Annotated in this window: 110 protein-coding genes and 2 tRNA genes (2 of these 112 only partly in view); 50 read left to right on the forward strand and 62 right to left on the reverse strand. The window is 44.0% G+C overall.

Translation table 11 applies throughout. The features are described 5' to 3' along the window. Nucleotides 1-510 carry the 5' portion of an OmpA family protein gene (locus AC59JT_RS15310; RefSeq protein ID WP_497400464.1) on the reverse strand. Its footprint begins 27 nt before the window's first position, so 510 of the gene's 537 nt are visible here — the first part of the coding sequence; the start codon lies at nucleotides 508-510; the stop codon falls past the left edge of the window. 211 nt (nucleotides 511-721) lie between these two features. Here AC59JT_RS15310 and AC59JT_RS15315 point away from each other — a divergent pair, with 211 nt between their 5' ends. Both AC59JT_RS15315 and AC59JT_RS15320 read left to right on the forward strand, forming a co-directional pair. Further along, nucleotides 722-2,350 carry a tetratricopeptide repeat protein gene (locus AC59JT_RS15315; protein WP_497400466.1) on the forward strand — a complete coding sequence of 543 codons (1,629 nt, stop codon included), beginning with the start codon at nucleotides 722-724 and terminating at the stop codon, nucleotides 2,348-2,350. A 201-nt stretch (nucleotides 2,351-2,551) separates the two neighbouring features. Beyond that, nucleotides 2,552-2,920: a response regulator gene (locus AC59JT_RS15320; RefSeq protein ID WP_497400468.1), complete on the forward strand. Its 369-nt coding sequence runs from the start codon at nucleotides 2,552-2,554 to the stop codon at nucleotides 2,918-2,920. Between the two features lie 246 nt (nucleotides 2,921-3,166). On the opposite strand, the gene AC59JT_RS15325 is transcribed toward AC59JT_RS15320, so the two are convergent. From AC59JT_RS15325 to AC59JT_RS15335, 3 genes are all read right to left on the reverse strand, one after another. Continuing rightward, nucleotides 3,167-3,874: a 3-keto-disaccharide hydrolase gene (locus AC59JT_RS15325; protein WP_497400470.1), complete on the reverse strand. Its 708-nt coding sequence runs from the start codon at nucleotides 3,872-3,874 to the stop codon at nucleotides 3,167-3,169. A 12-nt stretch (nucleotides 3,875-3,886) separates the two neighbouring features. Beyond that, nucleotides 3,887-5,200 carry a GntP family permease gene (locus tag AC59JT_RS15330; RefSeq protein ID WP_497400472.1) on the reverse strand — a complete coding sequence of 438 codons (1,314 nt, stop codon included), beginning with the start codon at nucleotides 5,198-5,200 and terminating at the stop codon, nucleotides 3,887-3,889. A gap of 115 nt (nucleotides 5,201-5,315) precedes the next feature. Continuing rightward, on the reverse strand, nucleotides 5,316-7,031 hold the full coding sequence (locus tag AC59JT_RS15335) for an IlvD/Edd family dehydratase (protein WP_497400474.1): 1,716 nt from the start codon (nucleotides 7,029-7,031) through the stop codon (nucleotides 5,316-5,318). 220 nt (nucleotides 7,032-7,251) lie between these two features. On the opposite strand from AC59JT_RS15335, the gene AC59JT_RS15340 reads away from it, so the two are divergent. The 9 genes from AC59JT_RS15340 to AC59JT_RS15380 all read left to right on the forward strand — a co-directional run bounded on the left by AC59JT_RS15340 (nucleotide 7,252) and on the right by AC59JT_RS15380 (nucleotide 14,824). Then, nucleotides 7,252-7,866, forward strand: coding sequence for a hypothetical protein (locus tag AC59JT_RS15340; RefSeq protein ID WP_497400475.1), 615 nt, complete (start codon nucleotides 7,252-7,254; stop codon nucleotides 7,864-7,866). Further along, the gene (locus tag AC59JT_RS15345; RefSeq protein ID WP_497400477.1) at nucleotides 7,863-8,171 is read left to right on the forward strand and encodes a winged helix-turn-helix domain-containing protein; all 309 of its coding nucleotides are present in this window, start codon (nucleotides 7,863-7,865) and stop codon (nucleotides 8,169-8,171) included. Before AC59JT_RS15340 ends, AC59JT_RS15345 begins: the two co-directional genes overlap by 4 nt. 505 nt (nucleotides 8,172-8,676) lie before the next feature. Then, a complete protein-coding gene (locus AC59JT_RS15350; RefSeq protein ID WP_497400479.1) occupies nucleotides 8,677-9,123 on the forward strand; it encodes a hypothetical protein in 447 nt (148 codons plus the stop codon). 37 nt (nucleotides 9,124-9,160) lie between these two features. Beyond that, entirely contained in the window at nucleotides 9,161-9,892 is a 732-nt protein-coding gene (locus AC59JT_RS15355) for a ferritin-like domain-containing protein (protein ID WP_497400481.1), read from the forward strand. A gap of 62 nt (nucleotides 9,893-9,954) precedes the next feature. Next, nucleotides 9,955-10,479, forward strand: a complete 525-nt coding sequence (locus AC59JT_RS15360; protein ID WP_497400483.1) for a hypothetical protein — start codon at nucleotides 9,955-9,957, stop codon at nucleotides 10,477-10,479. Continuing rightward, a complete protein-coding gene (locus tag AC59JT_RS15365) occupies nucleotides 10,479-10,994 on the forward strand; it encodes a hypothetical protein (RefSeq protein WP_497400485.1) in 516 nt (171 codons plus the stop codon). The genes AC59JT_RS15360 and AC59JT_RS15365 overlap by 1 nt, the downstream gene beginning before the upstream one ends. Further along, on the forward strand, nucleotides 10,972-11,676 hold the full coding sequence (locus AC59JT_RS15370) for a metallophosphoesterase (protein ID WP_497400487.1): 705 nt from the start codon (nucleotides 10,972-10,974) through the stop codon (nucleotides 11,674-11,676). Before AC59JT_RS15365 ends, AC59JT_RS15370 begins: the two co-directional genes overlap by 23 nt. Before the next feature lie 128 nt (nucleotides 11,677-11,804). Beyond that, the gene (locus AC59JT_RS15375; protein WP_497400489.1) at nucleotides 11,805-14,543 is read left to right on the forward strand and encodes a PQQ-dependent sugar dehydrogenase; all 2,739 of its coding nucleotides are present in this window, start codon (nucleotides 11,805-11,807) and stop codon (nucleotides 14,541-14,543) included. A gap of 8 nt (nucleotides 14,544-14,551) precedes the next feature. Then, the gene (locus tag AC59JT_RS15380) at nucleotides 14,552-14,824 is read left to right on the forward strand and encodes a hypothetical protein (RefSeq protein ID WP_497400491.1); all 273 of its coding nucleotides are present in this window, start codon (nucleotides 14,552-14,554) and stop codon (nucleotides 14,822-14,824) included. Nucleotides 14,825-14,882: 58 nt separating this feature from the next. On the opposite strand, the gene AC59JT_RS15385 is transcribed toward AC59JT_RS15380, so the two are convergent. After that, nucleotides 14,883-15,236 (reverse strand): DUF2147 domain-containing protein, encoded by a 354-nt coding sequence (locus AC59JT_RS15385; protein WP_497400493.1) that lies wholly within the window; start codon nucleotides 15,234-15,236, stop codon nucleotides 14,883-14,885. Nucleotides 15,237-15,348: 112 nt separating this feature from the next. On the opposite strand from AC59JT_RS15385, the gene AC59JT_RS15390 reads away from it, so the two are divergent. Beyond that, nucleotides 15,349-16,242, forward strand: coding sequence for a hydroxypyruvate isomerase family protein (locus tag AC59JT_RS15390; RefSeq protein ID WP_497400495.1), 894 nt, complete (start codon nucleotides 15,349-15,351; stop codon nucleotides 16,240-16,242). A gap of 63 nt (nucleotides 16,243-16,305) precedes the next feature. Here AC59JT_RS15390 and AC59JT_RS15395 read toward each other — a convergent pair whose 3' ends face one another. From AC59JT_RS15395 to AC59JT_RS15405, 3 genes are all read right to left on the reverse strand, one after another. Further along, nucleotides 16,306-16,719, reverse strand: a complete 414-nt coding sequence (locus tag AC59JT_RS15395; protein ID WP_497400497.1) for a hypothetical protein — start codon at nucleotides 16,717-16,719, stop codon at nucleotides 16,306-16,308. Between the two features lie 91 nt (nucleotides 16,720-16,810). Further along, nucleotides 16,811-19,348, reverse strand: a complete 2,538-nt coding sequence (locus AC59JT_RS15400; RefSeq protein WP_497400499.1) for a beta-galactosidase — start codon at nucleotides 19,346-19,348, stop codon at nucleotides 16,811-16,813. 247 nt (nucleotides 19,349-19,595) lie between these two features. Then, nucleotides 19,596-21,086, reverse strand: coding sequence for a Gfo/Idh/MocA family protein (locus AC59JT_RS15405; protein ID WP_497400501.1), 1,491 nt, complete (start codon nucleotides 21,084-21,086; stop codon nucleotides 19,596-19,598). A 519-nt stretch (nucleotides 21,087-21,605) separates the two neighbouring features. Between AC59JT_RS15405 and AC59JT_RS15410 the strand changes: the two genes are divergently transcribed. From AC59JT_RS15410 to pgl, 8 genes are all read left to right on the forward strand, one after another. Next, on the forward strand, nucleotides 21,606-22,367 hold the full coding sequence (locus AC59JT_RS15410) for an ROK family protein (RefSeq protein WP_497400504.1): 762 nt from the start codon (nucleotides 21,606-21,608) through the stop codon (nucleotides 22,365-22,367). 26 nt (nucleotides 22,368-22,393) lie between these two features. Beyond that, nucleotides 22,394-24,403 (forward strand): transketolase, encoded by a 2,010-nt coding sequence (gene tkt, locus AC59JT_RS15415; RefSeq protein WP_497400506.1) that lies wholly within the window; start codon nucleotides 22,394-22,396, stop codon nucleotides 24,401-24,403. A 10-nt stretch (nucleotides 24,404-24,413) separates the two neighbouring features. Beyond that, entirely contained in the window at nucleotides 24,414-24,977 is a 564-nt protein-coding gene (locus tag AC59JT_RS15420) for a YqhG/Tai3 family protein (protein WP_497400508.1), read from the forward strand. Between the two features lie 46 nt (nucleotides 24,978-25,023). Continuing rightward, the gene (gene tal / locus AC59JT_RS15425) at nucleotides 25,024-26,112 is read left to right on the forward strand and encodes a transaldolase (protein WP_497400510.1); all 1,089 of its coding nucleotides are present in this window, start codon (nucleotides 25,024-25,026) and stop codon (nucleotides 26,110-26,112) included. A gap of 12 nt (nucleotides 26,113-26,124) precedes the next feature. Continuing rightward, nucleotides 26,125-26,748, forward strand: coding sequence for an HAD family hydrolase (locus tag AC59JT_RS15430; protein ID WP_497400512.1), 624 nt, complete (start codon nucleotides 26,125-26,127; stop codon nucleotides 26,746-26,748). A 1-nt stretch (nucleotide 26,749) separates the two neighbouring features. After that, nucleotides 26,750-28,171 (forward strand): NADP-dependent phosphogluconate dehydrogenase, encoded by a 1,422-nt coding sequence (gene gnd / locus AC59JT_RS15435; protein WP_497400514.1) that lies wholly within the window; start codon nucleotides 26,750-26,752, stop codon nucleotides 28,169-28,171. A gap of 23 nt (nucleotides 28,172-28,194) precedes the next feature. Further along, entirely contained in the window at nucleotides 28,195-29,718 is a 1,524-nt protein-coding gene (gene zwf, locus AC59JT_RS15440; protein WP_497400516.1) for a glucose-6-phosphate dehydrogenase, read from the forward strand. Between the two features lie 122 nt (nucleotides 29,719-29,840). Continuing rightward, entirely contained in the window at nucleotides 29,841-30,572 is a 732-nt protein-coding gene (gene pgl / locus AC59JT_RS15445; protein ID WP_497400518.1) for a 6-phosphogluconolactonase, read from the forward strand. 368 nt (nucleotides 30,573-30,940) lie between these two features. Here the strand turns inward: pgl and AC59JT_RS15450 are convergent, their stop codons facing one another. The 7 genes from AC59JT_RS15450 to AC59JT_RS15480 form a co-directional block, all read right to left on the reverse strand. Then, entirely contained in the window at nucleotides 30,941-31,384 is a 444-nt protein-coding gene (locus AC59JT_RS15450; RefSeq protein WP_497400520.1) for a DoxX family protein, read from the reverse strand. A gap of 119 nt (nucleotides 31,385-31,503) precedes the next feature. After that, entirely contained in the window at nucleotides 31,504-34,443 is a 2,940-nt protein-coding gene (gene infB / locus AC59JT_RS15455) for a translation initiation factor IF-2 (RefSeq protein WP_497400522.1), read from the reverse strand. A gap of 62 nt (nucleotides 34,444-34,505) precedes the next feature. After that, the gene (gene nusA / locus AC59JT_RS15460; RefSeq protein WP_497400524.1) at nucleotides 34,506-35,741 is read right to left on the reverse strand and encodes a transcription termination factor NusA; all 1,236 of its coding nucleotides are present in this window, start codon (nucleotides 35,739-35,741) and stop codon (nucleotides 34,506-34,508) included. Nucleotides 35,742-35,745: 4 nt separating this feature from the next. Continuing rightward, nucleotides 35,746-36,216, reverse strand: a complete 471-nt coding sequence (gene rimP, locus AC59JT_RS15465; RefSeq protein WP_497400526.1) for a ribosome assembly cofactor RimP — start codon at nucleotides 36,214-36,216, stop codon at nucleotides 35,746-35,748. A gap of 121 nt (nucleotides 36,217-36,337) precedes the next feature. Continuing rightward, nucleotides 36,338-36,811, reverse strand: a complete 474-nt coding sequence (locus tag AC59JT_RS15470) for a hypothetical protein (protein ID WP_497400528.1) — start codon at nucleotides 36,809-36,811, stop codon at nucleotides 36,338-36,340. A gap of 30 nt (nucleotides 36,812-36,841) precedes the next feature. After that, a complete protein-coding gene (gene hpt, locus AC59JT_RS15475; protein ID WP_497400530.1) occupies nucleotides 36,842-37,381 on the reverse strand; it encodes a hypoxanthine phosphoribosyltransferase in 540 nt (179 codons plus the stop codon). 78 nt (nucleotides 37,382-37,459) lie between these two features. Then, nucleotides 37,460-37,678 carry a hypothetical protein gene (locus AC59JT_RS15480; RefSeq protein ID WP_497400532.1) on the reverse strand — a complete coding sequence of 73 codons (219 nt, stop codon included), beginning with the start codon at nucleotides 37,676-37,678 and terminating at the stop codon, nucleotides 37,460-37,462. Between the two features lie 68 nt (nucleotides 37,679-37,746). On the opposite strand from AC59JT_RS15480, the gene AC59JT_RS15485 reads away from it, so the two are divergent. The 3 genes from AC59JT_RS15485 (at nucleotide 37,747) to def (ending at nucleotide 40,374) form a co-directional block, all read left to right on the forward strand. Continuing rightward, on the forward strand, nucleotides 37,747-38,208 hold the full coding sequence (locus AC59JT_RS15485) for a hypothetical protein (protein ID WP_497400534.1): 462 nt from the start codon (nucleotides 37,747-37,749) through the stop codon (nucleotides 38,206-38,208). Nucleotides 38,209-38,287: 79 nt separating this feature from the next. Next, nucleotides 38,288-39,526 carry a M16 family metallopeptidase gene (locus AC59JT_RS15490; protein ID WP_497400536.1) on the forward strand — a complete coding sequence of 413 codons (1,239 nt, stop codon included), beginning with the start codon at nucleotides 38,288-38,290 and terminating at the stop codon, nucleotides 39,524-39,526. A 272-nt stretch (nucleotides 39,527-39,798) separates the two neighbouring features. Further along, complete coding sequence (def, locus tag AC59JT_RS15495) at nucleotides 39,799-40,374, forward strand: peptide deformylase (RefSeq protein ID WP_497400539.1); 576 nt, start codon at nucleotides 39,799-39,801, stop codon at nucleotides 40,372-40,374. Here the strand turns inward: def and AC59JT_RS15500 are convergent. From AC59JT_RS15500 to AC59JT_RS15535, 8 genes are all read right to left on the reverse strand, one after another. Next, nucleotides 40,371-41,003 carry a hypothetical protein gene (locus AC59JT_RS15500; protein ID WP_497400541.1) on the reverse strand — a complete coding sequence of 211 codons (633 nt, stop codon included), beginning with the start codon at nucleotides 41,001-41,003 and terminating at the stop codon, nucleotides 40,371-40,373. The genes def and AC59JT_RS15500 overlap by 4 nt on opposite strands. Before the next feature lie 112 nt (nucleotides 41,004-41,115). Further along, the gene (locus AC59JT_RS15505; RefSeq protein ID WP_497400543.1) at nucleotides 41,116-41,394 is read right to left on the reverse strand and encodes a NifU family protein; all 279 of its coding nucleotides are present in this window, start codon (nucleotides 41,392-41,394) and stop codon (nucleotides 41,116-41,118) included. Nucleotides 41,395-41,423: 29 nt separating this feature from the next. After that, nucleotides 41,424-42,515 (reverse strand): Mrp/NBP35 family ATP-binding protein, encoded by a 1,092-nt coding sequence (locus AC59JT_RS15510; protein WP_497400546.1) that lies wholly within the window; start codon nucleotides 42,513-42,515, stop codon nucleotides 41,424-41,426. 356 nt (nucleotides 42,516-42,871) lie between these two features. Further along, nucleotides 42,872-43,954 carry an HpaII family restriction endonuclease gene (locus AC59JT_RS15515; RefSeq protein WP_497400548.1) on the reverse strand — a complete coding sequence of 361 codons (1,083 nt, stop codon included), beginning with the start codon at nucleotides 43,952-43,954 and terminating at the stop codon, nucleotides 42,872-42,874. A gap of 3 nt (nucleotides 43,955-43,957) precedes the next feature. Next, complete coding sequence (locus AC59JT_RS15520; protein ID WP_497400550.1) at nucleotides 43,958-45,166, reverse strand: DNA cytosine methyltransferase; 1,209 nt, start codon at nucleotides 45,164-45,166, stop codon at nucleotides 43,958-43,960. After that, entirely contained in the window at nucleotides 45,163-45,393 is a 231-nt protein-coding gene (locus AC59JT_RS15525; RefSeq protein WP_497400552.1) for a helix-turn-helix domain-containing protein, read from the reverse strand. The genes AC59JT_RS15520 and AC59JT_RS15525 overlap by 4 nt, the downstream gene beginning before the upstream one ends. A gap of 30 nt (nucleotides 45,394-45,423) precedes the next feature. Then, nucleotides 45,424-45,861 carry a very short patch repair endonuclease gene (locus AC59JT_RS15530; RefSeq protein WP_497400553.1) on the reverse strand — a complete coding sequence of 146 codons (438 nt, stop codon included), beginning with the start codon at nucleotides 45,859-45,861 and terminating at the stop codon, nucleotides 45,424-45,426. 42 nt (nucleotides 45,862-45,903) lie between these two features. Continuing rightward, nucleotides 45,904-46,755 (reverse strand): HNH endonuclease, encoded by an 852-nt coding sequence (locus AC59JT_RS15535; protein ID WP_497400555.1) that lies wholly within the window; start codon nucleotides 46,753-46,755, stop codon nucleotides 45,904-45,906. 251 nt (nucleotides 46,756-47,006) lie between these two features. Between AC59JT_RS15535 and AC59JT_RS15540 the strand changes: the two genes are divergently transcribed. From AC59JT_RS15540 to AC59JT_RS15550, 3 genes are all read left to right on the forward strand, one after another. Next, nucleotides 47,007-49,226 (forward strand): biosynthetic peptidoglycan transglycosylase, encoded by a 2,220-nt coding sequence (locus AC59JT_RS15540; RefSeq protein WP_497401668.1) that lies wholly within the window; start codon nucleotides 47,007-47,009, stop codon nucleotides 49,224-49,226. Between the two features lie 69 nt (nucleotides 49,227-49,295). Next, entirely contained in the window at nucleotides 49,296-49,925 is a 630-nt protein-coding gene (locus AC59JT_RS15545) for an NAD(P)H-dependent oxidoreductase (protein ID WP_497400557.1), read from the forward strand. A gap of 118 nt (nucleotides 49,926-50,043) precedes the next feature. Then, nucleotides 50,044-50,409 carry a response regulator gene (locus AC59JT_RS15550; RefSeq protein WP_497400559.1) on the forward strand — a complete coding sequence of 122 codons (366 nt, stop codon included), beginning with the start codon at nucleotides 50,044-50,046 and terminating at the stop codon, nucleotides 50,407-50,409. On the opposite strand, the gene AC59JT_RS15555 is transcribed toward AC59JT_RS15550, so the two are convergent. The 6 genes from AC59JT_RS15555 to AC59JT_RS15580 all read right to left on the reverse strand — a co-directional run bounded on the left by AC59JT_RS15555 (nucleotide 50,406) and on the right by AC59JT_RS15580 (nucleotide 55,547). Next, on the reverse strand, nucleotides 50,406-51,065 hold the full coding sequence (locus AC59JT_RS15555) for a YceH family protein (protein ID WP_497400561.1): 660 nt from the start codon (nucleotides 51,063-51,065) through the stop codon (nucleotides 50,406-50,408). The two genes, AC59JT_RS15550 and AC59JT_RS15555, sit on opposite strands and share 4 nt — an antisense overlap. A 254-nt stretch (nucleotides 51,066-51,319) precedes the next feature. Continuing rightward, nucleotides 51,320-52,084, reverse strand: coding sequence for an SDR family NAD(P)-dependent oxidoreductase (locus tag AC59JT_RS15560; protein WP_497400563.1), 765 nt, complete (start codon nucleotides 52,082-52,084; stop codon nucleotides 51,320-51,322). A 109-nt stretch (nucleotides 52,085-52,193) separates the two neighbouring features. After that, nucleotides 52,194-53,096, reverse strand: a complete 903-nt coding sequence (locus AC59JT_RS15565) for a helix-turn-helix domain-containing protein (RefSeq protein WP_497400565.1) — start codon at nucleotides 53,094-53,096, stop codon at nucleotides 52,194-52,196. Nucleotides 53,097-53,138: 42 nt separating this feature from the next. Next, on the reverse strand, nucleotides 53,139-53,561 hold the full coding sequence (locus AC59JT_RS15570) for a hypothetical protein (protein WP_497400567.1): 423 nt from the start codon (nucleotides 53,559-53,561) through the stop codon (nucleotides 53,139-53,141). A 68-nt stretch (nucleotides 53,562-53,629) separates the two neighbouring features. Beyond that, nucleotides 53,630-53,914 carry a hypothetical protein gene (locus tag AC59JT_RS15575; RefSeq protein WP_497400569.1) on the reverse strand — a complete coding sequence of 95 codons (285 nt, stop codon included), beginning with the start codon at nucleotides 53,912-53,914 and terminating at the stop codon, nucleotides 53,630-53,632. A gap of 73 nt (nucleotides 53,915-53,987) precedes the next feature. Continuing rightward, nucleotides 53,988-55,547: a TlpA family protein disulfide reductase gene (locus AC59JT_RS15580; RefSeq protein ID WP_497400571.1), complete on the reverse strand. Its 1,560-nt coding sequence runs from the start codon at nucleotides 55,545-55,547 to the stop codon at nucleotides 53,988-53,990. 141 nt (nucleotides 55,548-55,688) lie between these two features. Here AC59JT_RS15580 and AC59JT_RS15585 point away from each other — a divergent pair, with 141 nt between their 5' ends. Both AC59JT_RS15585 and AC59JT_RS15590 read left to right on the forward strand, forming a co-directional pair. Continuing rightward, complete coding sequence (locus AC59JT_RS15585; RefSeq protein WP_497400573.1) at nucleotides 55,689-56,510, forward strand: MBL fold metallo-hydrolase; 822 nt, start codon at nucleotides 55,689-55,691, stop codon at nucleotides 56,508-56,510. 109 nt (nucleotides 56,511-56,619) lie between these two features. After that, nucleotides 56,620-58,827: a tetratricopeptide repeat-containing hybrid sensor histidine kinase/response regulator gene (locus AC59JT_RS15590; RefSeq protein ID WP_497400575.1), complete on the forward strand. Its 2,208-nt coding sequence runs from the start codon at nucleotides 56,620-56,622 to the stop codon at nucleotides 58,825-58,827. Between the two features lie 334 nt (nucleotides 58,828-59,161). On the opposite strand, the gene AC59JT_RS15595 is transcribed toward AC59JT_RS15590, so the two are convergent. From AC59JT_RS15595 to AC59JT_RS15640, 10 genes are all read right to left on the reverse strand, one after another. Next, nucleotides 59,162-59,740, reverse strand: a complete 579-nt coding sequence (locus AC59JT_RS15595) for a DUF4142 domain-containing protein (RefSeq protein WP_497400577.1) — start codon at nucleotides 59,738-59,740, stop codon at nucleotides 59,162-59,164. A 131-nt stretch (nucleotides 59,741-59,871) separates the two neighbouring features. After that, entirely contained in the window at nucleotides 59,872-60,051 is a 180-nt protein-coding gene (locus AC59JT_RS15600; RefSeq protein WP_497400579.1) for a hypothetical protein, read from the reverse strand. 220 nt (nucleotides 60,052-60,271) lie between these two features. Beyond that, nucleotides 60,272-62,611: a DUF7133 domain-containing protein gene (locus tag AC59JT_RS15605; RefSeq protein WP_497400581.1), complete on the reverse strand. Its 2,340-nt coding sequence runs from the start codon at nucleotides 62,609-62,611 to the stop codon at nucleotides 60,272-60,274. A gap of 167 nt (nucleotides 62,612-62,778) precedes the next feature. Next, the gene (locus tag AC59JT_RS15610) at nucleotides 62,779-63,909 is read right to left on the reverse strand and encodes a glycerate kinase (protein ID WP_497400583.1); all 1,131 of its coding nucleotides are present in this window, start codon (nucleotides 63,907-63,909) and stop codon (nucleotides 62,779-62,781) included. Nucleotides 63,910-63,912: 3 nt separating this feature from the next. After that, nucleotides 63,913-64,872, reverse strand: coding sequence for a D-2-hydroxyacid dehydrogenase (locus tag AC59JT_RS15615; protein WP_497400585.1), 960 nt, complete (start codon nucleotides 64,870-64,872; stop codon nucleotides 63,913-63,915). A gap of 6 nt (nucleotides 64,873-64,878) precedes the next feature. After that, nucleotides 64,879-66,621, reverse strand: coding sequence for an L-lactate permease (locus AC59JT_RS15620; RefSeq protein WP_497400587.1), 1,743 nt, complete (start codon nucleotides 66,619-66,621; stop codon nucleotides 64,879-64,881). Nucleotides 66,622-66,676: 55 nt separating this feature from the next. Continuing rightward, the gene (locus AC59JT_RS15625; protein ID WP_497400589.1) at nucleotides 66,677-69,340 is read right to left on the reverse strand and encodes a CHAT domain-containing protein; all 2,664 of its coding nucleotides are present in this window, start codon (nucleotides 69,338-69,340) and stop codon (nucleotides 66,677-66,679) included. Nucleotides 69,341-69,758: 418 nt separating this feature from the next. Beyond that, nucleotides 69,759-71,744, reverse strand: a complete 1,986-nt coding sequence (locus tag AC59JT_RS15630) for a PKD domain-containing protein (RefSeq protein WP_497400591.1) — start codon at nucleotides 71,742-71,744, stop codon at nucleotides 69,759-69,761. Nucleotides 71,745-71,842: 98 nt separating this feature from the next. Beyond that, entirely contained in the window at nucleotides 71,843-72,841 is a 999-nt protein-coding gene (locus tag AC59JT_RS15635) for a hypothetical protein (protein WP_497400593.1), read from the reverse strand. Nucleotides 72,842-72,897: 56 nt separating this feature from the next. Further along, the gene (locus AC59JT_RS15640; protein WP_497400595.1) at nucleotides 72,898-73,908 is read right to left on the reverse strand and encodes a hypothetical protein; all 1,011 of its coding nucleotides are present in this window, start codon (nucleotides 73,906-73,908) and stop codon (nucleotides 72,898-72,900) included. 178 nt (nucleotides 73,909-74,086) lie between these two features. Here AC59JT_RS15640 and AC59JT_RS15645 point away from each other — a divergent pair, with 178 nt between their 5' ends. The 3 genes from AC59JT_RS15645 to AC59JT_RS15655 are packed head-to-tail and all read left to right on the forward strand — an operon-like array spanning nucleotide 74,087 to nucleotide 75,725. Continuing rightward, nucleotides 74,087-74,641, forward strand: coding sequence for an RNA polymerase sigma factor (locus tag AC59JT_RS15645; protein ID WP_497400597.1), 555 nt, complete (start codon nucleotides 74,087-74,089; stop codon nucleotides 74,639-74,641). Nucleotides 74,642-74,646: 5 nt separating this feature from the next. Continuing rightward, nucleotides 74,647-75,381: a hypothetical protein gene (locus AC59JT_RS15650; protein WP_497400599.1), complete on the forward strand. Its 735-nt coding sequence runs from the start codon at nucleotides 74,647-74,649 to the stop codon at nucleotides 75,379-75,381. 44 nt (nucleotides 75,382-75,425) lie between these two features. After that, nucleotides 75,426-75,725 carry a hypothetical protein gene (locus AC59JT_RS15655; RefSeq protein WP_497400601.1) on the forward strand — a complete coding sequence of 100 codons (300 nt, stop codon included), beginning with the start codon at nucleotides 75,426-75,428 and terminating at the stop codon, nucleotides 75,723-75,725. Between the two features lie 72 nt (nucleotides 75,726-75,797). On the opposite strand, the gene AC59JT_RS15660 is transcribed toward AC59JT_RS15655, so the two are convergent. The 5 genes from AC59JT_RS15660 to AC59JT_RS15680 form a co-directional block, all read right to left on the reverse strand. Continuing rightward, nucleotides 75,798-76,274, reverse strand: a complete 477-nt coding sequence (locus AC59JT_RS15660; RefSeq protein ID WP_497400603.1) for a hypothetical protein — start codon at nucleotides 76,272-76,274, stop codon at nucleotides 75,798-75,800. A gap of 91 nt (nucleotides 76,275-76,365) precedes the next feature. Further along, nucleotides 76,366-77,898 (reverse strand): COG3014 family protein, encoded by a 1,533-nt coding sequence (locus tag AC59JT_RS15665; RefSeq protein ID WP_497400605.1) that lies wholly within the window; start codon nucleotides 77,896-77,898, stop codon nucleotides 76,366-76,368. Nucleotides 77,899-77,903: 5 nt separating this feature from the next. Further along, on the reverse strand, nucleotides 77,904-78,515 hold the full coding sequence (locus AC59JT_RS15670) for a penicillin-binding protein activator LpoB (protein WP_497400607.1): 612 nt from the start codon (nucleotides 78,513-78,515) through the stop codon (nucleotides 77,904-77,906). A gap of 125 nt (nucleotides 78,516-78,640) precedes the next feature. Then, entirely contained in the window at nucleotides 78,641-79,327 is a 687-nt protein-coding gene (locus AC59JT_RS15675) for a response regulator transcription factor (protein WP_497400609.1), read from the reverse strand. A gap of 116 nt (nucleotides 79,328-79,443) precedes the next feature. Beyond that, nucleotides 79,444-79,920, reverse strand: coding sequence for a hypothetical protein (locus tag AC59JT_RS15680; RefSeq protein WP_497400611.1), 477 nt, complete (start codon nucleotides 79,918-79,920; stop codon nucleotides 79,444-79,446). Between the two features lie 96 nt (nucleotides 79,921-80,016). Here AC59JT_RS15680 and AC59JT_RS15685 point away from each other — a divergent pair, with 96 nt between their 5' ends. Beyond that, a complete protein-coding gene (locus AC59JT_RS15685; protein ID WP_497400613.1) occupies nucleotides 80,017-80,490 on the forward strand; it encodes a DUF1905 domain-containing protein in 474 nt (157 codons plus the stop codon). Here the strand turns inward: AC59JT_RS15685 and AC59JT_RS15690 are convergent. Next, complete coding sequence (locus AC59JT_RS15690; protein ID WP_497400615.1) at nucleotides 80,487-82,445, reverse strand: ATP-binding protein; 1,959 nt, start codon at nucleotides 82,443-82,445, stop codon at nucleotides 80,487-80,489. The genes AC59JT_RS15685 and AC59JT_RS15690 overlap by 4 nt on opposite strands. A 120-nt stretch (nucleotides 82,446-82,565) precedes the next feature. Continuing rightward, nucleotides 82,566-82,639 (reverse strand) — tRNA-Pro (locus tag AC59JT_RS15695). Between the two features lie 106 nt (nucleotides 82,640-82,745). Here AC59JT_RS15695 and AC59JT_RS15700 point away from each other — a divergent pair. Then, complete coding sequence (locus AC59JT_RS15700; protein ID WP_497400617.1) at nucleotides 82,746-83,111, forward strand: hypothetical protein; 366 nt, start codon at nucleotides 82,746-82,748, stop codon at nucleotides 83,109-83,111. Between the two features lie 64 nt (nucleotides 83,112-83,175). Here the strand turns inward: AC59JT_RS15700 and AC59JT_RS15705 are convergent, their stop codons facing one another. Beyond that, complete coding sequence (locus tag AC59JT_RS15705) at nucleotides 83,176-84,216, reverse strand: family 43 glycosylhydrolase (RefSeq protein ID WP_497400619.1); 1,041 nt, start codon at nucleotides 84,214-84,216, stop codon at nucleotides 83,176-83,178. Between the two features lie 116 nt (nucleotides 84,217-84,332). Between AC59JT_RS15705 and AC59JT_RS15710 the strand changes: the two genes are divergently transcribed. Then, the gene (locus AC59JT_RS15710) at nucleotides 84,333-84,680 is read left to right on the forward strand and encodes a bleomycin resistance protein (RefSeq protein ID WP_497400621.1); all 348 of its coding nucleotides are present in this window, start codon (nucleotides 84,333-84,335) and stop codon (nucleotides 84,678-84,680) included. A 38-nt stretch (nucleotides 84,681-84,718) separates the two neighbouring features. Here AC59JT_RS15710 and AC59JT_RS15715 read toward each other — a convergent pair whose 3' ends face one another. Beyond that, a complete protein-coding gene (locus AC59JT_RS15715) occupies nucleotides 84,719-85,165 on the reverse strand; it encodes an SRPBCC domain-containing protein (protein ID WP_497400624.1) in 447 nt (148 codons plus the stop codon). Next, the gene (locus AC59JT_RS15720; RefSeq protein WP_497400626.1) at nucleotides 85,119-85,490 is read right to left on the reverse strand and encodes an ArsR/SmtB family transcription factor; all 372 of its coding nucleotides are present in this window, start codon (nucleotides 85,488-85,490) and stop codon (nucleotides 85,119-85,121) included. The genes AC59JT_RS15715 and AC59JT_RS15720 overlap by 47 nt, the downstream gene beginning before the upstream one ends. 157 nt (nucleotides 85,491-85,647) lie before the next feature. Between AC59JT_RS15720 and AC59JT_RS15725 the strand changes: the two genes are divergently transcribed. Next, complete coding sequence (locus tag AC59JT_RS15725; protein WP_497400628.1) at nucleotides 85,648-86,460, forward strand: 3-keto-disaccharide hydrolase; 813 nt, start codon at nucleotides 85,648-85,650, stop codon at nucleotides 86,458-86,460. A 21-nt stretch (nucleotides 86,461-86,481) separates the two neighbouring features. After that, nucleotides 86,482-87,576 (forward strand): alpha/beta hydrolase, encoded by a 1,095-nt coding sequence (locus AC59JT_RS15730; RefSeq protein WP_497400630.1) that lies wholly within the window; start codon nucleotides 86,482-86,484, stop codon nucleotides 87,574-87,576. A 74-nt stretch (nucleotides 87,577-87,650) separates the two neighbouring features. Here the strand turns inward: AC59JT_RS15730 and AC59JT_RS15735 are convergent, their stop codons facing one another. Next, complete coding sequence (locus tag AC59JT_RS15735) at nucleotides 87,651-89,075, reverse strand: sulfatase (protein WP_497400632.1); 1,425 nt, start codon at nucleotides 89,073-89,075, stop codon at nucleotides 87,651-87,653. A gap of 194 nt (nucleotides 89,076-89,269) precedes the next feature. Next, the gene (locus AC59JT_RS15740) at nucleotides 89,270-90,562 is read right to left on the reverse strand and encodes a hypothetical protein (RefSeq protein ID WP_497400635.1); all 1,293 of its coding nucleotides are present in this window, start codon (nucleotides 90,560-90,562) and stop codon (nucleotides 89,270-89,272) included. A 514-nt stretch (nucleotides 90,563-91,076) separates the two neighbouring features. Here AC59JT_RS15740 and AC59JT_RS15745 point away from each other — a divergent pair. From AC59JT_RS15745 to AC59JT_RS15770, 6 genes are all read left to right on the forward strand, one after another. Next, entirely contained in the window at nucleotides 91,077-93,380 is a 2,304-nt protein-coding gene (locus AC59JT_RS15745; RefSeq protein ID WP_497400637.1) for a DGQHR domain-containing protein, read from the forward strand. Between the two features lie 72 nt (nucleotides 93,381-93,452). Further along, nucleotides 93,453-94,694, forward strand: coding sequence for a DNA adenine methylase (locus tag AC59JT_RS15750; protein ID WP_497400639.1), 1,242 nt, complete (start codon nucleotides 93,453-93,455; stop codon nucleotides 94,692-94,694). Further along, nucleotides 94,687-96,912, forward strand: a complete 2,226-nt coding sequence (locus tag AC59JT_RS15755; RefSeq protein ID WP_497400641.1) for a DGQHR domain-containing protein — start codon at nucleotides 94,687-94,689, stop codon at nucleotides 96,910-96,912. The genes AC59JT_RS15750 and AC59JT_RS15755 overlap by 8 nt, the downstream gene beginning before the upstream one ends. A 2-nt stretch (nucleotides 96,913-96,914) precedes the next feature. Then, nucleotides 96,915-98,270, forward strand: a complete 1,356-nt coding sequence (locus tag AC59JT_RS15760; RefSeq protein ID WP_497400643.1) for a hypothetical protein — start codon at nucleotides 96,915-96,917, stop codon at nucleotides 98,268-98,270. Between the two features lie 10 nt (nucleotides 98,271-98,280). Next, a complete protein-coding gene (locus tag AC59JT_RS15765) occupies nucleotides 98,281-99,576 on the forward strand; it encodes a DUF6602 domain-containing protein (protein WP_497400645.1) in 1,296 nt (431 codons plus the stop codon). A gap of 42 nt (nucleotides 99,577-99,618) precedes the next feature. Further along, nucleotides 99,619-100,293 (forward strand): hypothetical protein, encoded by a 675-nt coding sequence (locus AC59JT_RS15770; protein WP_497400647.1) that lies wholly within the window; start codon nucleotides 99,619-99,621, stop codon nucleotides 100,291-100,293. A gap of 574 nt (nucleotides 100,294-100,867) precedes the next feature. Here AC59JT_RS15770 and AC59JT_RS15775 read toward each other — a convergent pair. The 7 genes from AC59JT_RS15775 to AC59JT_RS15805 form a co-directional block, all read right to left on the reverse strand. Next, the gene (locus AC59JT_RS15775; protein WP_497400649.1) at nucleotides 100,868-101,320 is read right to left on the reverse strand and encodes a helix-turn-helix domain-containing protein; all 453 of its coding nucleotides are present in this window, start codon (nucleotides 101,318-101,320) and stop codon (nucleotides 100,868-100,870) included. A 2-nt stretch (nucleotides 101,321-101,322) separates the two neighbouring features. After that, complete coding sequence (locus AC59JT_RS15780) at nucleotides 101,323-101,655, reverse strand: type II toxin-antitoxin system HigB family toxin (RefSeq protein WP_497400651.1); 333 nt, start codon at nucleotides 101,653-101,655, stop codon at nucleotides 101,323-101,325. 79 nt (nucleotides 101,656-101,734) lie between these two features. Then, nucleotides 101,735-102,244 carry a hypothetical protein gene (locus tag AC59JT_RS15785; protein WP_497400653.1) on the reverse strand — a complete coding sequence of 170 codons (510 nt, stop codon included), beginning with the start codon at nucleotides 102,242-102,244 and terminating at the stop codon, nucleotides 101,735-101,737. Beyond that, nucleotides 102,241-103,155, reverse strand: a complete 915-nt coding sequence (locus AC59JT_RS15790) for a relaxase/mobilization nuclease domain-containing protein (RefSeq protein ID WP_497400655.1) — start codon at nucleotides 103,153-103,155, stop codon at nucleotides 102,241-102,243. Before AC59JT_RS15790 ends, AC59JT_RS15785 begins: the two co-directional genes overlap by 4 nt. Beyond that, nucleotides 103,130-103,522, reverse strand: coding sequence for a MobC family plasmid mobilization relaxosome protein (locus AC59JT_RS15795; RefSeq protein WP_497400656.1), 393 nt, complete (start codon nucleotides 103,520-103,522; stop codon nucleotides 103,130-103,132). Before AC59JT_RS15795 ends, AC59JT_RS15790 begins: the two co-directional genes overlap by 26 nt. A 133-nt stretch (nucleotides 103,523-103,655) precedes the next feature. Further along, nucleotides 103,656-104,897, reverse strand: a complete 1,242-nt coding sequence (locus AC59JT_RS15800) for a site-specific integrase (RefSeq protein WP_497400658.1) — start codon at nucleotides 104,895-104,897, stop codon at nucleotides 103,656-103,658. Between the two features lie 271 nt (nucleotides 104,898-105,168). Continuing rightward, a tRNA-Pro gene (locus AC59JT_RS15805) sits at nucleotides 105,169-105,242 on the reverse strand. A 239-nt stretch (nucleotides 105,243-105,481) separates the two neighbouring features. Between AC59JT_RS15805 and AC59JT_RS15810 the strand changes: the two genes are divergently transcribed. The 6 genes from AC59JT_RS15810 (at nucleotide 105,482) to AC59JT_RS15835 (ending at nucleotide 111,253) form a co-directional block, all read left to right on the forward strand. Next, nucleotides 105,482-109,063: a hypothetical protein gene (locus AC59JT_RS15810; protein ID WP_497400659.1), complete on the forward strand. Its 3,582-nt coding sequence runs from the start codon at nucleotides 105,482-105,484 to the stop codon at nucleotides 109,061-109,063. Further along, entirely contained in the window at nucleotides 109,053-109,490 is a 438-nt protein-coding gene (locus AC59JT_RS15815) for an ATP-binding protein (protein ID WP_497400661.1), read from the forward strand. The genes AC59JT_RS15810 and AC59JT_RS15815 overlap by 11 nt, the downstream gene beginning before the upstream one ends. After that, entirely contained in the window at nucleotides 109,491-109,922 is a 432-nt protein-coding gene (gene ybeY / locus AC59JT_RS15820; RefSeq protein ID WP_497400663.1) for an rRNA maturation RNase YbeY, read from the forward strand. 47 nt (nucleotides 109,923-109,969) lie between these two features. Continuing rightward, nucleotides 109,970-110,485, forward strand: coding sequence for a glutathione peroxidase (locus AC59JT_RS15825; protein WP_497400667.1), 516 nt, complete (start codon nucleotides 109,970-109,972; stop codon nucleotides 110,483-110,485). A 140-nt stretch (nucleotides 110,486-110,625) separates the two neighbouring features. After that, nucleotides 110,626-111,105, forward strand: coding sequence for a DUF4385 domain-containing protein (locus AC59JT_RS15830; RefSeq protein ID WP_497400669.1), 480 nt, complete (start codon nucleotides 110,626-110,628; stop codon nucleotides 111,103-111,105). Then, nucleotides 111,092-111,253, forward strand: coding sequence for a DUF2256 domain-containing protein (locus tag AC59JT_RS15835; RefSeq protein ID WP_497400671.1), 162 nt, complete (start codon nucleotides 111,092-111,094; stop codon nucleotides 111,251-111,253). Before AC59JT_RS15830 ends, AC59JT_RS15835 begins: the two co-directional genes overlap by 14 nt. A gap of 53 nt (nucleotides 111,254-111,306) precedes the next feature. Here AC59JT_RS15835 and AC59JT_RS15840 read toward each other — a convergent pair whose 3' ends face one another. The 4 genes from AC59JT_RS15840 to AC59JT_RS15855 all read right to left on the reverse strand — a co-directional run bounded on the left by AC59JT_RS15840 (nucleotide 111,307) and on the right by AC59JT_RS15855 (nucleotide 114,454). Continuing rightward, nucleotides 111,307-112,077, reverse strand: coding sequence for an MlaD family protein (locus tag AC59JT_RS15840; RefSeq protein WP_497400673.1), 771 nt, complete (start codon nucleotides 112,075-112,077; stop codon nucleotides 111,307-111,309). Nucleotides 112,078-112,079: 2 nt separating this feature from the next. Continuing rightward, entirely contained in the window at nucleotides 112,080-112,871 is a 792-nt protein-coding gene (locus AC59JT_RS15845; RefSeq protein ID WP_497400675.1) for an ABC transporter ATP-binding protein, read from the reverse strand. Between the two features lie 5 nt (nucleotides 112,872-112,876). Then, on the reverse strand, nucleotides 112,877-113,656 hold the full coding sequence (locus tag AC59JT_RS15850) for an MlaE family ABC transporter permease (protein WP_497400677.1): 780 nt from the start codon (nucleotides 113,654-113,656) through the stop codon (nucleotides 112,877-112,879). 87 nt (nucleotides 113,657-113,743) lie between these two features. Continuing rightward, nucleotides 113,744-114,454: a pirin family protein gene (locus AC59JT_RS15855; RefSeq protein WP_497400679.1), complete on the reverse strand. Its 711-nt coding sequence runs from the start codon at nucleotides 114,452-114,454 to the stop codon at nucleotides 113,744-113,746. A gap of 88 nt (nucleotides 114,455-114,542) precedes the next feature. Between AC59JT_RS15855 and AC59JT_RS15860 the strand changes: the two genes are divergently transcribed. Both AC59JT_RS15860 and AC59JT_RS15865 read left to right on the forward strand, forming a co-directional pair. Then, entirely contained in the window at nucleotides 114,543-115,199 is a 657-nt protein-coding gene (locus tag AC59JT_RS15860; protein ID WP_497400681.1) for an NAD(P)H-binding protein, read from the forward strand. After that, nucleotides 115,196-115,343, forward strand: partial view of an ABC-F family ATP-binding cassette domain-containing protein gene (locus AC59JT_RS15865; protein WP_497400684.1) — the 5' end (the start) only. 1,712 nt of this gene lie beyond the right edge of the window; 148 of the gene's 1,860 nt are visible here — the first part of the coding sequence; its start codon is at nucleotides 115,196-115,198; the stop codon falls past the right edge of the window. Before AC59JT_RS15860 ends, AC59JT_RS15865 begins: the two co-directional genes overlap by 4 nt.

Below are 115,343 nucleotides of genomic sequence, written 5' to 3' on the forward strand. Positions count from 1 at the left end.
GCGGTTAAGTATGCGGCCCGCTTCGGTTGTATTGTCAGCAATAGGTTTGCTTTCGCCCCAGCCTTTGGCATCTAACCTGCTTGCATCGATACCTGAGTTTACCAGGTATGCTTTAACAGCCGTAGCACGCTCAACAGATAATGATTGATTATGCGCGGCAGTACCTTCGGCTGATGAATTTCCGTTCAGAACAAATCTTACCGATTGATCTTTCTTCATTTCGGCAACAGCTTTGTCCATAATAGGGTATGATGCTGTTTTTAATATGCCCGAGTTAAACTCAAATTGTATGTTGCTGAAGTTGTAATCCGGTTTCTCAACAACAGGCTGCGGGGCCGGTGTTGGCGCAGGTGTAGGCTCCGGTTTCGGTTCCTCTTTTGCTGGCGGAGGTGTTGGCGGTGTTTCCTGTACAGGGGTTTGCTGTACAACTTTTTTTGCCTTACAGGCTTGCATGGTAATTGTCGCTGCTATAAACAGCACGGGTAGATAGATTGCTTTTGATAGTTTCATAAATAAAAATTAACGGTTTGTGGTACATATTTAACGGCCATGCCTAAGCTATTATTGCCATTATTATATCCGGCGCTGAAAGTAGCCCATTTTTTTTGAACTGAAAAAAAGAGGATTTTAACTTTCTTTTTAAAACATACTATTTTTATTAAATGAATATATAATTAACCATTACTATATTTGATGATCGCTAAATCAATTCCCTGTGTTGATGTTTGCTATCGCTAATAACCCTTGTAAACAATTGCTCACCGGCCTGGCCCTATTGGGCCTGATGGCTTGTAATAACAGTAGCAAGAGCAGCGAAGACGGTGCCCAGGCAAACCCCGACAGCAGCGAGATAACCAAACAAATTACCCTAGGCAAAAAGCTTACTACCAGCAACCAGGACTCGCTTAAAACTGTCATCCAAAAGCTTTACGGTCTGCATCAAAAAACAGGGGATAAAAAAGCGTTTGTATACGCGCAAAAGTTTGAAGCCCATTATTACTGGAATGCCGCTGATCATAAAAAAGCTACACAATTTGCTATGAAAAGCCTGGCTGCAGCACAGCAATATAACATCAGCAACGCTATACCCGATATTTATTATACCATAGCCAACCTTAACAAAGAAACCACAAACTACAATATGGCCTTTGAGGCCGCCGATAGTGGTTTAAATGCGGCTAAAAAAAACAAGGATACTACCGAGATTATATCAGGACTGGGGCTTAAAGCCATGTTTACCCGCGGGGTGGCCTTACGAGCCCGCAAACCAAAATCAGACACCACGAGTATTGTATTAAACCTGGCCGCGTTAAAAATAGCCGAGTCAAACCCCAGGTATGAGCGCTTACGTATTCGCTTTTATAATAATATTGGCCAGTACTACAAAGATGTCCGCAAGTTAGACAGTGCCCTGTTTTACGTTAACAAGGCCATCGCGTTAGCCAATAAATATAACCAAACCCGCTCATTAACCTACTCGTACGCCTGGCTTGGGCAAGCTACTTATTACATGGGGCAGCATGAACAGGGCATTGCGTATTTAAATAAGGCTTTGCAAATAGCCCGCGATTTGGATCAGCCTTTTAGGGTGATGGAGATAAACGAGCATATGTATGATTGCTACATATCCAGCGGCAATTATAAAGAGGCGCTACATTATTTTGACCGGGGTAAAACCATGCGCGATTCGCTTAAAGTGCTTGATAATGTAAAGCAAATAGGCGAGCTGCAGGTGAAGTACGAATCGGCAAAGAAGGACAAAGAAATAAGCGCGTTGAACGCCAAAGCCAAAATAGAAGCCTGGCAACGAAATACTTCTGTTGTGGTTTTGATATTGATATGCGTTATTGGCGTACTTATTTATATCAAAGAAAAGAAAAATAAGAGGTTGCTTTTGGCAGATAAGCAGCTGGTTGACGAAGAGTTACGCAACGCTACCCTGGAGCTAAATCACTTTACCGAGAGCCTTCGCCATAAAAACGAGCTGATTGAAGAATTTAAAGCACAAATAGAGCAGTTGCACCTGCAGCACGTAAACAAAGCGGATATTGATAGTCTTGAAGCTTTAATGAAGGCCCATATTATGACCGATGAAAACTGGGACAGTTTCAGAAAGCTTTTTATTAAAGTGCATGGGAACTTTTTTGAAACGGTTAAAAAGCGTTATCCAAGCCTTACCACAAATGACAATCGCATGCTATCGCTTATAAAAATGCAATTGGGTAATAACGAAATGGCTAACATGTTAGGGGTTACGATTGAAGGCGTTAAAAAATCAAAACAGCGTTTACGCAAAAAAATGAACCTGAGCATAGAAGAAAACCTGAACGAGATCATCACTGCGCTTTAAGTTCATGTCTCTTTAATCGTGCGTAAAAACTTTACGATTGTCCACCCATTATTAGAATCCGTAATTAAATCAACTAATTTCTACGCCGGTTTTTGTCCATCATTTGTCCACACCCGGGCAATATTAAAACATGTAGTTTTACTAATAGTTAATCAACGCGCCCCCGCAATCATCTACCACATATAAATTAAGGTGCCCGAAATGAACATTTTTATTGTTGAAGATTCGCCGTTACTGGCGGCCGCGCTTAAGCAACTTGTTTTAAAGTTAGGCCATAGTATAGCCGGTATGGCATCATCCTATGACGATGCTGTAAATAAAATCGACACCAACGTTGATATGGTTATAAGCGACATTATGTTGATGGGGCAAAAAAACGGTATTGAGTTGGGCGCCTATATTAAAAGCCGTTTCAATATCCCGATAATCTACCAATCGTCAATTACGGATAGCGAAACAGTTTATAATGCCATGCTTAATTGCCCCCTGGCTTACCTGGTAAAGCCGGTTGACCAAACCCAATTGTTCAACGCGCTGGAAGATGCAGAGCACGCCTTAAACAGACAATAGCATACCCCTACTTTAAAATAATCCGTGGAAAAACAAAACGAACGACGACAATGCCCTAAATGTAAACGAGGGCAATTAAGCACCCGTGTTAAACGCTCAGCATTGGTTAGGGCGTTGCTATTTTGGTTACCTATTAAGCGCTACATGTGCGGCAATTGCGGCAGCAAGGTGTATATTTTTAATTAAAACTGATGTATTGTGTGTAAAAGGCGCTAATGTTTATTAGCGCCTTTATTTAATGTTCATTTACAAAGCACGTATCTTTAGGTTTTTGTAGGCTACCGGGCCATGATGATCCTGTAATTGAATGCGGCCTTTGGCTACCGTACCGAACATCGGCTCCACTTTGCTGAATTTACTATCAGCTACGCCTGCAGCATAAGCAGCGCTGCCCCGCTCGTACTCCAGCACTTTAACGCCATTTACAAAATGTTGTACGTTTTTGCCTTTGGCTATCACTTTTATGGTGTTCCATTGGCCGGGTGGGTTTACTTTCTTTTTTGACTCAACAGGTGGCAGCACATCATATAACGAACCCAGCAGGTGATCGGCCAGTTTGTTGTCTTCGCCCAGCACATCGTCAATTATCTGGAATTCGCAACCCAGGTTTCCACCTTTATCATACTTCGTAAAAAAGTATTTAATGCCCGTATTAGTGCCCGGTTCAATGTTGAAATCGGCAGTGAATTCAAAATCGCCAAACTCTTCGGCAGTAAAAATATCGCCGCCTTTGGCATCCTTTTTTAGCGTTAAAGCTCCGTTAACAACTTCCCACGCTCCAGGTGCCGCGGCTATGGCTTTCCCATCGCCGGCTACCCAACCAGTGGCAGTGGTGCCGTCAAACAGTAGTTTCCAATTGTCTTTTTTTTCTTTGGCTGATAGGGTATTATCCTTTTGCGCAAAAGCCGGCATTATACAGACAGCAGCCAGTAAGGTAAAAAGTATCTTTCTCATATATATAATTTATTAAATAAACATATTAACTATTAACACACCAAAAAGCCCGAAAACCGACACCAGCGTTTCCATTAAGGACCATGACATAAAGGTTTGTTTCATGGTTAGGCCAAAATACTCTTTAGTAACCCAAAACGCGGTATCATTAACATGCGAGCAAAACAAACTACCCGCGCCTATGGATAGCACCATCAGGTTGGGGTCAACCGGTATTTGTTGCATCAGGGGGAAAATAATACCTGCCGCGGTTAAACCGGCCGCGGTTGCCGACCCTATGGCCAGCCGGATGATAGCCGCAATTAACCAGCCCAGTACCAACGGCGGCATATGCAGGCTTTGCAGGCTTCCGGCAATTACGGCACTGGCACCGCTATCTATAAATATTTGCTTTAATATGCCGGCGCTGCCGATGATGAGCAAAATGCCGGCAATTTCTTTAATGGCATCTGCATAGCCATTCATTACCTCGCTAATCTTCATGCCCTTGCCTACGCCAAGTGTATAGGTTGCAATGAGTATGGTAAGCAGCATGGCTATGTTAGGATCGGCTATAAATGCGGCCCAGTCTGCCATTTGAACATTATCTCCCGCCAGGCTTTTTATCAATGTGCTTACGCCGATAATAATAACAGGCAACAGCGACGACAGGATACTATTAGCCAGTCCGGGCAGTTTATCGTCGGGCATTTCCTGTACTGAAGTAGCAAACGGCGAGATGGTTTTGATATTCTTCAAAAAACGCGAAAACAGTGGCCCGGCAATGGCGCAGGTCGGCACCGCCACAATAAAGCCGTACATAAACACCTTGGTTACATCGGCATGAAACTGTTTGGTAAGCGCAATGGGCGATGGATGCGGCGGTAAAAAACCATGCATTACCGATAGTGATGCCAGCATAGGTATACCCACATACACATAAGGCAATTTATATCGGCTTGCTGCCGCGAAAATAATAGGCACCAGTAAAAAGAAGCCCACATTATAAAACAGCGGTATGCCTACAATAAACCCGGTTGTACACATGGCCCAGGCCAGGTACTTTTCGCCAAATATGGCCCGCATAGAATTAGCTATTTTTTGCGCCGCGCCACTTGCACCCACCAGTTTACCCAACATAGCACCAAGCACAATGGTGATCACGATGGATCCCAGCATATCACCAAGGCCCTTGTTAATCGTGCTATTGATCTTGGCCACCGGCATACCCAGCAGCAATGCCGCCATTACCGATACGATAAGGAAGCTTAAAAACACATTGAACTTTCCCCAGGTAACTAAAAGTACCAGGGTTATTAAGCAGATGATGAGAATTGTGATTACCATAGTATGATACCCCCTCTAAATCTCCCCCGAGGGGGAGACTTTTGATTTTGTATTTCTTTATTAACTTTATTTATATTTTTTCAAAGCCCTTTCCCTCGGGGAGGGTTGGGAGGGGTCAATGCGAATCCCTCAAAACTTCCGACCCTGAACCGCCTACTAAAAAATCCAGATCGGCACCTTTATCAGCCTGTAAAACATGGTTAACGTACAGGTGTACATAACCCCGGTTTGACGCTGGCGGCGGTGCTGCCCAATTTTTTCTGCGGGTGTCCAGTTCTTCGTCAGATACCTCCAGGTGTATGCGGCGGGCCTCAACATCAAGGGTTATCATATCGCCGTTTTGTACAAGCCCAAGGTTGCCTCCGATAGCCGACTCCGGCGATACATGTAGTATCACCGTACCAAAGGCTGTTCCGCTCATGCGGCCGTCAGATATTCGAACCATATCTGTTATGCCTTTGGCCAGTATCTTTTTAGGTAAGGTCATATTACCCACTTCGGGCATACCGGGATAACCTACGGGGCCTACACATTTTAGCACCATTACGCAGGTTTCGTCAATATCCAGATTTGGGTCGTCAACGCGGGCATGATAATCTTCTATATTTTCAAACACTACCGCCCTGCCGGTATGCTGCATCAGCGCGGGCGTAGCTGCCGATGGTTTGATAACCGCGCCGTTTAATGCCAGGTTACCTTTTACTACCACGATACCTGCTTCATTTATCAAAGGTTGTTGGTATGGGTGGATAACGTCGCTGTTATAAATAGTGCCGGTATCCTGTATATTTTCGCGGTGCGATCTGCCGCTTACGGTGATGGTATCCATATCCAGCACATCTGCCATTTGCCTGATGATGGCCGGTAGTCCGCCAGCATAGTAAAAATCCTCCATCAGGAATTTACCCGAAGGCATCAGGTTTAATAATAGTGGCATTTTGCTGCCTATGCTGTCAAAATCTTGCAGGTTAAGCTCAACGCCTATGCGGCCTGCAATGGCGGTTAAATGTATCACGAAATTTGATGAACCACCTATAGCCGCGTTAACTTTTATCGCGTTTTCAAAAGCCGCGCGGGTAAGCACTTTGCTCATACGCAGATCCTCCTTCACCATCTCCACAATACGCCTGCCTGATAGTTGTGCTATGCGTTTACGTCTTGAATCAACCGCCGGGATAGCGGCTCCGCCGGATAAAGACATACCCAACGATTCAACCATACACGCCATGGTGGAGGCGGTCCCCATCGTCATACAATGCCCCGGACTGCGGGACATGCAGCTTTCAGCTTCCTGGAACTCGGCATAGCTCATTTTACCCGTTTTCAGGTCGTCGGTAAACGTCCATACGTTGGTACCGGAGCCAATATCATGACCCTTGTATTTACCATTCAACATCGGGCCGCCTTGTACCACAATGGTGGGCAGATCAACACTGGCCGCGCCCATCAGCGTTGCGGGCGTAGTTTTATCGCAGCCGGTTAACAGCACAACGCCGTCCATGGGGTTGCCACGGATCGATTCCTCGGTATCCATACTACCCAGGTTTCTAAACAACATAGCAGTTGGCTTCAACAGTGTTTCGCCTAAGGACATGATTGGGAACTCCACCGGGAATCCTCCGGCCTCTAACACGCCGCGTTTCACGCTTTCGGCAATATCACGCAAGTGAGCGTTACAAGGCGTAAGCTCAGACCATGTGTTGCATATACCTATCACCGGCCGGCCGTCAAACATATCCTCGGGCATGCCTTGGTTTTTCATCCAGCTGCGGTATATAAAACCCATCTTATCTCTTTTGCCAAACCAGTCGGCGCTGCGAAATGCGGTCATACGGTATAAATAAAGCACGTGTTGCCCATTGGCGTAACAGCGCAGCTTGAATGTTTTTTAGAAAATGGTTTATTAATCGGTGTTAATGTAATGCAAAGTAATAAATTCTTTGTTAATGTGTTAGGCCAGGGCCATTGTATTAAAAAAATCACCTATCGGCATAAATAAAATTTGCATAATCCACTTTTAATCCATTACTTTGAAACACAAAGTGCTTTAAATGAAAGAAAAAGACATACAGGATGACCTGGCCTCCATCCGCAGTTTGATGGAGCGTTCATCAAAGTTTATCTCGCTAAGTGGCCTTTCTGGCGTGCTGGCCGGTGTTTACGCGTTGATAGGCGCAGTGGCTGCCTATTTTGTGATGGACAGATCCATAAATTTTGACGGCCTTAATCTTTTACCTTCGCTTAATGCATTGCCGCAACTGGCGGGCATTGCTATAGCAGTATTAGTGTTTTCTGTTATTACAGCCACCGTGCTGTCACGCCGCAAGGCTAAACGCAAAGCACAACAATTCTGGAGCAAGACAAGTCGCGAATTACTTTTTCATATGATAGTGCCTTTATTAAGTGGCGGGGCGCTGATATTTATATTGCTTTACCGTGGGCATTTTGGTTTAATTGCACCTTCAATGCTCATATTTTATGGCCTGGCTTTAATTGCAGCAAGTAATTTTACGTTTACCGATGTTAAATATTTAGGTTTGTGCCAAATTGCATTAGGTTTGTTAGCTGCCGCTATACCGGGTTATGGGCTTATATTCTGGGCATTGGGCTTCGGCGTTTTGCATGTTATTTACGGTAGTGTGATGTATTTAAAATACGATAGGTGAAAATACCCTTTGATAAATTAGACAAAGCTTTTGAGAACCGTGTGCGGTTGCAGATTATGAGCGTACTGGTGGCCAACCAGCGGTACGATTTTAATTCGCTGAAGGAACTGTTGGAAATAACCGACGGTAACCTGGCATCGCACCTTAAAGCTTTGGAGAAAGAAGAATACATACTGGTTAATAAATCATTCCTGGGCCGTAAACCCAACACCAATTACGAGGCGACTGATAAAGGCAAAAAAGCTTTTAAAGCTCACCTTGACGCATTGGAACAATTGATATTTTTTCAGCAAAAACTAAAATAGATCTATTTTTTTATTCACTTACTTTGAAAAACAAAGTTCTTTTATGGGCGCAAAAAACGCATTTCGAGTTGTTACTTACACCACTAAAGTTTGGTTGACATCTGTATTCGTGGCCCCCTTCATTTGCCTTACCTTGATGAATTTGGCATCCTCGGGTCGGTTTAATTGGGAGTTTGTAAAACACATTAGCGAGCTATACCAGTTTGTGGTATTAGCTGAGTTTGTCTTTTCAATCTTTACCTGGTTATTATTCACTTGCGTTGCGGGCTATTTCGCGCAGCACGTTTCAGACCCTGTTAAGCGCAGGGTATCCCTTGTACTATCCGGACTCATTGCCACTCTTTTAACATTTGTAATAGTTTGCTGCTTCTTTTTCGGCGCCGATAAGGGAATATTATTATTTGGCGCAGTAAATTGCTTATGTATTGCCACAGGGTGCTGGTTTTACAAACTTGATCTTAAATACTATTAACTATCTCATAAAGACTCTTTAAAATTTTCCATCATGACAACATCAATCAACCCCGCATTACTTTACACCGTAAAACTCTTGTTTAAAAGCCTTGCTGTATCCGCAATAATAGCCGCTATTGGATTGCGGGTTTTTATTTCGCCAACGGATAACGATCTTCCGTTTGCCTTGCTCTGCATATTGCTGTTTGGTATACAGCTAATAGGCTCCATCATTCCGGGCTTACTGCTTAGCTTTATTATTCAAAAAACATCTGTGGGGGTGCAGAAATGGGCAATATGGCTGGGGGCCATCTTGTTGATCGCCGTCCTGTGCATTACCTATACTTTATTTGCCGGCGAGCCCCGCGGCGCGGCGGCGACTGTAATACACGGCGTGGATGACCTGGTAACGCTTTGCTTTGTGGGTAATTTGATAGGCTTGTCGTTTTTTATCTGGCAGCAGGATCTTCCGTCTCTTTCTTCGCAGTTAAACGCCTGATACAACAAAAAATCATCCACCATAAAAACAACACATTATGTACACCAGCAAACATTGGATCAACCATTTTAAAGCTAATGCTTTAGAGAAACGCGTGAATTGGGAGCAAAGCCCCGCAATTACACCAACCGAAACTGCAACCATCTTAAAATCATTACAAGCCTGGCAACTGGGCGAAACTTCGGAAGGTTTGCACCTTATCGCAGCAGCAACAAAATACGCCAACAAAATAGGCGACCAGCATTATGTAGATGCCGTTAAGCTGTTCATCAAAGAAGAACAAAAACATGGCAATAACCTGGGCATGTACCTGGATAATATCGGTCAGTCACGTATTAAAAAAGACTGGGGCGATAGCCTGTTTAGAAAAGTGCGCTACTACAATACCAGTATGGAGATTTGGACACTGGCGGTTATTGTTGTTGAAAGCACCGCGCAAATCTTCTATCAGTCATTAAAAGATGCGACCAAGTGCAAGTTGCTGCAGGAAATATGTACCGATATTTTAATAGACGAAGCCTATCACATCACTTTTCAGAATGAACGCCTGGCCATAATTTTTGAGAGCAAAAGTGAGTTTTCAAAAGCCTGGCGAAAGGTAGCCTACAAATATTTCTTCTACGCTACTTCGTTATTGGTATGGTTAGCGCATAAAAAGTTGTTCAAAGCCGGTGGTAACACCTTTGCTTGGTACAGCAAAAAAATGGAACACAAGTATTTAAAAACGCTGAAACGTATTACAGATACTGAAGTTGCACTGTGGGTTTAGCGGTATTAGTAAGTACTGATATATTTTTTAGCCATTAACTTTGAAAATAAAAGTTCTTTCGAATGAAAAACACGTCCGTCAATAACAAAAAACAATCGGGTTTCAGGCAATATCTCTCGCTTATTTTATTGTTTGTGCCACCTGTGCTTTTTATAGGGTTACTTGCCGTATTTCCGGTGGCAGGCAAGCTCCCAATATCTACATTCCCTTACCTGCCATGGCAATTTTTCATTGTTGGCGTAGCCGGAATTATAGCCACAGCAGGCGGTGTTCTTGATTGGAAATACCATCGCGACCCGCTGAATCTAAAACTCCCCAAAAAAGAACGCGACGCTGAGGCTGCAGCACTTGGTTTAGGTGGCGTGCCCATGTTCTTTTTAATGTGGTTTGCCATGCATAGCGCAAAGCCTACCTGGTATCTCATCCCTATTGTGATAGTACTTATATACACCGTAGTGGCTATCAGTTATGACGAGTTTGTTTTCCATATAAAGCGCTGCACCAAAATTGAGAATATATATCATCGCATGCTGGTATTTGGTAATGGCGTTGCCTGGTTGGCCTGGTTCCATTTTATTTACTGCTGATGTTTTACATACAGCTAATAAACCGGAGCATTGTGCAGCGGGGCGCCCGTCCGCCGGAGGCCGGGGTGGCGCCGTCGTTTCAGGTATTTGATGACGGAGCGCGGTGGATGAGTCAGATATTGCGTATAGCCGACGGGGCAACAAGCGCTACTAACTACACGTTTTACGGCCTGCTAAAGTATGGCGTTTGCATTGGGTTAATGACATTATCGGCTTGGGGGTTTGCTGCTGTGCATATGGCTTTGACTCCTCTAGCTGTATTAATATTTTATTGGGCCGAAGTTCATTTCCTGTTTTTGTTTCCTTTATTAATTGATGGCGTGCGTAATCCTTTAAAAACAAGCATACGGGCAACTTATCGGGTTGGTTTATGGCGGGCGATAATGAATGTGATGCCAATAGGTGTTTACATGGTATCGGGCCTGTTTAACTTTAAAGACCCGTTTAAACGCTGGCATATTGGCTGTATGTGTATTGTAATTTGGTATTGTGATGAAGTTAGAGATAGGCTATAAAAACAGCTTCGACATACGCCACGAAACCATACAAGGTGGCATAGCCGGCGATATCCGGGTGATGCATATAACCGACCTGCATTTAACGGGCCGCTCCGGTTTTATCGTGACCGAATTGATCAAAACCGTACAAAAGCTCGATCCGCATGTAATACTGCTGGGTGGAGATTATGTTGATACACTGGGCGGCCTCAAACAACTATCAGCTTTGCTAAAACACATCACAGCCGGCAAGCGGGTATTTGCCATACCCGGCAATCATGATCAGTTTTTGTGGGCGAAGAAAATTAAAAACACCATTTTGGCCGAAGAGGTGTGCTGGTTGGATAATAGCGCCACCAAATTCATCATTAACAAAACCACTATACACATCGACGGAGGAAAGCCATCAGTCAATAACATTGATGCAGCTATAGCTATTCTGCTTTTACATCAGCCAATAACCATTACCGCTTATCAAAACAAATACAACCTGGCACTGGCCGGGCATCTGCATGGCTGCCAGTTTGTATTTTGGGAAACCGAAAAGGGCCTTTATCCCGGCAGGCTATTTTACCAATGGAACATCCTAAAAAAGCAAACAGGGCGCTGCCTGTACCTGGTAAGCAAAGGCGTGGGCGACACGCTGCCTGTGAGGTATAATTGCAGGAAAGATATTATACTCATTACTATCACACAATAACCCCATCGCGCATAGCAACATAACATTTTACTTACAATAACAGCATTTGATGATTGAAGGCGTTTAGGGCTTTAGGTGTTAATATCCATTTACTATATTTACGCCCCGTAATAACCCAATTTATCATTATGTTACATAAAAAAACAATGTATAAAATATCGGCAGCGGCTTTAGTGGCGGCAGCAGGTGTTTTATTTTCATTTATTGGCGATAACCCGGCAAAGCCCGACGAAAGCCGCTTTACCCCGGTTACCCTAACCGCCCCCGGCGACCTGGACGAACCGAATACTTTTGAGGTGCTAAAAGACGGTCGCGTTTTTATCAGCGAGCGTAAGGGCGCTATCAAGTTGTTTGACCCTATTACCAAAATGGTTACGGTTATTGCAACCTTGCCGGTTAACACTAAATACACTAGCGCTAAAGGTGTGGTTACCGAAGCCGAGGAAGGCTTACTGGGCCTGACCATCGACCCTAATTTCGAAAAAAATCATTTTGTATACACGTTCTACTCGCACGCTACCGAAAGTAAGTTTCAGCTTACCCGCTGGAAGTTTACAGAGGACGAGAAACTGGTAGGCGAAAAAGTAATGCTGGAGTTCCCTACCCAACGCGAGGTTTGCTGCCATACCGGCGGTGGTATGACCTGGGATGCTAAAAACAACCTTTACCTAACCGTTGGTAACAACACAGGTACTTCGTTGTCATCATCAACCGATGAGCGCCCCAACCGCAAAAACTGGGACGACCAGCGTGGTACTGCCAACACTAACAGCTTACTGGGTAAAATTTTACGTATCCACCCGGAAGCTAACGGTACCTATACCATCCCGGCAGGTAACCTATTCCCTAAAGGCATGGCTAAAACCCGTCCGGAGATCTATACCATGGGTCACCGTAACCCATGGAGACCATCAATCGACAGCAAAACCGGCTATTTATACTGGGGCGATATTGGCCCGGATAATACCGAGGATAGTGACATAGGCCCTAAAGGCTATGACGAGCTAAACCAGGCCCGCAAACCGGGTTTCTATGGCTGGCCATACTTTGTTGGCCCTAACACGCCGTTCCCTATTTTTGATTATGTAGGCGGCGACCTGGGGGATCCTAAAAAAGGCGACAAACCAACCAATACATCAGTTAACAACACCGGTTTAACCGAGTTGCCCGCTGTTGCAAAACCATTCATTTATTATCCTTACACCGCTTCGGCCGAGTTCCCGTTAGTGGGTAGCGGTAGCCGCAGCGCGGTAGGCGGCCCGGTTTATCACCGTTCTGACCGCCCATTGGCTAAACGCCCTTGGCCTGCTTATTACGAAGGTAAATGGATAGCTACCGACCTGGCCCGCGGCTGGATCATGTCTATCGGCATGAAACCTAACGGCGATTATAACAGCATGGAGCAATTCCTGCCATCATATCACCCTATTGAGCCTATTGATATTAAATTTGGCCCGGATGGCGATTTGTACGTGTTGGAATATGGCAGCGTTTGGTTTGGCAAAAGCGATAACGCTAAACTGGTACGTATTGAATATAATGCCGGTAACCGCAAACCAATTGTTGCGGTATCAACCAATAAACAAGGTGGTACAGTGCCATTAAACATCACTTTATCATCAGCCGGTACCAAAGATGCCGACGGCGATAAATTAACTTATAGCTGGAAGGTAACTTCGCCGGGTGTTGCACCAAAGGTATATCCTACGGCTAATCCTGCTATTACCTTAACCAAAGCAGGTGTGTACATGGCTACGTTAACGGTTACCGATGCTAAAGGCGCCAAAAACAGTAAAGCCGTACAAATTATTGCTGGTAACGAAGCGCCGGCAGTTACAGTAGCTTTGGGTGAAAACAGCACGTTTTTCTTCCCGGGTAAAACTATTAATTATACAGTTAGCGTAGCGGATAAAGAGGATGGTAGCTTAGAATCAGGTATCAGTGCCGACCAGGTGGCTATCAGCGCCAACTATGCTTCGGAAGGTTTTGACGTGGCCGAGCTTACCCAGGCGCAGCGCAGTGTGGATGCTTCTACCAAATTTGCGGTAGCGCAAGCCATCATGAGCAAAACCGACTGTAAAAACTGCCACAGCGTAAACACACCAAACATTGGCCCAATGTTTACCGAGATTGCTGCTAAATACAAAGGCAACCAGAAAGAGATAGACCGTTTACCTACAGCTATTGTTAAAGGTACCAGTGGTCACTGGAACAAGCCTATCGCTATGCCTGCTCACCCAAGTGTGGCTTTGGCCGATGCTAAAACCATTGTGGAATATATAATGAACAGCGCCAATAATAACATTAACACCATGCCGGCAAAAGGTACTTATACAACCAAAACCCCGGAAGGCGATAATGGCAAAGGCACCTTCATCATCCGCGCGGCTTATACCGATAAAGGTAATAAGAGCATCCCTAAGCAAACTTCGGAGCAAACAATAGTGTTGCGTAACCCTGAGCTTTCGCCTGCCTCTGCATCTGTTATTAAAGGCGCCAGCGCCAAGGTTAACGGGTTAGATGGTACTACCAATGTGGTAGCTAAACAAAACGGCTACGTAGCGTTTAAAAACATCGACCTCACAGGCATTAAACAACTACGCATAGGCGCAACTGCCAGCGCATTGGAAAACAACCCGGGTGGTGTTATTGAAGTGCGTACAGGTTCGCCTACCGGTGCGTTGGTTGGCCAGGTATCTGTTGAGGTATTGGACGAAAAACCAAAAACACCGGTATTGTTAAAAACCGATGTTGCACCTACTACAGGTAAGCACGATATCTACTTCGTATTTAAAAATGATAAAGCTAAGCCTAGCGAGGCGCTGTTGTTATTTAATACCGTGGTGTTTGATGATGAGAAGAAATAACGATCAATATGCTTTCTCCAGAGCAACAACAACTGGCCGACCTGATGAGTGATATTTCTGAGAGATGTTACTCAGCAAGTTGGATGTCAGGATTAGAGTACGATTTATGGAATTGCTTGGCGAAAGGTGAAACCAAATATGGGTTGGGCAGAATTACCGAAAAAGATATTGACAACCTACAACGTTTGTCAACGGCTGCTAACTGCTGGATAATCTATAATGAAAGTGAAGAAGTAGCTGTAAGTTTACAAGAATGGCGAGAAATCGCCAAGAAACGTTAGGCAAATAAAAAAGGGAGCAATGTTGACACATCGCTCCCTTTTTTATATACTTAAGGTTTTATTTAACCCTGTTCAATGTACCGGTAAAGTTCACATTTTGAAAGTTTACAGTAACATCCATTTTATCCCCGCTAATTTTCCCTTTTACAGAGTTTACCGCAAAACCATTAAAGGTGAATTTTTTAAATACAATTTCATCACCGGTCCGCACGCCATCTTTTAGGGGCACGTCACCTATTTCGGTAGCTACGGTGCCATTGTATTTGCCGTTGGCTTCCTTCATGTCCAGCTTTACGTCATAAACTAAAGCGATGGTGCCGGTCCATTTGCCGGTTGCTACGGTATCGGGCGCAAATGCCATCGCGCTAGCAATTAAAACTACTAAAGCTGATAAAAAAACAAATCTTTTCATTACTCTCCTTGTTGCACTAATCTCAATTATAGACAAAATTAAGTTATTCAGGTTTAATGTATTAAACATTTTATACAACATTAAACTAACAAAGCCTTAATTTTAGTATAACATGATGAAGCAAAACAGGCGATCGGCCATTAAAAATATAGTAGCAGCAGGTGGGGTTATCGCGGTTGGTAATAGCCTGGCGGGATGCTCGCCTAAGTTGGCTGCAAAGCCGGTTACGGGTTTAAAAGGCAATATCAATCACGCCGTTTGCCGCTGGTGTTTCCCGGATATTCCGCTGGATGTGCTTTGTGCCGAAGCCAAACAAATGGGCATGAAAGGCATAGACCTGGTTGGCCCGGGTGAATGGCCGACTTTACAGAAGTACGGCCTGTATTCATCTATGTGCAATGGCGCGGGTTTTGGCATCCCCAACGGTTGGAATGATAAAGATCGTCACGAAGCGCTCATCGAATCATACACCAACATCATCCCTAAAGTAGCTGCCGCCGGCTATAAAAAACTCATCTGCTTTAGCGGCAACCGCCGGGGAATGGACGATAAAACCGGCCTAACCAACTGCGCTGAAGGACTGAAACAAATTATGCCCCTGGCCGAAAAGCATGGTGTGGTATTGTGCATGGAACTGCTCAACAGCAAACTCACCCATAAAGATTACCAATGCGACCGCACCGAATGGGGTGTGCAGCTATGCAAAATGATAGGCTCCGAAAATTTTAAGCTGCTGTATGATATCTTCCACATGCAGATTGACGAAGGCGATGTGATAGCTACCATTCGCGCCAATTATCAGTATATAGCCCATTACCATGTGGCCGGTGTACCGGGCCGACATGAGCCCGACGATACGCAGGAACTATACTACCCTGCTATCATCAAAGCGATAAAAGAAACAGGTTTTAAAGGTTTTGTAGCACAGGAATATCTGCCCATCAGCAAAGAGCGCGATAAACAAATCGCATCGCTAAAAGCAGCTATTCATATTTGCGATGTATAAAACAAAAAACACAAAAAAAGCCTGCTGAAATTCAGCAGGCTTTTTTATGTCAGATAGTCAGGGTTATTTTGCCGGAGCTGGTGCCTGACGCAAAGTTGCTTTAATGTTTTGAGTACCAAAAGTGGTAGTTAATACCAATTTACCGTCAACGATAGAACCTACGTAGTTAACAGGTTTGCCGTTAAAAGTAGTAGTAAAGCTAACTTTATCACCTTCAACTTTACCATTGCTGATCTCGTTTTTGCCTAATTGAGCAGCTACGTATGGGGTGTAACCTGCATCATCAGGGTTTTCTGATTTTGGGTTATTATCAACTAACGCAAAAGTACCGGTTAGTTTAGTTCCTTCAGTTTTTAAGGTAACGGTTAGGTTGTACTGACCTTCAATATAGCCTTTCCATACGCCGTCTACCGCTGCTGCCATACAAATTGCTACTGCTGCAAACACTACAACGGCTGATAACAATAATTTTTTCATCTTACTTAAATTGGTTTGTATTTATTATTCGTGTTATTCTGTTTTTTACAAATTTATCAATTTCTACTTAAAGTACTGTAACACTTTCGTGTTAAAAGTTTATGAAGTGCCTTTCGCGGCTGGCTTCCGTCTCAGCCTGTATGCTTACTTTTTCGGGCGAAACACCGTTCTCGTCAAAAATAACCAACTCGTTTTCGCCTGCTTTAAACCAGCATTCGGGGATGTACATGCCCCATATTTTTATCTTTTCGGGGTACCTGCCCAGGTTATGGCCGTTAAACCAAACCGAGCCACTACTTAAACTGGTAGTGTTTACCCTCCATACCGTTTTAGAGCCATTTAACGCCGAAAGGTTTAATGTAGTATAATAAAATTGAGGTGTATTTGTTTGGGGTGACGTGAATGGCTGCCACCCTGCAACAGCAAACGGATCGCCGGGACCGCCCTTCATCCGCCAGTTTATTACTTTAATAACGTTGCCCGTGCCATCCGCTTTTTGCAGCGTTACCGGGCCCGATAATCCTTTAACATCAAGTGTATCAATAACCCCAACTTTAAATATCAGTTTATTGCGACCGGTATGTGCGGCAAATACAGCTATAGAATGCCAGACTTCTCTCTTCAACTCAATATTAACCGTTTTACCAAACACGGCACCGGTATCCACGCGTTTACCATCTATAAATACAGCCCCAATTTCGGGCGCGTTTTTAAAGCTCAGGGTGTAGGTTCCGCTTTCCTGCACCATAACACGGGTACGGTACCAGGCATTCGCGGTGATGTCGCCGTCGGCACCCATTTGCAGTGGGTCAACACTGGCTTTCCATTTGCTATCGTCAAAACCGGGTTGGGCTTGTTGCGCCGCGTCTTTTACCTGCCATTTGCCTAAGGGTAAAGTGGTGGCATACCTTACCTGCGGCCAGTTTGGCTCACGTTTAATAACCGCGCCTGTTGGCTTATATATCCAGATGGGGAAGTTGTTGGCACCCCAGGTACGCTCGGTAATTAAAGTCAGTTTTTTGTTTTGGGCCGTGATCTGTTCGACGTAATCCGGGCCTATTACCAAGTTCGTTTCTTTTCCTTGCTCTACAAACCAGGTGCGTTTGGCCAGGTCGTCATTTACAATAATAACGCGTATGCGCTGCGAACCTACCATAAAGCTATGAGCCGAGGGTTCATCAGCCGAAACAGTTGCATTGAGCTTAACTGAAGCGCCGTTTTGTTGAAACCGCTTATCGTTAAACGAAGCTTTTCCACTCACTGTAAAATAGAGCTGCGCTATGGTGTTGGCTTTTCCATTTACAATTATGGTAGTTGTTTTTCCTTGCGGGATGATGCCATAAATGCGCGATGGTGCCCAGCTTATTTTTACCTTAGCTGTAAGGGCGTAATTCTGCACCACCGGAAATATCTCTCCAACATCCAACTTTACACCGGCCGCAATCCCGCCAGGAGATTTAAAGTGAATATCGTGCGCTACCGAATCCTGGTTATCTAAAAACACCACGCTACCCGCCGCGCTTTTGCGTGCGAAAACTTTTACAGAGGTATCTGATACGGTCCCTTTAGGGTTTGGATCATCCGAACTATTCTCCAATATATTTTGAAAACTGCGGGCAAACCAATTGGCACGTTTAAAGCTATAATATATCGGGCGCAGATCGCCGGTTTGGCCGACGGCGGCGCCGTAATCGTAAGATGCAGCCATTTCGCGGTCGTTATTGTACTCAAAATTACTGCCGCCATGCGCCATGTACAGGTTGTAGCCGTTTCCGCCGTGGGCGAGGATCTTCCAGGTGCGGCGATCATACAAGGTTGAATCATCTGGCTGCGGGCCGTAATTGGTGATCCATACTCCCCAGTACTCGGTACTGAACCAGGGGTTAGGGCGCTTCGGGTCGTCAAAGTTTGTTTCCTCACCCGCGGGGTCATTGCCAGGGTGCAGTCCGCTGAAAAAGTAAGGCACCTGCAAACCCAGCGATACCGTTTTTTCCTTTAAAAATTGGAAATACCCGTTAGGCGTCACAGTACCCCAGCCCGCGCGGTGCTCATTCTCCAACTGCACCATTATAACGGCCCCTCCTTTATGTATCTGGTTAGCCGATACTATCGGCATCAGCTTATCAAAAAACTTACCTACCGAGGCTTTAAACGCAGGGTCATCTTCGCGTACGCGGATGCCCTGTTTCACTTTTAACCAGATAGGATATCCGCCCAAATTCCACTCGCCGCAATAGTAGGGGCCAACACGAACGATGGCATACATATTCAGGCTTTTGATAAGTTTGAGGTAGGCGTTCAGGTCATGGTCGCCAGTAAAGTTGAATTGACCTTCTTTAGCTTCGTGGAAATTCCAGAAGGTGTACATTTCAACTGCGTTAAAACCCGCCCGTTTAAGTCGTAGCAGCCTGTCGCGCCACAAGCCACGCGGTACACGGGCGTACTCCATACCTGCTGAGGCAATAAAAGTGCGCTTGCCATTGATCAAAAAGCCTTTTGCATCGTAATTTATAAACGGCTTAGCTTGTGCAGCGGCGGGGAATATATGATCATTACGAGAGGGCACTTGCGCCTGCGCGCAGTTTATGATTGCGTAAATGAAAAGAAGTATGGGTAGAAGTTTTCGCATGGCGTTATATGACGTCGTTCTCCAGCATGTCATCTCGACCAACGGGAGAGATCTATACATTGATATGGGGCGACCTACCCGTGTATAGATTTCTCGCTATCGCTCGAAATGACATCGAGGCGGACGTTCACAGATATTTTAACGCCGCAATATACCAATTGTTATGAAAACCCTTTTTCCAGCCCCTCCAAAACAAAAAAGGAGGCCACCTTTCAGCGCCTCCTTTATTATATACGTTATGTAGTTATTAGATACCTGACAATTTGTAGCCCGCTCTGTACTCGCGTTTAACGAACTGGTTAACTTCCGGTACGTTGGTAACCTGCATTTTTGCTGCATCGTAAATCAAATCGATATAACGTGCAGGGTATGAACCGCCACGACGACGACCGGTAGCTGCAGCATCTGCTTCAACTAATTTAGGTACGTTAACACCGCGGATAGCTAAGTTACACATTAACATCGCTTCGGTTAATAATGCGGCTTCTTCAAACGGTGAAGAAGTTTCCATTTTACCGTAACCTGCTAAACAAGCCTCAACCCATTGTGCATAGTGACCGCCTTCGCCGCCATTAACACGTGCAATTTTTTGAGGAACGCTAACATCATCCATACGTGATACAGGTAACAAGCGAGGGCGTGAAGCGTAGCAACCAGCGTGCATTTTACCTTTGGTACCCATAAACAGCATACCGCCGTCGCCGCTACCCCATGGCTCAGCCGGATCAAGCTCAACCGGACGAGGAGGAATAATACCACCATCCATCCAGTGTACACGTACCGGGCCGCTGGTTTTTGATGTTTTAGGGAAGGTCATAATAGTATAGTTAGCACCAGGACCTACTTCTAAGTTACCCGCGCCGTTAACACTGGTTTGTACTGATGATACATACTGTAAACCTAAAATTTTCATTGGAGCATGCAGGATGTGTGCACCCATGTCGCCTAATACGCCGGTACCGTATTCCCACCAACCTCTCCAGTTAAATGGCAATAATTTAATACCATCAGGGTTTTCAGCGCTTTGAGCAGCCGGGAACGGACGCTCTTTAGCAGTACCTTGCCATAAATCCCAGTTAAGGGTGCTTGGCGCAGTACCATTTTGTTTAGGCCATTTTAAGCCATCGCCTTGCGGCCATACCGGGCGGTTAGTCCAGCAGTATACTTCGGTAACGTCACCAATTACACCGGCATCAAACCACTCTTGTAACTGACGTACACCGTCGCCAGATGAACCCTGGTTACCCATTTGGGTTATAACTTTAAACTTTTTACCCATGTTAGCCATCATACGCGCTTCGTAGACGTCGTGCGCCATAGGTTTTTGTACATAAATGTGTTTTTTCATGGCCATAGCTGCAGTAGCAATGGCAGCGTGCATATGATCGGGAGTAGCGCAATGCACCGCATCAAAGTTTTTGCTTTCCTTCTCAAACATCTCTCTCCAATCCACATATTTTTTTGCGGCCGGATACTGATTGTAAACCTTAGCAGCATAATCCTGGTCTACGTCGCACAGGAAAGCCGGTTTAGCTTTACCACTTTTAACAAAGGCAGCGTTATCGCTGTTACCTTTACCACCTAAACCCACACTGGCGTAGTATAAGGTGTCGCTTGGCGCGGTGTAACCTTTACCTAATACAAAACGAGGTACAATGGTAAATCCGGCCGCTGCAAGAGCACTGTTCTTCACAAAATCTCTGCGTGAAGCGCCGCTCTTTTCTTCTTGTTCTTTCATTTTATTGGTGTTTAATAGTTTACTTTAAATGTTATGTGTACCGGCAGCAAATTATTATTTACGCGCATACCGCTTAATCAACGCTCCGAATATAATATGTTGTATATTAAAACTGGTTTACAATAGTGTTATGTATTTGCACACAACGGTTGGTGAAATTATAAATTAAAATACAAATTCAATAAAAATCTTAACTTATTCATCGTAACATTTTTAATATACACTTAGCGTACAGTGTACACCTTACAGCCGTTGTAGGGCCGTCAAATTAGAAAAACATGCACTTTAAACGATAAAAACGGACATTTTCACCCTTTTTCTATATCGATTTAGTAGATTTTTTCAAATTATTTTTGTCGTAATTTGTCGATGAAAATCTTAAAAAAAGGGCCCATATGCGCTGTATCGACCGATTTAATATATTTTAGGTCATTTAATGGATATGTATTGATTATATATTGACATAAAGATTGTTATATATTAACAAAATACATATTACTTTTGCCCCCTAGCATCATTATGAAAACTACCGAACCACAGCTAAAAGTTCTGTCGATAGACATTGGCGGATCGAATGTTAAAGCTACTGTTTTAAACAAGGCAGGCGAACTGCTGATGGAATACCAAAAGGTAGAAACCCCGCAACCGGCAAACCCCGAAAACATTATTAAAGCCATTAAAAAACTAGCGAAAAACTTCGCAGAGTTTGACCGTATATCGGTTGGTTTCCCCGGCTATGTGCGCGATGGTATTGTTAAAACCGCGCCTAACCTGGATAATGATGCCTGGGCCAATTTTAACTTCGCAGAAGCACTTAGCAAACAATTGGGCAAACCTGCCCGCGTTGTAAACGATGCTGATATGGCAGGCCTTGGCGTAGTAAAAGGCCAGGGGCTTGAATTGGTGCTTACCCTGGGTACCGGCTTCGGCACCGCTTTGCTGTTAGACGGACAGTTATTACCCCACCTGGAAGTTGGCCAAAGCCCGGCAACCAAAAGCAAAACTTACGACCTGTACATTGGCGACAAAGCCTTTGAGAAAGACGGTAAAGACAAGTGGAATGTCAAACTAAAGAAAGTTTTTAAAAACATGAAAACACTCTTTAACTATGACCACTTATATATAGGCGGCGGCAACTCGCGCGAGATCGACTTCAAACTGGAGAAAAACATGACCGTAGTTACCAACCGCGACGGTATTAAAGGCGGCGCCCGCTTATGGAGCGATGAGCTAAAACCTTCGCCAATAGTGCCTTCGTCAACTATTAAACCTATCTCCTAAATAATTTATATCAACAACAAATAAAAATGGACGCAAAAAGTAAAAACATCGAGGAATTAGCAATTAATACGGTGCGCATTTTGTCGGCAGATGCTGTACAAAAGGCAAACTCGGGCCACCCGGGTACCGCAATGGCACTGGCACCGCTGGGCCATGTACTTTGGAAAGAATTTATCAATTTCAACCCAAAGAACCCTGATTGGGCTAACCGCGACAGGTTCATTTTATCAGCAGGTCACGCTTGTATTTTACAATACAGCTTTTTGCACCTGTTAGGTTATGATCTTTCTTTAGACGATATTAAAAACTTCCGCCAGTTACACAGCAAAACCGCAGGTCACCCTGAGTACGGTTTGGCTCCGGGCGTTGACGTTACTACCGGTCCGTTGGGCCAGGGTTTCGCTAACGGTGTAGGTTTCGCCATCGCACAAAAACACTTAGCAGCTTACTATAACAAACCGGGCTTTAACCTTTTTGACTACCACGTTTACGCTATCTGCAGCGATGGTGATATGATGGAAGGTGTAACTTCTGAGGCTGCTTCATTAGCAGGTCACCTGGAGTTGGGTAACATTATCTATTTATATGATGATAACAAGATCTCTATCGAAGGCAGCACAGATATCGCTTTCAACGAAGATGTTGACGCGCGTTTCCGTTCATACGGCTGGCACGTACAATCTGTTGGCGATGCTAACGATGTTGCCGGTTTACAACAAGCTATAGTTAACGCTAAAGCCGAAACTCAAAAACCATCAATGATCCGTGTTCGTTCATTGATCGCTTACGGTAGCCCTAACAAATCGGGTACTGCAGGTTCACACGGTTCGCCGCTGGGTGCTGACGAGATCAAATTGGTTAAAGAATTCTTTGGTTTCGATCAGGAGAAATCATTCAACATCCCTGCTGAGGTTGCTGATTACTACAAAGAGATCGGCGCACGTGGTATCGAGACCGAGAAAAAATGGAACGACCTGTTCGCTAAATACAAAGCTGAATTCCCTGAACTGGCTGCTGAGTACGAAGCTGCTGTTAAAGACGAATTGCCTAAAGGCTGGTTAGATAAACTACCGGTATTTAGCGCAGCTGATCCTAAAATGGCCACCCGCCAGGCATCTGGTAAAGTATTGAACGCTATCGCTGACAGCTTCCCTCACCTGATTGGTGGCGCGGCTGACTTAGCGCCATCAACAGAAACAACCTTAAAAAAATACGACTCATTTACGTCTGAGAACCGTAACGGCCGCAACTTCCACTTCGGTATCCGCGAGCATGCTATGGGTTCGGCATTGGTTGGTATGTCATTAACTAAAGGTATTAAACCTTTTGGTGCAACCTTCCTGATGTTCTCTGAGTACATGCGCCCGCCGATCCGTTTGGCAGCGATTATGAAAATAAGCCCGATCTTCGTTTATACGCACGACAGTATAGGTTTAGGCGAGGACGGTACTACCCACCAGCCTATTGAGCAATTAATTTCATTGCGCTCTATCCCTAATATCACGGTTATCCGCCCGGCTGATGCTAACGAAACCGCGCACGCCTGGAGAGTAGCTATCGAGAAACAAGGTGGCCCCACTGTATTGGTATTCACCCGTCAAGGTCTGCCAATTTTAGACCAGGATAAATTGGGTAAAGCAAGCCAGTTAGATAAAGGTGCTTATATCCTTTCTGACAGCGAAGGTACTCCTGATGTGATCCTGATGGCTACCGGTTCGGAAGTTGCTTTGATCATGGACGCTAAAGCTAAATTAGAAGCTGACGGTGTTAAGGTACGTGTTGTGAGCTTCCCATCATGGGAGTTGTTTGAGAAACAAGATGCAGCTTACAAAGAGTCGGTATTCCCTAAAGCGGTTAAAAAACGTTTAGCTGTTGAAATGGCTTCGCCACTGGGCTGGCACAAATATGTTACCGACGAAGGTGACATCCTGGCCATGGAAACATTCGGCGAATCGGCTCCGGCAGACGAACTGTACAAATACTTCGGCTTCACGGTTGATAACGTGGTTAAAAAAGCAAAAGCATTAGTAAAATAAGCTTAGCCAAATGAAAAAAAGAGGTTTTATATTCATAAGCATGATCATACTTAGTATGGTTATGCTTTTTGATGCCAGATCTCAATCGCCTGCGGCTGATAAAGAGGCGGCTCGTGTTTTTGTACAGAAATTTTACGATTGGTATGCCGTGATGGATGCCGATGATAATTTCGCCAAACAACACAACACTTCGCCTTTTGCATACACGGTTAAGCATAAGGCAACTTATTTTGACGCGCCGCTTTATAAAGCATTAACAAATTATTTTGCCATCGACAGTGAGGAACCGGGTTTAGATTTCGACCCAATATCTGCCGCGCAGGATACACGCAGCGGGTTTGAAACCGTAGTTGTTAAACAGGTGGGCAAAAAGTTTTTTGTTGAACTGCATGACATTAAAAAAGGCGCCACTAAAAAAGCTGTTTTAGCTACACCGGTGTTTGTTACTGCCGAAGTTGTCAAAACCGGAAATACCTGGAAGTTTGCCAATTTTATCTATCCGGATAGAAGCGATCTTTTAAAATTGCTGGCCACACAAAATCAGCTCGCATCGGCAAAAAATAAAACTAAATAGAAAGAGCCTGCTTTGGCTCACAAAATTTATACTAAAACATAATATTATGTCTAACAAAGTAAAACAAATACATGACTTCGGTCAGAGCATCTGGTTGGATTTTATCGACCGTGGCTTTATTGGTAATGGTAAATTAAAAGCATTAATTGACAAGGATGGTATCCGTGGCGTTACTTCAAACCCGGCTATCTTCGAAAAAGCGATCAGCAGCAGCGATATGTACGATGCTGATATCAAATCATTATCTGACGGTAGCAAAACTACTGAAGAAGTATTCTTCGGTTTAGCTGTTAAAGATATCCAGGACGCGTGCGACCTGTTTAAAGACCTTTACAACGAAAGCAACAAAGTTGACGGTTATGTTAGCTTAGAAGTATCTCCGTTTTTAGCGATGAAAGGCGCTGAAACTTTTGAACAAGCTAAATTGCTTTGGAAACAAGTTGATCGCGAGAACGTAATGATCAAAATCCCGGGCACACAGCCAGGTTTAGATGCTATCCGCAAATCTATCGCGCAAGGTATCAACATCAACGTTACTTTATTATTCGGCTTACAACGTTATGAAGACGTTGCTTTAGCTTACATAGCAGGTTTAGAGGATCACTTAGCTGCTGGTCATGAAATTGCGCATATCCATTCGGTTGCCAGCTTCTTCCTAAGCCGTATCGATGTTTTGATCGACCCTATTTTGGACGAAAAAGGTTTAGGCGACCTGAAAGGCGAAGTTGCTATCGCATCTGCCAAAAAAGCTTATGAAATTTACAAACGCGTATTCAGCGGCGAACGTTGGGAAAAATTAGCAGCTAAAGGCGCTAACGCACAACGTTTATTATGGGCCAGCACCAGCAGCAAAAATCCTGCGTTTAAGGACACTAAATATGTAGAGGCTTTGATCGGTCCGGATACTGTTGATACTGTTCCTTTGGAAACTGTTGAAGCATTCCGTGATCATGGTATTGCCGCTAACACTTTAGAAGAAGGTTTAGATAAAGCTACCGAAGCATTAGAACGCGTTAAAGCAGCAGGCATCGATCTGGACGCTTTAACCCAGCAATTAGAGGACGAAGGTGTTGAGAAATTTAACGCCCCGTTCGAGAAATTGTTAAACGCAATTGAAGCTAACGCTAAAAAATAATTCCGGCATACAATGGAAGCAGGAAGCCTTAAAATTCTCTTTTTTGATATTGGCGGCGTATTGTTAAGCAATGGCTGGGGGCATGGATCGCGTAAGGAAGCTGCGGAGAAATTCGGGCTTGATTACGAAGAGGTAAATGCTCTGCACAACTTTATATTTAACGTGTATGAAGTTGGCGCTATAACCCTTGACGAATACCTGGATACGGTTATTTTCAATCATCCCCGCGATTTTACAAGAGAGGATTTTAAGGAATTTGTATATCGCCAATCGGTAGAGTTACCTAGCCTGGCCTGGTTGAAAGAATGGAAAAAAGGCTGCGGTTTCCGTGTCATTTCTGTTAATAACGAGGGCAAGGAGCTGAACGACTACCGGGTGAAAAAATTTAAACTGCATGAGTTTTTTGACGCGTTCGTGTCATCATGCGAGGTTAAAATGCGCAAACCCGACCCGGGGATATGGCAACTGGCCATGGGCATAGCGCAAGCGCGCCCCAATCAATGCGTATATTTTGATGACAGGATAATGTTTGTTAACGCGGCGCAAAAGCTGGGCATCCGTGCCTTTTTGCATACCGACCTGGAATCGACCCAAAAAATATTACAAGAACTAAAAGACGAAAACAACAAGAAATAAGATGAGCACACCAACAAAGTATGATTTCGGTATGATCGGTCTGGGCGTAATGGGCCGCAGCCTTTTGCTAAACATGGGCGACCATGGCGTAAAAGGTGCAGGTTTTGATAAAGACGCCAGCAAGGGCCAGGCACTGGAGCAGGAAAGCACCAACGGAAACCTTAAAGGCTTTAGTGATATAAAGGAATTTGTAGCCAGCCTGAACACGCCGCGTGCCATTATGATGTTGGTACCTGCCGGTAAAATTGTTGATGACGTTATTGAAGAGCTTTTACCATTAATTGACAAGGGCGACCTGATCATTGATGGTGGTAACACTTATTACACCGATACCAACCGCCGTTTTGATGAACTGAGCGCCAAAGGCATTCACTTCTTCGGCATGGGTGTATCAGGTGGCGAAGAAGGCGCCCGCCGTGGCCCGAGCATGATGCCGGGTGGCGATAAAAACGCTTACGAAGTTGTACGCCCTATATTTGAAGCCATTGCGGCTAAAGTTGATGGCGAGCCTTGCGTTACTTATTGCGGTACCGGTTCGGCAGGTAACTTTGTTAAAATGGTACACAACGGTATTGAGTACGGTGTGATGCAGTTATTGGCAGAAACCTACGAGATATTGAAAAAAGGTTTAGGCCTGGATAACGACGCCATCGAAAAAATATTCACCGAATGGAACGACGGTCGTTTAAAATCATTCCTGGTAGAAGTTACGCGTGATGTTTTCCGCTACAAAGCACCGGGTGCGGATCATTTATTATTAGATGATATTAAAGACGAAGCCCGCTCAAAAGGTACCGGTAAATGGACATCACAAGTGGCTATGGACCTGCAGGCCCCTATCCCTACGGTAGATTCATCTGTTGCCATGCGCGACCTGTCAAAATATAAAGCCCTACGCGTTAAAGCCGAAGGTATTTACGGTGGTGTTGAAGGTAAATTAAATGTTGATGTTGACGCTTTTGTTAAATCGTTAGAAGAAGCATTCTACTTTAACCTGATCATCAGCTACGCGCAAGGCATCCACATGTTAACCCGCGCTTCCGAAGAATTTAACTATGGTTTGAACCTGGCCGAAATTTCTAAAATATGGAGAGGCGGCTGTATCATCCGTTCATTGTTCCTGCAAAACATTTACGACGCGTTTAAAGCAAACCCAGCGCTGGAGCATCTGTTGCTTGATGCCGGTGTTGCCAACGAAGTTAAAGGCAGCGTTGGTGGTGCACGTACCGTTGTATCGGCCATTACTGCTGCCGGTATCGCTGCTCCTTGCTATACTGCATCGTTAAGCTATTTTGATGCTTTCCATAGCGGCCGCATGCCGTCAAACTTAATACAGGCACAACGCGATTACTTTGGCGCGCACACTTACGAGCTGATTGGCAAAGAAGGAACGTTCCATACCCAGTGGGTACCTAAAAAATAATTATCACTAAGAAAACAAATATTATGTCTTCACCAATAACATCAGCGCCTACCGTATTCGTCATTTTTGGCGGTACAGGCGACCTGAATGCTCGTAAACTGGCACCAGCCCTTTACAACCTGTTTCTGGACGGTTGGATGCCCGAAAAATTCTCTATCATCGGTACGGGTCGCACTAAGTTAACCGACGAGCAATTCAGAGAGAAATTATTAGCCGATATTAACCAATTCTCGCGCAGCGGAAAGGCTGACAGCGCGAAATGGGAATCATTTGTAAAGAATGTATACTACCAGGTGTCTGACGCGAAGGATGCCGAAACTTATAAAGAGTTTGGTAAACGTATTGACGCGCATGCCGCCGAATGGAAAACCAAGCCAAACGTGTTATACTACTTAGCGGTATCTCCGGATTTCTTCCCGATCATCACCTCAAACATCGCGAAAGCAAAACTGGCTGATGACACCAAACGTGTACGTATAGTAATTGAAAAACCTTTCGGCCATAACCTGGAAACCGCGCAGGAATTAAATAAACTTTTATCAGGTTTATTTGACGAGTGCCAGATCTACCTGATAGATCATTACCTGGGTAAAGAAACCGTACAAAACATTATGGCTTTCCGTTTCGCCAATTCTATTTTGGAGCCGATATGGAACCGTAATTATATTGAGCACGTACAGATCTCGGTTACCGAGCAGCTGGGTGTTCAAGATCGCGGCCCTTATTACGAAGGCTCGGGCGCGTTGCGCGACATGATCCAGAACCACTTGCTGCAATTGCTTTGCTTTGTAGCCATGGAACCACCAACCAGTTTTAACGCTAACGAGGTTCGCGACCGTCGTGTTGACGTATTACGCGCTATGCGTAAGTTTACACCGGATGATGTGCGTATGTCTGCTGTACGCGGCCAGTACGGTCCGGGTTGGATAGAAGGTAAAGAAGTACCGGGCTACCGCCAGGAGAACAATGTTAACCCTGAATCGAACACTGAAACGTTTGCAGCCATTAAATTCTTTGTAGATAACTGGAGATGGCAAGGCGTACCTTTCTATGTACGTACCGGTAAACGCATGCACCAATCGGCATCAACCATTACCATTCAGTTTAAGGATGTACCTCACCTGATGTTCCCGAAAGAAGCCGCCGAAAGCTGGCAGCAAAACAGGCTGATCATTAGCATCCAGCCTGAAATGAGCATCCGCTTGCAGGTACAGGCTAAACGCCCGGGTATTGACATGATTTTGAACACTGTTGATATGGTGTTTGACTATAAAGGCACCTACACCAGCGATGCTCCTGAAGCTTACGAAACCCTACTGCTTGACGCGATGCACGGCGACCAAACCCTGTTTATGCGTGGCGACCAGGTTGAAGCTGCCTGGGAATTGATCATGCCGATATTGAATACCTGGGAAGCTAAGAAAAGCTTAAACTTCCCTAACTACTCGGCAGATTCATGGGGACCTGAAATTGCAGAGGCATTAATTGCCCGCGATGGTTTCCATTGGTTTACGTTGCCGTTGAACGGAGCTAAGAGTAAGCACTAAGCACGCATAACTGTCATTTCGAACGACAGTGAGAAATCTTATACGCGCAACATAGCAAGGCGTACAAGATTTCTCCCTACGGTCGAAATGACATTTTTATTTAACTCAAAAATCATCAAACCATGATACTAAACATTTACAACACTGCCGACGAAGTGCTAACCGCACTGGCAGATTACTTTATAGCCGTAGGCAACGAAGCCATTACCAATCATGGTAAATTTTCGGTGGCGTTATCGGGTGGTAACTCGCCTAAAAAACTGCACGAGTTACTGGCGTCAACCAGCTATGCCGATAAACTGGACTGGACCAAAGTATATTTCTTTTTTGGCGATGAGCGCAACGTACCGCAAAACCACGCCGACAGCAATTACCTGATGGCTAAAACCACGTTGTTTGATCCATTGTACATCGAGCCAAACCAGATCTTCGCTGTAGACACTACTTTAACACCTAACGAAGCCGCCCAAAAATATGCCGAGCAGATAGCCGAGTTTTTTGACGATGGCGAAATGAGCTTCGACCTGATATTATTAGGTTTAGGTGATGACGCACACACGGCATCATTATTCCCGGGCACACCGGTTTTGGGCGATGTTACCCCGGGCGTTAAAGCGCCTTACCTGGAAAGTAAACAAATTTACCGCATCACGTTAAATGCGCCGCTGATCAACGAAGCAAAACACATCGCGTTCCTGGTTTATGGCGAAAGCAAAGCTCCGGCTGTTAAGCATGTTATAGAGGACGAAGAGAACATTGAACTATACCCAGCGCAACTGATAGATTCTATCGTTGGCGAAGTACAATGGTTCATGGATGAAGCGGCCGCCGCTGATCTGGAAGAGACGGAATAATCGATATTCAACGCCTACTCACCCCACGATGTCATCTCGACCGAAGGGAGAGATCTATATAAAAGCTAAGCAGGCGAATACCTGTCCCTGTATAGATCTCTCGCTATCGCTCGAGATGATATTTTTGTTTAAAAAGAGTGCGCCACTTTTAAAATGAACCTTGATTGAATTCTACCAACTCATTGAATATCAATATTTTGAAAAATTGGCAGGGTGCGCCGCATTGCGCCGCTTTTTTCGATAAAAAACTAATATACAGCTCTTTATAAAAAACAGGTGCGCCAAGTGCGCCACTTTTAAAGTGGCGCACCCTTAAGAATTTGCGTTCAGGGAATAATACCAGGTTATAGGTAAAAAAGGCTCTCCGCTTACCGGAGAGCCTTTTTATATTGAAGGGTTATATGTTTATCCATCGACCATCGTCCGCTGCCTTTACGGGCCAGGAAAACGATTCCCAGCAACATGGCCCAATCTACCCGGCTTTCATGTATCATAAACCACAGGCCATCCGATGGTAACAGTTCTATTTTGGTAACCATTATAGCGCATACAATGATACTAAACAGAGGGATTGCTGCCAGGCGTGTAAGCAGGCCAAATATTATCAATATTCCGCAAACAATTTCAAGCGATCCCACGAAAGGGCCTAAAAAATCTGAGCCGGGTAAGCCTAATTTAGCGAAGCGACCTGCGCCCAGTTTATCTGCAAACAAAAACTTCTGGATACCTTCAGACAGAAACACCGTACCCACCATAAGGCGGATAAGGATAGTGGTGTCGGCCTTATCGGTCTTAATAATTTTACGTAACATAGTGTAGATGATGGCGCAAAGATATAAATGTCTGCCTTACAACGCCCACCTATTTCCAGATTTAACATAAAAGAAAAGGCCCCGACATGCGGGGCCTTTCAATATGACTAAATTGTTAATTACAATTTGCGTTTTACTTCTACGTTTTCGTAAGCTTCAACAATATCACCAACTTCGATGTTGTTAAAGTTATTGATGTTCAGACCGCACTCGTAGTTGGCCGATACTTCTTTAACGTCATCTTTAAAGCGTTTCAATGAAGCCAACTCGCCGGTATGGATAACCACGCCTTCGCGGATGATACGGATCTTGCTGTTACGGGTGATTTTACCATCCAGTACCATACAACCTGCGATAGTACCCACTTTGCTGATCTTAAAGGTTTCGCGGATCTCGACGTTAGCAACGATCTTCTCTTCAAACTCAGGCGCCAACATGCCTTCCATCGCGGCTTTGATCTCGTTTATCGCATCGTAAATGATCGAGTATAAACGGATGTCGATCTGTTCTGCCTCGGCCAGTTTACGGGCACCACCTGAAGGGCGCACCTGGAAACCAATAATGATAGCGTCTGACGCCGATGCCAGCAATACGTCCGATTCGGAGATCTGACCAACACCTTTTGATATCACGTTAACCTGGATTTGCTCGGTAGACAGTTTCAACAATGAATCTGATAACGCTTCGATAGAACCATCCACGTCACCTTTAACAATAACGTTAAGCTCTTTAAAGTTACCAACCGCTAAACGACGGCCGATCTCATCCAGTGTAATATGTTTCTGTGTGCGTAAGCCTTGCTCGCGTTGTAACTGCATACGTTTGGTAGCAATTTCACGGGCTTCAACTTCGCTTTCCAGTACATTGAATTTGTCACCGGCGGTAGGCGCGCCCTGCATACCCAACACCTGTACCGGTGTAGATGGACCAGCAGAATCAACCCTTTGGCCACGCTCGTTGGTCAATGCCTTAACACGACCGCTGTAGCACCCTGCCAAAATAGGATCACCTACTTTTAAGCGGCCAGCCTGTACCAATATGGTAGTTACAATACCGCGGCCTTTATCTAAAGCAGCCTCAATAACGGTACCTACGGCACGTTTATTAGGGTTAGCTTTCAACTCAAGCAATTCGGCTTCTAATAATACCTTCTCCAGTAACAAGTCGATATTTAAACCTGTTTTTGCAGATATCTCTTGTGTTTGGTATTTACCACCCCACTCTTCAACCAAAATATTCATGCCTGATAGTTGCTCACGTACCTTATCGGCGTTAGCACCCGGGCGGTCAATTTTATTAAATGCGAAGATGATTGGTGCACCGGCAGCCTGCGCGTGGTTTATAGCCTCGCGGGTTTGCGGCATCACGCTATCGTCAGCAGCAATTACAATGATAACAATATCTGTTACTTGTGCACCCCTGGCACGCATAGCGGTAAATGCTTCGTGACCCGGTGTATCCAGGAAGGTAATTTTTCCTTTGTTATCCGGCAAAGTAACCTCATAGGCACCAATGTGCTGGGTTATACCACCCGCTTCACCACCTATTACGTTGGTTTTACGTATAAAGTCAAGCAATGAAGTTTTACCATGGTCAACGTGCCCCATGATGGTTACGATAGGTGCACGTGGGATCAGATCCTCCGGCTCATCAGGCTGATCAAGTATGTACTCTTCATCCTGTGGCTTAACAAACTCTATCTGGTAACCAAACTCATCGGCAACAATGCTTAGGGTTTCGGCATCCAAACGTTGGTTGATGGATACGAACATACCTAAACTCATACAAGTTGAAATGATCTGCGTAACAGGTACGTCCATCATGATGCCCAACTCGTTGGCGGTTACAAACTCGGTAACTTTCAGCACTTTTGATTGTGCATCCTGCTCCATTGCCAACTCATCCGCGTTAGCGGCCACATCATCACGTTTTTGACGGCGGAACTTGGCACGTTGCGCAAATTTACCCGACTTACCCGCGCCGCTCAAGCGTGCAAGTGTAGCCTTAATTTGGTCTTGTATATCCTTTTCTGATGGCTCCTCTTTAGGAGTTGAAGGTGTTGTATTACGGTTTCCTCTAAAATCCGGACGGTTATTATTGCCGCCACCCGGGCCACCACCTTGCGGGTTTGGTCTGTTACCTCTAAAATCGGGGCGGTTAGGGTTTACGTTACCTTGTGGCTGTAAACCTTGCTGCGGGTTAGGTCCGTTATTGTTATTACCGGGGGCACCATCTTTACGTTTACGCTTACGTTTATGATCGGCGTTGGCGTTTGATGATGAAGCAACCGGATTATTTCGTTTTGGCGCAGCATCAGGTAATTCTATTTTACCAATAATGTTAGGCCCACTTAAGCGTTGCGCTTTTGCGCGTATAACTTCGTTTTCGTCTTCGCCCTGGGTTTCCTCGGCGGCCGGTGCTGCTGCTACCGGCGCAGGCGGAGTTACCGCTTTAGGTGCCTCTGGAGTTTTAGGCGCCTCGGCTACAGGCTCGGGTTTTGGTTCGGGCTTAGCCACCTCAGCCACAGGCTCGGGTGCTTTAACCTCCTCTTTAACCGGCTCGGGTGCAGGCGCTGCAGCCACGGGTTTAACTTCTTCTTTTTTAGGCTCGGCAACCGGTTGCGGTTTAGCGTGCAGGTTGTCAAGATCGATCTTGCCTACAACTTTAACACCACGCAGGCCATCGTTTGCCTGTTCGGCAGCAGGCTCTTCAACCGGTTTCGGTTTTTCGGGCGCTGCAAACTGGCCCGCGTTTTTGATCAGGATCTCTTCGTTCTCAAAATCACGCGATCTGCGCGGCTGCTCTGCAGGCTTTTCGGGCGTAGCAACAGTTTCATCTTTACGTATTTTACCAATACTGATCTGTTTAGCCTCTTCCTTTATGCTTTTATCGGCAGCATACTCCTTCAATAACACGCCGTACATTTCACCATTCAGCTTCGCCATGGGAGATTTATCAATCTTATATCCCTTGCTAGCCAAAAAGTCAACTATTGTACTTGTGCCAATGTTAAGCTCTTTTGCAGCTTTAATTAAATTTATGCTTTTGTCTTCTGACATTTATTAGTTTTTCTTTCCTTGCAATTGGTGCAAAAATACGATTTTAATTTTGCTTATTTTTCTTATTCAAATTCTGCTTGTAAAATTGATAATACTTCTTTCACTGTTTCTTCCTCCAAATCGGTACGTTTCACCAATTCGCCAACAGATAAAGCCAGTACAGATTTTGCCGTATCTAAACCAATGCGTTTAAATTCGTCAATTATCCAGCCATCAATCTCATCAGTAAATTCTTCAATATCCACGTCCTCATCGTGCTCATCAGCTTCGCGGTAAACATCTATTTCATAACCGGTTAACTTACCCGCCAGTTTAATATTATGGCCACCACGACCAATTGCCAATGATACCTGATCGGGCTTTAAGTATACTGCCGCTGTTTTTTTCTCATCGTCTAATTTAATAGAAGTGATCTTAGCAGGCGACAATGCACGCTGTATGTATAACTGAATATTGTTAGTAAAGTTTATTACGTCGATATTTTCGTTTTTCAACTCGCGAACGATACCGTGGATACGTGAACCTTTCATACCAACGCAGGCACCAACCGGGTCAATACGATCGTCGTATGATTCAACAGCTACCTTAGCACGCTCGCCCGGTTCGCGAACGATCTTTTTGATCGTGATCAAACCGTCGAAAATCTCAGGTACCTCTAGTTCAAACAAACGCTGTAAAAACTCAGGTGCTGTACGCGAAATGATAATTTTAGGATTAGCATTCAACATATCCACTTTGTAAACAATCGCTTTTACGCTGTCGCCTTTTTTAAAGTAGTCGGCAGGTATTTGCTCTGTTTTAGGCAATAAAAGCTCGTTGCCTTCATCATCCAATACCAAAGTTTCCTTTTTCCAAACCTGGTAAACCTCGCCGGTTACAATTTCGCCTACGCGGTCTTTATATTTTTTGAAGATCTCGTCTTTCTCCAGCTCCAATATTTTTGATACCAGGGTTTGACGGGCAGCCAATATAGCACGACGGCCAAAGCTCTCCAATGTGATCTGCTCAATAAACTCATCGCCCACTTCCAGGTCGGCATCATGCAGTTTAGCTTCGGCCAATTCAATCTCCAGATCGTCATCCTCGCTAAAGCCATCTTCCATTACTGTACGTGTGCGCCAAATCTCCAAGTCACCATTATCGGTGTTAACAATAACGTCGCAGTTTTCGTCGGTACCGTATTTTTTACGGATCATGCTTCTGAAAACGTCTTCCAGCACGCTCATCATTGTTGGACGGTCAATGTTTTTGAAATCCTTGAATTCCTGGAATGAATCAATTAAATTAATATTGCTCATTTTCTTACTTAAATGATATTAAAACCTTTGTTTCTGTTATACTATTCATCGGGATAACGGCTTCAACTGTTACAGCTTTTTTCCCTTTTTCTTTTATTTGCTCATCAATCATAATGGCATCTTCGGTAAGGCCGGTTAAGGCACCTTCGCGTTTGCTGCCATCAGCCATTTTAATGCCCAGCGTACGCCCAATATTTTTGGTGTACTGCCTTGGCAAGGTAAGCGGCGTATCGATACCCGGCGATGACACCTCCAGGTTATAGGCCGTTTTTATTACATCTTCCTCTTCCAGCTTAAAGCCAACATAGCGGCTTATAGCTACACATTCGGCTATGCCTATGCCTTTATCACCATCAACCAAAATCATAAGCTTACCGTTTGGTAAAAACTTTATGCTTACAATAAACAGGTCGGGGCGCTCAATTTCGGCTATTTTTTCTTCAACCAGTTCGGCTACCCTTTTTTCAACGTTCATTATCTGTCTGCCCTTTCTCGTCCCGAAAGCTATCAGGAGGTAAACTAAAAGAGGGGGCAAACGGCCCCCTCCTCTGTATTATAAATGCAAATGTAGCAAATAAATTTTGAATTTGAAAGTGTTAGGGCTTAAAAATCAAATCTGTATAGGGCGTTTGGTTTAGCTTTGCTTTACCATTTATATAATCCCCAATGGTTTTGCCACTACCGAAACGATAATAACGCATAAAATAGGTTTGCTTTGGGGCAAAAGCAGTATCGGGCGTATACAGTAAAACCGAATCGTGAAGTTGATAACACCCGGGCTGTTCGGGCTGATAGTTGATCAGATCCGTATCTGCCGGCATTTTAAAAACCGGGAAAAGGGTTTGCCAACTGGCGGTATCCTCGCGGTTAATATCGGCCATTATAGCGGCATCAAGCCCGGTTATTTGCAGGCTTTGGTTATGGTTTGCTAGCGCGATGCGGATACCAGGCTCGGGCGAGGTGGATTGACAGCTGGTTAAGAACAATAAAATAACGAACACCGAACGCCCAACATCGAATATCGAAGTGTTTGATTTTCTATCCTTCTGCCTTACTTGTTCGATATTCATCATTCAATATTCGATGTTCGATATTCAAAACTAAACTACCAGCTGGTATATCCCTTTCAAGTTTCTACCCAGCTCTTTATAATCAAGCCCAAAACCTACCACAAACTTGTTTTCAATTTCGAAGCCTACATGTTTTAGTTCTTTCAGTTCGTACTCTAAGGCCGATGGTTTAAGCAACAGGGCGCATACGGTTATGGAAGCCGGTTTGCGTTGGCGCAGTTTGGCGGTCAGGTAATCGAGCGTGTTGCCGGTATCAACAATGTCTTCTACCAAAATAATGTGCCGGCCGGCGATATCAACCGTAAGGTCCAGATCATCGCGGATACGACGGGTGCTCGAAAGCCCTCCTTGGTAAGATGATAGCTTGGTAAATGCAATTTCGCAGGGGATGCTGATGTTCTTCGCTAATTCGGCCATAAACATAAAGCAGCCGTTTAGTACGCCTACTACGATGGGGGTTTTACCATTATACTCCAGGCTTATCGCTTCGGCTATTTGGCCTATACGGGTTTGCAGGTCATCGTAGTTAATAAGCGGCTCAAATTCCAGATCGGCTATTTGAATTTTCATAGTACGAAGATAATAATATTTGATGGTGTCCGTCCGGTTTTGGGATGGATGATTGATGGACGGTCGGACAGGTATTTCTTACCCCTCTGCCTGTTCTTCCCGCCGGTTACTTAACCATGCACCTATCCATACCCTTGCATAGTACAGCAAAAAAATCACAATGGCCGCCATCATGGCCCTGTCAAACCATGGATCTAATGCAACTGATCTCTCCGGAGCAAAGTATTGCACCATCAGCTTAGCAACAAAAATGGCCAGCACTACGCTTGATGCTATGGGGTATCGTCCTATTCGCATAAATAATTAATTTTTTTAAAGGTAGGAAATCGCATTCAGTTACTATATTACATGGTATAAACTAAACAATGAAATATTTCCTGTGGATTTGGGTTTTATGCTTTTCTTCAAGCGTATTTGCACAAGATAAAGACGATCTGAAATTGATGATCGATTCTGCTATTAGTTTGAATTATAAAAAAGATCGAGGCACAGCTAAAGTGGCACCCAATCAATATTATTTTGATAGTCTTTATTTAATAGATGAACACGATCTTGCGTTAACACATCTTCCTTCATCCAGGTTATTTAAACTTATAAATATTTACGACGCTAAAAATCGAAAAACGATTTCTAAAGGTATTTATACATGGCGTGTTTCAACCAAGTTAGTCAAAAATCGCTTCACAGTTAATATCGATCATATTTACATCACCTGCAAAAAAAGACATTATAACTTTGCCTATGGTAGCGGATCAAACACCATATTCGAGTTCATTTCTCAGGACGATCAATGGAAATTAATCTCATCAAAAGGTTACGGCATCTGATTGATCGTCAACATTATCGCTACGCCATAACTCATACTCGTCGATAAACCCTGTTTATCCCTATCTTTACCCCATACAAATGACAGACTACGAGCTCTACACCCTTCCAAACGGCATCCGCATTATGTATAAGCATGCGCCATCGGCAATTACGCATTGCTGTTTTGTGGTGAATGCCGGTTCGCGCGATGAACCGGAGGGCAAAGAAGGACTAGCTCATTTTATTGAGCACCTGCTGTTTAAAGAAACCGAACGCCGCAACACCACCCAGATACTCAATCACCTGGAACTGGTGGGTGCCGATCTGAACGCCTACACTACTAAAGAATATACCTGCATACACGCATCCCTGCTTAACCCTTACCTGGAAAGGGCCATCGATCTGTTTGAAGACATCATCTTCCACTCCACCTTCCCCGAAGAAGAACTGGAGAAAGAGCGCGGTGTGATACTGGACGAGATTGCCAGCTATGAGGACCAGCCCGAAGAAGCAATCCAGGATGATTTTGAGGAATACCTGTTCAAGGGCCACGCCATAGGCAAAAACATATTGGGTACGCCCGAATCGGTTGGTTCTATAACTAAAGATGACATACAGCGTTTCATCACTGCTAATTACAACACCGGCCAAATGGTGTTCGCGGTTTTTGGTGATTACAGCCTGAAAAAAGTGACTAAACTGGCGGATAAGTATTTTGGCAACATCAGCCCAAATCATAATCAAAAAACCCGCATAACCCCGGCCCACAACACCGGCGAAAATAATGTGGTTTACAAGCCCATATCGCAAACGCATTGCATTATTGGCAACCAGGCTTATTCGTCATCGCACCAAAACAAAAATGGCTTGCTGCTATTGAACAACTTGCTGGGCGGCATGGGCATGGCCAACCGCCTAAACCTGGAGATCCGCGAAAAACACGGCATTGCATACACCATCGAATCGGGCTACACCACCTTTACCGATACCGGCATATTCAACATTTACTTTGGCACCGATGCCGAGAAGGCCGACAAAGCCACGCGCTTAGTACACAAGGAGCTGAAAAAACTGCGCGAGCAAAAGCTGGGCACCCTGCAATTGCACCAGGCCAAGCAAAAGTTCATAGGCCAGATAGCCCTGGCAGAAGAAAACCGCATGAGCCTCATCATATCCATGGCCAAAAGCCTGCTTGATTTTAATTGTGTAGATACCCTGCCGGAGATATTTGAAAAGATAAACGCCGTAACGGCTGAGCAGTTACTGGAGATAAGTAATGAAGTGTTTGAGGAGAGTAGGTTGATGACATTAAGGTTTGAACCGAAGGATGAGGATTAACTCCCCCCTTTGTCATTTCGACGAGGAACGAGGAGAAATCTTCTACACCATAACAGGTGTAGATACCAGGCGTATAAGATTTCTCACTACGTTTCGAAATGACAATCTTTATAAAGGTGTTCGTTCGCAACCCAACCGCGACACTTGCGACAACCGAACACTTTCAAAGCGACAATGACAGCGAAGCGAAATGACCAATGACAACGCAGTGAAATGACGTTCGTACAACACGCAAAGTTTTAAACCCGCACTAAAATCCCTACTTTTGTATCATGAAGTACCCAATAGTAGCCTATGGCGACCCTGTTTTACGCAAAAAAGCAACCGCTATCGACCCTGCCGAATATCCGCATATTAAAGAATTAGTGGCCGACATGTTCGAAACCATGTACAATGCCCGTGGCGTTGGTTTGGCTGCGCCGCAAGTTGGTATGTCTATGCGTTTGTTTGTGGTTGATGCTTCGGTATTTGATGATGAAGAGCCTGAATTGGAAGGCTTCAAAAAAGCATTCATCAACGCTACTATACTGGAAGAAACCGGCGAAGAGTGGAGCTTTAATGAAGGCTGCCTCAGCATACCTGATATCCGCGAAGATGTATCGCGCAAGCCCGTTGTAAAACTATCTTACTACGACGAGGATTGGAAACATCACGAAGAAACCTTTAAAGGTATGGCTGCCCGCGTTATCCAACACGAGTACGACCATATTGAAGGCAAACTTTTCACCGACAAACTAAGCCCCCTACGCCGCAGACTACTGGAAAAGAAACTGGGTGACATATCGCGCGGAATGGTGCGTGGTGTGGAATATAAAATGAAATTCCCGGCGGTTAAAAAAGGCCGTTAATTATCGCTTTTACGGGTTTTATCACCCGCTGTAATATCGCTTATCAGCTTACCCCAGGCAAACGGGTTAAGCAATGGGTTGGTAATGGAATGCGAGTTTACCGTAGCATCATGCTGTGCCTGTGCATTGTAAACCGGGCTGCCATTGCGCGGCATGGTACGCGCCAGTATGCGTAGCTGCACAGCATCCAGATTCTTCATAGCAATAGCCAAATCATCATCGGCCACTTTCATGGTCAACAACTGGTGTTTAAACTCGTCAATAGTAGCCCAGGGCCACAGGCGCACCACCGGCAGGTTAATGATCTGCGATTTCATCCGCACCTTAACCACCAAACTTTTGTTTTTAACATTGGCCGGGATGATCACGGTTTCGGCATTATAGCCTACGCTGGTAAATTTAATGGTATCCTGCTCGTGCGCTACAAAGCTAAAATAGCCTGCATAATTAGCCTGGGCCAGCACCTTGCCGGTATTGGCATTACTAATGTTTACATATTGTACTATGCTCTCGGTGCTATCGGCATTGTAAACAACGCCGGTAAACTGCACCAGGGGGCGCTCATCGGCCGTTTGCGCAAAGGCACTGCCGGTGAAAAGTAAAAACAATATGGCTAAAAGGTATTTCATGTATGCCGTAAAGCTGTTGTGTTTTGTTAAACGTACGAAATGCTGTTTTAGTTTAAAAAACAAAAATACAGCAAAGCAGCCAAGGTTGGCAGCATTTAACAATACTTAACAATTACTGTAGGTTTTGTGGCAATACCGCGTTAGGGTCGTCAATATCCGTAAGGTTAAGTGCTTCAACACCGGTAACCTCGGGCACGGCTTTCATAATAGCGCCTTCAATACCAGCCTTAAGCGTCATGATGCTCATCGGGCATGATCCGCATGCACCTAACAGCTTCAGTTTCACTATACCTTCCGGGGTTATTTCCTCAACCGATACGTTGCCGCCATCTGTTTCCAAATATGGGCGTATAGTATCCAGTGCTGCTTCCACCCGCTCTAATAAACTCATTGCTAAAAATTTATAATTAAGTAAAGTTATTAATTATTTATCACATTAACATCACCACCTGCCAAAGCATTAGCTACCGATACCTGCTGCGCCACTCGGTTAGCCATCTCGGTAAAGGCGCTTACCATCAGCGGGTGCTCATCCGCCAGTACAATAGGCTTGCCGGCATCGCCGCTATCGCTAATACCTTTAATGAGCGGTATCTCGCCCAGGAAAGGAACCTCCAGTCGCTCGGCCAGCTGTTTGCCACCACCCTGGCCAAATATGTAATACTTGTTCTCCGGCAGTTCCAACGGGGTAAAATAGCTCATGTTCTCTACAATACCCAACAGCGGCACATTAATACTTTCCATCAGGAACATACCGATGCCCTTCTTCACGTCGGCCATGGCTACTGCCTGCGGGGTGGTTACAATAACCGCGCCCGTAACCGGGAAAGTTTGGGTAATGGTAATATGTATATCGCCGGTACCGGGTGGCAGGTCAACCACCAGGTAATCCAGTTCGCCCCAATCGGCATCGTTGAATAGTTGCTTAACGGCGGTAGATACCATTGGTCCGCGCCATGGCACGGGTTGGTTCGGGTCTGTAAAGAACCCTATCGAAAGCAGCTTAATGCCATACTTCTCAATAGGCTCAATGCGCGTTTTGCCGTTAACCTGGCTGGCCTGCGGCTTGGCACCTTCCAGGCCGAACATAATAGGCACACTCGGACCATAAATATCGGCATCCAGCAAACCCACCTGGGCACCGCTTTGCGCCAGTCCGAGGGCCAGGTTGGCAGCCACGGTACTTTTGCCCACGCCACCTTTGCCCGATGCCACCGCAATAATATTTTTAACCCCCGGCACACCGGTGTTACGCTGCGTGGTAACGCGGCTGGTCATGTTAATGGTAACCTCCACCTCCTTGCTAATGAAATGGCCAATGGCATTACGACAGGCATTTTCAATAAGCGCCTTAAGGGGGCAGGCCGGAGTGGTTAACACTACCGAAAAGCTTAAACGGTTGCCATCTATCTCAATATCCTGAATCATGTTTAGGGTAACCAGGTCCTTTTTCAGGTCGGGTTCCTCAACATTGCCCAGGGCTTGTAAAACTTGTTCGCGGGTAATAATCATGTACACGTGTATGTACCGGCAAAATTACTAAAAGATGAGGGGTTTAGTGTCATGGTAATGATAAAATGAGGGAGAGCACCGTTTAGGCCCCGGGCGACAGGGCGCAGTGTAGCGGCGTATGCGTAGCACGCTACAGTGCTACACCTGGTGTAGCGCGCTACACTATTGATTTACAGGTGCTTGATTTTTTTGGTGGCGCTGTTTTGTCAGTAGGAGGTGCTACACTTGGTTTTGGTGTTTTTTTTGAAAAGCAGGGGCAGTGGTGCTTGGGTTGCGGTAGCCCCGCTATACGCTTATACGGCTGCAGGCCTTAGGCGCGATGGCCGGTATCGCTGCTATCGGGTTTAGGGGGGAGGCTATAAAAATCTAATTTGTAGGTTGAGCTTTATAAATTGCTCATTATTTTGCGTGTAAATTGTACCGAAGCCATGTCTGGTTGAACTCGGTGTCTCCATTTTTGTGTTTTGCAGCAAATAATCTTCAAATAAATTTCTATTGATAATGTGGTATGCTATCACATCTCCGTCTTGCTTAACTACTAAATAGCCTTCTGTGCCATCATAAACACCACTCCATATAGTGCCTGGCATCATTCCCAAAGCCACCTCTGACAAAAAGCGTTTTAGCTTATGTTCATAAAACTGATGATTTAAAGACTGGTCATAATTTAAGGGATTTGTAAAGGTTAAGTGGTTAGAAATATTAGCTAGTGATACGATTTCATCCTTAAAGAAACCGATCAACGCGTTCGCTAATATTTCAGGTAATAAAGAATCTATTAAAACTAAATTATTCTTAAAAGTTTGATTATCAAATTTTGCGAGCGTCAAACTACTGCCATTATTGTATATCGCTTGTATTCTATCTCGTATCTTACGACTTGTATTTATGCTATTAATCTGACTTAAAATTGATGGCGGCAGTAATGGTCCTGTAAGTTTAAATATAAAATTAGTCGCAGAACTCGCGTTTAATAATGTCGATGCGCCGCCAAGTTGTGACTTTATACTGAATCCAAGTATCGGTTGAAGGTTTGTCCTAGAATCGTGGATATTAATTATTATATCCGCTTTTGTACTAGAATTTGCTTTAAGGGTGTAACAGCCCAATTGTGTAAGAAAGGCTTCTGTAGAAAGGATGGAAAAGGACGGGCCAGAAGAGCTTTTAATAGCATTTAGTAAGTTTGTCGCTTGTATTGCGAATTGTGAAACAGGTATTGTAATCGGAGGATTTACGCCGTCCGTGATTACAATATTGGAGTTTATTACAGAAAACTTTTTCTTCAAAGATAGCTCTTCACGAAGCACGGAAATCACGGGATAAAAAAAACCTTGAATTTTATTCAGGTTTGCATCTCCTGGATACAATTCACCGTCGGCAAGCACTTTGAAAAAAGCATATATTTCGCTCCACTCTCCTTTATTACCTATTAGCGTCATTTACTACAAGTTTAGTTTTTTAATAATTTCGCTCCCCATCGCCTGTATGGCTGGGACGGCTACAGAGTTCCCAAACTGCTTGTATGCCGATGCATCCGCCACGACTATTTTAAACTCTTCAGGAAATCCTTGTAATCTAGCCCATTCTCTAGGCGTCATTTTTCGAATCCCCTCTCTATTTACTTCCCCCTTTATTTTTGTTACTGGGGTAAAGTCCACGATGCTGTGATCGTAAACTAAATTCCTCTCCCTTCCCATTCCTCCAACAACTATTGCGTTCGCCGTTCCATCATCCGGGATTATTTCGTAGCCGAAACCATTGCCTTTACTTTCGTGGCGAGCTTTATGCTCCTTCAACGTTTTCAAATACTGCGTTGACAAGTAGTACTTCGCTGAAATCGGGCCTTGCTCTTTGATATCTTCTAGGACTTTCTTTTCTTCTGATGCCTTTGGGTAATTAAAGTCGGTTATTCCTAAGTCTCTTCTAAACCCAGCTATGAATATTCTTTCTCTATTCTGCGGAACTCCAAAATCTTTTGCATTGACAACCTTGGGGTTAGGAACAAAGTATCCTAAATCATTCCTTAATACATGTAAAATCGTTTGCAAGGTTTTTCCTTTATCGTGACTAACCAATCCTTTTACATTTTCTAAGAAAATTGCTTTTGGTTGTTTTCTACGTATAATCTCGGCGACATCATAAAACAATGTACCTCGTGTATCTTCGAATCCACCGCGTTTACCGGCTATTGAAAATGCTTGGCATGGAAACCCTGCACATAACACGTCGAAGTTATCAGGAACATATTGCTTGGTTTCCTCTTTAGTGATGTCTCCAAATGGCTTTTCGCCGAAATTAGCTTGGTAGGTTATCTGGGCAGACTTATCCCATTCTGAAGTATACACACATTTACCTCCTAAATTTTGCATAGCAATACGAAAGCCACCGATGCCGGCAAATAGATCTATAAAAGTAAATTTTGCCTTTTCTTTTGTCGCATGGAAAGGAATACTTACCTCTTGAAAAAGGTCCTGTTGAAAAGCATTATATAATGCTTGAGGTTCATTGAATCCGCTAGGGCTAGATTCTGCGATTTTGTACGCTCTATCTTTATATACCGGGTCGTTTGTTCCGACATAATGAGTTAACACAGCCGAATCTAACTCGTCGTTAATTAAGTTTTTTTTGCTAGTATACGGTTTGGCTCTCATTTTGTAGCCCCCCCAAAAACTTCGCTATCAAAAAACTCTCTTAACGTAGCGTCAAGTGCGCAAATTATTTTTTCAAGATTGATAACAGAAACATTTCTTTTTCCGTTTTCAACTTCATTAATGTAGGTCTTATCTATCTCAGCTTTAAATGCTAAGGCTTCCTGAGTAAGTTTTGAATTTGTTCGGTATTCCTTTATTCGCAGGCCGATTTTTTTGCGGATGTCCATCCTGCAAGCTATCGCCTATTCGACTATAAGTCAATCGGATATAAGTGAACTTTTTGTTTTTTTTAAATCGTCTAATAATCCCGACAGGGTAACTTCAAGATCTTTCTTTGATAAGGCACATTGCCAGATTGTTATAACGTTCCACCCTTTAGATTCTAAAAGAGCAATGGCTTTTTCATCGTTGAAAACATTTTTATCAATCTTCGTCTTCCACCATTCTGCTCGTGTGGTAGGCAATGCCGCTTTCCTACAATTCTGGTGCCCATGCCAAAAGCAACCATTTATGAATATCGCAGTTTTATATTTTGCCAAAACCAAATCTGGCTTACCCGGCAAGTTCTTGGGGTGTAATCTGTACCGGAACCCTTGCCTGTGAAGAAATTTACGAATTAGGAGCTCAGGCTTAGTATTTTTACTTTTCACCTGGGACATGTTGTAACTTCGGACTTCCCTCGAGTGTATATCCATTACTTTAAAACAGACAAACTTATTAACTGTTTGCCTTTCGAGTTATACTATTGGGATGCAATTATAAAACTGTGCTATATTATCAACTGTATGATTTTGAAGTTGCGGTCGACAGGCATGGAGCTTTTTTACCATACTATATTTATGCTCACTTTTGGCATGGTGAATTGCTCGATGGCATGTAGGGCACAATGCTATAATATTATCCAGATTATCTAATTGGGTTACAAATTGCGGTTGAAAGCTCATCGGTATAAGATGATGAGCCTCCACAAACGGTTGGTTAGTTACTGCCGACACAAATGTTTGATGGTCTTTATCGATTTCACAACGCCAAGAGGCTTCTTTAAACCTGACAATTGCAAGAGCTGGATCTCTAATATAGATAACCCTCTCGCCTAAAGTAGCTGTGCTTATTTTACCCTTCGGATCGACTTCTTTTCCGGCATTCTTATTAAATTTTTGTTCGATTTCCTGTTGGTAGTCGGCATCCAACTTGTCTGCTTGATCTAAATTAGTCCAGTCATTCTCATTCATAGCGCCGATCCTTAACACATCCTGGTTGTCAATATATAAAAACCATATCATTCCCCCGTGTGGTTTAAAAGAAACGTTCAAATACAGTCGTAGCTCGTTTTTTCCAGGTTTGGGAAATACAATATTTAGATTAATTAATCTACCATCTCCATGAAGGATAAATGGTTTAGAGGATTTTATTTTGTTGCTGCCGACGTTACCACTATTTATATTATCATATCCAAAATACTCTAATACAACATTAGCTTCGTAATCGTCCAATGTTATTTGCGAATCGTAAAACTCTCTATCCGTTACTTTTGAATACGTTCCCCTTTTTGCGTTAAACACCCGATTATGAAAACTTGTAAACTCCATTGCGACATACAGTGAATGTGATCTACTAATCTAACCACTTAATTCTAAATTCAACCAACCTGTTATGAAACGAAATCTCCATCCTATAATCTCCTTCTGCGCCCCCAATCCCTTCGCTAAACATTTTCCGCCTCGCCACGTTTGTATGAGCGGGGATTTAGTTTAGATTTGAAGCGGGAAGCTTTTTGCTAACACTAAACCCGAAGCTTGCTGCGTTTATAGTACAGAAACATATACCTTATATAGCATTGATGCGTCGCCTTGATCCTAAGTACAAAAAATATTTACGTATTGCCGGTATTGTTGCGGGCGTTTTGCTGGTTTTGGCGCTTATTGGGGGCTTTGTGGCCTATGGCAAGCGCGAGGCTATTTTGCAAAGCGTACTGGCCAAAGCCAAGGCCAAGGCCCGGCGAGATTATAACCTCGACCTTAAAATTGCTTCGGCACAGTTTACCGGTCTGGCTACCGTTTCGCTTAACAATATTACCATAGTGCCCGAGGGGCGCGACAGCCTGCTGCGTATTAACCATTTTGAGGTGAGCGTAAAGCTGCTGCCGCTTATTTTTGGCAACGTAAAACTGGCCCAGGTTAACCTTAACGATGGCTTTTTGAGCCTGACGGACAGGAAGGGCATCCGCAACTTCGACTTTTTATTTAGGAAGAAGAAAGACAGCACCGCCACCAAAACCAAGGCCGATTTAAGTGTGCTGGCCAATAACCTGATACGCGAGGTGTTGTACAAAATTCCGGATGATTTGAACATGCAGAATTTTACGGCGTCGTTTGTTAAGGATAGCACCACGCTGAAGCTGTACACCAAAAGCGCCATTATTGATGATGGCGACCTGCAATCAACCATCGTACTGAACGATACCGCCGCTACCTGGCATTTTGCCGGCACCATGCACCCCAGCGATAAGGAGATTGACGTAAAATGGTATGCCGACGGCCAAAAGGTGGAGATACCTTACATTGAGGCCAAATACAAGCTGAAGGTTAATTTTGATAACCTGAACATTAAGCTTACCGATGTTAAACACAAGGAGGGCGAGACCACCATTTTTAGCAGCCTGGGTGCCAAAAACCTGCTGATAAACCATGCCGGTATTTCGGCGCGCGATGTGGTGATACCTGATGGGGCAATTGATGCCAACGTGGTGGTGGGCAGTAATTACTTGTCGCTGGATAGTTCGTCGGTTATTCATTTGAAGAAGATTACGGCCAACCCTTATATAAAATATGTGTTGAACCCTAAGAAGCGCTACGAGCTGAAGCTGAGCATGGATACGCAGGAAGCGCAGGATGTGTTTGATTCGTTTCCGGAAGGGACGTTTGAGTCGCTGGAGGGAATGAAGGTTGCCGGTAAGCTGAGTTACCATTTAAACTTCGCGATGGACCACGATAACCCTAACGACCTGGTTTTTGATTCGCGCATGGATAAAAGCGAGGATTTTAAGATACTGCAATACGGCAAGGTTGACCTAAGTAAAATAAACAAGCCGTTTGAGTATACGGCTTATGAGAATGGCAAGCCGCTGCGCACGTTTATGGTTGGTCCGCAAAACCCTAATTACACCCCGCTGGGCGAGATCTCTACCTTTTTGCGCGATGCCGTAATGACGGCCGAGGACCCTACTTTTTACAAGCATCACGGCTTTATGGAGGAGTCTATCCGTAAATCGATAGTGACCGACATTAAAGAGCGCCGTTTTGCGCGGGGCGGAAGTACCATGAGCATGCAACTGGTGAAGAACGTGTTTTTGAGCCGAGAGAAAACCGCCGCCCGTAAGTTTGAAGAAATGCTGCTGGTATGGCTGATTGAGAACAACGGCGTGGTGAACAAAAACCGCATGATGGAGGTGTACTTTAACGTGATTGAATGGGGACGCGGTATTTATGGTATTAAGGAGGCTTCGCGCTATTATTTTGGCAAAGAGCCTATTGAGCTTAACCTGGGCGAGAGTATTTACCTGGCCAGCATTGTGCCTAAGCCTAAATGGGGATTGTACTACTTTATGCCCGATGGTTCGTTAAGGCCGGGGTTGGTGCATTATTTTAATTCGTTAGGTAGGCTGATGGCCGGCGAATACCGCATTAAGCGGGATACCTCAACAAGCTACGGCTTTTATGATGTTTACCTGCGTGAGGGTTTGAGGCAGCAGGTGGCACCGGTGGATTCGGCTACGGCTGAGCGGATGATCAATGGTAGTCCGGATGATGAGATACCGCTTGACCTGAATTTACCGGATGAGCCGGAGGAGAAGAAACCAAACTTCTTTCAGCGTTTATTTGGTAAAAAGGATACGGTAGCGCAGCGGATTGAAAACCAGTTGAAAGCAGAGGAAGAAGCCCGGATAAAAAACATTGACACCGCAGGCAAAACCAAAAAACAGATCCGCCAGGAAAAACGCGCCATCAAAAAACAGGAAGACGAGCGTAAAAAACAATTGAAGGAAAAGGGCTTCCTATAATTTACTTATATGTGACAACATCTATTGTTTTAACATTTAATTTTGTGCTGAAATTAAATTTGAAACAACATGTCACTCTTAGATAAATTAAACTGGCGCTACGCCACCAAAAAATTCGACCCAACTAAAAAGCTTTCTGATGATCAGTTAGAGGAGCTTTTAGCACATATACAATTGGCGCCATCATCGGCTGGCTTACAAGCCTACCGTGTATTGGTGGTTAGCGACGAGGCTGTTAAAGCCAAATTGCGCGAGGCGGCCCGCGGCCAGGCGCAATTAACCGATGCATCGCACGTGTTGGTATTCGCCGCCGAAACCAACCTTAACAGCGATTACATAGCCAAATACATTACCCGCATTGCCGAAACCCGTGCTATTCCACGTGAAACATTAGCCGGTTTTGAAACCAGCATTGGTGCCTTTATCGGCAGCCAATCGCACGAGCAAAAAATTACAGCTAACCATAAACAGGCTTACATAGGCTTAGGCGTACTGGCTTCGGCGGCTGCCGAGCTAGGTATTGATGCCTGCCCGATGGAAGGTTTCGACGCGGCACAATTTGATGAAATTTTAGGGTTGAAAGAGCGTGGTTTAACAACATCTGTTATAGCACCCATAGGTTTTAGGTTAGATACAGATCCGCTGGCAAGCGCAAAAAAAGTGCGTAAACCAAAAGAAGAGTTATTTATACATATATAAAGATTTAGTGTGGTTTAGTTTGAGGGCGAGGCGTTATAATGGCGTGTCGCCCTTTTTATTTTAAGCTATTTTTAGAATGCGGCACAGCCTTTGCATTATATACCCAAATGTTAAGGCCATGAGTAAGAGGATATTAATTGTTGACGATAATGAGTTCATGGTAGAGGTGATGACCTATATATTAAACACCAGGGGTTATGAGGTAATTTCCCTGTATAATGGCACCCAGGTGTTGAATACCATCAAAGCCGATCATCCCGATCTGGTAATATTAGATATGATGTTGCCCGATATTGATGGGCGTGATATATGTAAGCTGTTAAAGCTAAACACTTCTACCAAAAATTTGCCTGTAATTATGTGTTCGGGCGATGACCGCGTGGAGGATGTGCTTACCCAAAAAGGTGCGCCTGACGCGGTATTGCACAAGCCCTTTGATATAAATGCCCTGGTTGACGAGGTAGAGCACCAGTTGGCGGCTTAACTCAACTGCTTCATCAAATCATCGAAGGCTGATTTCAATTCGGCTAGTTCGGTTTCCAGTTTAGTTACACGTTCTTCCAGGGCGCTGTTGCCGCGGCCTGTTGACGGGGTTGCTTCGTAATCATCATCGTCGTCGTTAACTTCGGGCGTGCCGGCCAGCAGGTGGGCATAGCGGGCTTCTTTCTGGCCCGGGCGTTTGGGTAGCTGCACTACGTATGGCATATCGCCGCCGGCTAGCTTTTCAAGTACTTCCTGCACTTCTTCAATGCTTTCAAACTCCCATAGCCTGCCCGAGTTTGTATTTAACTCGCCCGGTGTTAGCGGACCACGCAATATCAGCAAAGCCAAAATAGCCAGCTCTGATGGTATAACCGGAAACACAATAGCAAAGTTATGCTTGTATTTAGTAGCCCTGCTTGAACCACCGGTAGCAGTCGAGATCAGCCCCCTGCGCTTCAGGTCATTCAGCGTATGTACCACCGTTTCCTCATCATAGTTAACCACCGGCTTGCGCGATGTTTTTTGGTTGCAGGCGGCGGTAAGGCCGTTAACGGTCATGGGGTAATAGTCGGGTGTGGTTTTGCTTTTTTCTATTAAAGCGCCAAGCACACGCAGCTCTTCGGCAGTTAGGATGGGTAGGGTTTGCGGGGTGTCCATGGGGTAAATATATAAAAATTAGTCATTTCACTTCGTGGTCATTGGTCATTCGCTGCGCTGTCATTGGTCATCTGAGATAGTGTTCGGATGTCGCAAAAAGTTAGCGAACGAACATCCATAAAAACAAAAATGTCATTTCGACGAGGAACGAGGAGAAATCTTATATGCTTTGATACTTGTCGCTCGTATAAGATTTCTCCCGTTGGTCGAAATGACAAACTAGTAAAAGGGAATTATAGGGGTATTAAAAGCTATTACACATTCATCCCACCAGATACCTCAATGCGTTGCGCGTTAACCCAACGGCCTTCTTCGCTGCATAAAAAGGCAACTACGCCGCCAATATCATCAGGTAAACCAGCCCTGCCAAGTGCTGTGGCACTCGCTACCATTTTGTTCATGTTTTCATCGTCGCGCACGTGGCCCCCACCAAAATCGGTTTCAATAGCGCCTGGGGCTACCGTGTTAGCAGCAATGCCGCGTGCACCAAGCTCTTTGGCCAGGTAGCGGGTAAGTACTTCTATACCACCTTTCATGCTGGCATATGCCGATGAGCCCGGGTAGCTAAAGCGCGCCAGGCCGCTGCTGATGTTGATGATACGGCCGCCATCGTTAATAACCGGTAAGGCTTTCTGCGTTAAAAAGTACACGCCTTTAAAATGGATGTTAAACAGGTTATCAAACTCTTCTTCGCTAGTATCGGCGAAGGCTTTGTAGAGGCCGGTACCGGCGTTGTTAACCAGGAAATCGAAGCGATCGGTATTGAATTTGGTTTTAAGCACTTCTGCCAGTTCTTTATAGAAACTATCGAAGCTTTTAATGTCGCCGGCGTTTAATTGCAGAGCGGCGGCTGTTTGACCTAAAGCCTCTACCTCGGCGACTACGGCGTCGGCATCTGCTTTTTTGCTGTTGTAGGTTATAATTACACTGATGCCCTTTTTGGCCAGGTGCTGTGCCATGTTTTTGCCCAGGCCGCGGCTGCCGCCGGTTATTAGGGCTATTTTGCTGTTGTGTGCCATTGTGTTTTTCTGTCTTTTAATTTGATAACACAAAGGTATTGCCACAAAAGGCGCTGGCGTTTGCAAATAGCAATCCACTATTTGCAAAAATCAAATATGCATGACTTTGCTAGGCGCGAAACGCCAGCGGCGCGTAGGTAGTTTGCTTGCGGAAGAAGTTAGAGAAGTGCGCCACTTCCTCAAAACCCAGACAATACGCAATTTCAGATACGTTCCAATCGGTTTGTTTGAGCAGGATCTTGGCCTCCTGCACTATGCGGCTGCTGATAATAGCCGTAGTGGTTTTACCGGTATTCTCCTTCAACACTTTATTCAGGTGGTTTACGTGGACCGAAAGCCTGTCGGCAAAATCTTTAGCGGTGCGCAGATCAAGCTTTTGGTTAGGCGATTCGATAGGAAACTGCCGCTCCAGCAACTCAATAAATAGTGATGATACCCTGGCAGAGGCCGTGTGCGACGGGTACAGTGAAGTAGCCGGCTGCAGTTTCTGCCCGTAATGTATCAGCTCCAAAACATAGTTGCGCAGCAGATCGTATTTAAAGGCATAGTCGGACGATAGCTCTTTACTCATTTTCCTGAATATCGCCATCACTTCTTCCGTTTCCTCATCATTCACCTGGAAAACAGGTAAGCCGCCCGGCTGAAATATCGGCAGGTCATCCAGCACCACACCGCTTTTATGCTGTATCAAAAACTCATCGGTAAATATACAGAAGTAGCCGTCCAGCTCCTCATCCTGCGGCAGCCAGTGGTAAGGTATTTTGGGTGTAGCGAATAATAGGGCATGCTCTTCCACATCGATCACCTTATCAGAATACTCGGCGCGGCTACGACCGTTTATCATGCTTATTTTATAGTAAGCCCGGCGGTTATAAGGCATCACGCCCTTCTTCGCCCCAGCGGCCACATCTTTTATCCTGAACACATTAAAGTGGCCAATTTCTTTATTTATCCCTTCGGGGATAATGCCGCTGGTTTCTTTATAAAACTCTTCAAGGGTCGTTACGTCCATGCTGCTATTGATTTGCAAAAATCAAATATACGCATGTTTGATCTAAATCTGCCGCTTCTCTGTTTTGCGCAAGGCCGACCACATACCGGCTATCATGATCAACACCATAAAAACATCAAATACGATAACAAGTAGCTTTGGCGATTTATAGTCAGCTAATACAACATCGTCCGGGTAGCCCCGCCCATAAAAAACTCTGATGTGGTTTAGGTCAGCCTTTTTTAACTGCTCTCCGTAGCTAACGTGTAATCGAACCGAGCTGGTAACGGGGGCGCTGATTAACCCGTTATAATATTTTACGCTAACAAATATCTCCCCATCATTTCGCACAATGTTTACAATTTTACCGTCCGCTTCGCGCCGCGTGATAAAATAGTTTAGGTCCCTGTATAACATCCATAACGAAGCGATAAAGATTATCAGCGAAGCAACAAAAATCAAAACTCTGCTAAAGACACTTTTCATAAGCACCAATATAAAAAAAAGCTGATGTTGGTATTGACTCTCTGCAAAAACGCCAATCTCCGGCCCTTTTACCCGTTCTTTTTAAATTGCGATTCATATAACCCTATCCAATGCTTTTTAAATCCCCCAAAGGTTTTAAACCGCAGATCAGGATTAACATTGAACCAATCGTCATCACCTACCAATGAAAAGCCAATAATCCCATCTTCTAATTGTATCACATAAAAATCATCGCCCAGCCATATATCTATCATAGCTGCTCCGGAATCAAAATCCATTAACTCATGCTTAACCCGCATGTCCGTCAACATATTAAGTATTTCTTGTTTAACCGCTATATCATAATGTGCCATTGAGCCCGATTTAAAAATAAACAGACCGGGCAATCCATTTTACCCGGCCTGTTTTATACTATACTATTAAATGTTAAAAACCCGCCGCCGCTTCCAGCTGCTTGATCAACACATTCCTATCCATCGGGTAACCGGCTTTTGACAACTCAAACGTACCATCTTTTTTAATGATAAAATATGTTGGGTAACCTTCGCCCTTCACTTTGGTCATGATGTCTTTATTCAGTTCGTCGCTGGCCAATATATGGGTGCCCTCCATGCTGAAATAAGCGATGAGCTTTTTCCACTTTTCCTGGCTTTTTGAGTCGTAGTTGGCTATGTACAGGTAATTCACGTCTTTACCCTTAAAATGCTCCTTTATTTTGGCCGAGTTCTTTTCAATTTCTTCGCGGCATGGGCCGCACCAGGTGCCCCACATATCAACCAATACGGTTTTGCCTTTGCTTAGCGCAAGCACTTCCTCAAGCGTTTTAAGCTTTACGCCATTGTTTTCAACAAAAACCATTTTATCGGTTAGCGGCAGGGTTTCTCTTTTTACTACAGCATCAACAAATGGTTGATAAGTGGCCAGGTAAGTACTTTTAGGGTATTGCTTTTTAAACCGGGCAAATATTTGCGGTATGCTGGTTGGGTTCCTTTCCCCCTCCGCCCCGTTAAATAGCATGGTATATAAATATTCGGCCGTTTTACCGGTAAAATAGCGGTTTATAATGCGTTCCACAAACTCGTTTTGCGGGTCAGTGCCAAATAGCTTTGCACCGGAATCTTTATCGGTATTATACCATTGCTTAAAAAAAGCATCCGGTTCTTCACGCGCCATGCTCCACTGGCGCTCTTTTTCGCGCAGCAAAAAAATGCTTAAAAGCGTTTTATAAGTAGGCGATACCAATGCATCGTCATTATTCAGCGCACTTAAACCTTTAGCCACCGGCTTGCCTTCCCGCGTAGCGGTAAATAAACTATCCTGCACTTTAAGCCAGGTTGGCATTACTCTTTTTAAAACATCGTCCTTTAGCTCGTATTTATGGTTACCTAAAAACGAGGTATAAGCCTCGGCAGCAAAGTACGTATTGTTGTATTTATAGATCTTGACAAACTCGTCAGAAGGAAAATACCTGGCTATATATTCGTTAAGCAAGTTTTCGTTAAAACGTTGGCGTTTAATTATCTCTGCCAAAAAATTACCGGGCAAAGTATCATCCTTAAACCGCCGTGTATCCGGCGTTCCCACCAATTTATCCAGCATGGGCTGATTATTGCCGGCGCCTTTGCCGGTAATTGCAAGGGCATTACCCACTTTGCTAAAATCAGCCTTAAAGGTCATATCATCGCCCGGCGAAACAAACAAAACATAGTGAAGCGTTTTGCCTTTGCTCACACCATCGCTTAAATATAAATCTACGCGTTTAGCCTCATTGCCGTTTATTACAAGGGTGCTTACCCTGTTTTCGGTTTTGGGGTCCACATCATATTTAACATTTATACGTTTATAACCATCGGGTAGCTGCTGTACGCGATACGCGTAGCTATCAGCCATACTATTAGCAACATTAACGTTTATTTTGGCTGTTTGTGCCGATGCTGTTAAGATGCACATTAACAGGCCTACACAGGAAAATGCAAAGGTTTTCATAAAGCAGTGATATTAAGGTTAATTGGTAGTACTAATATAACTAATTATGATCGTAAATAGTATTTCAGCCATTTTCCTTATAACTAAAATACTTTCCACATCGTTGTAAATTGTGGCAAAAACCGGTTACTTTGTAAACACATGTCGCTATATATTACATCATTAAATTCCGGAAGCAACGGCAACTGCTATTACGTAGGTAATGAGCACGATGCAGTATTGGTTGATGTAGGCATATCATGCAAAGAAACCGAAGCACGCATGGCCCGCCTGGGCCTGAGCATGCGTAAGGTGCGCGCCATCTTTGTTTCGCATGAACATAGCGATCATATCCGCGGTATCACCGTGCTGGCTAAAAAATACCAGTTGCCGGTTTATATAACGCCGCTTACTATGCAATATGGTGGTTTAATGCTGATACCCGAACTGGTAAAAACCTTTGCGGCAGATGTACCCGTTCAAATAGGTGAGCTTGTTATCACACCGTTCAGCAAATTGCATGATGCCGCGCATCCGCATAGCTTTACCGTGGCCTGCGGCGATGTGCGGGTGGGTGTATTTACCGACTTGGGGGCTGTTTGCGAGAATCTGGTCAACCACTTCCAACAATGCCACGCGGCCTTTTTAGAGGCTAACTATGATGAGGTAATGTTGGAAACGGGGCGCTATCCGTACCACTTAAAACGCCGCATCCGTGGCGGGCACGGGCACTTATCCAACAAACAGGCCCTGGCGCTTTTTATGGATTATAAGCCGGCCTACATGTCGCACCTGTTTTTATCGCACCTATCAAAAGATAATAATGACCCTGACCTGGCGCGTAACTTGTTTCAAACCCATGCCGGGAATACGCAAATTATCATCGCTTCGCGCTACCAGGAAACGCCGGTGTATTACATTAGCAATCAGCCAGATATAAGCCCGGAGCCTGTAACAAAAGGCTTGCAAACCAGCTTATTTTAATTTATCTTTCCAAAACATTTTTTTCATTTCTAGTTAAGGAATTTTAGGGCCCGCTTTTTTTATTTATTATTGCCGGTAACCCGCTTATCACTTTGTTCGTATCGTCGTTATGTCAACCATTGCGCAGCAGCACCATAACCATATCATATCGCTTTTAGACGAAGCGTATGCTTGCCGTACCAACAATTTAAAACGAAGCACCGAACTGGCTCAACAAGCCCTAAACATTAGTATCGAAAACAATCTGGTCGACCTGCAGGCACGCAGCCTTAGTCAGTTGGGTTTGTTTTACATGATACAGGGCGAACACGAAAAAGCCATCAATATCTCCGAACAGGCCATTGAATACTTTACGCAGCTGAAAGATGAGTTGGGCATTGCCGGCGCCAAATACAATATAGCCGGGGTTTATTATAAAACGGATAACTATCACCTGGGCCTCATCAACCTTATTGATTGTATCACCATCTATCGCAAGCATAACGATTACCATAACCTGGCCCGGGCGCATAAATCATTAGGTACCGTTTATGATTATTTTGGCGATGAGCGCAACGCCATTAAAACCTACGAGGATGCTATAGCGGCCGCCAAAATGGTGGGCGATCTCAACCAAAAATCAAACGCGTATAACCCGCTATCAAGCATTTATTTAAAGCAAGGGCAAATTGAAAAGGCCACGCAGATGATAGAACGCTCCATCGCCCTGAAAAACCAAACAGGCGATATACGCGGACTGGCATTTTCGTTATACGGTCGTGGTAAAGTTTACCTGGCCACCAAACGTTATACCGAAGCCGAAGCTGACTTTCTAACCTCGGTAAACATTCACCTTGAAATGGGCGAGAAGCTGGGCCTGGGCATGGTTTATCATCGTTTGGCGATGTTATACGTAGAAACCAACCAGTATGAAAAAGCGCTGGAGTTTTTACAAAAAGGCATTGCGCAAAGCGACAGTTACCAGTTGGTGATGGTTAGGTTTAAATGCTATTACCAGTACTACAAACTGTACAAGCAACAAAATAAACCGGTTGAGGCTTTACAATACCTGGAGCTCTATCTGAAAGAAAAAGATACCGTAATAAACACGCAAACCCTCAAGGTTATTGAAAACTACGAGCTGCTTAGCCGTATGGACACCGTTCGCAAAGAGGCGCAAATGCAATTGGAACGTGCCGAGATGATCGAGAAAAAAAACCTGGCCGAACAGGCTGCCCGCGTAAAGCAGGATTTCCTGTCGACCATGAGCCATGAGATACGTACGCCGCTTAATGCTGTTATTACCATTGCCTCTTTACTGGCGGATAAAGCTGCCAAAGAAGAGCAGGAGCTGATAAGCGCCCTGCGTTTTGCGTCAAACAATTTGCTGTTGCTGATAAACGATATTTTAGATTTTACCAAGCTGGAAGTTGGCAAAGCCGAACTGGAAATACACCCCACCCGCTTTATACAACTGCTGGAGAATATCAGGAACACCTACATTAACCTGGCCAACGAAAAAGGCCTTGAACTTAACTTAACAATTGGCGATGGCGTGGCCGACTCCTACCTGATGGACGAAACCAAAATATCGCAGATACTGGGCAACCTGGTTACCAACGCCATTAAGTTTACACAGCAAGGTAGCGTTAGCATAATTATTGAAAAAACAGCTACGCAAGTACAAAACGATACTTTAAAGCTCTCTATCAAAGATACCGGACAGGGCATAAGTGCCGATCACCTGGAAACTATATTTGATAGCTTTAGCCAGCCCAAATCCATTACCACCAAAAAACAAAGCGGATCGGGCCTGGGTTTGGCCATTGTTAAAAAACTGGTGGAGCTGCATAACAGCAGCGTTATGGTAAGCAGCGCAGAGGGTGCGGGCTCAACTTTCTCCTTCGAGATTACGGCTGCACGATCAAGCCAGCCAACCGAGATCAAATCAAAATTCTCTACCCTGCTTAGCGGCAAACGCGTGCTTATTGCCGAAGACAACCTGATAAACGCCATGGTGCTTACCAAACTGCTGCGCAACTGGAACATGACCGCCGATCATGCCAAAAACGGGCTAGAGGCCCTGGAGAAAGCAAACCGCGAAGCTTTTGATTTTATTTTGATGGACATACACATGCCCGAAATGGATGGCTTTGAAGCTACCAAACAAATAACCGGCAAGCCCAACCTGAATACAGACACCCCCGTATTTGCCCTTACAGCCGATATAACCGCCGAGTACCAGGACGAATATCGCCCCTATTTTACCGGCTTCTTACGCAAACCCATAGAGGTTGATAAACTACACGACTCGCTGGTAGCCAATCTGAAAGCTTAAAACCTATTATATTTTAATTAAAACGGTTGATTTTTTGACCAAAACTCAATAAAACCAGCAAATTTATGTGCATTTTTAATTTATTTAGGAAAGTTTAGGGCACAAAAAAAGGAGAAGTTACTACGCTTCTCCCTTCCATTAACTGATCTTATTATTCTCATAAAGAACAAATTGGTTTAGTCCGATAGTAATAAGTATTACAAATGTATAAAATTCCTATATACTTAGTAGGTATATTTTTTTATTTTTTTGTGAAAAAATGTCCAAAACCAACAAAAAAGGAGCAAAATCGATTGTTTTTGCTCCTTTTTTAACATTTTTTCTTTACGGTTTATTATTTCATACCGTCGTGAATGGCTTTAATATGGCCCTGGTGACCTTTAATTGTAGGCAAAGTTTTGTCAACAAATGCTTTCAGGTCAGCGTCTTTCAGGTTCTTGCTGGCGTCTTCAAACATAGTCACGGTTTTATCATGGCCATCAACCATCGCCTTAACATATGCCTTATCAAACTCCGATCCTGATTTAGCCGACAGGTCTGCCAGTTCTTTTTTAGAGGCATCATTTAATGAATCGGGCAGGGTTATGTTTTTGGTTTTGGCCAGGGCCATCAGTTCGGCATTTGCTTTTGAATGGTCGTTAACCATCATGGTAGCAAATTCCTTTACTTTAGCGTTGCTGGCTTTTTGTTCGGCCAGTTTGCTGGCTTCTACTTCCGTCATACCGCCATTAGCCGCGTCAACGGCAAATTTGGCATCATCGGCCACTACGGCAATACCGGTTTCGCCCGTTGTGGTGGTGTCTTTTACCGCGTTAACACTATCAGCAGTCTCGGTGCTGTCTTTTCCTCCGCCGCAAGCCTGTAACATAAATACGGCTGCCGCGATCATCATCATTGAACTTAACTTTTTCATAGGTCTTGTTGTTTTATTGTACGGATATAAACAGACCCATTCCAAATATGTTTTGACGATATTTATTTAATTATTAAGCACAGCAAGCCCATCGCATTACACCATACGTTAAAACATCGTGTTAAATGCAATTAATAGTAAAGCCCGGGCTCGTGGTTTACGCCTATTGATCTTCGGTTCGTTCGGCCGTAACTGTGGTCGCATGGTTTGTAATTCAGCGTTTTCCTGGCGGGAATAGCTTGCGGGCATGGAGCCTCTGCTTTAACCTCGGCGGCTTTCTCGCCTTGGTTCATGGTGATTGATTTTTTCATGATAACCCCCTTTTTTGAGTAAAAGACGTATGGCATCAACTGTAATACAATTTACGAACTAATTAATTTATAATCAATAGGGTTAAGGCAGAAATATTTTGCAGCAAAAAGCCCCGTGGATGGCTTCCGGTTAGGAAGCCCCTACGGGGCTCTTGTGATTGTTTATGCTAAGACTATAAACAGGTGCTCCTAACGGAGCCTGGGTAGTTTGTAGCTGTTATTAGTTAGTTTTCGATTTCTCGTCCAACTCATCCGCAGTGAACGATTTTACGCGGTTTTTAAACCTGTCGCGCACTACAAAAACATCATCAGGGTTTACTTTGCCGGCGCGATTGTTCCATGCCGCGCGGATGTAGCTTGCAATTTGCGAGATCTCGATATCAGTATACTCTTTGTTATCCGCAAAGCCCGGCATCTCGCCCGCAACCTCCGGCGCTTTATACACCTTACCACGTACGGTAACCGGACCGGTCAAACCTTTTAACAATATAGATATGAGTACCTCTTTACTACCATTAACCCACTCTGAGCGGTTAAGCGGCGGGGCCAGGCCAACAACACCGCCACCATCTTCGCCATGGCAGGTTTTACAAACGGTGTTGAATATTACCGCGCCTTTAGGGTAAAGCTTGGCCAGTGCTACCGGGTCGCTTACGCGTTTGGCGTCTTCTTGGGCCTTTATAATCAACTGTAAGCGTTTGTGGATGTTGCGGGATGTATCGGGTACAACTTTGGCCACTTCCTTTTTAAACGCGGTCTCACGGTCTTTTAAGTTGGATATTACTGCATCGGCCACATAAACATCATGCGGGTACTTTTGCACCAGGCTCAGCAATATGCCGTCGGCAGCTTTTTTATCGAATGCTTGCAGGCTCTGCGCCACAAAAGCTACAAACGGCGCAGCTACCGTGTCACTCTTAGCCACAATTTGTTGCAGGGCTGCAGTGTATTGCGCCTGATTGCTTTGGCTAACCACATTAGGAATAACCGTTAAAGCCTGCATGCGCAGCTGCCATTGCGGCGATTGCAGCATGGCCAGTACTTCCTCGGTTTGTATGGCTTTAAAACCTTCCAGCGTCCATAAAGCATGGATAGCCAGGAATGGGTTCGTCGATTGTTTTACCGCAGCATGCAAGGCTGGTAACGCGGCAGCCGGTTTGGTATCAACCAGTATTTGCTGCGCGCGATCACGTACGAAGCCGTTGGTGTTGCCTAACAGCTCCACCAGTTTAATCGGATCTTCCGGGAAGGTAACGCTTACCGGTTTTTTCCTTGCGGGATATATTTTGTAAATGCGGCCGCATGATAGCGGTTGGGTTAGGTTACGTTTGCCTATCTCGCCTTTTAAATACGGTGTCAAATACGTTTTATGCTGTATAATGCCACGGTACATATCAACCACATACATGGCGCCATCCGGTCCGTCATACAAACTCACCGGGCGGAAGCGCTCGTCAACACTGGCTAAAAATTCTTTGCCGTGGTAGGCCTCCTTACCGCGCACCATGTAGCCCTTTTCGGTAATGATATTACGTTTGATGAGATTGGCTGATGGCTCGGCCACAAACGCGTTAAACTCATACTCAGGCCCAAACAATCCACCTCTATAAATCAGCGGGCCGCACGCTGCCGTGAAATTGACCAATCGCAGGCTATCATCTAAAATACCCTTCATATACCCACGGTTAACCCCCGGTGTAGGGCGGATAGGGAACACTTTATTATCAGGCACCGTACGATAATTAAAGCCTGAGATATTGCGCTGGTTGGTGTTGGCATTACCCAAACTTGGCGGGAAAAAATCGCCTTGCAGGTTGGTAGAGTTATCGTTGGCATACATACGGCCGGCATTATCCTGGGTTATACCCCACTGGCCGCGGCCATGTGTTTTTTCAATCAGCCATTTGTCGCCGCTTTTACGGTAACGTTTTTCTGAATTGGCGTTGTAGATCCAGTTATCCAAAGCGCGGTACAGGCCGTTGGGTTGGTGTTCTACGTTACCGCCTTCGGTGTATTTAGCGTCAACCAGTGTTTTGCTTACCGGTTTATCGTTTTCCAGTTTGTAGTACCACAGTTTAGGTGGTTCGGCAATTAATACGCCGCCCTCTATCAGGCAAAGGGCGCGTGGCATTAGTAGCGAGTCGACCACTATTTTCCGGTCGTCCATAACGCCATCGTTGTCCCTATCGGCTATTACCACCAGTTTGCCGGTTGGCTTTTCTTCGCCGTGACCCAGGCTATCGGGCATGTAATTGTCCATCTCAACCACCCACATACGGTCTTTGTTATCAAAGCTCATGGCAACCGGGGTGCTCACAATCGGCTCGGACGCGATAAGTTTAATGGTAAAACCTTCCTCCAGCTTCATTTTGCTGATGGACTGATCCGCCGGCACTACCGGCGAGTTGTTGGGATCGGCCTTCGGCGGATTGTAGGCCACAACAGGTGCCGGCTCGGGCTGAGCGGCGGTAGGTGTGTTAACTTGTTTACGAGTGGTACATTGGTACAGAACACCTGCGGCCAGTACTGCGCCCACTAAATAAAGATACTTTTTGTTCATTGTAATTTTTGACATGGACACAGGGTGCTGCTAATTGGTTATACCATATCAATTCAAATATAGCTAATCGGTTTTTAGCCGTAAGCAGAAAATGCGTAATCGTTTTCGCTGTAAGGGGCTGACTTAATTGGGTAACGAGGTTTTTACGATTTGAGGGTAAAAGCAGGCTAGCGCCCTGCCAACCCATCGCCTAACATCCGCGCCACGTTAACCAGGTTTTTATACGTATTTGCCAGCGCGGTGCTGATATCCACCAGCTCCGGGTTAATATTGATCAGCTTATCAAAGTATTGAGCCAACGCTTCGTTTTTTCCTGTCGGGATATTTCCCGCCACGCCAAATACCGGTAACCCGAGTTGTTTAGCCGCTTTAGCTACAGCCGCGGGCGCTTTGCCTTGCAGCGTTTGCTCGTCAATGCTGCCTTCGCCGGTTATGACCAGGTCGGCGGCTTTTAATGCTTCTGCAAAACCAGTTAGGGCTAAAAAAGAACTTGCGCCGCTTACCAGCTTAGCGTTAATAAAGGCATGTAGGCCCGCTGCCGCCCCGCCTGCTGTGCCACTGTGTTTTATCCCGGCCATGTCAATGCCTGTTTGCTTTTGGGCAATGTTTGCCAGCTTCTGTAAAAATTCATCCAACAATAAAACATCAGCAGGTGTAGCGCCTTTTTGCGGACCAAACACTGCAGCCGCACCTTGATCACCAAGGAGTTGATTGTCTACATCGCATAAAATAATTGTTTCGCAGTTGAAGGTGCGCCTGTCCAATCCCGAAGTATCAACGCTTGCTAAAGAGGCAAGCTCTCCCGGCACCGGTTTTAATTCATTACCGTCATCATCCAAAAACCGCGCACCCAAGGCGCTCAATATCCCCACACTACCATCAACTGTTGCAGAGCCGCCCATGCCGATGATGATTTTGTTGACACCTTTATCCAAAGCGTCAATGATCATTTCACCCGTGCCGGCGCTGTTGGCTTGCATAGGGTTAAGCTCATCACGTTTCAGCAAACGGATACCAGCGGCATTGGCCATTTCTATTACGGCGGTTTTGCCGTTGTCAATCAGGCCGTAAGTGGCTTGTATTATTCTGCCTAAAGCGTCGTGTACGGCAATGCTTATCTCTTCGCCTTTTAGATGCTTGATGATCAGATCGCCCGTTCCATCGCCACCATCGGCTACCGGAAATAGCCGGCATGTGCAGTCCAACTCGCTTTGCGCAAAACCTTCAACGATTGCTTGCGCCGCTGTTTGAGCATCTAAACTGTTCTTAAAAGCATTGGAGGCGATAAGGATATTCATGCGTCAGGCGTTCACCACATTTACCGGCTGTCCGCTTTGAAACGCTTTCAAATTAGCCAACGTAATATCCATCAACCGCTCGCGAGCCTCTTTACTCGCCCAGGCTATGTGCGGGGTGATAATGCAGTTCTTCGCTTTAAACAGCGGATTATCTGCCGACGGTGGCTCTACCGAAAGTACATCTATCCCGGCACCGGCAATAATGCCATTGTTCAGTGCTTCGGCCAGGTCGGCATCATTCACAATCGGGCCACGTGATGTATTTAACAGTATGGCAGAGGGTTTCATTTTAGCCAGATTGGTTTTGTTGATAAGGCCCTGTGTTTCGGGGGTTAGCGGGCAATGAATGCTCACTACATCTGCCTGCGCAAAAAGCTCATCATTTCTCACCCATTTAAAATTGGCGCGATGCGATTGATCAGTATGCCTGCGACCGGCGGCGATGATGTTCATGCCGAAAGCAGTTGCCACATCGCCCACTTTTTGGCCTATACTGCCAAAGCCGATGATACCGATAGTTTTGCCGGCCAGCTCGGTAAGCGGAAAATCCCAGAAACAAAAATCGGCCGAGCGCGACCATTTACCATCCATCACAGCGTCGCTGTGGCGTTGTACATGCAGGTAATGTTCCAGCAACAGCGCAAAGGTTAATTGCACTACCGATGGCGTACTGTAGCCCGGTACATTCGTAACCGTAATCCCCTTTTGCTTACAAACTTCGGTATTGATGATATTGAAGCCGGTGGCGGTTACGCCGATGTATTTTAAGTTGGGTAATTGGTTCAGCGTATTTTCATCCAGCGGCACTTTGTTGGTGAGTATGGCGTCGGCGTCTTTGGCGCGTTCGGGAATTTGGTTGACGGCCGTGCGATCGTGGAAAACCACTTCGCCTGATTGCTGCAGGGCCTGCCATGACAGGTCGCCGGGATTAAGGGTATAGCCGTCAAGAACTACAATTTTCATATCGGTTTAATGTTTGGGGCGCGTTAGTTTGATGAAGCCGATAAACACGGCAATGATCAGCGCCAGTATCAGTAAACAAATATAACCGGGCAAGCCGGCATTTAGTGTGGCCTCGTGCGTAATATTTGTAGAAGGAGCGGGTAACATCCATTTTAAAACATAGGCCTGCAGCAGGCAAATGCCACAGATGATCAGCAGCATAATAAAGCTGTGCTTTACGGTAAACCGAAATAGGGCTGATTCTTTACCAACCAAATTTCCCGCTGCCGCGGCAACGGCTATTGATTGCGGCGAGATCATTTTACCAACCACCCCACCCGAGATATTGGCCGCCACGGTAACCACCGGCGGTACACCGATGGATTCGGCGGTAACGTACTGTAGTTTGGAGAATAGTGCGTTCGACGACGTATCCGACCCGGTGATAAAAACACCCAGCCAACCCAATACCGGCGCAAAGAAAGGGAACAACGCGCCCGTACCCGCCAGCAGCATACCCATGGTAGTGCTCATACCCGAATCATTCACCACGTAGGCGAAGCCGAGTACCGACATCATGGTGATGATAGGATAGCGTAGTTGCTTTAACGTTTTGATAAACTCTTTGAATCCATCCCCAAAACTTAAACCAATAACAGGCATAGCAATAATAGCCGACAGCGTTACTGCCGTACCCGCTGCTGATAAAATATTGAATTTATAAACATGTGCCAGTGGCGCCCCTTTAACATCGGTAATAGTGTTATGCAGGCCCGGAAAGTTAAACTGCGTTTGTCCAACCTCGTTTAAAAAAGCCTTTACTGGCGGCATGCCCCAGGTGATGATAATGATGGTGAGCAGCAAAAATGGCGACCAGGCCGTGAGCACCTGGTTAAGGGTGTAATTATGCGTTTTTACTTGGGCACTACCATGCTCATTGGCGAAGCGCCATATGGTTTTGGGGTTCCAGAACTTTAGGAATACCGTCAGCGATATAATAGAACCCACACCCGCCACAATATCCGGCAACGCCGGGCCTAAAAAGTTAGACGTAAAATATTGCAGCAAAGCGAAGGATAAACCCGAAACCAGGATAGCCGGCAGCACCTCGCCCACTTTTTTCCAACCACACATCAGCACCACCAAATAAAAGGGTATCAACAGCGACAGAAAAGGCAACGTGCGCCCCACCATTTGCGAAATTTCCAGCTCGGGCAAGCCCGATACCTGGGCGGCCACCGTTACCGGGATACCTACCGAACCAAATGCAACCGGAGCGGTATTGGCTATCAGGCATAAGCCCGTGGCGTACAGGGCATCAAACTCCAAACCCACCAACATAGCCGCGGTAATGGCCACCGGCGCACCGAAGCCCGCCGTCCCCTCTAAAAATGCCCCGAAGGAGAACGCGATGAGCATGGCCTGTAAACGGCGATCGGCGGTGATGGTGCCCATGAACTGTTTAATGACCTCAAACTGCCCGCTTTTTACGGTTACATTGAATAGGAATACTGCCGAAATAACGATCCAGCAAATAGGGAACAGTCCGTACAAAGCACCGTTGGCTACCGAGAGCAGGGCCAGTTTGGCCGGCATGCCATACACGGCCAAAGCAATAACAAAAGCGCTTACACAGGCCAGCAGACTAGCCTTATAGCCCTTCATTTTTTTGATGATGAGCGCCCAGAAAATAACCAGCACGGGCCCCAGCGCTACCAGCGCCGAGAGCGTAAGGTTATGTAGGGGATCAATGTTTTGTACCCAGGTCATAACAGCGGAATAATAATTGGTTCACTAATATAAGTATTCCGCGGTATGTAAGTGTCTAAATTTTAGCGGCTTGCTTTTTTAGCCGGCGGCGACGGGCCAAAACCACGGCCAGTGCAATAATTAGCCCGCCGGCGGCACCGAATACCACGTTGTTTTTGTTGGATGATGACAGTTTGATCTGCTCATCGACTCCCATCAGGATGAGGCTGTCCCAGTAGTAGGGTAAATACAACGCATCGGAAGTTTTGGGCGTGTTGAGCCATTCCAGTTTGGCCAGGTGAAGCGCCGCGCCGCTGGTTTGGCCTTTAGCTAAATAGCGGTAAAACCCCGCGGTAATTTGCGAAGCAGCGTCGTCATTTACGTTCCATAAGCCGGCAATAGTGGCCGGGGTGCCAATGGCGCTAAAGCCACGGGCAAGGCTGATAATACCCTCGCTTGGGGCCAGCAAACCATCGCCGGTACGGCAGGCGCTTAGTACTACTAAGGATGGCTTTTGCGGTCGCGCCAGCAATTCAAACAGGTATAGTTTTTCTTTACCCAGGTCTAGCGTAGGTTGGCTGTTAGTTCCCGACAGGTAAGCATGCGTACCGATATGCAAGACAGCCGAACTTTCAAAAGCTTTAAAAAACGAAGCCGGGTTCACCTCATCATCATACACATAATTGCCTTTAATAACTTTATGTATCGCTTCGGCTTCTTTCTTTACCGCTTCAATGGGTTTGCTGTTTTGGTGGGTGATGAAAAGGCCGCTAAAGCCTTTATCTGTTTTACCGGCTTTATTGGCAGTAAGGGTATTGAGCGAAAAAGCATAGCTGATATTCACTTTTTTAAGGAAGAACGGCCATTGCGAAATAGCAGGCTCGTAACGATTATCGCTTATCAAGCCATCGAAAGACAAATAGCCCAACACATCATCTGCCACTATGCAAATACGGTTGCCTTTTGCAGGCGTGATGTTTTGGAACAGGGTTTTGTAGATAGCGTTCGAAGCATAAAAAAAAGTCTTCGGGGCGTTCAACATCGCATCCGGACCATGGCGGTAGTAGGTTTCCATAAAACCGGTAATCAGCCCGCGCAAACTATCCGCGGCAGCGATCTTTACTACCCTTTCTATCTGTTTATTTTTGATGCTAATGAGGTAGGCGTTGTTAGTCCCCACAAAAAACTCCAACACATGCACGCTATCCGGCAAAGCCGATAAAATGCTCCTGACATCGGCCACGGTACCAATGGACTGTTGGCGATGCTTTTTATTTAGCAGGGCCAGGTCGAACTTCAGTGCATCTATTTTCTTTTGGTAAATGGCGCTGTTCTTTTCGGTCATGAGCAGCTTTTCGTTGTACACAATGGCGCGTTCAATTTCCTGCCGCCTATGCGCCTCGGCATCTGTTTTACTTCCGGCTTTATCTTTTTGGCTTTTTTGTAATTCGTCCGCCAGGGTGCGGGCCTTAGTTTGCTCGGCTATCTGGAGGACCACGTTATGATATTGTGCATCGTGTGTTTGATGGAAAAGCTTGAGGGCCTGTTCTATCGTTGCTTCGGCAAGTGCCTTGGCATCCTGTTGCAGGCGTTCCTTGGTTTTGTTATCGGCAAATTCCTTACGGATCTTATCGGTAGCTAATAAAGCAAAGCGCAGGTTTTGCAGGGCGGCTTCGTCGCGACCCATCATTTGGTAGGCTTTGGTTTTTTGCTGAAATATCTCTACCAAACGATTCTCGCCATAAATATGGTTGGTGAGGGTTTGGTTGGCCGTGGTGTTGATGCGAAGTATTTGCAACGCCTGATCGAATAGGGCCAAGGCCTTTTGCGGTTGTTTTCTGGCCAGTTCAATAATTCCTTGCTGAGCGGTTAGGTTGGCCTTTTCGCGCAGTCGCTCACCGGGGTAATATTGGCCAAGCAGCTTAAATGCCTTATTAAAATTGAGTGCGGCCTCGTTTAAACGGATTTGTTTAAGGTTGATCTTTCCTAAGGTGGTATAAGCCCCCATGAGCCAGTAGGCGCTTTGGCTATTAATATTTTTTGCTGTCGCGATGTTTTTTTGGAGGACGGTAGCAGCCTGGGCATATTGTCCCTGCTCGTATAAAATATCGCCCAAAATATTCTGAAGGTGGAAACGCACCATGGCATCTTTCACTAATTTGTTGCCTTTTGCTATGCAGCTTTTGGCTTCAGTGTAATTGCCCGTATCGTAATAAGCAATGGCCATATTGCTGTAGATGGACGCGATCTTATCGGCATCGGCGCTTGTGCTTAATTGCCCGATGGCTTTTTGCTGAATATAAATGGCCCGCTCGTAATCGCCCAGGCGGGTGTAGTTGTTGCTGAGTGGTTTGAGCACGTATTCCACCACATCAAAATCCTTCAGTTGGTGTTTGTAGAAGTAGGTGTAAGCATCCTCATAACAGTTAATGGAGCTTAAAATATTGCCGGCCTGTAATTGGTAATAACCTTGATTACTCAATAGCAATATCCAGGCGGTTTGCTCTTCAGCGGTTTTGGGTTGGCGCCAGGCTTCTTTTTGGGTTGCCATTAAAAACGGCAGGTTGTGCTGCGGATCGGCGGCCGCGTGATCAAGGCGGGTGTAGAGCCATTCCTGCAGGTTATTGGCGGATTTAAGCTGGGTTAGTTGGGCGGTGATATCGGGAGATTGGGCATGGGCTATTTGCAGGCTGAGGGCCAATAGCACAAGCATTACATAAACCATTTTTTTGATCGCCATATATAAATATCAGGCCGCCAAGCCAATTTGCATAGGCAATTTAAACTCTTTGCTTCTTCTTTCGTATCATATGCATCATAATTTCAGAATCACGCCCATGAATTTCAACTACATCCTCCTTTGCCAATTTGAATTTGCAGTAGCCACAAGTGTAAATAGTTTCTTTAGCCCTTAGTACCTTGATAAAATAGTAAACGGATAAAGGCAAACAAGATAGCACTAAGCCAGAACCCATTAATAAGCCGAAAGCAATTACGATGTCAAGATCATTTTCTATGATCATGCCATATATAATCAAACATCCAAGAAGCATTAGCCCTACAGATACGCCTGCTTTTATCAGGTATTTTTGTTTATTGAAAACCGATATAGCGTAGTGCTTACACTTATAACATTGTAGTATCATCGGATATTAAAATCAAAACTTCCACGTAGCATAAGTAGTCATGGTGTTTGCCTTGGTAGACGGATCATAAAAATACCGTAAACCCACCGAAGGACCAACCCGCACCATCCCCAGCACCACATCGGCAAATAGCGAGGCTTTGATGTTGGAAAATGACTTACCTATTTTCTCGTTCAGCGCTTCAAAGGTTAAATTACCCTGCGTGCCATTTAAACCGGAAAGCTCGTACGTGATGTTATTTTGATTGGTATTATTAATATCAAACGACACTAATGCACCCGCGCCCACCCCCACAAAGCTGTTAATATTATAGCGCAACGAAGCCGGTACCACGTTAATGGTAGTCACTTTGTTGGTGATGGTACGCGTACGACTGGTAATTTGATACGATGCTTTGCCTATGGTGGTATCCTTACGGGCGGTAATGGTTTTTGTGTCGGATGTTTCTTTAAAATCACTCAGGTAAACCTCTATCTGCAAAAACTTTTTGTAAGGCGAATAAGGTGCCAGCGAAGCGCCGATACTGATATTCCGCTGGGTTAAATAACCAGATTTATTGGATTGTATGGGGAAACCAAATCCAATAATAGGTGCCGGCGATAGCCCCATTTTAAACTTTCCTGCAGCGCGGTTGGTGTACACCGGTTCATTTTTATCAAACACAATGGCCGCCCCGGTATAGATGGGTAGCTTTTTAGGTTTTTCTTTGAACTTGATATTGTACTCTACAAAGCCCTGGGTCGAGTCGGCATCGTGCACACCTTCCTGGGCAGATCCCGGCAGGTAAATATTGTTGAAGATAAAGTGCACGCTATCCTTGCCTGTAACCGTTTGCAGGTAGCTTTGGTTAGCGTAAGCAGCTGTGCCAATAGGCAATTCTGGTTTAGATTTGATCACTTTGATAGTGGCCGGGTCAAACACCGGCGAGAGGCTAACACCCACATCTATCTTTTTTGCCGGGCCCTTACCATTGTTCTGGAAACGCACTTTATACGATAGCTCTCGGTTTTTACCGGTTAAGCGGTAATTCATCCTGGTTTTACGGATAGACATTTTGTTAGGGTCGTGCGAAGCTACGATCTGCAGTTCTACGGTAAAGATCTCTTTCTCGGCCATCGGGTCATCCGGCATAAAAACTCCCGACAGGCGCACCGTGGCGTTGGTATCCTTCAGCATTTCGGGCGTGGTTTTAAAACGCATAAAAATGTATTTCTCTTCGCCCGCTTTCAGGTTATCAAAATGCCAGGCCTGGCTGCTTTTAAAGTTTTCCATCTGCGCGGCAACCGGGGCATTGGCATCAGCTACCATTTGTTTCAGTTCTTCGGTAGTTACGCCTGCGGCGGATGAGGCGTAGTAAACATTTTGCTGAGGTTTATTTGCGGCAACGGCGTTGGTTATCTTGCCTAGTTCGGTTGGTTTTTCGCCGTTGTAAACTCTTGATTCTGTTAGCTCAAAGTTCTTGTTGCTAAACTCTTTATCGTTATACATTATAGCCACGGTACCACTCATGTTGGGGCGTAAGGCGCCGCCTTTGTTACGGTAACCCATGATCATCATCATATCGTCGCCAGGCTTAGGCATGCAATTGTTTTTAAGGCCTATGCTGCCATCCAGCTTAAAAAATCCCGGAACCGGTGCTGCTGCCAGCATAGGCTTTGGCTTTTTAACAACGCCTTTTATCGGGCGCGTTGGCGGGCGCTGGCCATCATCATAATTATTGGTAGCAAACAGGCGGATATCAAACCTTCCGCTATCGCGATATTGGTGTATTGGGTTTTTTTCAAAGCTAAATGTACCATCGCCAAACTCCCATAAATGGGTATAAAACGGGGCGGGGGCACCGGCTATGCCGCGAAGGGGGCGCAATACAGGGGTAAGTTGTAAGCCGTTGTCGGTGTCGGTTTGTTCAATACCTGCCGGCACGGTATCGGTGGGTAAAACTTGCGCGTGCAGTTGTGTTGCAAAACAGGTAAGGGCTATCAGCAATAACTTTTTCATTTTTAGGCAGGTATAACAGGTTTATAAAAATAGTAATTAAATATAATAAGCGGCCCCAATGTTTTAGGGCCGCTTTATTATAAATTGGTTAGTAAGGCTTAGTAGTTATCCATACTGCTTATGGCGGCTTGTACTGCGGCTTCGCTTGTTTCGCTTAAACTTACAGTTAGCGCCTGGTTAGCGGTAATGGTTGTTTCTTGTTGTGCCAGGTAGTATTTACCATCTTTTATGCAGAACGAGATCAGTTTACCTTCAACACCTATCGGCATCATGTTATCATAGCTTTTTACGCTGTTGGTACCGTTTGGTGTGTAGATCTGTGCGGCTACATTGCTGCCTTTAGCACAGAAGAACACAAAGGTTTCGCCATCAAAAGCGTGGAAGCTGGCCATTGTGCCCGGGTTGTTGTTAACCGTAACGGTGATGGTAGTTTTAGGGTTAGCATAGCTGTAGAAAACGTCGCAGTTTATCCAGCCTGTTGTACCCCAATCAAAGGTGTAAAAGTTATTTACCGGCGCTACTTCTCTACCATTTTGACCGTTGGCAACTTTTGGTGCCTGCCATGCCATCTGAGCTTTTTCAGCCGGGGCAAGGGGTGCGCCCTGTGGGTTAACACCCTCCCATAGTTGGGTAATACCGGCACGTTTGGCAGGGATAGAGATCTGTAAAGGTGCGCTCAATCCGCGGTCGACGCTGGTACCGTTAGCGGTTTTAATATCTACATAAATAAAACCATCTGATGCCAAAGGCGCTCCGCTAATGTGGTTGGTGTTTGAACCGAAGAACAATACATCGCTGCGTTTTAAAACTTCTATAGCTTGTACGGTTACGTTACCGGTTACGGCAACACCGCCAACTTTAAGGCCACCTGCCGGGATGGTAATTTTTGTACCACCTGCCAGGGTGATAGTTTTTGGCAGGCTTGCTACATCAATGGTTGATAGTTGGGCTTTGGGGCCAAAGGCATCTACAAACTGGTGAGCATTGTTGGCTACGTTTAGCACGCCATCATTGTCGCTGTCGCGGTCTTTTTTGCAGGCTACGGTGAATAATAGTATGGCTGCAATGGCTATTGATGATAATTTTAAATTTTTCATGATTTCTATTTTTATAGGTGTTTATAGATTGATTTAATTGTTGTGTGTGTTGATGATTAGTAAGTATCCAGGCTGGTGATAGCTGCTTGCACGGCTGCTTCGCTAACTTCACTTAGGGTTAGGGTTAATGATTGGTTGGCACTGATAGTGATCTCTTGCTGGGCCAGGTAGTATTTACCATCTTTTACCGAGAACGAGATCATTTTACCTTCTACACCAATTGGCATCGTGTTATCATAGCTTTTTACCATGTTGGTACCGGCCGGTGTATACAGTTGTGCTGCCACAGGAGAGTTTTTAGCGCAGAAGAACACATAAGTTTCGCCGCTGAAAGAGTGGTAGCTGGCCATTGCACCCGGGTTGTTGCTTACAGTAACGGTAACGGTAGTTTTTGGGTTGGTGTAAGCGTATAACATATCGCAGTTAACCCAACCTGTGGTACCCCAGTTAAAGCTGTAAAAGCCGTTTACAGGGGCAACTTCCTGCGCGCCGTTAGCACCGCCATTAGGTACATCGCGTTTTGGGGCTTGCCATGCCATTTGGTTAGCGTCGCCGGCTACCAGTGGTACGCCTTGCGCATTTACGCCTTCCCATAATTGGGTAACACCGGCACGTTTTGCAGGAATCTCTATTTTTAAAGGAGCACTCAGGAAGCGGTCGACGCTTTGGCCGGCTGCGGTTTTAATGTCAACATAAATAAAACCGTCAGATGCCAAAGGCGCCCCGCTGATGTGGTTAGTGTTTGAGCCGTAGAATAAAACGTCGCTACGTTTTAAAACTTCAACGGCTTGTACAGTTACGTTACCGGTTACCGCAACACCACCTACTTTAAGGCCGCCTGCCGGGATAGTAATTTTTGTGCCGCCGGCCAGGGTGATTGTTTTTGGAAGCGTTGAAGCATCAATAGTTGATAATTGCGCTTTAGGGCCAAAGGCATCCACAAACTCGTGGGCATTGTTGGCTACATTCAATACGCCGTTGTTAGCGCTTTCTTTGTCTTTTTTACAAGCCACGGTAAATAACATCGCGGCAGCTAATACCAGGGTTGATAATTTTAAAGTTTTCATGGTTTCGTATTTTTAAGTTTTTAATTTTCTGTTTTTGTCTACTCTATTTGGCTTTTCGACACTCGCCATTTTGTTGTTGTTTGTAGCTATATCAGCGGCCATGAAAATTTGTTACCCCCCTTTTTGAAAATTTTTTTAAAAAATTATTTTCGTACCTTACATGTACCTCTATATCACCATGATTAAACCACCACACCCCGACCAACGCTTTATTGAAGGCTTGCTTAACAATAATGCGGCGGTTATTAACGAGATATATAAGCAATGCGCCCGGCAGGTTAGCTCATACATCTGTTTTAATAATGGCAATGCCGATGATGCTTCGGATATTTTCCAGGAGGCGCTGATAGATATTTACCACCAGGCCAAAAACAAGGATCTGCAGTTAACCTGCCCCTTTAATGCTTTCCTTTTTATGGTGTGCAAGCGCAAGTGGTTAAACGAATTGAAAAAAAGATCGCTTTTACCGGTAACAAATAATACCGACGATGTATTACATAGCAGCGAGGATGCTTTTGCACAGGCCGAAGAGCTGGAAGCGCAAAAAGCACAAACCGAAAAATTTTACGCCGCCTTTGAAAAACTGGGCGAGCGCTGTAAAGAAATTATTGAGTGGAGCATGAAAGGCGAGGCACAGGAGAAAGTGGCCGAAGCCCTGGGCGTTACTTATGGTTATTTACGCAAAAAGAAATCGGAGTGCATGGCATCGTTAATTAAACTGGTACAAAATTAAAAGCAATGGCAATGAACAACGACGATATTTTACTGGCATCGCGCTATGTAGATGGCGAAATGGAGGGGGCCGAGCAAGCAGCTTTTGAAGCACAATTGCAAAGCGATACCGAACTAAGCCGATATGTAGCTCAATATAAAGAAGCCGACACTACGCTAAGGGCACGTTTTACCCCCGATGCCGGTCTCAATGAACTGAAACAAACGCTCAACATGCTAAGTGCCGAACACTTTAAGCCGGAAGCTAAAGTGGTGGGCATGAAACCATACGTGCGCTGGCTATCTGGCATTGCGGCAGTTTTGGCCATAGGGTTGATGATCTATATCCCGACCCGCAAAAGCCTTTACGAGCAATATGGCGAAGGCAGCAGCATGAGCATTGCCGAACGTGGTGCAGGCGAACAAACACGCCTGGAAAAAGCGGCTACTTACTATAATCATAAAGAATTTAGCGAAGCCGAAAAGCTATTAGCGCAGGAATACACAGCCAATCCGGCTAACAGCCAGGCAGCTTACTACTATGCGTTAACGCTGATAGAAGACAAGCAGGAAGCCAAAGCCCGCCCAATACTGCAAAAGTTGTACGATGGCGAATCGGTGTTTAAATATGACGCGGCCTGGTACATGGCGCTAAGCTATGTTAAGGTAAAAGATAATGCTAACGCGAAGGTTTGGCTGGATAAGATCCCGGCAGGAACATCCAACCATGCTAAGGCTGTGGAGTTAAAAGCTAAATTGTAATTGCCATGACTGAAAGAAACCAATCACGATTAGCCTTATTTATTATGATAACCGTAATCGCCTGTACCGCGTTATGGATGGATAAACGCGCAAGGCAACAAAGCCCCCGAACAGTGGCAGCCATGAAAGCGGCTACCATATATACCCGCGGACTGATAACCGGCATGTATAACCACAACGGCAATACCATAGTTGTAAAATATAAAGTAGGACCAACGGAATATGAGCAAACCTGCGCCTGGGATATTAACCCCAAGGATCTGCATCAAGGCGATTCGATCATGATAAAATATTACGCCAAAAACCCAAGTGTGATATTTACGGAGTTGGATAGGCGGTTTTGAGGCATTAGTATGCATCAACGTTTCAGCAGGGTCTCTCGTTAGAGGACTTTGCTGAAACAGGAAAGAACACATTTAGTTGCTTCTTTTAGCCCACTTAACGTATTTGTTTTTTTTAAGCTGCATAAAATAGTTAAACAACGGCTGTTGTGGCTTATCAAGTCCACATCCAGTTCTTATAAAAACCCCTTCACTATTAACTAATTTATAATTTACCTGCATCGGATCAAAACCACCACAAGGCCTCTCTTTCGGTAGTAGGTCTATTTGAGCATCTGCTAACAGCTTTTTAAATTCAGAAAAGCCGATGGAAGAAAATCGGGCGCTTTTTGTGCTTAGGTCATTTCCTTTTAGGTCTTTAATCTGCGGCCCATTAAGGTATAATATATTTCCCGCACTATCTACATTAACGCTTAACGTACCGCCAAAGCTGTTGTTAGATGAAATGGTGAACTGTTTAAAATTATGCTCTACATTGTCAATAGCATTTTGGGCACACGCCCCAAATGGAAAAAACAAGATCCATAAATACGCCATCTGGTTAATTTTCATAGTTAAAAATGCTTTTTGCTAAGATACATAACGAAAACAAAAAAGCCCCCTTCAATTTCTCGAAGGAGGCTTCAAACTATAACTGATCTCACTAATTAGTAACGGTGCGGCCCAGGTCAAAGTAGCTCATTACCTGCAGACCGGGTTTGCCGGTTACGTGTATCTGGTCTTCGTCAACACTGCCGTTGGGGCCGTATTTTTTTAGCTGGAAGGTATTATCGCCTTCTTTAAGCGGTATGCGCATGTAGCTTATGGTGCTTGGCAGGGTTTGCCAGTTGCGGGTATCAGCTTGTTCGGTAGCGGCGTTAGTAACATCGGTTGCTAATGACGTTACCTGTGATGCGGTACTGCCCAGGAAATGATTGGCCAGCATACTTAAACCTTTACCTGCTGATTTTTTGGCTACCAGGCGTAGCGCGATATCAACAGCTTCGCGCAGCATGCGGTCTTTTAAACATTGTTTAGCGATAGAGAAATAGTCTTCTGACAACTCAAAGTAATGATCCTTACCATCAACCGTAACTGACGCCTGCTGGTAATAACTTTCGCGCGATAGATATTTAGGTATAGCGATTGAGGTAATACCAATATTTACACCTGTCGGGATAGGTATAACCAGGTCACCTTCCTGGTCGCTAAAAGCACCCAGACCCGGCGCAACGGTAATTTTGGTTTGGCCCTTAACCGGACCAAGGCCATTTTCCCAAAACAATATCAGCTCGCCAATTGGTTTGGCTTCGGCAGGCACCTCTGCCAATACAGGGGTTGCGACAACTTCTTTTTTAGCAGTCGGCTTTTTCATGCTGGCAGGCAGGGTTCTAACACCTTTGCCTTTTACAGGGGCTTTGGTGGCGGCGGTTTTTGGCGCTTCTACGACAGGTTTTACCGGTGGATCAATACCATATTTTTTTTCGTAGGCTTGTGCTTCCTCGGTAAAGTTTAACTGTCGGGCTGTGCGCACCAGGTCTTGCTTTAATTGGGTTGGCATAGGTACGCCATAGTATTGATTATTATTACCGGCATACAATTCCTCGGCATTACGATAAGCGATAAATGCGTTATTGATATCGCCAATGGCTTCGTACAATACCCCTTGTATAATTTGTGAAAAAGCATCGGCCGAGTATTTGTTCTTTTTCTCGCCGTACTTGTCATTCATCTCCAGCAGTTTGATGTTGATGCGCTTGGCTTCTACCAAAGCTTCGTCAGGTTGGCCCAAAGCAAAATAGTTTAAAGCTTTATAGTAATGAATGGCTACTTTTTCAAAATCCTCGCCTTTGTAAGGCTCGGCACTTGCGCTGGTTAGTTTTGAGGCTATGCCCTGGCCAATGCTTGTTTTTATCTTCCCGTCAATCATCAAATCGGCCTGCTCAAACAGCTCGTTACTTTTGGCAAAGTTGCCGGCAAGATATTCTATCTTACCTTTTTCCATCAGGTACAAAAGCTTATTACGGTCGCGCTGCAAAAATTTGTTATTATCAATATTGGCAACGGCCCGCTTAAAGTCGCCCTGGAACAAATTGTCCTCAACAGCGGCTGTTTTTTGCTGGTAGGTGGCGCATGATGAAAGCAATAGCAAGCCACCTACACCAAGCAGGTATAGTTTTTTTAGGGGAAGGTACATGGTGATTATTGTTTTTTGTTACCCAGGTATTTCTTGATCTTTTTGTCGCCGATCCAAACCTTTTCGTTGGTTTCGATATTGGTCAACTCCAGATCTATCTGGTAAAATATGGTTTTCTCTTTGCTGTATTCGTCAACTATCGAGTTGATGGTACCGGTAAGCATAAAATCGGCACCGTGTTCTTTACCAAACTTTTTAATGGTTGGCTGTGCCGCGAAGTTTTGCTGATCAGCGCGCTCGGCTCTTAACTCTTCGCGCATGTTGCCTGATTGTACCAGTTTCATTTTGCCCGAATTAATAATAGCGCGCTCAATGTCTTTCGAAAAAGTTTCGGTAGCAATGTGCTCGTGCGACTTGTTGCCTATCATACCAACAATAATAGTTGGCTGCTTGCCCTTGTTTTGCGACGCGTAAGTGCTATACCAATTGTGGCTCAGCATATCGGCACCAATTTGTTCGCCGGTTAAACGCGAGTCGGTCTCGTTCCAGCGGCCGCTCAGGTCGTGCGTGCTGGTTTCGCTAACGCGTTGCACGTGGGGTGTACCGCAATTGCTCAATAAGAAAACAGCCATAAGGCCCGCTGCGGCAAATTTCAGTTTAATTGTGTTAGATTTCATGGGGTTTTTAATATAGGTTAAAGTTGAATAAATAATACACATGCAAAAATACTTACTTCTCGGTATTTTGTACGTAAAATAACGCTGTGTTACAGGGTGTTTTAACGGTACGGGCTATCTTTTTATTATATCAGGTCAAAAGCCCGTGCATACTGCGAGAGTTCGTAAGACGTGTTAGCCTGCAATTTGTTACGCAAATTACGCCGATGTGTTTCGGCGGTAGTTACCGAAATAAATAATTCCTCCGATATCTCGGCCGAGCTTTTACCTAATGCGGTAAGCCTCAAAACCTCTCTTTCCCGCTTTGTTAAACCCGAAAACCTGTTGAAATTTTTACGCAGAAAGTTATTCTCATCCAGTAAGCGCGAGGCTTTAGCCGTCATATGGTGCATCGCATCAACCGGCACCGATGTGGTAATAACATACAAGGGCTTGCCACTGCTGTCGCGATGAAATATTTTGGTGCTTGACATGTGCCAGTGCCAGCCATCGCTATCCGGGAAACGCACCTGTTGAAAATACGTTATTGACTCTTCGCCATTATTGCGCTCCAGGAAACCTAATATTTTGGGCGCGTAATCATTTACATCTTCATGGTTAAAGTAGCGGGTATAATATTCTTCGGCGGACAGATCGATCACTTCCTGCAGGGTGATCTTGAGCTGACTAAGCCCACGGTCTGACATATGCACCACCCGCCAGTTTTGCAGGTTATGGATAATTACCACACAAGGCAGATCGTCAAACGCGGCTGCCTGTTGCTGTATTTTTTTATTAACAAGGTCGTAGTCGGGATAAGCCAGGGGTTGCATGAATCCAAAATATACATTTTAACTACAATTAAAAAACACTACCTCAAATTCAACAAAAAAAGCCGCCTTAAACTCAATAAGGCGGCCCGGGATTTAGAGTGATGGTTGGTTGTATTTTATAGCTCCTGCACGCTGGCGGTAAGCTTTAAGTCGGGCGATGATGTTGTGCTTTTAAGCGTGATCTCGGGAACGTCAATTTTTACCTTTCCGCCGGTTACGGTAATATTTACGTCTATGGCGGTGCCCAGGTAGGCGTAGGCCGATGTGTGCGTGCCGGCAGATAGCTCAAATTGGTTTCCGGTTAAAGTGCCACCAACGCCACCAACCAGTTTATAAGTACCGCTTGTGGTTGGCGAGTTTTTAAAACTCAGGGCAATTGAGTTTACTTTCAGATCGCTGGTTGGTACCGCGTCCCAAAAGTAGATCAGGGTGTTGCCTGTTGATGTTGCGCTTTTATTGGTTATCGCGGTTTTGTAGGTAATGGTTCCCAATGTCCAGCTGTTGTTGCCTGATGGGGTGGTCGATTCGCTTTTTTTGCAACCGGCAGCAAACAGCATCGCGGCAGCAAATAATAGGGTTAAAGTTTTTTTCATGATGAGTGTTTTTTGATGATGTAAAGCACTCGTTTTTCAGGGCGTTCATCAATAACACAGATGTAGTATATTAGTAACCGTTAGCTAATTACACCTATGAAACATCAATTTAAAGCATCTATTTATAAAACCGGGATCAATTGGTGCGTTGATGTGCCAGAGGCTATTACCCAAACCATGCAACCCGAAAAAGGCTACATACGCATTATGGGAACCATTAATAATTTTGAGTTTGCCCAAACCCTGGTGCCTGTAAAAAACGGACCATACCGACTATTTGTAAACGGCATAATGATGAAGGGCGGCAAAACAGCTCTGGGCCAGGTGGCGGCATTTGCTATAGAGCAGGATAAGCACAAAGTGACGCTAAACTACCCCATGCCGAAGCTAGTAGAAGAAGCCCTGAACCGGGAAAAATTAATGCCTGTGTTTGAGCGGCTTACAGCATCGCGCAAAAAAGACATCCTGCGTTATTTTGGTATGATCAAAACGGAAGAAACTACGCTGCGTAATATTGAAAAACTATTAACGCAATTGCGTGCCGATAGCAATGATGTGCGGATACCTTAAGCCCTGCCTGCCGATAACGTAAACCAAAATGTACTGCCCTCGCCCAGCTCGCTTTCAACCCCTATCTGGCCACCATGCTTGCGAATGATCTCGGCACAAATGTACAGGCCTAAACCAAGGCCAGATTTATTGAAACCCATAGACTGTGCCTGGTAATACCTGTCAAATAAATACGGTATTTTTTCGGCGGAGATACCCGGGCCGCTATCTATAATAGATACTTTGACAAAATCTCCGGCCTGGGCAACGTGCATGCTTATTTCTAACGAATCGGGCGCATAGCGCACTGCGTTGTTAACCAGGTTTATCACCACCTGGTCTATGGCATGCTCATCTGCATATACCTCCAGTTTTTCGTCGCCCGAAACGGTCAGCGTATATTTTCCTTCCACGCGGATATGGCTGCAACAGGCCTTAAGCATATCGGCGACCACAAAGATTGATTTATTAAGTTTCAACTCTATCTCCTTAGTGCGGCCCACATTTAGCAGATCGTCAACCAACGCGCTTACCTTTTGCATACTGCGCACAGCCTGATCTATCAACTTGGGCATACCCGGCGATGTGGGTTCATTTTTCATTCGTTCCAGCAATTGCAGCGAGGCTTTAAGGCTGGTTATCGGGGTTTTTAATTCATGGCTGGCAATACTTATAAAATCGTCCTTTTGCTGTTCAAGGCGTTTAAAGTCGGTAATGTCTAATACGGTACCTAATATGCGCACCGGCTCTCCATGCTTGTTAAAAAACACTTTACCTTGCGCCCTTATCCAGCGTATATTATGATCAGGATGAATTATCCGGGCTTCATATGCAAGCCTGCTGGTTTTAAGGGCCTCGGCATGCGCAGCTTCGCGCGCAGGCATATCATCCGGATGTATAACACTGGTTAACTCGCTCCATGATCCTGCCTTTTTGATACCGAATATGGCGTTATATCGGTCGGATGTTTGAACTTGTTTGGTCACGTAATTCAGATCATACGTACCGATCTCTGCCGACTCGACAGCCAGCCTTATCCGCTCTTCAACTTCCTCAATACTACGGCGGGCCAATACTTTGTCTGATACGTCAATGGCCAGCACCATAATAGCGGTTACGCCATCCTCGCCAAACATGGGTTCGTACACAAAATCAAGAAATGTAGTTTCGGGTACTCCTTGTCGCAACAGTACCACTTCGTGCTCTTTAGCAATGAAAGGCAGGCCGGTATTGATCACTTCGTTCATAATGGGCGCGTAGGCGTCAGCAGCTTCGGCAATGGCTTCCCAGATGGTGCGGTTTTGCAGTTCTTCGCGCTTGCGGCCAACCAGGTCAAGGTAAGCGTCGTTAACTTCGGATATATACAGATCGCGGCTGTTGATGATACATAAGCCGATAGGCGCCTGTTTTACCATGCTTCTAAAACGCCGGTCGCTTTCGGATAACTCCTCGTACAGTCTAAACAATTGCTGGCGCGATTCGGTGAGTTCTTCGTTAGAAGCATTCATTTCTTCGTTGGCCGCCTGCAATTCTTCATTGGCTGCGCTTAGTTCGTCATTTAATGTTTGTTCTCGCCTACGGCTTAACACCCTGTCCGAAACATCACGCGCGGTATGGAGTATACAATAGGTTTTACCTTCGGCATCTTTAATGGCCCGGTACTCGTAATCAAAATAAAAGGTTTGCAGTTTGCCGTTAACCACCAGGTCGGCGGGGGTTTCTGTGCCGCTAACGGTTATGCCCTCGTTCCATACCTTTTTAAACAGGCCGATAAATGGCTGGCCTTTAAGCTCAGGCAACGCCTCTTCAAGGGTTTTTCCGATCACGCCAGGTCCCTTATCCCAAAACGCCAACATCGGCTCATTGGCATATTGGATAATGGCATCTTCAGAATAGTGTATAGCCGTTGCGTCCTTCGTGAAAGACAACACCTCCAATAATTGCTCCATACTAAGCGGATGGCCTTCGTTCTTCATAGATGCTGATGTTAAACAAATATAATCAGCTTTCGCTAACAAAAAAGCTGCCATAGATGCATTACAACTGAGGGCTATATTGCAACAAGCCCCGCCGTTGCGGCGAGGCTTGTTTATACGTCGGGATGGCGGGATTCGAACCCACGACCTCCAGCACCCCATGCTGGCGCGATACCGGGCTACGCTACATCCCGGGCTATCCGGTTTTGCCAAATATAATTAGTTGTAAATAATATAGCAACGGCGCCGGGCAATCTTCGTTAACTTGTAATTATGCTAATAAGGTTTTAGCTTTAGCCCATGAAGAAAGCTCTATACGCAGCCATCCTTATAGGTGCACTTGCCTCATGCGGCGGCAACAATACGCAACAATCAAACCCTGTAAGCCTTGGAACGGCGGTTACCGATGAGCCAAAAAGTGACACGGTTTTAGTTGATAGCGCTAAAGCCGTGATAGACGAGGCTAACAAATGGGTGGAAAAAGGCATGCGCAATAGCTCCCCGGTAGAGAAAGTTAATAATGAACTCCGACCGATCATGGCACATTACCGTCAAATCCTTACCCGGATGACGCCGGCCGATACATTGATCGTTCACCAATACCGCATTGATGGTATTAATAAGCTGATCAACCTGCAGATAGAATTGGATTCGAAGAAGAAGTAACCTGACATTTTTAAATGGAAAACCCTGTTGAAGCAATGTTTAACAGGGTTTTCTATTTTGATTTTTATTGCTTTACCGTCGGCCAGTCATCCACCCAGGTAATTTTATCGATCCCCAGTTTTTCGTAACTATCGTTGTACATGTGGTAGGCAATGTAATCAACGCCATCAAATGTATGTGCCGAGTTATGGCCCCGGGCGTATATTTTACGGTTAGTGCCGGTGTCGCCGCCACGTACCAGGGTACCGCCGTTTTTAGCCATGTCCTTACCGTCTTTATCCAGGTACGGGCCGGTAATTTTTTCTGATCGGCCTACACGGATGTTATATGTGCTGTTAGGCCCGGAGCAGCACCTGTCCCATGAAACAAAGAGGTAATAGTATTTATCTTTTTTGAAAATGAAGGGAGCTTCAATCGCTCCGTCGCCGGGCTCTTCGTCCTTATATTTAAAATCGCGCGGACGGGCAGCTATGGTGTGCCATTCCTGCGGCTCAACCGGGGTTTTAAAATCGTTTTGCAGTTTTACCAGTTTAAGGCCGTTCCAGTGCGAGCCGAAGCTAAGCCATGGTGTTCCGTTATCGTCAACCGCCAGGTTAGGGTCAATGGTGTTCCAGTCATCGCGGCCCGTTACTGATTGTACTACCATGCCCTGGTCAACCCATTTATAATCTTTTGATTTTGGGTCGAGGGTTTTATTAGTGGCCATGCCCACTACAGAGGTGTTTTTACCGAAGATAGATGTAGCGTAATACAAATACCAGGTGCCGTTATGGTAACTCAGATCGGGCGCCCAAAAGCCCAGGCCCCTAAAGCTTGGCAGTTTCTGGGCCACCCATGACGGCGCCACGCTAAATACAGAGGGCTGCTTGGTCCAGGTCTTCATATCTTTTGACGACCATACCTGTATGCCACCGCCTGTAAAGTAAACATAATAGGTGTCGCCCTCTTTGGCCATGCAAGGGTCGCGCACGCCGGGGTCAGTGGTAATATCGCCCACCTGGAAACGGCCACGGGCGCGTTGTTGCTCGGGCGTCGCGTTTGTTTGTTGTGCGCTTGCCTGCAGGCCAAATGCCAGTAGCAGCGCTATAATTAAATTACGTTTCATGGTATAATCGGTTTATTGGTCTATAAATGATAACGCAATATAAAAGCAATTAACAGATTGATAATGCGCTGATATTAAAATTATTGGTAATATTTGCTTTACAAAACCAGCTGCATATGCTTACCTCCATCAACCCCAAACTACCTATGCGCAATAAAGCCATAACGCGTAGTTTTTATATCGATCAATTAGGTTTTACCCAATTTGGAGGCGATTATGATGATTACCTAATGGTAGAAAAGGATAACATACAGATCCACTTCTTCCAGTTTAATGAGTTGGATCCGAAAGAAAATTATGGGCAGGTGTATATTCGCACGGATGATATTGACGCCTTCTATCAAGCAGCAAAAAACGCGCGCGTTAAGTGTTCGCCACCCGAGCATAAGTATTGGCGCCAGATGGAGTTTTCGATACTGGATCCGGATAATAATTTGCTGACGGTTGGACAGGCGATAGTTTAAACCAAAAGCCCCTGAGATATCCCAAGGGCTTTTGAACTTTAGTTAGGTAATTTCGAAAGATACTCACCCAGTTTCTCCAGGTTTTCTTCTAGTCCTTTATCTGCCTTAACTGCTTTTATTATAGCGGCCTTCTCTTCGGCGCTATCAAACTGCATGGTCCAGTCGATGGTGGTTTCTTCGCCTTTGTCGATAAAAAGTATAGTGGTTACAAAGTGCGGATGAAAGTGCTCGTAAACTATCTTTTGTAAGGGGATCACCTCTCTAAACACATTAGTTCCCGTATAATCTGTTCCGTCCGGGCCATGCATGGTGAGCTTCCATTCGCCACCATCGCTAAAGTCCATGCTATGTATGGTATTGGTAAATCCTTTTGGTCCCCACCACTGGGCTATATGTTCAGGGGTCGACCACATTTCCCACACCAATTCTACCGGCGCGTTAAACGTTCTTATTATCCGCATCTCGCGGGTTTGTGTTGCTTCCATAGTTTCGTTCTTTTTTTATTTTTTCTATATAGTTATCTAAATTATCAAAGCGAGCATCCCATATACCGCGTAGTTCGGCCATCCATATATCCACCTCCTGCATTTTATCCATATGTAGCTGGTAATATATTTCGCGCCCTTGTGGCTTGGCTTCTACCAGGCCGCATTCAGTGAGTATCTGTATGTGTTTGGATACGGTTGATCGCGCGGCGTCAAAACGTTCGGCAATTTGGCCGGCCGTAATGGTTTGCGAAGCCAGTACTATTAAAATAGACCTGCGGGTTGGGTCGGCAAGGGCCTGGAATATATCTCTTCTGAGCAACATCGTGTCGTTATTTGACGACAAATATATCTGTCGCTATTTAACGACGCAAATTTATTTTCATTTTCTTCCATAAAATTTGCACCATCATCTTGTTCATCCTCACGCGCTTGCTATCTCCAAACGCATTCCCTACATTTAGGCAACCAATTATATATTCATGAACCTATCTCCAATTACCAAAACGCCTTATGTTTTACTTTTAGCCGGCGGCCTGTTTTTGGGCTGTAGCACAAGCAAGGACCAAAAAGCCGACAAAGGCTGGAAATCCCTGTTCAACGGTAAAGACACTAAAAACTGGACCGTCAAGATCAACCACTATGAAACAGGCGACAATTTTGGTAATACCTTCCGGGTAGAGGACGGCATCATCAAAATACGATACGACAAATACGGAAAGTTTAACGATCGCTTTGGCCACCTGTATTACAACACGCCTTTTTCCTATTTCCATTTAAGGTTTGAGTATCGCTTTGTAGGGAAACAACAAGAAGGCGCGCCAAGCTATACCTTACTTAACAGCGGCGTAATGTTCCACTCGCAGGACCCGCGTACCATGCTTAAAAACCAAGATTGGCCTATATCCATAGAAATGCAGTTATTGGGAGGGCTGGGCGACGGCCGTTCGCGCCCAACAGGCAACATGTGTTCGCCGGGTACCGATGTGGTTTATAAGGGCCGCGTATCACCCGATCATTGCATCAACTCCACCTCAAAAACTTATGATGGCGACCAATGGGTAAAAGGCGAACTCATTGTAATGGGCAGCAAGATCATCAAACACATTATTAACGGCGATACCGTGCTGCAATATTCGAGGCCAACCATTGGCGGCGGCATTGTAACCGGGCACGACCCCAAATTTAAAATAGACGGTAAAGTATTAAGCAGCGGCTACATAGCGCTGCAAAGTGAGGGCCAGCCGGTTGATTTCAGGAATATTGAGATCAAAGTGCTGCCGGGCAAAGAATAGTAAATTTTAATAATGAGACCAATGAAGTTAAAAATGAATATTTGCCTGATGGCCTTCGTTGGCTTAAGCTTAAATGCGGCTTTCGCCCAGATACCCATTCGCGACCCGCATACGCTGGGTTATGTTAAGGCGAAAGAGCTCCCTGACGGGGAAATACCCTCGGCAAAGGCAAATGGCAATTTTATTATCGGCCCAACGCATACGCCCTCGCCGGACGCTATAGTTCAGGCCGATGTCCCGCAGGGAACCGTTTATCGTTTCACCATCAGTTCAACCGACAGCAAAATTTATCCGGGCATCGGGCGCGTACCAGATGTGCGTGGCACTGCAGACCCGTCAGATCCGGCCAAAATCATTGTTAATAACAGCCAGCCCAAGCCTTATACCCGTCAAATGGCTATTTACGTGCCAAAACAATATGTTGCCGGTACCGCCGCGCCATTTATTATTGGTGCCGATGGGCCCGATAATTTACTGTTTACCGTACTGGATAATCTGATAGCTAAAAACAAAGTGCCGGCAATGGTGGCTATTTCTATAGGCAATGGCAGCGGAGACGCGCAAGGCAGCCAGCGTGGCCTGGAGTATGATACCATGAGCGGGCTGTATGCCGAATTTGTTGAAAGCGAAATACTGCCCCTGGTAGAAAGCAAATGCGGCGTTAAACTAACTAAAGATCCATCGGCCCGCGCTACCATGGGCGGCAGCTCCGGCGGATCATGCGCCCTGATCATGGCCTGGTATCATCCGGAATTGTATCGCCGGGTACTTACTTACTCAGGCACCTTTATTAACCAACAATGGCCACACAATCCCGAAACGCCGCACGGTGCCTGGGGTTTTCACGAAACTATAGTCCCCAACAGCCCTAAAAAGCCCCTACGCATATGGATGGAGGTTGGCGACCAGGATCTGTTTAACCCCAACGTTATGCGTGATAACATGCATGATTGGGTTGTGGCTAATGAAACCATGGCCAAAGTACTGGCGGATAAAAAATATCCTTACCAGTTTATATTCGCCAAAAACGCTAAGCATGTGGATGGTGCTGTAAAAAGGCAAACACTGCCCGAAGCTTTGGAGTGGCTTTGGAAAGATTACAAAGCTGTTAAATGATCGTCTCGCTATAAAACAAAACGCCTGTTAGCAAAAATGTTAACAGGCGTTTTGTTATGATGATGGATAATTTATTAGTCGTCTGCCGGATTCAGCTTCGCTTTCTTCAACTTCTGCGCGCTTATTACCGGGTCGAATGCCGGGTTCTTGGTAGGCATGCCCGCGTGTACGGCGCTTAGATATGCTGTAAGCTGATCGTCCATTTTTTTCACCATTGCAGGGTACTTCTTGTTAACAGGGTGTTTTTCCTCACGGTCAACATCAAGGTCGTATAAAAACTTTTCATCGGTTTCGTAGGATACGATCAGTTTAAAATGGTCTTCTATAATAGCTGTTGTCGGATATGATTCTTTACCCAAAACATAGTTGGGCCAGTGAAACACCATAAAATCATATGGCCGTTTTACAGTTCCTTGTCCTCCGTTTTTTAGCACCGATGCAAAGCTGCCGCCATCCAAATTTTCGGGCAGTTTTTTTATGCCCAGCCAGTCGCAAATGGTGGGGAAAATATCCCAGCCCACAATACGCACATTGCTTACTTTGTTATGTGCTATCCCCGGCCCGGCAATTATAAAAGGTGTACGTATACCGGCTTCCCAAACGGTAGCTTTTGATCCGCGCAGCTGACCACTGGTATTGCCCGGGTTTAATCCAGGGATAGCGCCATTGTCTGACAGGTAGATGATGTAGGTATTGTCTTCAATGCCCAGGTCTTTTATTTTTTTAAGTAGGGCGCCAACACCGGTATCAAGGTCCTCTGTCATGGCGGCATAGGCTACATTATTGTGACGCGAGCCCGGCTTCATGTTTTTGTATTTGGCCCTGGTGCTATCATTGGTTTGAATAGGTTGGTGAACCGCATAGTGCGACACTTGTAAAAAGAAAGGTTTCTTAGCCGCTACCTGTTTGTCCATCCAGTCGCAGCTGCGTTTGGTTACGCTGAAAATATATTTGGGGTCGCCTTCTACTTTTTTAGTTCCGTTCCCGGTCGGGCCGTCGCCGGCATCATAGCCGTGTGCTTCCGGGCCCAATTTATCCTGGTGCCATTTGCCAAAATAGGCGGTAGCATATTCAGGGCGGTTTTGTTTGATGATTTGCGCTATGGCTACTTCGGATGTTGATAAGCCCCGGCTGTTTGGTGGCGAAACCAATTTAAACTCCGGGTTTGTAGAACCGCCCGAACGGTTTATAATATCGGTTAAACCCAAACGTGCCGGTGTTTTACCGGTTTGTATGCTGGCCCTGCTTGGCGAGCAGTTGGGGTGCGATGTATAGCCGTTTGTAAAGCGGATACCCTGTGCTGCAAATTTCTCCAGGTTGGGCGTACGCATAAAATCGCTGGCCGAGCGCGGGTCTTTCGGGTCCATTTGTACAGACGTGCCGCCCCAACCCTGATCATCAGTAAGGATAAGGACAATGTTAGGCTGCTTAGGCGATTGCGCAAAAAGCGACAGGCTGCTTAAACTAAGCAGGCATGACAGTAGGTAATGTGTTTTCATGTGTTAAACACCTGATTTATATCGGTAACATCAAATGTAAAAACGCCGCTGCTCTTTACGAATACAACAGGCACGATTGAGACGAATGCGTCAAAAATAGACACAAACAAGGCTGGAAAGACCGTATTGATTCGCTTTTTAACAAAACGCCCGGTAAAATCATCTACAGAGCGTTTTTGCAGTTCACCAACATATCAACTTGTAATAAACTTATCATACAGGTCCCAAACCGAAGCGCCGGTAACCACTTCCTTCATTTGGGCCATAATAATATCATCGCCATTACAGCGCAGGTTGATCATGCCATATTTGATCTTGTCCTTTTTTATATCGCTAGACCGGGCCAGCTCGGTAGAAAACACCAGCGGCCTCAATGATTTAGAGTATTTTCCGGCGCAGCCGATAGCATCGGCACGCGGGTGCGAATAGGATTCGTTATCGCCCGAAGATATCACCGTAGCGTAAGGATTTACTTTGGCCATATACTCTACCGTAAACTCTGAAGCACCATGATGGCATGACTTGGCAATATCTACATCGAAAGGGTTTTGTGGCGGGTTCAAAGCGCCGTAGTGTGCCAACAAGTGTTCTTCTGCCGGCGTGTTCAGGTCGCCGCCAAATAAAACGGTACGCTGGCCGTAGGTCAATTTCAGCACCACGCTGTGGCCGTTAATGGTGTGAGCCTCGTCTTCAAAATACGGATAACGCTTCGTGCCCGGCGATATCACCGGACCTAAAAAATCCAGTTTCAGCGTTTTGCCCGCAATGTCTTTGCTGATAGATGGCGTTTTATGATCAGCGCGTACAATGTTTTGCAGGCGGTTTTGTTGCTTCGCATTGCTTAGCGCGAATACAAACTTTTCCAACAGGTCAAGCATACCGCCTTTGGTTTTAAGCGCTTCCAGGTCGGCTAAGGTATTAAACGTCGTGGTTAAGTATCCTGCTTCGGTTCGGCCCAGCTCTGTATTGTATTCTGCGGGAAAGTTGGCCTTGCTATCATTAAACTTGGCTATGCCATTATGGATGATGGTGCCAAACGTGTAGTGGTCGTCATTAATAATGTCAATCAGCCCCGCGTAATGGTCCTTATCAAAATGGCTGATCACTACATAATCAAAGTGCACCTTTTCGCCCCTGTCAAAATAGTATTTGTATTGCCATTTGCTCAGGTAATTGGCCAGGTTATCATCAGGGCCTCCATCTATCAGCATTTTAAATTTGTTGCCAACTTCAACCAGTGCGCCATCGCCCTGGCCAACGTCAACAAAAAATATTTTCATGCCGGGCTCGTCGCCAATGTCGGCACTGTTTATCCAGCCGGTGGTGCCAAAGGCTTTAACTTCCTGCCAGGCGCCATTGGTTTGCCCGGTAAGCGCCACATACGAACCCATTAATATCGTGTTGTTTTTGCTTTTGCCCACGCCATGCGTGTCAATGCCTTTAAAGGTGTTAGCCCAAAGGCTGGTTACTATTTTGTAAACTGACATAGTGAAAGGTTTTGATTATCACTAATTTACAAACAAAATATTATGTGAAGATTAAATTTGGGGCTGATTTTTTGATTGCCTATTGGTTCGCAACGCTGCAAAATAAAAAAGCCTCACCTGTTTACAACAGGTAAGGCTTAATTTCCGTTTGTCGGGATGGCAGGATGCATCCGAAACGCTCTAATGTATTGATTATCAAATGCTTTAATTACGCCCTATTTACGAGGGTGTGGTTTAGGGCATTTTCTGAAACTTCTAAGGAACTATTGCGCACTTGTTGACTTTTTATTTGCTGTCAATGCTTATCAAAAATAGGATAAAAAAGCTTTCAGAGCAATTCATTTTCAAATATTGTTTGAGAATCCTTTAACCAAATTCATTGACGCATTTTGTAACTTAAATTAACATACTGGTAATTTTACTCAACAATAATTTCTACCTTAACATTTTATTGCATAAAAGGATTCAAACTAAATATTTGGCTTAGTTACCTAAAACCTGTTATTATTATATCATGATTGAAAATGTTAAAGACATTTCTGCTTTTGTAGGATTATCTCGTTTAAAGGGTCGTGCCTTTGAAATAAAAGCAATTCACCCAGCTGACTTGGAAGTCTATGTTGCTCAAGGGTGGGAATTTTATAAAAAATTAACAAAAACGGTTCAGGTTAGAAGAAGTAAACAGCACTCATTGCTATTAGAAGATCGAGTGTGGACTATGTTTTTCAAAATGGGTTTTAGCCAGCTTTCTGGTCAGGGTGGCGGTCAACTTATTATCAATCCAAAAGAAAAAAATTCGCCAAAGTCTCAAATTGACATTGTCGCTTTAGACCGTGAGGTCGCTATTGCGATTGAATGCAAATCATCTGCAGATTATAAAAAGCGGCTTCAGTTCCAAGAAGAATTAGGTAAATTTTCTCAAATAAAAGATCCGTTTATTAAAGCAATTAGAAACAATTTTTCTAATGATGGGGTCAAAAAGCAGCCTGTATTTATCATGTTTTTAAGTAAGGCTATTTTAAATGAAAACGATAAAGAAAGAGCGAAGCAATCTAATATTATATTGTTCGACGATGTTGACTTAACCTATTATGAAAACTTAGTCAACCATCTCGGTCCTGCCGCTAAATATCAAATTTTGTCGGATATGCTTCCTGGTAAAGAAATTCCTGGGTTGTCTATTAAAATCCCTGCTATTAAAAGTAAAATGGGCGGTAACAACTGCTATACATTCTCTATATCACCAGAATTTTTGTTGAAGATCGCGTACGTTTCGCATCGATCTAAGGGCAAAGCTTCTGATATAAATACATATCAGCGAATGCTGACTAAATCGCGGCTAAATAAAATCAGAGAATATCTATCAGAGGACGGTATATTTCCCACTAATATCATTTTAAATATCGAAAAAAATAGGCTTAATTTTCAAAGGGTCAAACAAGAAGGTGATCAGGATGATGAGACTAATGCGGGGATACTTGGTTGGCTAGATATCAAAGCTGCTTATAAATCAGCGTGGATTATTGATGGTCAACATCGCCTATATGCTTATTCTGGACATCCTAAATCGCATAAAAGTAAGCTTTCAGTGATGGCTTTCGAAGGGCTTAAACCGAGTAAGCAAGCAGAACTGTTCATCGACATCAACGCAAAACAAAAGAGCGTCAAACAATCACTATTGCAAGAGTTATTTGCTGAATTGCACTGGGATTCGGATAAGTTATCTGATCGTGTAAGTGCAATCATTTCAAAAAGCATACAGGATTTAAACAACGACCCTGGCTCGATATTGTTTAACAGGATTCAAACCACTGATGGCGTTAAAGATAATGTTAGATGTATCACTTTAAAAAGTCTCTTTGATCAAATTGAGAAAAAGGGTTTTTTTATCGCTAAGGAACGTGGCGGAAATGTGCTTGAGTACGGCCCACTTTGGGCTGGCAATAACAATAGTACGTTAAAACGAGCTACATTCATCCTCAACGGATGGTTAAGTGAAGTTGCCAATCACAATACTGCCTGGTGGAATTTGGGGTCTGCACCCGGTGGGGGCCTATCAATGAATGATGGTGTTGCTGCCATTTTTTCTGTACTCAGAAATCTTTTTGAACTTTTAGAAAGGAAAGGTTTCAAATTAGTGAGTTATTCGGACTTAGAATTGCTGGAAATCATTAAACCTTATAGTGTAGCACTGAGTCAATTCTTAGCAGGGTTAACTGAGATACAACAAAAGTCATTTAGGGATCTGCGAGGTATTCAGGGAATAACTTATCGCACCATGCAATGTCAGGTTGGCATGAGAAATATCATGCCGGAATTCAACCCTGACGGATTAGATGAGTGGCAAAGCCTTCAGAAACAGCAGACCAACAAAAATGCTAAGGAAATCATTGATCAAATGGAGATTAGTTTGCAAAATGATATTATAAATGAGTTAAAGCTGAATATTGGCACAGATGATGAAATATGGTGGTATGAGGGTATTCCACAAACGATAAGAACCAAAGTATCCAGCCGTATGGAGGAAGACAAAAATAAAAGAGGAGGTAAAGAATATTATTTTGATCTGTTGGACTACAAAAAAATCATACACGATAACTGGGAAATTTTTGAAAAGAAATTTGGATACGGCAAGGGCGGTAAAGACAAGAGAACTGAATGGTTAGATTTTATTAATGAAGTTAGAAGAATAGTTGCCCATGCTTCATCTGGCAAAACCGTAACTTTAGAAAATTACCAACGTTTACAGACATTAAACCAATGGCTGGGTGTTCAAATTGATGAGTTACAAGAAGAGGTATTATCTGCAGATGAGTAATTTAGTTTCTAATACCAATATAAATTTAAAAAAAACTGTCGGACAACCTTATTTGATAGCTTTGCAAGTGTTATGTTTATAGTTTCCGATACCCAGAAAAGTGATAATTATGCCGATAAGCGCGGCAATATCACAGCCATTCCGCATATTGTTAAATATATGGGGTCTAAGAAACCAATAATAGATTTTATTACAAACGCTATTGTTGACATTCACACAGATCTCGATTTACCCGTCTGCGACTTATTTTCGGGCTCATGTTCAGTTTCTGCAGCATTAAGAAAACAGCTGAACTTTATATCGAATGACGTACAAGAGTATTCTGAAATATTGGCAAAAACTTATTTTTCAGATTTGAGCCATATAGATTATTCCGAAATCCGCGAGCAAATTTTGTTGGTGGCAAAACAACATGAACTGCTTTTCAAAAAGAAGTTCCCAGATTTATTTTTTGATTACTCTCAAGTTCATACCCTTGAGTTTTATCAACATATCGAATCTTTGCAACGAAAATTATTGGAAGGCAAAAAAATTGGATTTGACTTTCACTTGTTTGTTAAAATGTATTCAGGCACTTACTGGTCATTTGAACAATGCGTTTGGATTGATTCACTCAGAAAAAGTGCTGAGAATTTCAAAACATCTCCTGTCTACTATCCTATTATGTCAAGCATCATGTATGCGATGTCTTACAGTACGCAGAGTACAGGTCATTTCGCACAATACCGGGATGGCAATAGTATTGATGCAATGAATAACATCATAACTTACCGGCAAAAAAACTTGGAGGAACTTTTTTTTAAAAAGCTTAAAGAACTTTTTGATTGCTTGGATAATTCGTTGAAAACACTAGAAACCTCTACGCTTAGCTTTGAAAAATGTCTTGAAAGGGTCCCGGAGGGGTGTACCGTATACGCCGACCCTCCCTACGCCCCAGTGCATTATTCAAGATTTTATCATGCATTAGAAACCCTCACTAAGTATGATTACCCAACGATCACGCATAAAGGCAGATATCGTGATGATCGCCATCAATCCCCGTTTTCGCAAAAAACGAAAGCCACAAAGGCATTTGAAGACTTGTTTCGTGGCGTTTTGGCCAAAAAAGCACAATTGGTGCTAAGTTATAGCGATAATGGGGTTGTGAAAATTGAAGAAATAAAAGATTTAGCCAAATCTATTTTTACGATAAAGAGTTACGATTTACACGTTAAGCCATTGGAGCATAAACACAGCACGATGGGACGCTATGAAGATCCGGAACGTGACGTTGTCGAATATTTAATTGTTGCTAGTTTTAAAAGAAATGCCTAAAGAACCATCTATCACTAACCTAAATGCCTCCTTAACTAAGTATGATACCGTTAAGGTAATTCCAATTGTTTTAAACAATGAGATAAATGTATATTTAAATAGGGAAAAGCCAATTGATCCCCCTACTTTATATCATTTTCTGGGTATGGATTCTCTGGACGATGAGCTTCCTTCTTTTTGGAAAGAAATTTATAATTACCCCGATCAATTAGGTCTGTTCGCGTTGGTTGCATCTATCACCACTCATGCTTTCACCATCGATTTGTTTGCTGATAAAAGTTCATTGGGTAATATGGCTGGCCTCTTAGATATTGATAAGGACAAGCAACTAACTAATATTAGAGGCATGCTCGTTGAATCTGGTGCTGCAGATAAAATATTTAGAAGAAAATCACAAGTTCCTTATGATTTGTCATTATTATTTACATCAGGAGAAGTTGGTAAATTAACCAAGCAGCTATTAGTTAATAGGTTAGAAACCATAGGATACGGTAAAGAGGAAGCACAGAATAACTTTTTAGAGCTTTCCGAACGTTATAAATTTAATAAATTATTGAGTTTAAACATGACTCAATATGAGCAATGGGTTAATGGCACTGGCATATCTAATTCACTTTATGAACTAGAGAAGAACGGTATTACATTTGAAAAATATGGCCGAATAAAAGCTTTAAAAGTTAAACAATGGCTTAACTCTTGGGATCATGTTCCTAACTTCAATACAAAAAACAGAAAAAAGCCAGGAAAGTATTTTTTTCAGTTCAACATTCCGGCTTTGTTGCTCAAACGTATATACTCTGTACATTCCCGTAATTCGTCTGTAGCGAGAAGCGATGAACAATTTAGCCAAAGAAAACATAGTGAGGATAGGTCTAATGAGATAAGAGAATATGTAAACGGCGGCTTCCCATGGTCAACAATTTCAGCTCAACAAAAGGATACCGAAACTTACAGAAATTTACAAATGCCAGGCTGGTTACCTACTTCAATTATTGCTAATATACTGGGAGCACATAGCGTCCGAAGGCAAAATGTAATCGAAGACGATTCCACCATTCAAATTATTGACATTGATGAGAACTTTGCAGAACTAGTTTTACCTAAACGAATTTGGTCAGAGAACTGGACACCAATTGTATCACCAATTGAAATTATTGACGGTCAACATCGTATTAAAGCCTTTGACCACATATCAGAATTAGAAGGTACTTTTGAATTTCCAGTAGTAGCATTTTACGATCTGGACTTTACGTGGCAGGCTTATTTATTTTACACTATCAATATAAAGCCTAAGCGTATCAACACAAGTCTAGCTTATGATCTTATGCCGTTACTTCGAATACAAGACTGGCTAGAGCAAGATTTGAATGGTCCAGATGTTTATAAAAAAGTTCGCGCACAAGAACTTACTGAGCTACTTTGGAAAAGTCCAGTCAGCCCTTGGTATAATAGGATCAATATGCTCGGCAACACTGGTGATAATAGCGGTGGTCCTGTTTCTCAGAATGCCTTCATAAACTCACTTACTACCAGTTTTGTAAAAAAATGGGATGGTAAGCTTGGCGGTTTATTTGGCGGAGAAATGAACGTAGGCGAACAGGATATTATACAATGGGACAAGGAAACACAAGCTGCCTACCTAATAACTATATGGAAGGCAATAAATTCCGCTGTTGGAAAAAGCAATACGGAATGGGTAACAGACCTCAAAAAACGACCTACAGAAAGTCAGATAGCAACACCTAGTGAGCTTAGCTTCGCATTTACACATCCTCTAAGTTTCTTCACTACAGATCAGGGAATACGTCCAATATTATTCCTCTTTAATGATTTATCGTTTGTTGCATATGACTCCCTAAAGCTAAATAAGTTTTACGTATCTGTTGACACTGAAAAATTTACTACTGATGAGGCGATTGAAAAAATCGTCAATTCTTTCCGAGCTGAAAAGGTAATTTATGATTTTTTAAACGCGATATCTGAGGAGGTTGTAGAAAAATTTGATTGGCGCACGCCGTCGGCATTTGATCCGCAAATACCAGAACAAGACAAAAAGCGACAAAATCAAAATCAATTCCGGGGCAGTGGTGGCTACCGGGAAATGCGAATTCAACTACTTCGTATTTTATCACAATCCACCAAGCAAATTCATTTCAACAATGGTATGAAGCCATTATCCGAAATCGCCATCGATGTTCAATCAAAATTAGGATTGTAGTTATGGCCTTTACGAATATCACAAATATAAATTTAGCATCAAGTAATTCTATTATTACCGCCTTAGCAAGTTTGCGAAGCACTTATAACCCAAAGAATGCTTGGCAAAACAATGGTGAAAACCGCTATATAGTAGATACAGTAACTAAAGTTAAAGCTGATTTAACAGCAGGCACATTAAATAATGCTGAAGTAATTAAATATGTTTCTACCTCGGTGTTTATACATTGCTTCAATGGTTGGGCGTACTTGTCGTCAGCGGTTAATTCTTTGTTGGAAGGAGAATATGGAAACGCCATACACAACGCATATTACGCGGAATTAAGAGGCATAATGTCATTTATGGCAGGCCAGGGTGTTGGCACATTTAATGGAGCAAATATTGTAATTGATTCAACGGGCAATGTCCATTCAGCTTTACCTTTAAATTTGCAAACTCACGTATTCGCGAAAAGTGCCTTTGACACTTGGTTAAATGTTCCTGGTAACGCAACTCACATTTTCGACGCCTTTACCTCTCAAAATAAATCCTTAAGTGACTGGCTTACTGCTACCGGATTTAGTTCAGAGATGGCTGGCTATCAAGCATCAACCTGGCTGCAAAATTGGAGTATGGATCTAAATGTAATCGACACGGAGCAAAAATTAAGGAATTTTGTAAGCTATAACCCTCAAACTTTTGATCTCACTCATAATGTGCTAGCAGACGATGTAAAGGAGCGTGCTAAATTTGTTATTGACCTATGGAATTTGTGTTCACCGTCGGGAACTTTTGCTGATACCATCCTTAGAAACTCGTTGGAAAAAATGTATAACGATTTATTTTCGTATACCGGAATGAACCAACTAGATATCGAAAAGGACATTAAGCCTATTTTTACTGCACTGGGCAAGAATCCAAATGACGTACAAAGTCAAAACTTAATCGATTTTTTGAGAAGAGTCACGATACCCACAGATAATTTAGTTTTTGATCATGCTAAAAACATAAATTATTCAGTACCCGTATTGGAAAGTCAAATTGATCCGATGGGAATTATTTCACGTGCTTGTTTGATTTTGCTAGTTAATACTAAGATGATTGAAAATCTTATACGTATTTCTGGAACCACCAAAGCTGATTTAAAGTTTTGGTTTGATAGCATTGGACCAAAACTGGGCTACTGGAATTTAGCTTCTGAGCCTTATCTACTGTCAGATTTATGGGGCGACGTACAATTTGAATTGTCTGACATTCAAACTTGGATTGATAATCCTGCCACTGTGTTTACCCCTTTCAACTTCAAGACTAATTTTCACAATTCGATGCCACACCATAAAAGTCTAGGGAAGGCTTGCTTGTGGAATCTAGGACTATAGGTTAATAAAAATGATTTTTGAAATAAATTCTATTGCAGACCTGCTTTCAAATTTTGTTCCTCAAGGCGTTCGACTGGTAGAACAGGCTATTACGGATAATAACATAAAGCACCCTGTAACAATAGGGACTATGTATGAAGGACTAACAAAAGAAGTATTAGAAAGATCAATATTTTCAGAGTTAGATTTGAAAGTTTTAACAAACTGCCATATTGAGGGAACCACAAAAGAATTTGATGTTTTACTTGTTGAAGGTCCAGCAAAACAACTACCTTTTTCGGACAGGTTTGTCGTAAATCCGGAGCAAGTCTTAGCCGTAATTCAAGTTAAAAAAAATCTTTATTCTTCTGATATAGCTGATAGCTACGAAAACATGAAAATGTTGATTGATCGCTATGACGAAAAGGAACTTGAGCCTTACATGACACGCCTTATAAGAGATGCCTTCAGAGCAATTTGCGGCAAAGATATTTTAATTGAATCAAATGAAACGTTATCAGATCAGGAAAAGGCAATTTATTGGTCATTGAGAGCTGATGCTTTATTACCAGTAAGAGTAGTTTGGGGATTTAACGGGTTTGTAAGTGAATATTCATTCCGAGAATCTTTTTATCAATATTTAGCTGGTAATATCACCACTGACATTAATAACTATATCAAATACTACGGCCCACACAACTTTCCCAGCTTAATTATTTGTAATAATTATTCTCTATTCAAACTAAACGGCATGCCTTTTGGTTACCCTCTTTTTAAAGACGGGAGCTGGCCTTTTTACGCATCGTCACCTAATAATTTCACAAAGAATATTCTCGAACTTATCTGGACGCGTTTAAGTTACAAATTCAAGTTACCAACGGAAATTTTTGGAGAAGACCTGGATGTTGAACAAGCAAACGCTTTTTTAGATTGCACATATGGTGAAATTTCAGGCAAGGGCGGGTGGAACTATCATGCGTTTCAGCCGAAAAAAGAATTTTTTGAAAGGCCATTGGAAACTATTGAGTGGCAACCCGTATTTATAGATCAAAAACAGTTTGTTATTATAAACCAGCTTGGAAGAAAGGGTTCAATTGATGTTATTAGCGATGTGAAATTATTGGAGTTCATTCTAGAGGATAAGGTATATGCCTCATTGGAAGAATTTATAAATAAAATAACGTCTACGGGACTAGTCACCTTTAACGGAAAAACGTTAAGGCTATTAACTGATGAATGTCAATGCGTTTTCTTGCCCGACGGGCGTGTTGTTGCCGGTGAAAACAAAAGTGGGAGACTGACAAACTGGGTTATGAGGAATACTTAAAAGAATATAACCTACTATAAACTTTGGCCTTAAAACAAAAACATGAACAAAATTTTACCACCTAAGTTATTTCGGGGAGATGACGACTACGAAAATAAAAGATTGCTGCGCTCCACCAGTCACTTTAACCAGTTTCATACAAACCTGATAAATGGCGGCATTGGAAAAAAGATATTTGCTAAGCCGTTAATAGATTTGACAAACGAGCATATTCTCTCAAAGTTTCCTGGCTCACATTTTCTTTCATTTACTGACAGCAAGCTGGCAGCTTTCCGTTACGGTTTAAATTTACAGAAGATAGACCAAAGCGTTGTAGATGCGTGCTGCAATAGATATTTCGAAGATAACAAACAATGGGATTTTGCCTTATTGACTATAGATACAAGTCTTTTAAAAATTAAAAATAACCCATTTCCGGGCGTGTACGAATGTTGGTATCAACCTACCTTACTTGAATTTGTACCTTTTGGCTTTTACCGTATTTTTCTAATTGACGCACCTACTGCATTGAAATATGTAGACTCACCTTCCTACAAAACAGCGCTGAATTATAGTAAATACGATAATGAATGGTTAGTGCTTCCCGCTATGCCAAAAGATTTTCAAGGTAGAATTGAGCATTCAGCGATACTTGATGGTGGTTGTTTTAGCAGAACCTACTATTATGAAATTGATCGCAGGGAGCGTGAATTGCATAATGTCATTTCCTATTCGTAATAGATCAACACAGTAATTATGCGTTATTTGCAAAAACATCATACGAACAAGGCACCTGTATAACTACAAACAATTACTTAGGTTCAACAAAATCATATTATTTTGTTGCAAGCAGTCACTTATGAAACACATCAACAATTCGGTTGCCTAGTTTGATGTTTAAGTTTACGTTTTACCCTTAATAGTGATCAATTGTTCATAACATAGGAGACGAACCGGTGAATTCTGCATACCATTCCATTATCAACGCTTAAGCAACCAAAAGCAGAAACAACGGAAGCTGTCAAGGGTGAGTGTCGGCCTTAAAAAAACAAATACAGGGCACTCATTTATATACCCTTTACTGCTTTCGTTGTGCAGGGTATCTTTGCGTATTGCGGTGAGAATATGATGAAATTTATTAATCAAGTCTTCGCGGGTATGTCGAGGTACGAGCGCATTCCTGCGCTGTTCAGCGAGGCTGGTGACAAAATGGAACCCGGCGCGATAGCGCGTGGTGTAATGTAGAAACTTGCCGCAGCGGGTTGCATCAGTCCTTCATATTATTGGCTAAAACACTATAAAATCTATAAAATTAATGTTTAGCTGCGTGAATTTGCTTAGAAGTATTTATCAAGCCTGGATTAGCGTAAGTATCAGCAGCAGGTGTCAACTTATAGTGCCTGTTAAAAGCGTCTTGTCTAACTTTGAAATAATCAGCCAGTTTTCTAATAACTTCTTTAGACAGTCCCTTTTTATAGTTTAATATATCAGATACATAACCCTTACTAATGCCCAGTATAGCAACTAAATGCTGTGGTTTCAAATGATGATCCTGCATAAAGGAACGTAGTAAAGTAATAGGGTCGCTTTCTTTAAACGTGTTATTTTCTTCATCGAATTTCTCGATCAACAGCGTTAACAAATCAACTTCATCCTGTATCGCGCTGTTAATATCACCAGAGAGCAAACCTTCCAATTGGTTACAATACTCTTCGTATTGGCTTTTGTCTTTTATGACGGTATATTTTAAAACTGTTGTTTCCATGTTCAATAGAGATTAATTGTATACTGTTCACCCTGTTTGCAAACTTTATCATATTCCGCATGAGTTCCTAGCCAGCAAACAAAAAGATGTGCCTGCTTTGTTCCGAACACGTATTTGCAGATCATCCGGTAATTATTGCCGCCAATATCAAATACAACCCTGTTACTGCTTTTCCCTAACAGATCAGCAGTGTTATAAGTAAATTTCATATCCCCGGGCTGTTGCCAGTCAGCAAGCTTTAATTTTTCAGTCCAATCTTCCAGAGAAGATTTACTACGTGGTTGAAGCTTTGCAAACTCTTCCAGCGTTTGTTTTTTAATCAGATGAATTTTCATCTTATGCAAATTTAAATAAAAGTTCACAAAAAGAGAACTTTTAAAATGAAGTATTTATTCTTTGTTTTTCTGCTAAGGATTATTGGTTGGCTTTTTCCCAAGCTTCATCCATTCGCTTCCTTACTAACTTACTATCTGTATGCTTATTCATATAATTCCAAGCTTTGACATATTGGTCAGCCTGTTGATTGTATTCTTTTATCCTCCAAACGTCCAGTCCTCTTTGTGCTAAAGCAAATAAGAAGACTAATCCCATTAACAGTATCCCCCAGGGAATAAGATGACCAAAGACAATTTTATAATATTGGCCCTGGTTAGTTTCCGGAAATAGCAGGAAACGATATTGCTTTACAGGCTGTTTTGTTAAATCTAATTGCTGGATCTGTTGTGATAGCTTGTCAAGCTGTACATTGCCACAGTTTTGCTTGAGTTCATGAAGTTGAACGCTGATATCACATAACTCCTTTTTATAGTCAGGTATACTTATTTCAGGAATTTTAACTTCTTTCTTTTCATAACCGTTTATAGTCACAATCACTTGTTGCAATACTTCCTCTATTGCCTCAAGCTTTTCAAGTGTATCATTCATATCCTTCTTCCTTTCTTAAGTTTACGTTTGGTTCTTAATAACTCAAATGGTGTTGGAGCGTTCTGGTCGTGGTCGGGTTCTAACAATTTCTTTAATAGAGATTCTCCGTGAGTATCGTTAAATGAATTACTAAGTAGGATTGTATTGTCATTTATTGACGCGGTTTCCTGCCGCTGCGCCTGTTTTTTATTCAATTCGATAAGTTGATTTAACTTGCAATAACTCAGGCTTCGGTCTATTTCAGAACCTTTAAATTTAGTAATGCCCTTACTAAAGCTGATTCCTTGCACAGTGTCAGTTCCGCTTAAATACTTATAATGAGTTTGTATTCCTAGCTTAAGAAGTGCTGCTTCCAATTGCTGCCAGTTTTGCGCAACTTTAGCTACTGCTTTGATGGCATCAAACATTTCATATTTGATTTGATCTGAACCTTTAAGGCGTTGCCTGTTCACTTGTGCTTTACCCTCCGCTAAATGGTAGCCATATTTCAAGGTAATCTCTTTGCAAACTTTCGCATTAACTACTTTCTGGTAACGGTCAGAGATGGTCTGCCCATCATTACCCACGCGATTGTAAACCAAGTGTAAATGCGGATGCTGCCTGTCTGTATGCTGCACTATTAAATATTGAGTATCTCTAATTTTCATTTTGTGCATATACTCCTTTGCCCGCTCAACCATGATCGCATCGTTAAGCTTCACTTTATCTTTGACACTCCAACTTAAAACAATATGGCCAACAGCTTGTCCCAAGTTTGGGTTTAGCTTACGCTGAAAATTAAAGTCGCTCGTAATATCCTTAACGCTCGTTGTACGCACACCGCTTGCATCTAATATGCTCGCTTCCTCCCGCTGCAAATTGTAGGCTATGCACCCGGCAAAGCTTCTACCTGTAATCACTTTCCCTATCATCTCCAATCATTTTTTTAAGCAACTCATTTATTTCAGTCATTAACAACCTGCAATTTCTTTGGACGGTAAGCAAGCCGTTTAAATGAGCCAGATGTGTGAGCTGGTTAAGGTTATTTGCCATACCTGCCAGCACCCGCATATCGCCCGCTTCTTCGGTTGTCAACCGGGATACGACTTTCGCCTTTTGTGCCGACTTCCTGAAAAAATCGCTGATTGAAGTTCCGGCGTTTTTGGCTTTCGTAGCAATAGTAAATTGCTCCAAATCCGTTAACCTTATCATATAAATATGGCACCGTTTTATTTTCTTTTGTGGTCTGCCGCCTTTGCTTCGGATCACTTTTTCTGTTTTAATTTTCTCTTCTTCCATCACTGCCTCCTTTAAATTCCTTTCGATTTCTCCTGCTGCAACCAACGGGCGCGGAAGGCAAGTTTGCCGTTTAGCCGTTAAGGCGAAACGAGTTTTTGTATAGCAAAAACACAAACTTGCTCTTTACTATCGGTTATGCCTGCTTCAGGCGTTCTCTTAAGATTTTCATATCGGTGCTAACCTTCTTTTTCTTGACTTTAGAATAGATCTGCGTTGTCCGTATGCTCGAATGTCCAAGCATTTTAGATACACTTTCCATGGGTACGCCATTCTCTAAAGTCACGGTAGTCGCAAACGTGTGCCTTGCGATGTGATAGGTTAAAGCGAAATTCAGGTTCGCCATCTTGCTGATAACTTTTAGGTAGCGATTGGTAGCCTGGTTTGAATAGATAGGAAAGACCGTACCGGTACAAGATGCCATTGGATGGCCTCTATATTTTTTAATTAGCTCGACAGCCTCCGGCAACAATAGAACATAAAATTTCTTACCCGAAAAATTAGCCGTTTTCTGCCTAACCATTTCGATCCACTTTTCGCCTTCTATATCGGTTACTAAGTGTTCACTACTTAAGTTGCATACATCCGCAAAAGCCAAACCTGTATAGCAGCTAAATACAAAAGTGTCCCTTACTATCTCTTGTCCATGAATATCAAAGTTTAAGGCTTTGATAGTTTCCAACTCCTCCAATTCCAAGCACTGCCTGTCCTTGTGGATCATGTGCCGCTCGAAACGAAGGAAGGGGTCTTTAACGATCCAATCGTTTTTAAGTGCGATGTTGATCATCTTGCGTAACCGCTCGATGTGTTTCATTACGGTGTTATTAGTACAAGGCCGTTGCCCTTTATCCGGTTCACGTTGACGCAAGTAAATTTCGAAGTCAATTATGAACTTGTAATCTAATTGGGATAAATAGATGTCCGTACGCTTTTTTCTTTTAACCAAAAACTCTTTAACATATCTCTCAGTGCTATAGTAGTTTTTCATCGTGCCTGGCTCAAGAAGCTTTTTAACCTCCGTATTATGATAGTTCATTAGAAAAAGCAATGTAGTTTGCTCTTCCTCGCCACCGCTTTCCAGAAAGGTCTTGATGCTTTCAGCAGTCAGAACTTCTTTATTGTATCTCAGGTTGTCGTAGGCTGAGTTAATTTCTGTGCGTGTTTGCCGGATCTTGTCCTGTATCTCTTTTAATTCCTTATCGGCTCCAATTACTTTTTGAAACTTGTGATCCCAGGATATTAACTTGAGGCGGCGTTTCAAAGAAATGTCGACGAACTTCTTGTTAATGGTGATTCGCACATACAAGGGGGCGATCCCTTTGCTTGCTTTATCCTTTTTTAGGAAAAAAAGGATACTGAATGAATTTGTTGTTTTCATACGCGGTTTTACTTATTTGATATTATCCCCGTCGACGCAAATACATTTTGCGATAAACGGATTAAAACACGAAATCAGTTACAAGCAACTAAGGGTTGCGAGTAAAAACGCATTGAACAATTTTACAAATTAAAAAGAGGGTGCGATATAGGGCATGTAGAAGTTTGTATTAATATGGATTACTTTGAACTATAATTTTGCAAAATCCATAAAAAAACCCTCTAAATCATACAATTTAGAGGGTTTTGATACTACTTGGTATCGCTTGTTGTCGGGATGGCAGGATTCGAACCTGCGGCCTCCACATCCCAAATGTGGCGCGATACCGGGCTACGCTACATCCCGAAAGGGCTGCAAATATATATGTTGTTGCCGCAAAACCAATAAAAACACAAGCAAATACCTGTTACTGCCTGATGTGCAGCGCATTAATTTTTATTTAATTAATCAATAGTTCATCTCCGTTTTATACTTACAGCTTTGTTTTGTGTGTAAATTAACCATTACATTATGCAATTTGCCACATAATTTATCGCATAATTTTCGTTTAAGCATTTAATGTTGGTATTTTAGTGTTTGGATACATGGCTACAAACGAAAATTATAACCTGCTCATTACCAAGATCAATACTTTCATCAGGAAGTATTACTTGAACAAGCTGCTGCGCGGCCTGATATTTTTGGGCGCGGGTATATTTTCGGCCTATGTGGTTATTACGCTGACGGAATACTTTGGTAATTTCGATACCGTTTTTCGCAGCATCCTTTTCTATGCTTTCATCCTGCTTAACCTGGCTTTAATAGCCTGGCTGGTAGTGCCGCCGTTGATGGCCTACCTTAAACTGGGTAAAACGTTAAGTCATGACGATGCCGCGCTCATTATCGGCAAGCATTTTAACGATGTGAATGATAAGCTGCTTAACACCCTGCAGCTTAAAAAACTGGCCGAAACCGACGATCGCCATCGCCAGCTGATAGAAGCCAGCATCGATCAAAAAATTGATAACCTTAAGCCGGTACGTTTCCCATCGGCTATCAATATTCGCGATAACCGCCGTTATTTAAAATGGGTGCTGGCCCCGGCTGCAGTTATTATTATCATCGCCTTCGCGGCGCCATCTATTTTAACCGAGAGTACCAAAAGGCTTATCAACCATAACAAATACTTCGCGCCGGTTGCGCCGTTTAAGTTCTTGGTGCTTAACCAATCGCTTTCGGTTGTTCAGGGCGATGACCTGCAATTGAATTTGAAACTACAGGGCGATAAGTTCCCGGCTGATGTTTATATAGAAACGGCCAATAACAGCTTTAAGTTGGATAAAGAAAATACCAGCTCGTTCCATTACCTGTTTAGCAACCTGCAGCAAAACGTAAAGTTCAGGCTGGTGGGTAATGGCTTTTCTTCGGAAGAGTATGAGGTGAAGGTAAATCTTCGCCCGTCTATCATGCACTTTGATGTAAAGTTGGATTACCCGGCTTATCTGCGCAAACAAAACGAAACCTTGGCCAATGCCGGCGATATTATCATCCCGGCAGGTACTAAAGTTACCTGGCAATTTCATACCCAAAATTCAAGCGCGCTATCATTTTATATGAACAACCGCACGCAGGCTCTGGCCCCGGTTAGCGATAACGTCTTTGAGCATACCGAGCGCGTACTTAGCAACGCTGTTTATAAACTCAACCCCGTTAATAACATGGTAAAACATACCGATTCGGTAGCTTACCGCATAAATGTTATTGCCGATGAAATGCCGGCCATTAGCGTAGAGGAAAAACCAGATTCGGTAAGCATGAAGGCCTTTTATTTTAACGGGCAGATACAGGATGACCACGGGTTTTCGGGTTTAACTTTTCATTACAAAATTAGCCCCGGGGGAAATAAGGACCGCGAGAAGGCTTTTGTAAAACCGGTTAAAGCCGATCTGGGTGCCAGCGCAACCGGCTTCTTTTTCTTTTGGAGTTTGAAGGATCTTGGTGTTAAGCCAGGCGACGAGGTTACTTACTATTTTGAAGTGGCCGATAACGACGGCGTAAGCGGCCCGAAACGCGTGCAATCGCCCGAGCGGACATTGAATATGCCGGATGCCGCCCAACTGGACGAGCAATTAAACGCAGGCACCGAAGCCGTTAAACAAAAAATACAATCGGCCAGTAAGTTAGCCGGCGAGATAGAGAAAGATGCGCAGCGCTTAAATCAGCTTTTGCTGAATAAAAACTCGCTATCCTTTGATGAAAAGAAACAACTGGAAGACCTGCTGCAAAAACGCAAGGACCTGGATAACCTGGTGAAAGAGATACAGGACGAGAATAAAAAGAACATGTTCAATCGTCGCGAAAACCAAAAACAAAGCGACGACCTGGCCGAGGAACAAAAGCAGATAGAGAAACTGCTGGATAATGTTGTAGACCCTAAAACACAGCAGCTTTTAGAGAAACTGAAAGAGCTGATGGAAGAGCGCCAAAAAGACGGCACCCGCGAGCAGCTAAGCAAAATGCAGCAGGAAAACCGCAACACCAAGCGCGAGTTTGACCGCCTGCTGGAGCTTTACAAAAAAATGGAGTTTGAGCAAAAGGTGAATCAAAACATCAACAAGCTTAATCAACTGGCCGAGAAACAGGAAAAACTGGCCCAGGAAACGAAGCTAAGCGATCAGCAAAAACCTGCCGAGCAGAATAAACAGGATCAACAAAAAGCAAGCGAGCAGAATAAAGATCAAAAGGCGGGCGAGCAAAACAAGGATCAGAAAGCCGGGGAACAGAATAAAGATCAAAAAGCTGGAGAGCAAAACAAGGATCAAAAGGCCGGAGAGCAGAATAAAGATCAGAAAGCGGGCGAACAAAATAAAGATCAGAAAGCCGGTGATCAAAACAAGCAAGATCAGCAAAAAGCGGGCGAGCAGGGCAAAGATCAGCAACAGCAAAAACTGGAGCAGGAGCAGCAAAAGTTGAATAAGGAGTTTGAGGATATTGCCAAATCACTGGAGCAATTGGCCAAGGATGCGGAGAAAGACAACAAGCAGGATTTTAAAAACCCCGAGCGCGAAGAGGATAGTATTCAGGAAGAAATGAAGAACAGCTCGGAGCAATTGAAAAAAAATCAAAAGCAAAAAGCATCACAGTCGCAGCAGCAATCTGCGAAGCAAATGAAGCAGTTGGCACAAAAAATGCAAGAGGAGCAGCAAGAAGGCGAAGAACAGGAAAATGAAGTAAATATTAAACAGCTGCGCGAATTGTTAAAAAGTTTGGTAAATAGCTCGTTCACACAGGAAAAGGTAATGGAAACGCTGAAAGGCACCAGCACTGTAGACCCTAATTATGTTACCCTGGCACAAACTCAGAAAACCATAAAGGATAACCTGAAAACGGCGGAAGATAGCCTGTATGCGCTAAGCAAACGCATCCCGCAAATTGAGGCTACAGTTACGCGCGAACTGGCATCAATTAATACAAGAATTGATCAGGCCCTTGAAAGTTTGGGCGAACGCCGTACCTTTGAGGCCAACCGAAGCCAACAATACGCAATGACCTCCATGAATAACCTTGCCCTGATGCTTAGCGAAGCATTGAATAACATGCAGGACAAGATGAGTCAGAAAAAAGGCAAGGGTAAACCTAAGCCGTCTATGCAGCAGTTATCAAAAATGCAGCAGCAGCTTAATCAAAACATGGAACAAATGCGGCAGCAAATGCAGCAACAGGGTAATAAAGGCCAAACACCTCAGCAGCGCAGCCAGCAAAGCGAACAGTTTGCCCGGATGGCCCGCGAGCAGCAAATGATACGCCAGCAAATGGAGCAGCTGAGCCGAGAGGACAGTAAAAATGGCGGTACCGGTGTAAAAAATGCCGATAAAATATCGCAACAAATGGAACAAACTGAGAATGATCTCGTAAACAGGAGAATAACGGATGATGCTTTAAAGCGTCAGCAGCAAATTCAAAGCCGCCTGTTAGAAGCCGAAAAGGCTGAACAGGAACGAGAGCAGGATCAGAAACGTGAGGGCCACGCGGGCAAAGATATGCCACCGGGATATATAAAAGCGCTGCAGGATTATCAGCAGGCTAAGGACAAGCAGACCGAGCAGATACGCACGGTTACTCCGGCGCTCAATTTATATTATAAGAAAAAGATTAGATCATATTTCGATCAACTTAATGGAAAGTAATACGATGGAACATGCCCCTATTCAAACTACCGATCTATATACACTACAGCTTGCATCTACGCCCGAAAGCATAACGCAGCTGGAAACGTTGATCGAGGAAATTGCAGATAAACACCATGTGGCCGATGATACCTTTGCCAACATGATGACCTGCCTGAATGAAGTGGTTACTAACGCTATTATTCACGGCAATAAATCAAACCCTGATAAAAAAGTAATTGTTAACGCCGAAGTTGACCATAAACGCGCCGTGTGGACAGTTACTGATGAAGGCGATGGCTTTGACTATGTACACCTTGCCGACCCAACCGCACCCGAAAACCTTGAAAACTTAACCGGTCGTGGCGTATTTATTGTTAAACAACTGGCAGACCAATGCGTATTTAACGCCAAAGGTAACGAGGTTGAACTGCTATTTAAATACTAAATGCCTGCTATACAGTTTTTTGAGGAAGACGTAACCTATAAACTTAAAAACAAAACCGCCGTGCGCCAATGGATAAAAGATACCATTGTAGCCGAAGGCTTTAAATTGCGCGAGCTTACGTTTGTTTTTTGTTCGGACGATTACCTGTTGAAGATCAACCAGGAGTACCTGGATCATGATACCTATACGGATATTATCACCTTTGATAATAGTGAAGATGAAGGCATTATTGTGGGCGATATTTTTATATCCATCCCCCGTATTATAGAGAATGCCACCAAGTTTAATGTAACAATTGCACACGAATTACACCGCGTTATTATACACGGCACTTTGCATTTGCTTGGTTATAAGGACAAAAGCCCTGTCGAGAAGAAAAAAATGACAGAAAAAGAAGATGAGTATTTAGCTAAAAGCAACCTAAATAGCTAATTTTACGTAGTTCATCAAAACAACAAACTCATTAGCACCAATAAATCATGAAAGTATTAGCACTTGTATTATCATTGCTGTTTTTTACAGCACCGGCAACCTCTGTTTACGAGTTTAAATTGCAAACCATAGACGGTAAAAACTTTAACCTTAAAAAATTTAAAGGGAAAAAAGTATTGATCGTTAACACGGCTTCAAAATGCGGATTTACCAAACAATACGCCGATCTGCAAAAACTTGCCGACCAATATAAAGGCAAACTGGTTGTAGTTGGTTTCCCAGCTAACAACTTTGGCGGCCAGGAGCCGGGTACTAACCAGGATATTAAAACTTTTTGTCATGATAACTTCGCGGTTACCTTCCCGATGAGCGGCAAAGTGAGCGTTAAAGGTTTGGATATCGACCCATTATTTCAATACTTAACCACTGCCGATAACCCTGATTTTACAGGCGAAGTAAAATGGAATTTTGAGAAGTTTTTAATTGACGAGAATGGTAAACTGATCCACCGTTACCGCTCGGCAGTTACGCCATTGGATAAAGCGATAACTGATAATATTTAACATCCTCAAAAACATCATGTCTTTTCTAGCTATGCTCGGATGACATGAGGGTATAAAAAAGCGCTACCGTAAACCGGTAGCGCTTTTTTTGCGGGTACTGATCTTAAAGAACTTTTAGCCATGCAACCTGTTCTTACCATATGGACCGCCCAAGCTATTTGAACTTTGATATAGACAAATATCCCTGGAAACCGGGTATCAATTACCGCCAGCATCCCGAGCTTTATAGCGTGGGCAAAGGCGAGCAAGGTGTGTTGATCTGCGAACCTTATAAAAGTGAGATAGGGCGGTATTGGCGATTTAAAACCAAAACGATAGCCGAAGAAAGCAGCGAGAAAATACTAGCCATGTTTCATAACTATTTGCAATTGGAGGATTTTGTGGGAGCAGATATGGCACGAAAGTATTTGCAAATGGGTTATACCCGTGCCCGGCGATATGCCAACTACAAAGGCGGCAAAAAATATGACGAAACCGATAACTACCGTCAGCTGGAACGTGGTACCGGCGATCCGGAGAAAGCCGAAGCTGCAGCCATCTTTTACAAAAAATATAAAGATGCTGAAGCTAATAAAACCTACGCTGCTATGAAAAAACAATGGAAACATGAAAGGGGTTAAAACGCAGGACCTGCCGAAAAAGCTATGCGCAGTTTGTGGACGGCCCTTCGCCTGGCGCAAGAAATGGGAAAAGATTTGGAATGAGGTAAAATATTGCTCGGACAAGTGCCGAAGCAACAACAGTTATAAGGCCTCAAACGATATATAAATAAAAAAGCACCTTAAGTAGGTGCTTTTTTATTTTAATGAGTAATGAACTCGTTATTCCTTAGCTTTTTTAGCTGCTTCCTTAGCGGCCTTTTCTTTAGCTTTTTTTATCGAATCCTGTTTAGCTTTCTCGGCTTTCTTCTTCTTGTTGAAAAAGCCTTTCAGCAGGAAGTTGCTCTGTGCCGCTTTCAGGTCCTCGTTAAGGGTATTGGTTGTGGCATGTACGGATTTGATGGTTTGCTTAGCCGCTACTACGGTGTGTTCCATATCATCAGCCATTTTGTTACTATTTAGCAAGCGGCCCAAACTACCCTGACCTTTGTTTATCTTTCCCACAATTTGCGACAGGTTATCGATCAAACTTTCGGTGCTGCCGGCCATACGGGTTAGGCGGCCCATAATTTTATCCATATCCATGGGATTAACAGCGCCTATCATGTCGCCGTCTTTTACAGTTTCGGTAGTGTTGGCACCCCCGGGCATTACCACGATCAGCTTATCGCCCATTAAACCATCGCTGCCGATGCTCAGGCGCGCATCTTTTTTGATGAATTTTTTTACGTCATCATCAATCATTACGGTTACTTTAACCGAGGTATCGTTCTGGATAGCAATATCATCCACCACACCTATGTTAATCCCCGCCAGGCGCACATTATTGCCGGCCTGCAGGCCATTTACATTGTTAAACGTACCACTAACGTGAATGGTAGAACTGAACAGGTTTTTTTGGTTGCCGATAAAAAATATGACAGCAATTAATATGAGCAGCCCGATAAGGGTAAACAGCCCGATTTTTATGCGTTGCGATGAAGTAGTTTTCATGGTTATATATCCTTAAAGTATGCTTTTACAAATTCTTCTTTTGATTTTGACAGCTCGTCAAAACTGCCTTCGGCGATGTATTCGCCCTCGTTCATGATCACCACCCGGTCTGAAACAATTCGGGCGCAATCCATATCATGGGTAATAATTAGTGAGGTAATTTTATATTTCTTCTGCATTTGCAGCATTAGTTCGCTTATCTCGCGGGATGTGATAGGGTCCAGGCCCGTTGTAGGCTCGTCGTAAAGCATTATTTCAGGTTTTACGATCAATGTCCTGGCCAGGCCAATACGTTTGCGCATACCGCCCGAAAGGTCAGCAGGCATCTTTTCGGCAGCATCCGCCAGGCCCACGCCTTCCAGCACTTCTTTTACGCGGTCGTCCAGTTCTTTTTGGTCGGTTATTCTTAAAACGCGGGTTAATGGGAATTCTAAATTCTCACGTACGGTCATCGAATCATACAACGCGCCACTTTGAAAAAGGAAACCTATTTTGGTACGCAATTCTTTCAGTTCCTTTTCATCCATTTCGGCTACCTCGTCACCAAAAACTTTGAGTGTGCCTGCATCCGGGGTTAGCATGCCCACAATGCATTGTATGGTAACCGATTTGCCCTGGCCCGAGCGGCCCAGCACCACCACGTTCTCGCCACGTTTTACCGTAAGGTTTATATCCTTCAGCACGTCTTTGGTACCGAATGATTTTTTGAGACCTTTTATCTCGATAACCACTTCGTTATTATCCCTTGTTGCAGGGTTTTCCTGTTCAGCTATTTCTTGCTTTTCTTTTTCCATAAAAATTAGCTGTAAAACAATAAACTGGTTATTTGCACCGCAATAGCATCTATCACAAAGATCCAAAGCGAAGCAGTTACTACCGCCGAGTTGGCCGATACGCCCACGCTGGCTGTACCTTTTTCAGAATTAACACCCTTATAACATCCTACAAAACCTATCGCGAAGCCAAAAAATATGGTTTTCACAACGGCGGGAACAAAGTCTGTAAAATCTAAAGAAGCGATAACCTTACGGGCGTAAAGTGAAAGACTGATATGATCTGTAAGGTTAAGCGCCAGGTAGCCGCCAATCATGCCAATAACATCGCCCATAAGCGATAGTATGGGCACCATTAAGGTGACGGCCAATATGCGGGTAACTACTAAATATTGTGTGGGGTTGGCGCCTGATACCTCCATGGCGTCGAGCTGTTCAGTAACTTTCATACTGCCCAGCTCGGCGCCTATGCTTGAGGCTATTTTACCGGCACAAATAATGGCGATAATTACAGGGCCAATTTCGCGAACGAAGGATACGGCAAGGGTTTTGGGCAGCATACTGGCCGCGCCAAAATCAACCAATGTTGGGCGCAATTGCAGGATAAGCACCACGCCCATAATGAACGAGGTAAGGCCAACCAGCATTAACGACCGGTATCCTATCTCGTAACATTGCCTTATAAATTCGTTCCACTCAAAGCCGCCAACAAATATGTTGCGCACAAAGCGGCCAAAAAAGGCAACCTGCTCACCTATATCCGCCAGGTATTTTTTCCATCCGGGTATTACTACTTCGTCTGCCATGGGTTTGTTATTTAAAGTACTAACAACAAAGTTTTAGTGAATTGTTTTTAGTCCACTAAAACTTATACCAGGCAACAGGTCGGCAATTTACGACATGGGTACGTCTATGATCAGCAATTTTGTATCTGCCTGGATATCAATAGTTATTGAACTGGTATCTGTAACACCCAATGCGTCTTTTTTGTTTAGTGTTTGGCCATCTATTTTTACAGCCCCCTCTAAAACAAATAAATAAGCCCCATTTCCATCCCGGCTAATGTTGTAGTTGACCTGATGACCTGCATCAAAATTACCCATGCTAAAGGTGGCATCCTGGTTTATCCATAACGCGTCTCCATCTTTATCGGGCGATACCAGGATTAATAGTTCGTTCTGTTTAAAATCGTTTACAAAACTTTTCTGATCATACCTTGGTTCGATATTTCTGAACTTAGGGAATAGCCAAATTTGCAATGTATTAGCCGCCTCGGTACGCGAATGGTTATATTCTGAGTGCTCCACACCCGTACCGGCAGACATTACCTGCACTTCCCCGGCATTGATAACACCTTTGTTGCCCATGCTATCTTTATGCTCTAAAGCACCGCTAAGCGGGATGGTGATGATCTCCATATTATCATGCGGATGCGTACCAAAGCCCATGCCTCCTGCAATAATATCGTCATTTAAAACGCGCAGCGCACCAAAATGCACTTTATCAGGGTTATAGTACGAGGCGAAGCTGAATGAGAAATTTGCTTTTAACCATCCGTGGTCGGCAGTGCCCCGCTCATTGGCAGGGTAAAAAATACTTTTCATGATCTGTTCCTTAATTTACATGTTTAAACATACAATAGTTATTCCAATAATTTATATTGTGTATTTTTGCCCCAAATTTATCTTTTAAGTGGCGAGGAAAGCAATTATTGTAGGCGCAAGCGGACTTATTGGCAGTAAACTGTTAGACATACTGACGGCGAAGCATGATTATGCCGAAATAGTTAGCCTGGCGCGTCGCAAAAAGCGATTAAGTCATAAGCGCTTAACGCAGGAGTTGATAGATTTTGACAAGCCTGAAGAGTTTGCCCATTTGGTTGATGGTGATGTGATGTTTTATTGTATGGGTACCACCCGCAAAAAAACACCCGACCTGGATGAATACCGGAAGATAGATCATGACTACGCCGTACGCTTTGCTGAGATTGCTGAACAGAATGGTGTGGAGCAGTTTCATTTGGTGTCGGCAGTCGGAGCTAATGCAGGGTCGTCAAACTTTTATTTAAAAATTAAGGGCGAGACGGAGCAGGATGTGATCAATGCAGGTATTAAAAGTTTGCATATCTATCAGCCATCTTTACTTACCGGTCGCACGCGTAAAAAAAGATTTGGCGAGGGACTGGCCGCGTTATTGATGAAAATTGTCAACCCGTTTTTACTGGGTAGATTGGCTAAGTACAGAAGTATTGATGCTGGCAAGGTTGCCATTGGCATGTATAAAAAATCATTGAGCAGCACATCGGGCGTGCATGTTTATACTACAGATATTATAAAGAAGATTAAGTGAGTACATATCTATCGGCCGAAAATTTAGGCCATCATTTTCACGACAACTGGTTATTTAAAAACCTTACACTAGGCATAAACCGCGGCAGACGCGTTGCCCTGGTGGGGATAAACGGTGCCGGTAAGTCGACCCTATTAAAATTAT

The organism is Mucilaginibacter sp. A3364 (assembly GCF_059690715.1).

Bases quoted from the DNA above. Each gene is read 5' to 3' on its own strand.
- AC59JT_RS15520 (WP_497400550.1), bottom strand. From the start codon at position 45,166: ATGAGAGCCAAACCGTATACTAGCAAAAAAAACTTAATTAACGACGAG.
- AC59JT_RS15595 (WP_497400577.1), bottom strand. From the start codon at position 59,740: ATGAAAAAGTTAAGTTCAATGATGATGATCGCGGCAGCCGTATTTATG.
- AC59JT_RS15480 (WP_497400532.1), bottom strand. From the start codon at position 37,678: ATGCGAATAGGACGATACCCCATAGCATCAAGCGTAGTGCTGGCCATT.
- AC59JT_RS15525 (WP_497400552.1), bottom strand. From the start codon at position 45,393: ATGGACATCCGCAAAAAAATCGGCCTGCGAATAAAGGAATACCGAACA.
- AC59JT_RS15580 (WP_497400571.1), bottom strand. From the start codon at position 55,547: ATGAAAACCTTTGCATTTTCCTGTGTAGGCCTGTTAATGTGCATCTTA.
- AC59JT_RS15470 (WP_497400528.1), bottom strand. From the start codon at position 36,811: ATGAATATCGAACAAGTAAGGCAGAAGGATAGAAAATCAAACACTTCG.
- AC59JT_RS15830 (WP_497400669.1), top strand. From the start codon at position 110,626: ATGGACCGCCCAAGCTATTTGAACTTTGATATAGACAAATATCCCTGG.
- tal (WP_497400510.1), top strand. From the start codon at position 25,024: ATGTCTAACAAAGTAAAACAAATACATGACTTCGGTCAGAGCATCTGG.
- AC59JT_RS15320 (WP_497400468.1), top strand. From the start codon at position 2,552: ATGAACATTTTTATTGTTGAAGATTCGCCGTTACTGGCGGCCGCGCTT.
- AC59JT_RS15850 (WP_497400677.1), bottom strand. From the start codon at position 113,656: ATGGCAGACGAAGTAGTAATACCCGGATGGAAAAAATACCTGGCGGAT.
- AC59JT_RS15515 (WP_497400548.1), bottom strand. From the start codon at position 43,954: ATGACGCTAATAGGTAATAAAGGAGAGTGGAGCGAAATATATGCTTTT.
- AC59JT_RS15335 (WP_497400474.1), bottom strand. From the start codon at position 7,031: ATGACCGCATTTCGCAGCGCCGACTGGTTTGGCAAAAGAGATAAGATG.
- AC59JT_RS15375 (WP_497400489.1), top strand. From the start codon at position 11,805: ATGTTACATAAAAAAACAATGTATAAAATATCGGCAGCGGCTTTAGTG.
- AC59JT_RS15610 (WP_497400583.1), bottom strand. From the start codon at position 63,909: ATGAATATCCTTATCGCCTCCAATGCTTTTAAGAACAGTTTAGATGCT.
- AC59JT_RS15825 (WP_497400667.1), top strand. From the start codon at position 109,970: ATGAAAGTATTAGCACTTGTATTATCATTGCTGTTTTTTACAGCACCG.
- AC59JT_RS15355 (WP_497400481.1), top strand. From the start codon at position 9,161: ATGTACACCAGCAAACATTGGATCAACCATTTTAAAGCTAATGCTTTA.
- AC59JT_RS15540 (WP_497401668.1), top strand. From the start codon at position 47,007: ATGCGTCGCCTTGATCCTAAGTACAAAAAATATTTACGTATTGCCGGT.
- AC59JT_RS15785 (WP_497400653.1), bottom strand. From the start codon at position 102,244: ATGAATGATACACTTGAAAAGCTTGAGGCAATAGAGGAAGTATTGCAA.
- AC59JT_RS15490 (WP_497400536.1), top strand. From the start codon at position 38,288: ATGACAGACTACGAGCTCTACACCCTTCCAAACGGCATCCGCATTATG.
- AC59JT_RS15730 (WP_497400630.1), top strand. From the start codon at position 86,482: ATGAAGTTAAAAATGAATATTTGCCTGATGGCCTTCGTTGGCTTAAGC.
- AC59JT_RS15765 (WP_497400645.1), top strand. From the start codon at position 98,281: ATGATTTTTGAAATAAATTCTATTGCAGACCTGCTTTCAAATTTTGTT.
- AC59JT_RS15530 (WP_497400553.1), bottom strand. From the start codon at position 45,861: ATGGATATACACTCGAGGGAAGTCCGAAGTTACAACATGTCCCAGGTG.
- AC59JT_RS15535 (WP_497400555.1), bottom strand. From the start codon at position 46,755: ATGGAGTTTACAAGTTTTCATAATCGGGTGTTTAACGCAAAAAGGGGA.
- ybeY (WP_497400663.1), top strand. From the start codon at position 109,491: ATGCCTGCTATACAGTTTTTTGAGGAAGACGTAACCTATAAACTTAAA.
- AC59JT_RS15660 (WP_497400603.1), bottom strand. From the start codon at position 76,274: ATGAAAATTAACCAGATGGCGTATTTATGGATCTTGTTTTTTCCATTT.
- AC59JT_RS15645 (WP_497400597.1), top strand. From the start codon at position 74,087: ATGATTAAACCACCACACCCCGACCAACGCTTTATTGAAGGCTTGCTT.
- AC59JT_RS15735 (WP_497400632.1), bottom strand. From the start codon at position 89,075: ATGAAAACACATTACCTACTGTCATGCCTGCTTAGTTTAAGCAGCCTG.
- AC59JT_RS15590 (WP_497400575.1), top strand. From the start codon at position 56,620: ATGTCAACCATTGCGCAGCAGCACCATAACCATATCATATCGCTTTTA.
- AC59JT_RS15755 (WP_497400641.1), top strand. From the start codon at position 94,687: ATGCCTAAAGAACCATCTATCACTAACCTAAATGCCTCCTTAACTAAG.
- AC59JT_RS15745 (WP_497400637.1), top strand. From the start codon at position 91,077: ATGATTGAAAATGTTAAAGACATTTCTGCTTTTGTAGGATTATCTCGT.
- AC59JT_RS15510 (WP_497400546.1), bottom strand. From the start codon at position 42,515: ATGATTATTACCCGCGAACAAGTTTTACAAGCCCTGGGCAATGTTGAG.
- infB (WP_497400522.1), bottom strand. From the start codon at position 34,443: ATGTCAGAAGACAAAAGCATAAATTTAATTAAAGCTGCAAAAGAGCTT.
- AC59JT_RS15840 (WP_497400673.1), bottom strand. From the start codon at position 112,077: ATGAAAACTACTTCATCGCAACGCATAAAAATCGGGCTGTTTACCCTT.
- AC59JT_RS15685 (WP_497400613.1), top strand. From the start codon at position 80,017: ATGAAACATCAATTTAAAGCATCTATTTATAAAACCGGGATCAATTGG.
- AC59JT_RS15710 (WP_497400621.1), top strand. From the start codon at position 84,333: ATGCTTACCTCCATCAACCCCAAACTACCTATGCGCAATAAAGCCATA.
- AC59JT_RS15315 (WP_497400466.1), top strand. From the start codon at position 722: ATGTTTGCTATCGCTAATAACCCTTGTAAACAATTGCTCACCGGCCTG.
- AC59JT_RS15760 (WP_497400643.1), top strand. From the start codon at position 96,915: ATGGCCTTTACGAATATCACAAATATAAATTTAGCATCAAGTAATTCT.
- AC59JT_RS15770 (WP_497400647.1), top strand. From the start codon at position 99,619: ATGAACAAAATTTTACCACCTAAGTTATTTCGGGGAGATGACGACTAC.
- AC59JT_RS15690 (WP_497400615.1), bottom strand. From the start codon at position 82,445: ATGAAGAACGAAGGCCATCCGCTTAGTATGGAGCAATTATTGGAGGTG.
- AC59JT_RS15410 (WP_497400504.1), top strand. From the start codon at position 21,606: ATGAAAACTACCGAACCACAGCTAAAAGTTCTGTCGATAGACATTGGC.
- AC59JT_RS15780 (WP_497400651.1), bottom strand. From the start codon at position 101,655: ATGAAAATTCATCTGATTAAAAAACAAACGCTGGAAGAGTTTGCAAAG.
- AC59JT_RS15365 (WP_497400485.1), top strand. From the start codon at position 10,479: ATGTTTTACATACAGCTAATAAACCGGAGCATTGTGCAGCGGGGCGCC.
- AC59JT_RS15670 (WP_497400607.1), bottom strand. From the start codon at position 78,515: ATGAAATCTAACACAATTAAACTGAAATTTGCCGCAGCGGGCCTTATG.
- AC59JT_RS15325 (WP_497400470.1), bottom strand. From the start codon at position 3,874: ATGAGAAAGATACTTTTTACCTTACTGGCTGCTGTCTGTATAATGCCG.
- AC59JT_RS15800 (WP_497400658.1), bottom strand. From the start codon at position 104,897: ATGAAAACAACAAATTCATTCAGTATCCTTTTTTTCCTAAAAAAGGAT.
- AC59JT_RS15790 (WP_497400655.1), bottom strand. From the start codon at position 103,155: ATGATAGGGAAAGTGATTACAGGTAGAAGCTTTGCCGGGTGCATAGCC.
- AC59JT_RS15390 (WP_497400495.1), top strand. From the start codon at position 15,349: ATGATGAAGCAAAACAGGCGATCGGCCATTAAAAATATAGTAGCAGCA.
- zwf (WP_497400516.1), top strand. From the start codon at position 28,195: ATGTCTTCACCAATAACATCAGCGCCTACCGTATTCGTCATTTTTGGC.
- AC59JT_RS15570 (WP_497400567.1), bottom strand. From the start codon at position 53,561: ATGAAAAGTGTCTTTAGCAGAGTTTTGATTTTTGTTGCTTCGCTGATA.
- AC59JT_RS15705 (WP_497400619.1), bottom strand. From the start codon at position 84,216: ATGAAACGTAATTTAATTATAGCGCTGCTACTGGCATTTGGCCTGCAG.
- AC59JT_RS15380 (WP_497400491.1), top strand. From the start codon at position 14,552: ATGCTTTCTCCAGAGCAACAACAACTGGCCGACCTGATGAGTGATATT.
- AC59JT_RS15810 (WP_497400659.1), top strand. From the start codon at position 105,482: ATGGCTACAAACGAAAATTATAACCTGCTCATTACCAAGATCAATACT.
- AC59JT_RS15500 (WP_497400541.1), bottom strand. From the start codon at position 41,003: ATGAAATACCTTTTAGCCATATTGTTTTTACTTTTCACCGGCAGTGCC.
- AC59JT_RS15505 (WP_497400543.1), bottom strand. From the start codon at position 41,394: ATGAGTTTATTAGAGCGGGTGGAAGCAGCACTGGATACTATACGCCCA.
- AC59JT_RS15835 (WP_497400671.1), top strand. From the start codon at position 111,092: ATGAAAGGGGTTAAAACGCAGGACCTGCCGAAAAAGCTATGCGCAGTT.
- hpt (WP_497400530.1), bottom strand. From the start codon at position 37,381: ATGAAAATTCAAATAGCCGATCTGGAATTTGAGCCGCTTATTAACTAC.
- AC59JT_RS15635 (WP_497400593.1), bottom strand. From the start codon at position 72,841: ATGAAAAATTTAAAATTATCATCAATAGCCATTGCAGCCATACTATTA.
- AC59JT_RS15740 (WP_497400635.1), bottom strand. From the start codon at position 90,562: ATGTCAGTTTACAAAATAGTAACCAGCCTTTGGGCTAACACCTTTAAA.
- AC59JT_RS15545 (WP_497400557.1), top strand. From the start codon at position 49,296: ATGTCACTCTTAGATAAATTAAACTGGCGCTACGCCACCAAAAAATTC.
- AC59JT_RS15700 (WP_497400617.1), top strand. From the start codon at position 82,746: ATGAAGAAAGCTCTATACGCAGCCATCCTTATAGGTGCACTTGCCTCA.
- AC59JT_RS15450 (WP_497400520.1), bottom strand. From the start codon at position 31,384: ATGTTACGTAAAATTATTAAGACCGATAAGGCCGACACCACTATCCTT.
- AC59JT_RS15855 (WP_497400679.1), bottom strand. From the start codon at position 114,454: ATGAAAAGTATTTTTTACCCTGCCAATGAGCGGGGCACTGCCGACCAC.
- AC59JT_RS15845 (WP_497400675.1), bottom strand. From the start codon at position 112,871: ATGGAAAAAGAAAAGCAAGAAATAGCTGAACAGGAAAACCCTGCAACA.
- AC59JT_RS15675 (WP_497400609.1), bottom strand. From the start codon at position 79,327: ATGCAACCCCTGGCTTATCCCGACTACGACCTTGTTAATAAAAAAATA.
- AC59JT_RS15340 (WP_497400475.1), top strand. From the start codon at position 7,252: ATGAAAGAAAAAGACATACAGGATGACCTGGCCTCCATCCGCAGTTTG.
- AC59JT_RS15815 (WP_497400661.1), top strand. From the start codon at position 109,053: ATGGAAAGTAATACGATGGAACATGCCCCTATTCAAACTACCGATCTA.
- AC59JT_RS15370 (WP_497400487.1), top strand. From the start codon at position 10,972: ATGAAGTTAGAGATAGGCTATAAAAACAGCTTCGACATACGCCACGAA.
- nusA (WP_497400524.1), bottom strand. From the start codon at position 35,741: ATGAGCAATATTAATTTAATTGATTCATTCCAGGAATTCAAGGATTTC.
- AC59JT_RS15775 (WP_497400649.1), bottom strand. From the start codon at position 101,320: ATGGAAACAACAGTTTTAAAATATACCGTCATAAAAGACAAAAGCCAA.
- AC59JT_RS15405 (WP_497400501.1), bottom strand. From the start codon at position 21,086: ATGAAAGAACAAGAAGAAAAGAGCGGCGCTTCACGCAGAGATTTTGTG.
- AC59JT_RS15620 (WP_497400587.1), bottom strand. From the start codon at position 66,621: ATGACCTGGGTACAAAACATTGATCCCCTACATAACCTTACGCTCTCG.
- AC59JT_RS15550 (WP_497400559.1), top strand. From the start codon at position 50,044: ATGAGTAAGAGGATATTAATTGTTGACGATAATGAGTTCATGGTAGAG.
- AC59JT_RS15395 (WP_497400497.1), bottom strand. From the start codon at position 16,719: ATGAAAAAATTATTGTTATCAGCCGTTGTAGTGTTTGCAGCAGTAGCA.
- AC59JT_RS15795 (WP_497400656.1), bottom strand. From the start codon at position 103,522: ATGGAAGAAGAGAAAATTAAAACAGAAAAAGTGATCCGAAGCAAAGGC.
- AC59JT_RS15385 (WP_497400493.1), bottom strand. From the start codon at position 15,236: ATGAAAAGATTTGTTTTTTTATCAGCTTTAGTAGTTTTAATTGCTAGC.
- AC59JT_RS15720 (WP_497400626.1), bottom strand. From the start codon at position 85,490: ATGTTGCTCAGAAGAGATATATTCCAGGCCCTTGCCGACCCAACCCGC.
- AC59JT_RS15655 (WP_497400601.1), top strand. From the start codon at position 75,426: ATGATAACCGTAATCGCCTGTACCGCGTTATGGATGGATAAACGCGCA.
- gnd (WP_497400514.1), top strand. From the start codon at position 26,750: ATGAGCACACCAACAAAGTATGATTTCGGTATGATCGGTCTGGGCGTA.
- rimP (WP_497400526.1), bottom strand. From the start codon at position 36,216: ATGAACGTTGAAAAAAGGGTAGCCGAACTGGTTGAAGAAAAAATAGCC.
- AC59JT_RS15625 (WP_497400589.1), bottom strand. From the start codon at position 69,340: ATGGCGATCAAAAAAATGGTTTATGTAATGCTTGTGCTATTGGCCCTC.
- AC59JT_RS15485 (WP_497400534.1), top strand. From the start codon at position 37,747: ATGAAATATTTCCTGTGGATTTGGGTTTTATGCTTTTCTTCAAGCGTA.
- AC59JT_RS15350 (WP_497400479.1), top strand. From the start codon at position 8,677: ATGACAACATCAATCAACCCCGCATTACTTTACACCGTAAAACTCTTG.
- AC59JT_RS15555 (WP_497400561.1), bottom strand. From the start codon at position 51,065: ATGGACACCCCGCAAACCCTACCCATCCTAACTGCCGAAGAGCTGCGT.
- AC59JT_RS15640 (WP_497400595.1), bottom strand. From the start codon at position 73,908: ATGAAAACTTTAAAATTATCAACCCTGGTATTAGCTGCCGCGATGTTA.
- AC59JT_RS15680 (WP_497400611.1), bottom strand. From the start codon at position 79,920: ATGAAAAAAACTTTAACCCTATTATTTGCTGCCGCGATGCTGTTTGCT.
- AC59JT_RS15750 (WP_497400639.1), top strand. From the start codon at position 93,453: ATGTTTATAGTTTCCGATACCCAGAAAAGTGATAATTATGCCGATAAG.
- AC59JT_RS15600 (WP_497400579.1), bottom strand. From the start codon at position 60,051: ATGAAAAAATCAATCACCATGAACCAAGGCGAGAAAGCCGCCGAGGTT.
- AC59JT_RS15715 (WP_497400624.1), bottom strand. From the start codon at position 85,165: ATGGAAGCAACACAAACCCGCGAGATGCGGATAATAAGAACGTTTAAC.
- AC59JT_RS15665 (WP_497400605.1), bottom strand. From the start codon at position 77,898: ATGTACCTTCCCCTAAAAAAACTATACCTGCTTGGTGTAGGTGGCTTG.
- AC59JT_RS15330 (WP_497400472.1), bottom strand. From the start codon at position 5,200: ATGGTAATCACAATTCTCATCATCTGCTTAATAACCCTGGTACTTTTA.
- AC59JT_RS15565 (WP_497400565.1), bottom strand. From the start codon at position 53,096: ATGGACGTAACGACCCTTGAAGAGTTTTATAAAGAAACCAGCGGCATT.
- AC59JT_RS15430 (WP_497400512.1), top strand. From the start codon at position 26,125: ATGGAAGCAGGAAGCCTTAAAATTCTCTTTTTTGATATTGGCGGCGTA.
- AC59JT_RS15630 (WP_497400591.1), bottom strand. From the start codon at position 71,744: ATGAAAAAGTTATTGCTGATAGCCCTTACCTGTTTTGCAACACAACTG.
- AC59JT_RS15560 (WP_497400563.1), bottom strand. From the start codon at position 52,084: ATGGCACACAACAGCAAAATAGCCCTAATAACCGGCGGCAGCCGCGGC.
- AC59JT_RS15575 (WP_497400569.1), bottom strand. From the start codon at position 53,914: ATGGCACATTATGATATAGCGGTTAAACAAGAAATACTTAATATGTTG.
- AC59JT_RS15650 (WP_497400599.1), top strand. From the start codon at position 74,647: ATGGCAATGAACAACGACGATATTTTACTGGCATCGCGCTATGTAGAT.
- def (WP_497400539.1), top strand. From the start codon at position 39,799: ATGAAGTACCCAATAGTAGCCTATGGCGACCCTGTTTTACGCAAAAAA.
- AC59JT_RS15585 (WP_497400573.1), top strand. From the start codon at position 55,689: ATGTCGCTATATATTACATCATTAAATTCCGGAAGCAACGGCAACTGC.
- tkt (WP_497400506.1), top strand. From the start codon at position 22,394: ATGGACGCAAAAAGTAAAAACATCGAGGAATTAGCAATTAATACGGTG.
- AC59JT_RS15605 (WP_497400581.1), bottom strand. From the start codon at position 62,611: ATGAACAAAAAGTATCTTTATTTAGTGGGCGCAGTACTGGCCGCAGGT.
- AC59JT_RS15725 (WP_497400628.1), top strand. From the start codon at position 85,648: ATGAACCTATCTCCAATTACCAAAACGCCTTATGTTTTACTTTTAGCC.
- AC59JT_RS15360 (WP_497400483.1), top strand. From the start codon at position 9,955: ATGAAAAACACGTCCGTCAATAACAAAAAACAATCGGGTTTCAGGCAA.
- AC59JT_RS15615 (WP_497400585.1), bottom strand. From the start codon at position 64,872: ATGAAAATTGTAGTTCTTGACGGCTATACCCTTAATCCCGGCGACCTG.
- AC59JT_RS15400 (WP_497400499.1), bottom strand. From the start codon at position 19,348: ATGCGAAAACTTCTACCCATACTTCTTTTCATTTACGCAATCATAAAC.
- AC59JT_RS15420 (WP_497400508.1), top strand. From the start codon at position 24,414: ATGAAAAAAAGAGGTTTTATATTCATAAGCATGATCATACTTAGTATG.
- pgl (WP_497400518.1), top strand. From the start codon at position 29,841: ATGATACTAAACATTTACAACACTGCCGACGAAGTGCTAACCGCACTG.